This window comes from Bacillus sp. FSL K6-3154, assembly GCF_040869395.1.
GTDB classification, from domain to species: Bacteria; Bacillota; Bacilli; order Bacillales; family Bacillaceae; genus Bacillus; species Bacillus safensis.
Genome location: NZ_CP152033.1, coordinates 57,672 through 170,422, shown reverse-complemented (window position 1 = coordinate 170,422; position 112,751 = coordinate 57,672). Strand labels below are relative to the sequence as shown.

The window sequence follows — 112,751 nt, the reverse complement described above, 5'->3', positions numbered from 1 at the left end:
ATAAATACGATCCGATTGCGGAAGTCATGACCGATAAAGTGAATGCAGAAGTTCCGTCATCTTTTACAGGAACGATTACAAAGCTATCGGCTGAGGAAGGCGAAACGCTGCAAGTAGGAGAAGTGTTCTGTGAAATTGAGATAGAAGGAAGCGAGCAGCAGAGCGAGAAAGAAGAAGCAGCACCTGAGCTGAGCGAAGCGCCTGAAGCAGATCAAACAAATGAGAATCAAAGTCAAAAGAAACGCTATTCTCCAGCCGTTCTTCGTTTGGCAGGTGAGCACGGCATTGATTTAGCGGCTGTTCAAGGTACAGGAGCAGGCGGCCGAATCACTAGAAAAGATTTGCTGAAGCTCATTGAAAACGGCGGCGTCAAAGAGAAGACAGCACCTGTCAATGAACGTGCCGTTCAACCGGAGCCTGCGCAGCCATCTCAAGCAAAAGCGGCACCTGCCGTCCCTTCTATGCCTGGTGATGTTGAGCTGCCAGTCACGCCGATCCGTCAGGCAATTGCGGCCAATATGCTGAGAAGCAAACATGAAATTCCGCATGCATGGACGATGATGGAAGTCGATGTGACAAATCTTGTGACAAGAAGAAATCAGCTGAAGGATCAGTTTAAAGCAAAAGAAGGCTTTAACTTGACCTTCTTTGCGTTCTTTGTCAAAGCAGTGGCTCAGGCCTTAAAGGAATTCCCTGAAATGAACAGCATGTGGGCCGGAGATAAAATTGTGCAAAAGAAAGCAATCAATGTTTCGATTGCTGTCGCTACAGATGACGCTCTTTTTGTTCCAGTCATTAAGGATGCGGATGAAAAGACCATTAAGGGCATTGCCAAAGAAATTCATGAGCTGGCGTCTAAGGTGAGACAAGGGACGCTTAAGCAAAGTGATATGGAAGGCGGTACCTTCACTGTCAACAACACGGGATCATTTGGTTCGGTACAATCAATGGGAATCATTAATTATCCGCAAGCGGCGATTTTACAAGTAGAATCGATCGTGAAGCGTCCAATGATAGTAAACGGAATGATTGCGGCAAGAGACATGGTCAATCTTTGTCTTTCATTAGATCACAGAGTACTAGATGGGCTTGTATGCGGCAGATTCCTTCAGCGAATTAAACAAATCCTTGAAGGCATTGACGAGCAGACATCTGTTTATTAAAACAACAATTTTCCCCCTCCCGGCATGAGAGGGGGATTTCCACATCAGGAGAAAGGAGCGATGATATGTCTGGACTAGATTTTTTTGCTTTTCTAACGATTGGTCTCATGTTTATCACAGCGATTGCCTTCGCTTTTCTGCGGTACATTTCTAAATCACGCAATCATCCTGAACGATTACTGCTTATCATATCGATCGTTTCAATCATTCAAATCGTGTACTGTCTGCTGATTGTCGGCGGATTTAAAGGAGCAGCCAATAGCTTTTTAGGAATATCACTTCTCGCCGGGACGCTTCTCGGATATGCACTTGAATATTTATACAGACGCTATATCAAAAAAACGCCCGAATCAAAATGATGTCGGGCATTTTTTTATTCTTCTGGAACAATAAAGGTCAAATGCTGTTTTAACACTTCTAAAGAAGAGGGGGCCGTCATATAAACCTCACCATCTGTATCAGCATCCATTTCCTCTTTTGTGTGGATATGAATACTGGACGCTTGAATGAGAGACAGATCGCCGGTGAAATCCTCCAGCTCTTCCCGGTTCATTGAGAAGATTTCTTTTAAAGCAGAGAAACTCGTATTTCTGCAAATTAAGATTTCTGCTTTTCCATCATCAATGGCTGCATGAGGCAAATCAATTCTATTTGTACCGATAAAATGTCCATTCATGACAAGAACGATGACAGCCTCCTCATCCCAGCTTTCCTCTTCTGTCTCAATACGTACGTGAAAAGGATCTGTTTGCTGCAAGGTGCGCAGCGCACTTGTGAAGTAACTGATTTTGCCGAGTACGGCTTTTTCCTTGTCGTTAATATTGTTGGACGTGTCTGCGATCAGCCCAATTCCCCAAAAGTTTAACACGTATCGATCTTCTGCTTTGATTAAGTCAACCTTTTTTTCTACGCCGTCTACAATCATTTGAGCGGCTTTTTGCATTTGTTGAGGAATACCTAGTGTTCTAGAAAAATCATTGCATGTCCCGCCTGGCAATATTGCTACAGCGGGCCTTTTTTCTAAACCTCCAATACCGTTCATGCATTCATGCACGGTACCGTCTCCGCCTAATATGATGAGCAATTCCACCGTTTCATCAATTTGACGGCAGAAATCATAAGCATCATTTGGCTGCTTTGTTGGTTTCAAAATGAGTTCATCAATATGTAGAGAAAGAAGAGGCACTGTTTGACCGAGTGTTTTTTCCATGTTTTTTTGTCCGGCATTTCCATTATAAATGAGCATCGCTTTTTTGAATTGTGCCATCACGCAGTTCTCCCTTTCATCTCTTTATCATCACTTTTCCCCAATGTGACAGCTCATAAACGATGTTCGGAAAAAGACGCGAAGGAAAAGACAACACATTTGCCCGCAGGCGTTTTCCTTGATATGATGGAGTTAAAGTGGTTTTGGTACGCAAAAGGAGTGGACGAACATGAATATTGATTTTAATTTATTTATGAATGATATTGTGAAACAAGCGAGAGAAGAAATTAAGCAGGCAGGTTACACTGAGCTCACATCAGCTGAAGAAGTAGACGAAGCACTGACTAAAAAAGGAACGGCACTTGTCATGGTGAATTCAGTATGCGGTTGTGCAGGTGGTATTGCAAGACCAGCTGCCGGCTATTCTGTTCATTACGATAAGCGTCCAGATCAATTGCTGACAGTGTTTGCTGGGCAGGACAAAGAGGCAACAGCAAGAGCGCGTGAATACTTTGAAGGCTTCCCGCCATCTTCACCATCTTTCGCCTTATTAAAAGATGGAAAAATCATCAAAATGGTCGAGCGTCATGAAATTGAAGGGCACGAGCCAATGGAAGTCGTTTCAAAACTACAAGCCGCTTTTGATGAGCATTGCGAAGAAATCTAACATATGACTTTTGAATGAATAAATATAAAGCAGTCCGGTCTTTAGATCGGTCTGCTTTTTGTTTTATAAGACAATAGAATCAAAATAATTTTAGCAAAATACTATTGCATCTTAAAAAGAAAGTGTTTAAAATACATTATAGTGAATAAATATTCAAAACAATACATGATTTTAAATACTGGGAGGCATCATCATATGAAAAAGTGGTTATTATTACTTATGACAGCTGGTCTTGCAGCTGCACTCGCAGCTTGCGGAACTTCTTCTAATAATTCAAACGCATCAGGAGATGACAAGACACTCGTGATGGCAACATCAGCAGATTATCCGCCATTTGAATCAAAAGACGGAGATAAAATTGTCGGTTTTGATGTAGATCTTGCAACAGCACTAGCGAAAAAGAACGGCTACAAGCTAGAAATTCAAGATATGGACTTTGCTAGCCTTGTATCAGCCCTCAAAACAAACAAAGCTGATATTGTCCTTGCAGGAATGACACCTACAGAAAAACGTAAAAAGCAAGTTGATTTCTCTGATGTTTATTACAATGCTAAAAACTTGGTTGTATCAAAGAAATCTAGCGGTATTAAGGCAGAGAAAGATTTAAAAGACAAAACAGTCGGCGTTCAATTAGGTTCTATTCAACAGGATGAAGCAAATGGACTGCAAAAGAAATATAACCTAACAGTTGAAGACCGTAATAAAATTTCTGATATCATTCAAGAGATTAAAGCAGGCCGTTTTGATGCAGCAATTATTGAAGATAAAGTAGCTGCTGGTTACTTGAAAAAGGAAAAAGACTTCCAAGCATTTGGATTGAACAGCTCAAACGAAGGTTCAGCCATTGCATTCAAGAAAAATAGCGACTTAACAGCGAAATTTAATAAATCATTAAAAGAAATGAAAGATAATGGCGAACTTGATAAATTAATTAAAAAATGGTTTGCTGATGAAAAGTAAGTCAGGAAAAGGATCAGCGTCATTCCAGAAAATCAAGTAGAAAAGCGCTGAAAAGTTCAACTCATGTTGAACTTTTTTCCTGTTTTGTATGAAGGCAAAAAAAAGGAGAATGTCATGTTTGATTTTAAAGATGTAATACCTCAGATGCCCTTTATTCTAGAAGGACTTAAGGTCACGCTTTCTATAGTAGTGGTATCCCTTTTACTTGGATTTATCTTAGGAATTTTATTAACGCTTTGTAAAATTAGTGTGTTTAAACCGCTCATTTGGCTTGCAGATTTTTATACGTCAATTTTCCGAGGCACACCGCTTGTGCTTCAATTGCTCATTATTTATTTTGGTCTGCCTCAGCTTCTTGGGTTTCAAATCGACCAATACTGGGCTGCTGTAGCGGCCTTTTCACTCAACTCGGCGGCATACGTATCTGAAATTATTCGTGCGGGTATTAATGCCATTGATAAAGGTCAAAAAGAAGCAGCCGTTGCTTTAGGCATCCCTTATGCTAAAATGATGAAGGACTTATTGCTTCCGCAGGCGTTTAAGAATATTTCACCTGCACTTGTGAATGAAACGATTACACTGACAAAAGAATCAGCGATTGTAACAGTCATCGGACTGGGTGATGTCATGAGACGAGCCTATCAAGCAGGGGCTGTCACGTATAATTATCTTGAACCGCTTATTTTTGCGGGTCTTATCTATTATGTCATCGTGCTTGTTCTCACCTTTGTCGGCAAATCGGTGGAAAGGAAGTTAAAATCAAATGATTAAAATAGAGAAACTCACAAAATCTTTTGGTAAAAACGAAGTTTTAAAGGGGATCGACACCACCATTAAAGAAGGGGAAGTTGTTGCGGTTATTGGACCATCTGGTTCAGGAAAATCGACGTTCCTCCGCTGTATGAATTTACTTGAAAAGCCGACTTCTGGTGTCATTACAATTAAGGACACCGAAATCACCAATCCAAAAACGAATGCACTAAAAGTGCGTGAGAACATCGGAATGGTGTTTCAGCATTTCCATCTCTTCCCGCATAAAACCGTGCTGGAAAATATCACGTATGCGCCAATGAATGTGAAGAATCAATCGAAGGAAGACAGTATCAAGCAAGCTGAAGACCTGCTGAAAAAGGTAGGGCTTTTAGAGAAAAAAGATGATTTCCCTAACCGTTTGTCCGGCGGTCAAAAGCAGCGTGTGGCGATTGCGCGTGCGCTTGCGATGACACCAGACATTATGCTGTTTGACGAACCAACGTCTGCTCTAGATCCAGAAATGGTCAAGGAAGTATTAGAAGTCATGAAAGAGCTGGCTCAATCTGGAATGACACTCGTCATCGTCACACATGAAATGGGCTTTGCAAAAGAAGTGGCTGACCGCGTGATCTTTATGGATGATGGGAAAATTGTAGAGGATGCAAACCCTGTGCAATTTTTTGAATCACCGTCTTCACAGCGTGCGCAAGACTTCTTACAAAAAATATTATAAAGAAATAAGAGAAGGAGACTTAACATCTCCTTCTTTTTTTGATTATAATGGGGAAAGTAAAAAAAGTTCATCATTTCACAAAAATGAATGGAAACAAGACAGAAAAGAGTGAATCACATCATGTTTAAAATCGGCTACCGAACGCTGAAAACAGCATTAGGAACAGCGATCGCTATTTATATTGCACAATTGCTTGGTTTGCAAAATTATTCAGCTGCCGGGATTATTACGATCCTGTGTATTCAGGTGACAAAGAAAAGATCCCTCTTAGCATCGGGAGCCCGCTTTGCAGCATGCAGTCTTGCTATTTTATTTTCTTATTTATTTTTCGATCTGATTGGGTATCATCCTTTTGTGATCGGTTTGATGCTGCTTGTCTTTATTCCGACAACGGTTTTGCTTCGAATTAAAGAAGGGATTGTCACAAGTTCAGTCATCATTCTCCATTTATACATGTCTGGCGGGATTACCCTGCATCTCATTTGGAATGAACTGCTGCTGATTACCATTGGTGTAGGGGTAGCGCTGATTATGAACCTCTATATGCCAAGTGTTGATAAAAAACTCAAACGCTACAGCGAACAGATTGAAGCCAACTTTGCTAAAATCTTTGAGGAAATCGAGCAATACTTAATGACAGGGAAACAAGACTGGACAGGAAAAGAAATACCAGAGACACATCAATTGATCAAAGAAGCGAAAGCTCTTGCATATCGTGATGTTGAAAACCATGTATTAAGACATGAAAACCTGTATTACCATTATTTCAACATGAGACAAAAGCAATTTGAAATCATTGAGCGTGTGCTGCCCAAAATTACGTCGATTTCTGTCACAACGGAGCATGGACAAATCATTGCAGAATACATTAGAGACTTACGCGAACATATTCACCCAGGGAACACAGCGCATAAGTTTTTAAGACGTCTCATTGATATGAAAGAAGAGTTCGAAGCACTTCCGCTCCCGCAAACAAGAGAAGAATTTGAGGCAAGAGCGGCACTCTTTCATTTCCTCGGTGAAATGGAACAATATTTAGTACTGAAAAGCTATTTTAAAGGGATGAAAGAATAGAGACGCATGAGTTCCTCCTTCATTGGTCAATCTAATGAAAAAGGAGGAGCCTATGCGTCTTTTATTTTATACCGTACTGACCATGTCCCTTTCACCTATCTGGCCGCTTGGACAAAACCCGCTTCCAGGTGACCCGTTTGTCATTATTAATAAACAAACGAATGAACTTGCCTTCATTGATCAAGGAAAAATCCAAAAAGTATATCCTGCTTCAACAGGAAAAACAGCGGATTTAACGCCAGAAGGTGAATTTACGATTATGATCAAAGCGAAAGATCCCTATTACAGAAGAAAGAATATTGAAGGCGGTGCGAAGAATAATCCTCTTGGGCGAAGATGGATTGGATTTGATGCACGAGGAACAGATGGCAGAACCTACGGAATTCACGGAACGAGTGACGAAACTTCGATTGGGAAATTTATCACAGCAGGCTGTGTAAGGCTTCATAATCAAGATGTAGAGCTATTGTTTGATCAGCTTCCAATTGGTACAAAGGTATGGATTACAACATCAAGCGATTCCTTTGAAAAGCTTGCCAAAGACAAACAGGCCATTCGTTGATATCGCGAATCACCTGCTTGTCTGCTTTTATTCAAACCTTATAAAAAGGCTGCTGCTCCTGCTAAAAGTGAAGAAACTAACAGCAGGCTAATCATAAGCAATACCATAAATTTCATGAATTTTTGAGACATATCGCACCCCTATAACCGAAGATTTTTGCGACAAGCGCACTTGTCTTTATTTTATCTGGTTTTTTCATATGCGACAAGTGATCAGCAAAGGAAGTGAACGGATGAATCAAATCGATCATATTGCCATTGCCGTCTTTTCTATTAAAGAAACATCTCAAACGCTTCATCAGCTATTTAACTGGCATTTTTCAGACATACAAGAGATTCCTGAGCAGGAGATTAAAGCGTCCTTCGCTTCACTTGATAATCTGCACATTGAATTAATTGAGCCCATCTCAGCCCGCAGTAAACTACATACCTTTTTAACAAAAAGAGGAGAGGGTCTTCATCATATTGCGTTAAAGTCAAATGACATTCAAACGGATCTTAGCCGTCTCGATCACCTTGGCGTGCAGCTTCTCCAAAAAACAGCACAGATGGGCGCCAGCGGAAAGCAGATTGCCTTTATTTCACCTAAAGAAACGTCAGGTGTGTTATTTGAATTGTGCGGGTCCTTGAAAGGAGAGAAATATTGCGATGAATGAATCGTTCAATGACTTGTCTGAATGGCGGAATAAAGCGTTAATGGGCGGCGGCGAAAAACGAGCAGCGGCTCACAGAAGCAAAGGAAAGCTGACGGTTCGAGAGCGGCTGCATGAACTTCTTGACGAGGGCAGCTTGATGGAAATTCAGTCATTTGCAACAGGCGGTCTGTCAGAGCATGTTGGTGACGGCGTCGTCATTGGAACGGGACTCATTCACGGTAAGCCTGTCTGTGTTTATGCACAAGATGCAACCGTATATGGGGGCTCATTAGGCGAAATGCATGCGAAAAAAATTGCCTCTTTGATGGATCTGGCAGCTAAAAATCAGATGCCGGTCATCGGTCTAAAAGACTCAGGTGGTGCGAGAATTCAAGAGGGTGTGGTATCATTAGAAGGATACGGACAGATTTTTAAACGGAATGTGCTGTACTCTGGTCGAATCCCGCAAATATCAGTTATTTTAGGCTCATGTGCTGGAGGTGCAGTTTATTCTCCTGCATTGACTGATTTTGTCTTCATGACAGAGCAAACAGCTCATATGTTTTTAACTGGTCCGAAAGTAATAGAAAAGGCAACAGGAGAAACGGTCTGTCCTGACCGTCTTGGCGGTGCAAGTGTTCAGCATCAGACGAGCGGGAATGTGCACTATACTGGGAAAGATGAGAAGGACGTGTTAGAAGCGGTTCGAACTCTTTTAACGTACATACAAACGAAACAGCAGGCTGTCACACGCGCTGGGACGCGAAAGCATGATACCGCCGATCCAGGCAGCATCTTGCCAAAGGATCCATCACGCACTTATGATGTCAAACAAGTGGTGACAGCGATAACCGATCCAGACTCATTCTTTGAAACGCAGCCTTGTTTCTCAAAAAATATTGTCACAGGTTTTGCCAGATTACAAGGAGCCTCCATTGGTGTTGTTGCCAATCAGCCAAAGGTGCTGGCAGGCAGCCTTGATCTTGACGCTGCCGATAAAGCGGCCAGGTTTATTCGATTTTGCGATGCGTTTCATATTCCGATCTTAACCCTTGTGGACGTTCCTGGTTTTTTACCAGGAGAAAAAGCCGAGCATGCGGGAATTATCCGCCATGGGGCAAAGCTTTTATATGCGTACGCTGAAGCAACTGTTCCAAAAATCACTGTGATTTTAAGAAAGGCGTTTGGCGGTGCATATGTCGCGATGAATAGCAAGGGCTTAGGCGCTGACTTTGTTTATGCATGGCCAGAAGCCGAAATTGATGTCATGGGGAAAACGTTCGCAGACGAAATCGTTCATCCTGCTTCGCGCAAGTCTGAAAACAAACCAAGTGTATGGAAAGCGGCTCAGGCAGGTCTGATAGACGATATTTTTATGCCAGCTGAAACGAGAGAGCGATTGATCCGCTCATTTGATGTGCTTCGCAGTAAGGAAGAAGATAGACCGTTAAAAAAGCATGGCAACATGCCGCTATAAGAGGAGGAGCATCATCATGATCAATGAAAAACGCCTACTAGACGAATTTTTAGAATTAGTTCAGATTGATTCAGAAACCAAACACGAAGAGAAAATTGTTGAAGTATTAAAAGAAAAATTCTCGCAGCTTGGTCTAAAAGTGATTGAAGACGATTCAAAAGCGGCAACAGGCCACGGTGCAGGCAATCTTGTCTGTACTTTAGAAGGGAATCAAGAGGCAGATACAATTTATTTCACTTCTCATATGGATACAGTTGTACCAGGGAATGGCGTAAAACCAGTCATTGAGGACGGCTATGTGAAAACAGATGGAACAACGATTCTTGGTGCTGACGATAAAACAGGACTTGCTGCTATGTTTGAGGCGATCCGCGTGCTGAAAGAGAAAAATTTACCGCATGGAACAATTGAATTTGTGATCACAGCAGGCGAGGAATCAGGACTTGTTGGAGCAAAAGCGTTAGATCCGAATTTGATGACAGCGAAATACGGCTATGCCCTTGATTCAGATGGCAAGGTTGGTACGATTATTGTAGCTGCACCAACACAGGCAAAAGTACGCGCAACGATTTACGGAAAAACCGCTCACGCAGGTGTCGCGCCAGAAAAAGGTGTGTCTGCGATTACCATTGCATCAAAAGCAATTGCCAGCATGCCGCTTGGCCGGATTGATGAAGAAACAACGGCGAATATCGGCCGTTTTGAAGGCGGAACACAAACGAATATTGTGTGCGATCAAGTCGATATTTTGGCGGAAGCACGCTCTTTAGAACCAGCAAAAATGGAAGCTCAAGTAGCGAAGATGAAAGAAGCTTTTGAAAAAACCGCTAAAGAAATGGGCGGAAGTGCCGATGTACAAATTGACATCATGTATCCAGGCTTCAAATTCTCACACGGCGATCAAGTCGTAGAAGTGGCGAAAAAAGCGGCAGCAAAAATTGGCCGTCCTTCAGAACTGCAGACGAGCGGCGGAGGCAGTGATGCAAACGTCATTGCAGGCAACGGCGTCCCAACTGTCAACCTAGCTGTTGGATATGAAGATATTCATACGAAAAATGAGAAAATGCCGATTGAAGAATTAGTCAAAACAGCTGAAATGGTTCTCGCCATTATCGAAGAAACGACAAATCCATCGTAAAGGCAGGAGACTCTGTGAGCACGCAAAAGATTATTATTTTTCAGGTGGGGCAAGAGGAGTTTGGCATCAGTGTAGAGCATATTCGTTCGATTGAGAAGGTCCCTTACTTACAAGAAGTATCGAACCTTCCAAAAGAAATTAAAGGGCTGATGTCATTAAGAGGAGAGGTCATTCCTGTCAGTGATACAGGCGTGATGCTTCACGGAAAGCCTCTTGATGTGAACGAGCAGTCCAAGGTGCTGCTATTTGAAGTAAACGATCAAATGATTGGCTGTCTTGTCTCAGATGCAAAAGATATCATCGATATCGAGCAAAGCGAGATCAAGCCATTTCATATGAACACGAAGGCCTCTGAATATTTCTTCGGCGTTGTGGAGAGAGAAAACAAAATGATTTTACAAGTGGACCCAAATAAGTTCCTTGGGAAAATTGAGGACCTCGATCAATTGCCAGACCGGTTGAAAGAAGAATTGGCATAATGAAAAACCCCTTATCTAAAGATAAGGGGTTTATTTTTATTCAGCAGCTGGTTTGGCTTGTTCGTTAGCCGCAGCTTTCGTTTTTGATTTTTGGTACATGACATTTAAAATAATCGTTTGAATCGTGAGTAATAGTCCGCTTGTCATCCAGTATAAAGGAAGAGCAGCGGGTGCATTGATTGAAAGAAACAGCATCATGATTGGGAAAATCATGCCCATTACTTTCGCTTGCTTCAGCGCAGCCTCTGTCTGAGTGCCTGATTGCTTCGCATATTTTTGTGTGACATAAAATTGCAAGAAATACATAGCCCCTGCAAAGACTGCCACCAATAAATCGGTTTGTCCCAAGTTAAACCATAAGAACGTATGAGTTGCGATCTCAGGTGTTGAGCGGATCGCCGAGTAAAAGCCAAGAACAATTGGAATTTGAATCAGCATAGGCAGACAGCCCATCGCCAGCGGGTTCACATTGTTCTCTTTATATACTTTCATCATTTCCATTTGCAGTTCTTTTTGTTTTTCAGGATCTTTTGTTTTCTTCAGTTTGCTTTGTATTTGGTCAATCTGAGGTTTCACCAGTGCCATTTTTTCCTGCATGACTCGTTGCTTCTTAAATTGGTTCGCAAAAAGCGGGAAAATCAGCAGGCGGACAATCAAGGTGACGAACATAATGGATAAACCATAATCATCATGGAAAAAGTTCGCAAGCCAAATGATCAGCTCAGAAAAAGGCTGAACAAAATAATGATGGAAAAACCCATCAGAGCTCGTATTCGTTTGCGCACTCGCTGCAAATGCAGGTGACGCAATCATCATCAAACATAAAGTCGTAAAAACAGTCAATAAACGTTTCAATTCGTTTCCTCCTCATGATTAAAAAAATTTAATTAGTGAGAGGAAGCGAATGGTCTTCATCATCATTTGATGATCTTTTCATTCGAATGACTTTACTAATCCAAGTTGTAATGCGATCGTATATGATAAACAGAAAGTCTGTTCGATTCAAGCAAGATGCGTCCAACTCTTCCAAACGATGTCCACCAAGGTGTTCGTTCATACGGCAGTCTTTTAGTAAAAACGCAATGCCGATGGCCGTCAGCGCTGGAAGAATAATCGTAAAGAATTCAACAAGGAAAAAGACTTCATTGAATGTATCAATAATCATGATTATCACATCCATTTCATTACTCACAGTGTACTATACACATGGTTAAATGTCTAACACAACCACGTGTTTTCTCTATTAAATAAAATTCCTTATTTTGTATAAAATAGTAAATGTCATCCAAACTTCATATTTCCTATCCTATAATGAGGGGGATAAAAGAAATGGAGGTTTTGAATATGACAAGTATTTACCCAAAGTTTCGAGCAGCTGCCGTGCAAGCAGCACCTGTCTACTTAAATTTGGAAGCAAGCGTTGAGAAATCATGTGAACTGATCGACGAGGCAGCTTCAAATGGTGCAAAGCTTGTGGCATTCCCAGAAGCATTTTTACCTGGTTATCCTTGGTTTGCTTTTATTGGTCATCCAGAATATACGAGAAAGTTCTATCATGAATTATATAAAAATGCCGTTGAAATCCCTAGCTTAGCCATTCAAAAAATAAGTGAGGCAGCAAAAAGAAATGAAACGTACGTTTGTATATCATGCAGTGAAAAAGATGGCGGCTCTCTCTATTTAGCTCAGCTTTGGTTTAATCCAAATGGGGATTTAATAGGAAAACACCGGAAAATGAGAGCTTCTGTAGCAGAAAGACTCATTTGGGGGGATGGAAGTGGAAGTATGATGCCGGTCTTTCAAACTGACATTGGAAACCTTGGCGGATTGATGTGCTGGGAGCATCAAGTCCCGCTTGATCTTATGGCGATGAATGCTCAAAATGAGCAAGTACATGTAGCCTCTTGGCCAGGTTATTTTGACGATGAAATTTCAAGCAGATATTATGCCATCGCGACACAGACATTTGTGCTGATGACATCATCTATATATACGGAAGAAATGAAAGAAATGATTTGTTTAACGCAGGAGCAAAGAGATTACTTTGAAACATTTAAGAGCGGGCATACGTGCATTTACGGGCCGGACGGGGAACCGATCAGTGATATGGTTCCTGCTGAAACGGAAGGAATTGCTTACGCTGAAATTGATGTAGAAAGAGTCATTGATTACAAGTATTATATTGATCCGGCTGGACACTACTCCAATCAAAGTTTGAGTATGAATTTTAATCAACAGCCCACTCCGGTTGTGAAACATTTACATCATCAAAAAAATGAAGTATTCACATATGAGGACATTCAATATCAACATGGTATACTTGAAGAAAAAGTGTAAATGGACGTGGAACCTTCTCTTTTTTAGAGAAGGTTTTTTTGAGGAAAGATGAAATAAATCAATGTATAATTGAGCGTAAAAGGGATCCATCATGTTTGATATATTAAAAAACAGCTGATCAAAATACAGGTAGACAAGAAAATGGGGTTATGCCAATGTCAAATATTATTTTTCATATAGACATGAATGCTTTTTATGCCAATGTAGAAATGGCGTATGATCCTTCTTTGCGAGGGAAACCTTTAGCCATCAGCGGAAATGCAAAAGAGCGTAAAGGGATTGTTGTGACGTGCAGCTACGAGGCAAGAGCACTAGGTGTGAAGCCCCCGATGCCTTTGTGGGAGGCGAAGCGGCTATGTCCGGGACTCATTGTCCGCACACCGAACTTTGACCGGTACCGCAGCTCCTCACAAGAGATGTTTACAATACTAAGAGAATACAGTGATTTAGTCGAACCTGTATCGATTGATGAGGGCTATATTGATTTAACACATACGCCATATGCCGAGCATGCGGTAAAAACGGCTCATGATATTCAAACAAGGCTTGTAGAGGAACTGATGCTTCCTTCAAGTATCGGCATTGCACCGAATAAATTTTTAGCGAAAATGGCGTCTAATTGGAAAAAGCCAATGGGCATCACCATATTGCGTAAACGAGATGTTCCGAACATGCTCTGGCCGCTCCCTGCTGGTGATATGCACGGGGTTGGACAAAAAACGGCAGAGAAATTAAAAAAAATCGGAATTCATACCATTGAAGACTTAGCGAAAGCGAATGAGTATACGCTAAAAGAATTGCTTGGCATTAATGGACCGAGATTAAAGCAAAAGGCGAATGGTGAACATGACGGCATCGTAGACCCAGAAAGAATATACGAATTTAAATCCGTCGGCAATTCATCTACTCTGCCTCATGATTCTGATGATTCAGATGAACTTGTCACGTTAATTGATAAGCTGTCACAATCTGTGAGTGTAAGGTTAAGGAGAAAAGAAGTGATGGCGAACCGGCTGCTCATCATGATTCGGTATGCAAGCTGGAAAAATATCACGCGAAGTGTCATGCTTACGAATCCAACGGATCGAAAGGAAGACATATTTGAAGCGGCAAAGCAGTTATTCCTTAAACATTGGAATGACCAGCCAGTGAGGCTCTTAGGTGTGACGGGGACAGACCTTGTCGAACGAAAAGCAGCTGTTAAACAGCTTGATTTATTTTCATATACAGAAGATGCAAAAGAAGAGCCTCTCCAAACCATTTTAGATGGACTGAAAGAAAAATATGGAAAGTCATTGGTGCAAAGAGGGATCACTATTAAGGAAAAAGAGAGCAAAACAAGCGGGACAAGTTTTAATAAAGATTTTTTTCAGGACGAAAGAGGAAATGACTAGCCTGAAAACTTGATAAAAGAGGTGATGTTGTGGTAATTTCAAAGGGTACATCATTTCAGCAGTAATCAATATAGTGTGTTAGAAGGGACGTCAGAATTATGTCAAAACAACAAATCGGTGTGGTTGGACTAGCCGTTATGGGGAAAAACCTTGCCCTCAATATTGAAAGCCGCGGTTTCTCCGTATCCGTTTATAACAGATCTAGCAGCAAAACAGAAGAGTTTCTTCAAGAAGCAGAAGGAAAAAACGTTGTTGGCACATACAGCATCGAAGAATTTGTTCAGTCGCTTGAAACACCGCGTAAAATTCTTTTAATGGTAAAAGCTGGTGCAGCAACGGATGCAACCATTCAATCATTACTTCCTCACCTAGAGAAAGGTGACATTTTAATTGATGGTGGAAATACATATTACAAGGATACACAAAGACGTAACCAAGAGCTTGCAGAAAGTGGTATTCACTTCATTGGTACAGGTGTTTCCGGCGGTGAAGAAGGCGCGCTAAAAGGTCCTTCCATCATGCCAGGCGGTCAAAAAGAAGCGCATGAGCTAGTGAAACCAATTTTAGAAGCGATCTCTGCGAAAGTAGATGGCGAGCCTTGTACAACGTATATCGGCCCAGATGGAGCAGGACATTATGTCAAAATGGTTCATAACGGTATCGAGTACGGAGATATGCAATTGATCTCTGAATCATACTTTATCTTGAAGCATGTTGCTGGATTATCAGCAGGGGAGCTTCATGAAGTATTCTCAGAGTGGAATAAAGGCGAGCTTGACAGCTATTTAATCGAAATTACAGCTGACATTTTCACAAAAGTGGATGAGGAAACAAACCAGCCGCTTGTGGATGTGATCTTAGATAAAGCTGGTCAAAAAGGAACTGGAAAATGGACAAGCAAAAGCTCACTTGATCTAGGTGTCCCGCTTCCAATCATTACTGAGTCTGTTTTTGCGCGCTACATTTCAGCAATGAAAGATGAGCGTGTGGAAGCAAGTCAATTGATCGAAGGTCCAGAGCCAGCACAATCAGCTGAGAATAAACAAGAGCTGATCGAAGCAGTTAGAAAAGCCCTATTCATGAGTAAAATCTGCTCTTACGCACAAGGCTTTGCGCAAATGAAAGCAGCGTCTGATGAATATAACTGGGATTTGAAATACGGTGAAATTGCGATGATCTTCCGCGGCGGATGTATCATTCGTGCAGCCTTCTTACAACAAATTAAAGAAGCGTATGACCGTAATCCTGAACTGAAAAACCTATTGCTTGATCCATACTTTAAGGATATTGCTCAAAACTATCAATCATCACTTCGTAAAGTCATTTCACTTGCAGTGGAACAAGGAGTGCCTGTTCCTTCATTCTCAAGTGCACTTGCTTACTTTGATAGCTATCGCACAGCTGTCCTTCCAGCGAATTTAATTCAAGCACAGCGTGACTATTTCGGTGCACATACGTATGAGCGTACAGATAAAGAAGGCGTATTCCATACTGAATGGATGAAATAAATAGAGAACGACTGAAAAACCTTGCCTTTGGTAAGGTTTTTTTGTTTGTATCTTTTCGGCTAAAAATGTGAAAAAGAGGGATGCTATGTAAAAAAGACAAGAAAGTAGGGATAGAAGTGGGCATCTTATATGCACTTCTCCCAGCGATATTTTGGGGAAGTATTGTTCTCATCAGTGTCAAACTAGGCGGGAATGCGTATCAGCAAACCCTTGGCATTACGCTCGGCGCGTTTTTATTTTCGATTGCAGCCTTTTTCATCAAAATGCCAGAGCTGACACCGCTTATTTTTGCGGTTTCCGTCATTTCAGGCATCTTCTGGAGTATTGGACAAATGAATCAGCTTTCAAGTGTTGCTTTTCTCGGTGTGTCTAAAGCGGTTCCCTTATCAACGGGCATGCAGCTTGTGAGCACAACGCTATTTGGCGTCATGGTCTTCAAAGAATGGCAGACGATGACGGTCATACTCATTGGTTCTTGCGCCATTTTACTGATCATTGCAGGTGTTGTGATGACATCGCTCGGCCAAAAAAAGAATGGCGGCGGGAATGGCAGAGGCAATTTTAAAAAAGGGATCATTATTCTGCTCATCTCAACTGTTGGCTACGTCGGATATGTCGTCATTTTAAGATGGTTTGATATTGATGGCTGGTCTGCACTTGTCCCGCAATCCGTCGGTATGCTGCTTTCATCCTTAGCGATTAGTTTAAAACAGGACCCATTTAGTAAATATACGTTTAGAAATATCATTGCCGGTCTTGTTTGGTCAACAGGAAATCTTGGGCTGCTTTTGGCCATTCCATTAATCGGCGTAGCCGTAAGCTTTTCGATGTCACAAACAGGGATTGTCATCTCAACACTAGGCGGCATTTATTTATTAAAAGAGAAAGCATCTAGAACAAGCTTTGTCATTGCAGGCTGCTTGATGATTATTGCAGGCGGTGTGCTGCTAGGCTTTACAAAATAGGAGGTTACACGAATGTATCCAGATTTAGAAGGAAAAACAGTTCTGATTACAGGTGCAGGTACAGGGATTGGCCAAGCGATGGCCCGCCGATTTGGACAAGAAAAAGCCAATGTGGTGATTAATTACTTCTCTGATAAAGAAAATCCGGATGATACCATTGCAGAAATTCAAAAGCATGGCGGACAGGCTGTGAAAATCAAGGGAGACGTATCAAAGGAAGAGGATATGCAGGCGATGATTGATAAAGCCGTTGATACATTCGGCAGTCTTGATGTGATGATCAATAACGCAGGCATTGAAAATGAAGTACCCTCTACAGAAATGACGCTGGATAATTGGAACAAAGTAATGTCTACCAATTTAACAGGCATGTTTCTAGGGTGCCGTGATGCACTGAAGTATATGACAGATCATGGGATAGAAGGCTCGATCATTAATATGTCGTCGGTTCATCAGCAAATTCCTTGGCCTCATTTCGTGCATTATGCAGCCAGTAAAGGAGGCGCAAAGCTTTTGACAGAAACATTGGCGCTTGAATATGCCCCTAAAAAAATCCGTGTAAACAGCATTGCACCAGGCGCCATTGATACCCCGATTAATGCGGAGAAATTCGATGATCCAGCATTGAAAAAAGGCGTGATTGAGCTGATTCCAATCGGCTATATTGGAAAGCCGGAAGAAGTGGCAGCATGTGCTGTCTGGCTGGCATCAAAAGAAGCGAGCTATGTCACAGGCTTGACGTTATATGTAGACGGCGGCATGACTAAGTATCCTGGGTTCCAGGCAGGAAAAGGATAAGACAATGAAGACAAATTAGCGTGTAGACAAACCCTCGCATTCGGTGTCAGGTTTGCGCTCCGGTGCTCACGAATGTCAAATTCGCTCCGCTCCTGCCCAGACCGCAAAGGTTTTCTATCACGCTGAAAAGAAGACAAAGGGTTAAAATCAAGCATTTTAGCCCTTTGTCAACAATCTGAACGAGCGTAAAATACGCTCTTTTTTTATATTAAATACATACAAATGAAATTAAATGTCTAGACATTTAAAAATAAAAATATATAATATTAATTGGAAGCGCTTTTATTACAACAATGGGGTGAGAGAAATGAAACGTATTTTATTAGCATGCAGTTCGGGAATGTCTACGAGTTTACTAGTGACAAAAATGAAAGCACATGCCGATTCAATTGGGGACGAAGCAGAAATTTGGGCAGTTGGTCAAGATCAAGCAAAAAAAGAAATGGCGAATGCAGATGTTGTGTTAATCGGACCGCAAATGAGCTTTTTAAAAGGAGACCTCCAAAAAGAAGCAACAAAATACGGGATTGAGGTAGAGGTCATTGATATGCAGGCATACGGGCTTGCCGATGGACAAAAAGCATATGAACAGGCACTTACATTGATGGGGGAATCTTAAAGGATGGAAAAGAAAACACTCGAAGGGCTCACGGAGGAACAAGTGAGCTTTCAATTGATCTTACACAGCGGGAATGCACGCAGCAAATTGCTTCAGGCTCTGAAACAATATCGAGAAGGTCTAGAAGAAGAAGCTTTTAGTCATATGAAAGAAGCGGAAGAAGATTTACGGCTTGCACATGACATCCATTTTCAACTCGTGCAGAAAGAGGCAGGCGGAGAAACAACATCCTTTTCCTTATTGCTCATGCACGCTGAAGATCATTTAATGTCGACCATTACCATCAAGGAGCTTGTGGGAGAGCTTCTGCCGATATTCCAATCGCTTAAACAATAAAGGGTGTAAACAAGGGGGGAAACCAATGTTTGATAAAATAAGTGCCATTTTGGTTCCGATTGCTGGGAGATTGAACAACAACCGATATTTAGGCGTATTACGTGATGCCTTTATGCTTGCGTTCCCGCTCACCATCTTTGGTTCCATTATGGTTGTGCTGATGAATTTGCCATTTTTAGATAGAATCATGAGTAAAACCGTACTGGAGGGCGTCCAGTCTGCACTGAATATCGCACCAAGTGCGACCATCAGCATTATGAGTGTGTTTGTTGTATTTGGGATTGGCTACTATTTATCAAAAAGCTATGATGTAGAAGCTGTCTTTGGCGGCGTGATTGCTTTAGCCTCTTTCTTGCTTCTAACTCCGTTTTTACTAGAACAAGAAGGCGGTGCAACGATTGCAGGCGTTATCCCAGTTGATCGTTTAGGTGCAAAGGGGATGTTCCTAGGAATGATCACAGGCTTTTTGTCTGCTGAAATTTATCGTTATTTTGTCCAAAAGAAATTTGTGATCAATATGCCGCAAGGGGTTCCGCCAGCTGTTTCCAAGTCTTTTGCTGCACTGATCCCGGCTACTTTGACACTTACAACCTTTTTGCTCATTAATATCATCATTACACAAGGCTTCAAAACAAATATGCATGATTTGATTTATCATGCCATTCAGGCGCCGCTTGTCGGTCTTGGAAGCGGTATTATTCCGACGTTGATCGCTGTTTTCTTTATACAAATTCTTTGGTTCTTTGGGCTTCATGGCCAAATTATTATCAACTCTGTCATGGATCCGATTTGGAATACATTGTCCATTCAAAACCTAGAGAGCTACACAAAAACAGGTGAGGTTCCTAATATCATCAGCAAGCAGTTTATTGAAATCTATACGGTTGGAATGGGTGGAACCGGTATGACGCTTGCTGTTGTGTTTACGATTTTAATTTTCCTGAAAAGTAAGCAATTAAAACAAGTAGCCAAGCTAGGCTTAGGACCAGGATTATTTAACGTCAATGAACCGATTATCTTCGGTTTACCGATTGTCATGAATCCGCTTATTCTCATTCCGTGGATTTTGGCGCCAATGGTCATTACATGTATTACTTATTTTGCGATGGCATCAGGCATTGTACCGCCGCCGACAGGCGTGAATATCCCATGGACAGTGCCGATCTTTATTAGCGGAATGATGGCAACAAATTCACTAGCGGGCGGTCTGCTTCAGTTGTTTAACCTGATGATTGTGTTTGTCATTTGGTTCCCGTTCCTGAAATTTATTGACCGTATGAATGTGAAAAATGAAAAAATAACGACAACTGAAAAAACGAAGGCAGCAAACATCAAAGGTGAAGGAGACTCAATACATGTCGATGGAAACTAACAAGCAATCATATACATTTCCAGAAGGTTTCTGGTGGGGATCTTCTGCTTCTGCGACGCAAACAGAAGGCAGCGTCCCCGGCGATGGAAAGGGACCGAACATTTGGGATCATTGGTTTGAACAAGAGCCAACTCGTTTTTTTGATGGCGTAGGACCAGACGTGACATCTCAATTTTATCGAAAATATAAAGAGGATATCCGTCTCATGAAAGAAATTGGCCACAATTCATTTCGGCTGTCGATTTCATGGTCACGCCTTTTACCAGAAGGAACAGGTGCTGTGAATGAAGAAGCGGTATCTTTTTATAATGATGTGATCAATGAACTGATTGCACATGATATCGAGCCGTTTGTGAACCTATACCATTTCGATATGCCAATGGCACTGCAGGAGAAAGGCGGCTGGGTGAACAGACAGGTGGTCGATGATTATGTGAGCTATGCAACATTATGCTTCCAATTATTTGGCGACCGGGTGAAAAAATGGTTTACCCATAACGAACCGATTGTTCCTGTAGAAGGCGGATATATGTATAGCTTTCATTATCCAAACGAAGTTGATTTCCAAAAGGCTGTACAGGTCGGTTTTCATGAACTTTTATCAAATGCGAAGGCGATTGCGGCTTATAAAAAGCTGCAACAAGGCGGTAAGATTGGCATCATCCTAAACCTGACTCCTTCGTACCCGCGAAGCCAGCATCCGCGCGATGTAGAAGCAGCAGAGGTGGCCGATGCTTTCTTTAACCGTTCCTTCTTAGATCCTGCGGTGAAGGGGCATTTCCCGGAAAAGCTAGTAGAAGTCTTAAAGAAAGAAGGCTTTATGCCAAGTATGGAAGAAGGGGACCTTGAGCTCATTCGAGAGAATACGATTGATCTTCTTGGCATCAACTATTATCAGCCAAGAAGAGTGAAAGCGAAAGAGCATATGCCGCATCCTCAAGCACCATTTATGCCGAACCATTATTTTGATTCTTTTGAGATGCCGGGAAGAAAAATGAATGTGTACCGAGGCTGGGAAATCTATGAAAAGGGCATTTACGACATATTGAAAAAAGTCCAAACAGACTATGATAATATTGAATGCTTTATTTCTGAAAATGGAATGGGCGTCGAAGGAGAAGAGCGGTTTAAGGATGAAGAAGGAATGATTCATGACGATTACCGCATTGACTTTATTTCTGAGCATCTCAAATGGGTGCATCAAGCCATTCAAGAAGGAAGCAATGTGAAAGGCTATCATCTATGGACCTTTATGGACAACTGGTCCTGGTCGAATGCATATAAAAATCGTTATGGATTTGTCTCAGTTGATCTTCAAAAAGACGGGAAACGAACGATTAAGAAAAGCGGATACTGGTTTCAATCCGTTTCAAAGAATAACGGTTTTTAATCAAAATACTTGCTCTTTCCTTGAAAAGAGCAAGTATTTTTCTTATGTGACGGTAAGTGGATGAAACAAAAATGGCTGGCACCTTTTAAGCTCACATCCCTTAGTGTAAAATGAGAGGAAGGCTAAAAAACGCCATATTTCCTTCTAGAATAAAGCGCTATGAAAAAACAAGTCAGTTGGTGGTGTGAGATGAAGAAGTACGAACTCATTTCAGAAGAAATCAGAAAACGAATAGGAACAGCCTATTATCCAGAAGATCAACCCATTCCAGATGAAAACTCGCTTGCCGCCGAATTTCAATGCAGCAGAATGACAATGAAACGTGCGCTTGATCTTCTCGTTGCAGAAGGTCTGCTCTTTAGAAAAAGAGGCCACGGTACATTTATTGTAAAGGCAGCGCTCAATCAAGGAGCAATCAATGTATCAGGCCATGAAAATAAAGGGTTCACAAAGGTCATGGCGGATAAAAACGTCACGACTCAAATCATTCATTTTGATGTCCATTTTCCAAGCGAAGAGGTGGCAGCCCATCTATCTATTGACTCAACCACACCTGTTTATGATATCATCCGGCTCCGTCTTGTGGATGAAGAGCCTTACGTATTAGAAAAAACGTTTATGCCTGTCAATCTCATTAAGGGCATAGATGAAGAAGTTCTACTGGGTTCTATCTATGGCTACATTTCAAATGAGCTTCATTTAAAAATAGCAGGTGCGCACAAGAAAATTAGGGCGGCTAAATCAGATCAGCTGGATCAGCAGTATTTAGGGTGTGACCCAACAGATCCTGTGCTTGAAGTCGAGCAGGTTGCTTATTTAAACGCAGGGCAGCCGTTTGAATACTCATTTAGCCATCATCGCTATGATAAATTTGACTTTTCAACGGTTGAAATCACGAAAACAGGACGTTAAAAAAAGAGCAGAACCCCCAAGGGAGACTGCTCTTTTTTCATTTGATTTTATATATTCCACCAATGGTATCCATCTTTTTCTAGAAGCTCATCAGCTTCTTTCGGTCCCATAGAACCAGCAGGATAATTTGGTTTTAATGTTTTGCTTTCTGCCCATTTCTCAGAAATCGGATCAACGAAGTTCCAAGAAAGTGCCACCTCGTCCCAGTGAGCAAAGTTTGTTGCATCGCCTAGCAAGCAGTCATGAATCAGCTTTTCATATGCTTCTGGGGTATTCATGATGTCGTTATAGTTTGTTTGGTAGTCAAGCTTAATCGGTTTCGCATACGTGCCGCCATCGAGCTTGCGAGCATTCAGGTGAAGGGTGATGCCTTCATCTGGCTGAATATGAATGACGAGTAAGTTTGGATGCATGGCATTTCCGTTTCCATAGTACAGGTTCATTGGAATGTCTTTAAATTGAACTACGATTTGAGTAGATTTCTTTTCTAACCGTTTTCCTGTTCGAATGTAAAATGGCACCCCGGCCCATCTAAAGTTATCAATCAGCAGTTTCCCTGCCACAAATGTTTCTGTGTTTGAGTTCGGGTCAACATTTTGCTCTTTCAGATAAGAAGGAACCTCGCTGCCATCAATCGTACCAGTATCATACTGTCCGCGGACAAAGAATTGATCGACCTCATCTTTAGAAAAAGGACGAAGAGCGCGCAATACTTTCCGTTTTTCGCTGCGGATTTCCTCTGTATTGAGTTTAATTGGCGGCTCCATTGCTAAAAGGGCAACCATTTGAAGCATATGGTTTTGGACCATATCTCTTAGTGCACCAGAATTTTCGTAATATCGAGCCCGGTCTTCAACCCCTAATGATTCACTGGATGTAATTTGAATGTTTGAGATATAGCGGTTTGTCCAAAGCGGTTCAAAGATAGCATTCGCAAAGCGGATGACCTCAATGTTTTGAACCATTTGTTTACCAAGGTAGTGGTCAATACGATAAATTTGATCTTCTGTGAATGCATCACGAATTTCTTCATTTAATGTTTTGGCACTTGGCAGATCATGCCCAAATGGCTTTTCAATGACAAGTCGTGACCAGCCGGTTGTTTCTGATACGCCCTCACTCTTTAGGAACTTCGCAATCGTTCCGAAGAATTCCGGTGCCATAGCTAAATAGAACATGCGGTTATTTGGAATACTGTACGTATCTTCAAGACCTGTTAGAAGCGTGTTAAGCGATTGATAGGAAGCAGGGCTTGATACGTCAAAATCGTGATAATAGAAATGTGAAATGAATTCTTCTGTTTTCGCTTCTGCATCATCAGAAGAAACAGATTCCTTTACCACAGCTCTGAGGTCCTCATGAGACCATGGACGGCGTCCAACTCCGACAACAGCGAATTGATCACCCAGCTTTCCGCTATGATAAAGTCTATGTATAGAAGGGTAGAGCTTGCGTTTGGCAAGGTCTCCTGTTGCGCCAAAAATGACAATGACTGCTTTAGGGTTGTTAGTTTCTGTATTCACGAGAAGTACCTCACTTTATTCGTAGCATTGTTGTAAAAACCGAGAATGTATGTACATTTTCTTTATTTTAAAGGTTCATTGTTCGTAAAGCAAACATTTGATTCGACTTTTTCTGCTCTCGTTTCACTTTTTTCAAAAATTCCGCTGAATTCACATTTACCTTGTCTTCATGTATTCTATATGAATGAAGATATTGTATACCGGCTTTAGGAGGAAAAGTAATGGAACTGCTCTTTTTAGGAACAGGTGCAGGCATTCCTGCAAAAACAAGAAACGTCACTTGCACAGCGCTAAAGCTTTTAGAAGAAAGAAATGCAGTGTGGCTTTTTGATTGCGGAGAAGCAACGCAGCACCAAATCTTACATACAACGATTAAACCGAGAAAGATCGAGAAAATATTTATCACACATATGCACGGTGATCATGTATATGGCCTTCCGGGACTCCTTGGCAGCAGATCCTTTCAAGGCGGGGAGGATGAATTGACGATCTATGGACCAAAGGGCATTAAGGCCTTTGTGAACGCAGCACTTTCAGCTACTCAAACGCATTTGACATATCCGCTGCATATCATAGAAATAGATGAAGGGGTCGTGTTTGAAGACGATACCTTTCAAGTAGAAGCAAGAAGAGTCTCTCACGGGATTCCAGCTTACGGCTATCGGGTTGTGGAAAAAGATATGCCTGGTTCATTAAAAGCCGAAGACCTAAAAGAAATCGGTGTAAAACCTGGACCTTTGTATCAGAAGTTGAAAAATGGGGAAACCGTGACACTCGAAGATGGAAGAACCATTGATGGAACCGATTATTTGGAACCCCCTAAAAAAGGGAGAATCGTTGCATTTTCAGGAGATACCCGTTTGTGCGAGAATATAACAAGGCTTGCCAAAAATGCGGATGTGTTAGTCCATGAAGCAACATTCGGTAAAGAAGATGCAGATTTAGCCTACAATTATTATCACAGTACAACAGAACAAGCAGCGAAAACAGCAGAGGAAGCAGGCGCAAAAAGGCTCATTTTGACCCATATAAGTGCACGTTACCAAGGAGAAGAGGCACTGAAACAACTGTTGAAAGAAGCCCGCGATATATTCCCGCTGACAGAAGCTGCACATGATTTCTCTTCTTTCCCCATTGAACGCACCCTGTAAAAATTGGATGAATCGTCAAAAAAAGTTGTGTGATTTTTTTGATATTTATGATGACGCTCTTTTTCAGGTAGTGGTAAAATGGTGAAGAAAAAACAAATGACGAATTAAACTATGAAGAATACGGGAGGCACAATCAAAGATGAGCGGTTTTACAGCATTAAGTGAAGCAGAATTGAATGACCTATATGTGGCACTACAAAATGAGTATGAAACTTACAAAAGTAAAAACTTGCACTTAGACATGTCTAGAGGGAAGCCTTCACCAAAACAGCTCGATTTGTCTATGGGCATGCTCGATGTTGTGACATCAAAGGATGCAATGACAGCTGAAGATGGCACAGATGTGCGAAACTATGGCGGCTTGACAGGCCTTCCTGAAACGAAGAAATTTTTTGCGGATGTACTCAATTTAAAGCCAGAACAAATCATCATCGGCGGTAATTCAAGCCTGAATATGATGCATGATACCATTGCACGTGCGATGACTCACGGCGTATGTGACAGCAAAACACCTTGGGGAGAGCTGCCAAAGGTAAAATTCCTTGCACCAAGCCCAGGGTATGATCGTCATTTTGCCATTTGTGAGCTATTTAACATAGAGATGATCACGGTCGATATGAAGGCTGATGGACCTGATATGGATCAGGTAGAAAAATTGGTCGCAGAAGATGAAGCGATTAAAGGCATTTGGTGTGTACCTAAATATAGCAATCCAGACGGTATTACGTATTCAGATGAAGTCGTTGACCGCCTAGCTTCAATGAAAACAAAAGCAGACGACTTCCGCATTTTTTGGGATGATGCATATGCAGTCCACCATCTAACGGATACACCTGATACGTTAAAAGATATTTTTCAAGCAATTGAAGAGGCAGGATACCCGAACCGTGTGTTTATGTTTGCGTCTACGTCTAAAATTACATTCCCAGGCTCAGGTGTTGCACTGATGGCGTCTAGCCCTGACAATGTAAGCTTCACTCAAAAGCAATTATCGATTCAAACGATCGGACCAGACAAAATTAATCAACTAAGACATCTTCGTTTCTTCCAAACTCCAGAAGGTTTGAAGGAACATATGAAAAAGCATGCAGCGATCATTAAGCCAAAATTTGATCTCGTTCTTTCCATTCTTGACGAAAAACTTGGCGGGAAAGACATTGCTGAATGGCACAAGCCAAATGGCGGATATTTCATTAGTTTAAATACACTTGATCATTGTGCAAAAGCTGTTGTGCAAAAAGCAAAAGAAGCAGGTGTCACAATGACAGGTGCAGGTGCAACATACCCATATGGAAAAGATCCGCTTGATCGTAACATTCGCATTGCACCAACATTCCCGACTCTTGAAGAACTAGAGCAAGCGATTGACATCTTTACATTATGTGTTCAGCTTGTCAGTATTGAAAAGCTGCTTTCAGAAAAAAGTCAATCTGCTCCAACGGCATAAATAAAAGAAACTCCTTGACTCATAACGGGTCAAGGAGTTTTTTATTTTAATTAGCAGTTTGATAATAGGAGACAGGTTGTTTGGCTGCGCACCATACATCATAGATAGCAAGCTGTACAATATGCGGTTCATCATGATGAATATAGTGCGAGCTGTTTTGCGCCTGAATCCATCCGCTTTGGGATGACAAAGACAGCATACGTTTATGAAGTCTGAGCCAAGCTTCATGAGCTGGATGAAACAATCGGCTCTTACCTGATGAAATGACAAGAAGCGGCATCATTCCATAATGGGTTTGCTCCTCTTTGATTGTGTTTAGCATTTGCTGAAAGTCCTCATGCGTACATTCTGCTGTAAACTGCGCCATATATGAAGTGCGTTCTTCCTTTGATAAAAGCGGCAGAATCACCTGCTCTTGCTCCTCACTTGCCGGGTCTAACAGCACCATACCAATGACATCATCTCCTCTGCGGCTTGCCCATAGCCGGCTGACAAGAGAGCCAAATGAGTGAGCGACAATAAGAAATGGCGGCTGAATATTGGCTTCTTTCAGCAGTGCATCTAAATCATCAGCGAGGTCATGCAAGGTTCTTCCTTCACCGCTCTCACTGCTCTTTCCATTTCCTAAACGGTCGTATAAGAAAACCCCAAGCTCTGGGTCAATATCACGTGCCATATTCGACCACGTATCACTAGAAATGCCGTAGCCTGCTTCAAAGATAATCGTGGCTTGCCTTTTGCCTTGACGATGTTTTGTATAAAAGTGGTGTCCATCTATATGATACATTTTTTCAATCATTGCCGAATTCATTCTTCCATCTCCTCTAAGTGGTTCTTTAGCTAAAAGACGGCACAAAAGGCAGATATGTTTCTCTTAAAAACAAAAAAGATGCCTATTTCGAAAAATAGACACCTTTTTTCCTAAGAGCTTTTACCAAGCGCGATCATATTGACGCGGGCTTTCGATGGATGTACGGAGCTCTTGAGCAGCTGTTTTCGGGAAGTATGGATCCCGTAAAAATTCTCTGCCAATAAAGATCAAATCTGCGCGCTGATTTTGTAAAATCTCCTCTGCCTGTACACCAGATGTAATCAGACCGACAGCTGCTGTTTGAATGCCGGCTCCTTCTTTTATTTTCTCTGCAAATGTTACTTGGTAGCCGGGGAATGTGTTGATTTTCGCCTGTACGACAGCACCTGAGCTGACATCAATTAAGTCGACACCTTGCTCTTTGAGCCAAGTGGCAATCCCAATATAATCTGCAATATCAAGTCCTTTTGTCGTGTAATCAGAAGCCGACACACGGACAAATAAAGGTCCGTCCCATACGGCGTTGACTGCGTCTACGACTTCTCTTAAGAAACGATAACGGTTCTCTGGTGAACCGCCATAGTCGTCTGTTCGGTGGTTCGCCAGCGGTGAAAGAAATTCATTGATCAAATAGCCATGTGCACCATGAATTTCAATGATGTCAAAACCCGCTTTTTTTGCCCGTACAGCTGCATCCTGAAACGCCTGAACGGTATCTTTGATTTGATCAACAGACATCTCGACAGGGGTTTTAGATGTTTCATCAAATGGGATGCTTGATGGTGCAAGAATGTCTCCATCAAGTTCAGCCTTACGTCCTGCATGGGCTAGCTGGATGGCTGTCTTCGTTCCGTATGCTTTGATTTGTTCGTTTAATGAAGCGAATCCTTCAATGTGCTCATCGCTCCAAATACCGAGGTCTTGATCACTAATTCTTCCCTCAGGAGATACAGCACTTGCTTCCACCATGATGAGACCAGCCTGACCTTGTGCACGGGAAATATAATGTGTGAAGTGGAAAGGCTGTAATTTCCCATCACGGTCATAGGATGAATACATACACATCGGGGACATCACGATGCGGTTTTTCAGTGTAACACCTTTTAATGTCCAAGGTGAAAAGAGTTTTGTTTCCAAATACCTTCGCCTCCTCATGGAATTGTATAGCCGATTATAACAGCCATTCAAACTTTCGTCATAAAAGGTGCTCAAAGAATATAGCTTTTATACACGTTTTTGTATAATGGAGAGATAGAGACATCAAAGGGGGAGAACGGATGAAATGGCAAACAGAGAGTGAACTAAGGGAGCTCCTGACAGCTCTTATGCAGTATGAAAGCATATCAGGTACAACAGGAGAAGTCGCGTTAGCGGAATATTTATATTATTTGCTAAGGGAGCGGCCTTATTTTGAGCAGAACCCTGATCATTTGGCTTTGCTTCCGATGAAAGATGGCCGGTATTATTTAACGGCACTTGTGAAGCGCAGTACGCTGCGGCGTACCGTGCTGCTTCTTAGTCACTTTGATGTAGTCGATACAGAAGATTACGGCGAATTTCAAAACATGGCATGCAAGCCTGAGGAGTTAATGGCTTCCTTTTCGCAAAAAAGTGAGCTTCTTCCAAAGAAGGCAAGAGAGGACCTTGCTTCAGGCGACTGGCTGTTTGGAAGAGGGGCCATGGATATGAAAGCAGGTCTCACCGTGCAGCTTTCTATGCTGGAAAGAGCGATGATAGGAACATTTGATGGAAATGTCCTGCTCGTCACAGTTCCTGATGAAGAAGTGAATTCACAAGGAATGCTTGAGGCTGTGCCGAAATTAAAAGAGCTTAAAGAAAAACATGATCTTGACTATAGCGCGTGTTTAAACAGTGAGCCGATGTTTGAAAAGTATCCAGGGGATGAACATCATTATATGTATACAGGCAGTATAGGAAAGGTATTAGCCGGATTTTTCTGTAAAGGGATTGAAACACATGTAGGAGAGCCTTTCTCAGGCTTAAATGCGAATTATATGGTATCTGAACTAAACAGGCTGTTAGAGCTCAATAGTGATTATTGTGAGGAAGTAGATGGTGAAGTAACACCGCCTCCAACGAACTTAATGCAAAAGGACTTGAAAGAAGCCTATTCCGTTCAAACACCTCACACAGCCGTATCTTTATTTAATGTGCTCATGATGAAACGTTCAAGTGAAGAACTGCACGGACTTCTCTATGAAACTGCGAAACAAGCAGCAGACCAAATCGAGGCCAATCTTCAGCAGAAAACAGCTGACTTTCAGCGCTTTAAACACTTTACACCAATAGACACTCAGGTGACGGTTCTTACGTATCACGAGCTGTATCAAAAAGCCGCAGAACGCTCTGGTGAACAGGAAGTCGAGCGCATTGTCAATTATGCATTCGCCAACCGAGGTGAACTTGGAGATCGAGATTTTTCAACGAAAATTGTCTCGGAGCTGACGACGCTATGTAAGGAAGAAGGCCCGCTGATTGTTCTATTTTATAGTCCGCCATTTTACCCTTCGGTGTCCTCAACAGAAGATCCGCATATTCAGAAGACATTCAAGAAGATTCAAAAAGAGGCAAAAGAGGTATATGGACTTGAAGTAGAGGAAGTGAAATATTTCCCGGGATTGTCTGATTTAAGTTACTTACAGCTCGAGAAGCAGGAAGTAGGTCATTATACAACCAATATGCCGCTTTACCAAAAAGGCTATTCTTTACCGCAAGGAGAAAAGGAAGCCCTTTACGTTCCAGTCATCAACGTAGGTCCACTAGGAAAGGACCCGCACAAATGGACAGAGCGGCTGCACGTCCCGTTCTCTTTTGGCATTTTGCCAGAATTGCTAGAATCAACGATTCATGCTTTATTAGAGAAAAAATAAGTAGATGTAATGAAGAGCTCTATCTTGATGATAGGGCTTCTATTTAATAAATAGAAAATGATATTAAAGAAGACTTATATTTATTTGAAGGGGGTAAGAAAATTAAATGGAAACTGGGAAATTAACAAAAACAGACATCATCACATCGCTTCAGGAAAGTATGAGTGAACTAGAGAAGCTAGTGGAGGCTTGTGATGATTATACACTGGATCGATCTTTAGGGGAGGATAAATGGTCAATTAAGCAGCTCACCGGGCATTTGTATGACACAGAAGAAGTCTGGTCAGAGCGGATAGAGCAGGCGATATCAGATCATCACAAGCCCTTTCAATCATATGATCCTGAAATGTATGTGCAAGAAAGAGCGTATGAATGGTATAACGCAGAGGAGATCAAAGCATTGATCAAACGGATGAAAGAGAGAAGAAACAACACGCTTCGGCTATTAGAAAAAGATATATGGGAACAATCAGGTCTGCATCCGGAAGAAGGAGTGATGACCGTCCAAGTATTAGCTGAAACCATCGCTTTACATGAACAACATCATCTGGATCAAATCAAAGCCATCATGTCAATGAGGCAGTGAAAAAGCACCTGTATTAAAACAGGTGCTTTTCAATTTCATTTATACGTACTTGCTGAAAACATTTCGTTTAATTCTGCTGCGCGTTTAGTGGCTGTTTTGACACAATCGACAACGGCCTCTTCAAATTGATAGGCAGCCAGTGTGTTCAGGCCGGCTTCTGTTGTTCCACCTTCACTTGTGATTTCTTTGCGCAGTTCGGCCGGCTCTTTTCCGCTGTCTTGAAGCATATTAGCGGCGCCCGCAATCATTTGGCAAATGAGTAATTTCGCAGTTGCTTGGTCCATTCCAAGTTCTGAAGCACCTCGCTCCATTCCTTCAATCAAATGATAAATGAAGGCAGGGCCGCTGCCTGCGATGGCTGTCACAGCATTTAGCTGCGATTCATCTAATACTGTGACATGCCCGATCGTTTCAAACAGCTCGACGGCCTTTTTCTTTTGCTCCTCTGTCACTTCATGACTTACGGCAATACCAGTTGCTGACTGCTGAATCGCCGCTGATGTATTTGGCATCGCACGAACGACTGCACTCTTTCCGCCAGCATAGTGTTGAATCGTTTCAATAGAAATACCCGCTAAAATAGAAATGATCAGCTGTCCATGTAAATGAGGACGGACTTCAGAAATTCCGCTTTCTGCATCCTTCGGTTTTAAGGCAAAAACGAGAATATCCGCTTCTTCATAAATAAAGGATCGAGCGAAATCCGTTTTGACCCCATAACGCGCCTGTAATTCCTCTAATCGTTTTTCATTCGTTTTGTTTGTGACAATGATATCTTCATTCGACATCATCCCGCTTTTTAATAAACCTTTGATCATAGACTCTGCCATTGAGCCTGCACCGATAAATCCAATTTTACTCATAAGCTGCTCCTCCTTGTAGAAAATAAAAAAACCTCTCGCCTGAAAAGGACGAAAGGTTTTTCGCGGTACCACCCTCAATTAGCATGCAAACATGCATACTCAGCTCTAGTCCCTTAACGCGGGAAACGTTTAGGTTTGCCTAACAGCTCAAAGGGCAGGTTCAGCAAATAAGAGGATGGTGAAGTCTTTCAGCCGGCGGACCTCACTCTCTTGCATCATTATTTTGCTTACTAATCCTTGTCATCGCGCATCATATATTTGTTGTTCATTATGCAACGATGGACAAGTTTATGTCAATAGGGGCAGTTAAAAAAATTGCCCGTCTAAACCGCATGACAGTCTGCCTTTTGCAAGATACAATGAAGTAAGAAGGCTTAAGTACCCACAATCATGAGTCAAAAAGCAGGAGATGACGTATAAAAGTGAAAGAAGACATCATTCAATTATCCATCCCGACGCCGTTTGCTGTTGGGGATGTGTATGCATATGTATTAAAAGGAGAGGCCGTAACCTTAGTAGATTGCGGGCCGATGACAGAAGAGGCAGAGCATGCTTTTGTCACGCAATTAAAAGAACATCGTTTATCGATAGACGATATTGATCAGGTGGTGCTGACCCATCATCATGCAGATCATGTCGGTCTGTTAAATCTGATGAAACCTCATGTCCGTGTGATCGGACACCAGCTAAATGAGCCGTATATTAGTCAGGATCCAGTGTTTAAGCAGCGCCAAGTGGACTTTATGATTCCTTTTTTTCAGCAGTTAGGTGTCCCGCTTCGGCAAAATGAGTGTGAAAAAATGGTGAAGCAATCTTATACATATTCTTGTACTTCACATGTAGATGAGATCATAAAAGAAGGTGATCGTTTAAGCGGGCATGAACACTTCTTTGTGATGGAAACACCCGGACACGCACAGTCTCATCTTTCCTTTTTAGATGAAAGAACGGGGAATTTTATTGGCGGCGACCTGCTTTTGACGACCATTTCTTCAAATCCGTTAATGGAAGCACCGGATGAGGGCGAGGAACGTCAAAAATCACTGCTTCAATATAAAGCATCACTCAATCGGTTATTGCGTCTGCCAATCAAGACGATTTATCCAGGACACGGTCAGCTCATCACGTCCCACCATGAATTGATTGAAGAAAGATTTAAGAAACAAGAGAAACGAGCAAATACGATGTATCAGCTGCTTAAACAAAAAGAAATGACGGCTTTTCATCTTTGCCGCAAGCTATTTCCTGTGATGTATGAAGAGGCCTTGTTTTTAACGATGTCTGAGACAGTCGGGCAGCTGGATGTGCTCTTAGAGGATGGGCGAATTGAAGAAATGCAAAAAGACGGAATCGTCTATTACAGAGCAAACTAAGGAGTGAGACACATGGGGCGATTGACAGGAAAAAGGATTTGGATTACTGGCGCATCTGGGGGCATTGGTGAAAAAATGGCGTACTTGGCAGCAGAAGAAGGCGCAGAGGTCATTATTTCAGCAAGACGAGTGGAAAAGCTTACTAGTGTGAAAGAAAAAATTATGAGTGCTGGCGGGGTGTGTCACATCGCTCAGCTTGATGTCAGCCAGCTTGAGGACATTGATCGCGCGTATGAAGAAGTGGGGCCGGTCGATATTTTGGTCAACAATGCCGGCTTTGGCGTATTCGATCTCGTCGAAGATGCCTCCATAGAGGAAATGGTGTCGATGTTTGAGGTGAATGTGTTTGGCTTAATCGCCTGCACGAAAAAGGTCATCCCTGAGATGAAACAAAGAGGGCAGGGACATATTATCAATATCGCATCCCAGGCAGGAAAGATTGCGACACCCAAATCAGCGATTTATTCCGCATCAAAGCATGCCGTTCTTGGATTTTCAAACAGCCTCCGAATGGAGCTGGCAGACTCAGGCATTCACTTGACGACGGTCAACCCAGGACCAATTGCCACAGACTTCTTTACCATCGCTGACCGCAGCGGTGAATATGTGAAGAACGTTGATTTTATGATGCTGAGTGCGGACAAGGTGGCAGGGAAGGTCGTATCTGCCATGATGACGAAAAAGAGAGAGATTAATCTGCCTGGCTGGATGAATGCTGGCAGCAAATTGTATCAGTTATTCCCATTTTTATTTGAAAAAGTAGCACGAAAAGCGATGATGAAAAAATAATAAAAAAGAAACCAGTTTTGAACTGGTTTCTTTTTTTGAGGTATGGCTTCATTGTGACACTTTCTATATCCGTCTTGCCGCTTGCTGAAGCGGGTCCCATACACTGTTAAACGGCGGTGCATAGCTAATATCTAAATCTTCAAGATCTGTTATGGTCAGCTCTTGGTAAAGGGCAGCCGCCACGATATCGATCCGTTTATCTACACCGTTTCTGCCGATGATTTGGGCACCAAGCAAAGTATGGTCATCGCTTCTGTAAATCAGTTTCACTTTCATTTTCTGTGCTTCTGGGTAATACTTCGCGTGATCTGTACTATCAATGGTGATGACGGAGAAAGGAATGTCCGCCTCTTTTGCTTCTTTTTCTGATAAGCCTGTTCGTCCCGCTGTCACGTCCATAAATTTCATGACGGCTGTTCCAGTCACGCCTTGAAACGCCCGGTTTGTCCCTGTCATATGAAAGCCTGCGATTCTCCCTTGTTTATTCGCAGTTGTGCCGAGCGGAATATAATCCAGTGATTTTTTGATGCGGTGATAGGTTGCAGCGCAATCACCGGCAGCATAAATGTCTTTTATATTGGTTTGCATGTATTCATTTACTGCAATAGCGCCATTTTGAAGACGCTTGATTCCGGTATTATGTAAAAAGGAGGTTTGCGGAGTGACACCGATGGCCATGATGACCATATCTGTTTGAATGGTTTGTTTGTCTGTGATAACAGCTGTGACATGTGACTTGCCTTCTAATTGCTGTACCGTTTCTCCAAGCGATACGTGAATGCCCTTGGCGTCAGCCTCTTCTTTAAGGTATTTTGCCATATCGGAGTCAAAGCCCGGGCCGAGTGCTGCTCCCCGCTGAATGATATGTACGTTTTTTCCGAGCGCTTTTAAATTTTCAGCCATTTCAAGGCCGATATATCCACCGCCAATGATCGTGACATGTGTGATGTCCTTTTTTAAATGGTCTAAAATGGACAGCGCATGCGGGATGGTTTTTAATACGTGTACGCCTTCTAATGGCTGGCTGTCTAAATCCAGTGTGACAGGGCTTGCTCCTGTCGCAATTAAGAGGCGGTCGTAGCTTTCTGTAAAGGGTTCTTTTGTTTTCGTATGATGACCCGACACTGTTTTTTGCTCTGGGTCAATGGAGGTCACTTCGTGTAAGCATCTGGCGTCAATTCCATATTTCTCACGAAAGGTTTCAGCACTGCGTGCGATCAGCTTTCTGTGATCATCAATGAGACCGCCGATCAAGTAGGGGAGTCCGCACTGTCCATATGAGAAAATCTCTCCTTTTTCAAAAGCGACAATGTATGCATTTGGATCCTCTCTATATATTTGCATAGCGCAGCTCATTCCAGCTGCATCTCCGCCAATCATCACATATTTCATTTAGTGTGCTCCCTTCTATCTATCGTACTGAATACTCTTATTTACCCTCATATTCCTTTTTTTAATGCTTTTTTTCGCAAAACAAACAAACTTTCGTTGAAAAATAAAGACAGCGCCTTCATTTTAAGCTACAATCGGATTATCGTCTTTTTGGGTTACGAGTTTAGTGAAGATTGGTGGGAAAGACTTTGAGTGACACGCGACTAGATTTTAATACGCTATACACGCGCCATACGAGAGAGGCCTGGGCAGCTCTTGGAGAATATATGCCGGTATCTGTTTCAGAAGAGGAAGCAAGAGCGCTGCAAGGGTTAAATGACTATTTATCGCTTGAAGAAGTTCGAGATATTTACATACCGCTTATTCGTTTTCTGACATTACATGTCTTTGCAGAAAAACAAAAAAACCAGCATGTGAATGCCTTTTTAAACTACCCGCATCATGCCAAAATTCCCTTTTTAATTGGGATTGCTGGAAGTGTAGCTGTCGGGAAAAGCACAACGGCTCGTATCATTGAAACGCTTTTATCTAGGCTTGGAGATGGGCTGAAGGTGAGTCTTGTGACAACAGATGGCTTTTTATATCCTCAAAAAGAATTAAAGGATCGAGGGCTGATGGAAAAGAAAGGCTTCCCGGAAAGCTATGATGTCAAAGCCCTGCTGTCTTTTTTGAATGAATTAAAATCAGGTAAACAAACTGTGCATGCCCCGGTATATTCGCATCTGACCTATGACCGGCTTGAAGGGGTGTATGAAACAGTAGAGGATGCGGATATTGTCATTATTGAAGGAATCAATGTGCTCCAATCACCAGCGCTGGATGATCTGAAGGATGAACCGCGTGTGTTTGTATCCGATTTCTTTGATTTTTCGATTTATGTAGACGCCGCTGAAACGCAAATTCAATCATGGTATAAAGAACGATTTCGTTTGTTAAGGGAAACAGCCTTCCAAGACCCTGAATCCTTTTTTCATCAATATAAAGATTTGACGGATGAAGAGGCAGATCAAATGGCAAGCACCATTTGGAATACCGTGAACCGCCCTAATTTATATCAAAATATTTTACCGACAAAATATCGGGCTGATCTCATTTTGAAAAAAGGGGATCAGCATAAGGTGGAAGAGATCGCCATCCGCCGGGTATAAAGAAAAAACCGCTCAAACGAGAGAGCGGTTTTTTTAATGATCTCCACTTACTTTAACAGCTATGGCTGCTGCCGATCGCTTTTTTAGACGGTAATATCCAATGAGTAAGAATGGAACGCCTGCGATGGTGATCATTGACAAGACCGTAAAAATGGAGAGGGGATGGGCTGCGCCAAAATAGTCAATGCACAGTCCGCCGACAAATGGTCCGATGACACTGCCGAGCTGAGAAAATCCCATCGCCCCAAAGTACGATCCCTTCACTTCAGGCTTTGCAATATTGTCTACAAAAAGATCCATCATCGCAAACAGCAGAACCTCCCCAATCGTAAACACGACAATGATGAAAGCAAGCATGCCGAGACTTTGTGAAAAAGCAATGGCAAACAAACTGCCGGCAAGAAGAATATTTCCGGTGGTCAGCGACAAAATGGTGGAGTAGCGCTTCGCAATCATGATGAGCGGATATTGTACGACAATGACAACCACTGCATTTAAAGATAAAAGATATCCAAACAGTTTAGGACCATCCTCAATCATAGGTGACGCTGATAAGTATTGAGGCAGCGTTGAGCTTAAATGCGAATACCCGAACGAACATAAGGTAACGCCGATGAGGATGATGCTAAAGACCGTATCTTTTTGGATAATGGAAAGGGCTTTTTTGACGCTGATTTGTTTCGTACTTTCTGGAGCAGCAACTGGATGCTTCTGAAATTGCCAGGCCAGTGTTAATCCATATAACAAATAAATGAAGGCAGCGACAAGAAATGGAAACGTTGTTTTCGATGACCCGAGATATAAGCCAAGCAGCGGACCAAAGATCACCCCGATATTAATGGCCGTATACCGTAAATTAAAAACAAACAACCGAATACTTGATGGGGTGACATCAGATAAGAGTGCCTTAGACGTCGGTTCAAACAGTGCCCGGCACAGTCCATTTAAAGCGTTCATGAGAAAGAAGACCCAAATGGCATCTGCAAACGCAAAGCCAACAAAGACAAGTGTCCAGCCGAAGATGGATAGAAGCATGACCTTTTTCCTGCCGATTCGGTCAGAAACATAGCCGCCGTAAAAACTCGCCACGATCCCAATAAGGGAGCTGACGGCAATGATTAACCCAGCTGAAGAAGCTGAAGCCCCTTTGACTTGTGTCAAATAAACGGCCAAAAAAGGAATGCTCATGGACGTCGCCATTCGGCCGAATATGGTGCCGATGATGATCGTCCAACTAAGTGGATGTAAAGTACGTAAGTTATTTTTCATGATGTTTCTCCCCTGAGTGTTAAGATGTTCCAATCATACATGAAAAATTGTGCAAATTAAATACACAATTTGATGGAGGAGACATCCGTCATATGGCAGAGGAGGCCCGAATAGCTCGCAAATTTGGAGAGCATGTTTTTTTCTCCCGGTGCTTCTATGTCTTTTAGTATGCTGATTCGTACGATCACTTAAAGACAATTTAATCAAGATCAATCGCGACAATTTGCTGCAAGGACAGGTGGAGAACATCTTCATCATTGACGATTTTTATGCGCTGCGTTTCATAATGAATGGTTTTCACCCAGCCCCAAAACTGCTGTTTCATACCTGCTGCAGCATATGTTACGCAAATCGCTTGGTCCTCTGTAATCGACTGTGTGATCAAAAAATTCATTTCCTCTAGTTGATCAGTGCTCAGCGGAGGAGGTGTGTATTCTTTTTTCTTTCGTTTTTGAGCAAGCAGCTGTTCACGGTGCTCTGGGAGCATCATTCGGCTTGATTCCCACATGATGTTGTATCCAGGTGTTAATTTATTGGGATTCATGGCTGTTCGCCTCCGTTATTTGTAATGTCCACCAATTTTTTCGGCGCGGTGATACGCCTGTCCTGCGCTTGTTAGTGACGAGGCGTGCAAGAGTGCAGCAGGTCCATACTTCATATGGATCGCATCAAATACTTTGCTGAGTCTGTCTTTTTTGAAATGGTGATCAAATAAACTCAGCTGATATTGGCTGTCAGGCTGCAGCTGCGAGAGAGTAATACCTACACTGCGAATGGGCTGGCCGTCCCAGTGCTGCTGACATAGCTGAATAGCTGCTTCTGCAATATCTCTCCCGTACTGTGTGGGGGAATGGAGCTTGATTTGTCTATGAAATCCAGTCGGATGAGAAAAATCAGCGCCTCTTACGCCAACAGACACCGTTTGCCCAACATAATGCTTAAAGCGCGCACGTCTTGCCACTTCTTCACTCAATTCAAGAAGGGCGACTTTGATGTCCTCAAAGGACGCATAATCATGGGGAAGGGTCATGTGATGCCCAACCGCTTTTTGCTGATCATGTGTGTGAAGAGTGACCGGGGAAGGGTCGTGTCCTAAAGCAGTTCGCTGCAGAAGCTCCCCGTTGATTCCCCAGCGTTTTTTTAGCCGGTCTAACGGATAAGTAGCAAGTGTCCCGATGGTACTGATGCCCATTCGTTTTAAGTGGTGCTCCATCCGTTTGCCGACGCCAAATAATTTTCCAATCGGAAGCGGCCATAAATCAGCCGCAACCCGGTCTGCACGAAGTTCATAGATGCCAGATTTGTTTTTTTTAGCAAAATGGTCACAGGCCATTTTAGCGAGCACTTTATTAGGGCCAATCCCAACACGTGCGTAAATGCCTGTCTGGTTCATAATGGTCGTTTGTATATTTTGAGCGATCTCGCGCGGCGAACCGAGTAGTGTCACACTTCCCGTAATATCGAGAAACTGTTCATCAATTGAATAGGGTTCGACAAGATCTGTGTATTGTTCAAGCAGTTCTGTCATCATGACAGAGACATCAAGGTAGCGCTGCATACGTGGACGTACGACGACGGCTTCAGGGCATTTCTCCTTTGCTTCCCATAATCTTGATGCATTTTGTACGCCCCGTTTTTTAGCGAGCGGGCAGGCTGCAAGTACGACCCCGCTTCGCCGCTCGGGATCTCCTGAGACGATGAGCGGCACATCCTTCAAATGGGGAGCCTCCACTTTTTCGACTGACGCATAAAACGACTGCATATCCACAAGCAGAATGGCTCGTTCATTCATGATTTTCACCTCTTAGAACGTATGTTCTGTATACATTTTAACCGCCAGAAGGTGAAATTGATACTGGTAAATCATTCAAAGAGAAGAGTGTAAATCCATACAAAAAAGACGAAGTGTCTCCACTTCGTCTCATCTGGGTAAAATGAGTCATTTTAAGCATGTGCCAAGTTATTTGATGTTTGGAGCGGCTCAGAACGCAAACGATAGGCCGTTAGTTTTTTCTTAGGCTTATGGGTAAACTGCCGCACCACATCCACGTGGTCATCGTAATGATACAGATAAAGGGTTACATCATGCTTGCCAAGCTTTGTTTGCATGGTAAGCGGCGCCGGCCCTTCCTGCGGATGAAGAAAACGCTCTTCGTCACCAGGATAAATATAATAGCGTTCAATAAAGATCGCATCATTAAAATGTTGAATAATTTCGGATGTTTGCTGATCATCGAGTGGACGTCCTTGAAACGTCATCGTTGTTTGATCACTTGTTACTTTTGCATGCACCGCATAACGACTAAAAAGGCGTTCAACAACACCCGAAGGCAGCGAAGTGACAAGCAGCTTTAAAAGACTAAACACAACAAGTGAAGTAACAATCCAAACCAATATCATCATCTCCAATAAACATTTGGTACATTTCTTATATGAACAATTTTAACATAACAAAAGAATGGATCTTTCGCATAAAAAGTGAACTTTTTGAAATAAGTGTGAAGATTTAAAAGGAGATGACAGCAAAAGAACGAAGAACCAACAAAGCTGAAAGGAAAAAAGGCTGATACATCACCTTTACAAACAATTGATCAGACAGGTAGACTATTGAAACAGTTGATTTTTGTGAAAAAAGAGCGGTACAGCTAAAAATGAAAAGGGGCGAGGCCATCATGATACGTCAAGTGAAGCCGTCAGATTTTTATGCGGTCACATCCGTCATTCAAAGCTGGTGGGGAGGCAGAGATTTACGCGCGAAATTGCCAAAGCTATTTTTCGAACATTTTCAGCAAACAAGTTTTGTCGTTGTTGAAAAAGGTGAACTGATCGGCTTTCTAGTCGGTTTTTTATCGCAATCGCATTCAAATGAAGCGTATATTCACTTTGTTGGGGTACATCCAGACCACCGGAAATTGAAGATTGGCAAAATTCTCTATCAAGCGTTTTATGAAGCGGCTGAAAAGGAAGGAAGAACAACGATTAAGGCTATTACAGCTCCTGTCAATAAAGTCTCGATTGCTTACCATACAAAGCTCGGTTTTCAGATAGAAAAGGGAGATAAAACAGTGGATGGTATTTCAGTTTTTTCAGATTACGACGGCATTCATGAAGACCGGGTGCTATTTGTGAAAAAGCTGGAGGCGAAAGCATGATCATCAGACTGGATCAAAAAAATGAAGAACAAGCGAAAGAGCTGTTACATATCCAATTGGCTGCATATCAGCGGGAGGCAGAACAAATTGGCTATCAAGATTTACCGCCCTTAAAAGAAACGGTTCAAGACATAATAGAAACAGATGAGATTTTCATAGGCTTTGAAAAAGAGGGGCATTTGTTAGGAATCGCTTCATATGAACTGCATGATGATCGGATCATCCTCAGCCGGTTAGCTGTGCACCCACATCATGTCAATCAAGGAATCGGGACAGCGCTCCTGCAATCCATTATCCAGTATCAAAAAACAGTCGAGCTCACAACAGCAGAGGCAAATACACCAGCAATCAAGCTTTATGAAAAACTAGGGTTTAAACAGAAGGCCCGTTTGCAGGTGGAAAACAAGCTGATGTTAACAAAGATGGAACGTTTGATGCTTCGAAAGGTGGAAGTGATTGAATACCAATCGAGCTGGCCAAAACAATTTCAAGATGAGCATGACAAGCTGAAAAAGATAGTTGGCGACAACTGGGTATATGGCCACCATATTGGCAGTACGTCAGTCATAGGAATGGCGGCTAAGCCAATTATTGATATCTTGCTAGAGGTGAAGCATATCAGCACCTTAGATGAGTGTAACCACCTGTTTCGCCAGCTTGGATATGAACCGCTCGGAGAAAATGGACTCAAGGGAAGACGTTTTTTTAGAAAAGGCGGCTTGAACCGAACACATCACGTTCACGCCTATGAAGCCGGACATGATGATGTAAAAAGGCATTTGGTGTTCCGAGATTATTTAAAAGCTGCACCTGATCGTGCCAAAGCCTATGCAGATAAAAAGCGTCAATTGGCAAAAGCCTATCCTGAAGATATGGCAAGTTATATCAAAGGAAAAGATGAGCTCATTAAAGAAATTGAACAAGAAGCGTACAATTGGTCAGACCAGTTAAAGACAAATGATCAGACATAAGAGCTAACAGGGCGTGAACATGTTTAATTGATGACTGATATGTTACAATGTAACAATCAACGAAAAAAGGATGTTCGGCATGTATATTCATATAACAGAACCAGCAGCAGCGTTCCTTACAAAACAACAAGCAGGGCATGAAACAAAAGAACTGCTCCTTCGATATGATTCAGATGGGTGCGGCTGTGCGGTAAGCGGTGTCCCAATGATTTGGCTTACAGGTGAAAGAACAGGCGAATGGGAAGAACTCAAGCATAATCAGCTCTTTAAGCTGTACATACACACAGCACAAAAGGTCTTTTTTGACGAGGAAATGACGATTGATTTTAACGAAAAAGCCAACACACTCATGTTGAAAAGTCCTCAACAAATACTCAGCCCGAGAATGGGTATACTTGTAAAGTAAGGTGGAAATGTAGTGGATCAAAAGCTAAAAGTGATACAAAATACGGCACAAAATAAAACATGGGTGTCGTTTTTAAATAACAATCATCCCTATAGCCTTTTGCACTGGTCAATAGGTGGAATGGATTCGGTGAAAAAGGACGTTTGGCTTCTTCAAGATGAAGTCACATTTGAAACAGAAGAATTTCCAACCCTCGAATTAGCTGTCAATTGGATCAAAGAGAATATGGACCAAGTAACAGATGTATTATAAAAGCCCTTTTTCGGAAGGGTTTTTTTCGTGCGTTCATCATCTCATCAAACCGCACGGCTGTCTAATCCGGAAAATGATCTTTTGGGAACGGAAAAAGCCGTTTTTCAACAAACAATTCGACAAAATGAGCAAGCTGGAAATAAAAAAATAATGGCTGTAAATGCCGAAAAATAGGCATTTGTAGCGTTAATTGCGGGATACCGAAAACTTTGCGAAAAATGACATTTCATATTTCTTCCATTCGAGGAAATGTGATAGAATACAACATGTATCGTATATGGGAAGGGAGGTGCTAAAGTGAATTGAAGCTCAAGCTGTCATCGCCTCAGGTTGGAATCAAAATAAACGAATGGTATAGGCAGATTTGCGGATTTCATGTGATGAAAGCAGAGAAGCTGAAGGCGGAGATCGAGCAGGAAATCCTGGAGATGGAGCAGGATCAAAACTTGTTATTGTTTTACCAGCTGATGGATTTTCGCCACAAGGTGATGCTTGAATATTTTGAACCGGCAAAGAAAGCCTCGAATGATGAAGAGATTAAGAATTTGCTAGAAACGATTGAACATTCACAAACGAAATTAACGGATATGCTTGAATACTATGTTCATTTTTTCACAGGAATGTTTGAATTTGAACAGAGAAACTATTTAAGTGCCATTGCTTATTACCGCTCAGCAGAAAAAAAGCTCAATCTCATATCAGATGATATAGAAAGAGCAGAATTTTACTTTAAATTAGCAGAAATTTACTACCACATGAAACAAACCCACTTTTCGATGCACTATGCCTTGCAAGCGTTAGATACGTATTCTGCCTACAGAACGTACACGCTGAGAATCATCCACTGTGAATTTGTCATTGGTGCAAACTATGATGATTTGAAATGCTATGAACATGCATTGCCCTACTTTAAAAATGCTCTAAAGCGAGCACGCTCAATTGGAAACCCTCGAGTCATAGGTTCGGCCCTTTTCAACTTAGGTAACTGTTATTATCAAATGAACGATCTTGCGGAAGCAAGCCGTTATCTGAAAGACTCTATTGAAGTGTTTGAAAAGGAGAATTTAACCCATCTTAATCGCTCTCTAGACCCACTATTTATGCTGACACAAATCCTGTTTAAACAAAAACAAATAGAAGAGTCGTTAACCCTCTATCAACAAGGTATTATGAAGGCCTGTGAATTAGAAGATGAAATTTACATCTGCAAATTTCAGTTCTTAAAAGCATTATACGTTGATGCAGACATAACAATCATAGACGATACATTAGACCTGCTCGAGGACAAGCGCTTATACCCAGATATTGAGGAATTGGCACTTGATGCGGCTCATTATTACAATGAGCTTGGACTGTTTGAAGTATCTACCCGGTTTTACGAAAGGAAAATTCAAGCCATATCAAAAATCCAAAATGGGGGTCATTTATATGAAAACGAGTTTGATAGTTCTTTTATTGGCAGCAACTGCAGGATTATCGGTCATGAGTCAGCAGCAATCGGAAGAGAGCCATATGGAGCTTGCGGGCAGACACCATACAACAGTGGTGACTATCGTATAAGTTAGCTCAAAAAGAGGGGACGAACTGCTGTTCATTCTCCTCTTTTATTTTCATTCAATTCAAATTTTTGAAGAAATGCTTGAATTTCTTGCTCATAAGCTTCCTTATTTTCGCTAAAAGACATTGCATGCGCACCGTGTGGCGCAATAAATAACTGTTTGTCACCCTTTTTTCGTGCATATAACTGCTGACTTTGCTCACAGGGGATATAGTCGTCATGGCGGCTATGAATAAAAAGTACAGGTTCTTTCACCTGATCAATCACATCAAGAGGGGAAACTTGCCGGATGCGGTATCCATCCCGCCATTTTAACACTTGATCACTTAGTGGAAGAATCCACTCTCCTGAAAGGCGAAAATCTGTTTTTAATCGATAAAGAAGCTGGTCCTCAAAAGAAGCAAAAGGGCAGTCTGCTATGTAAAAATTGGCGTTTGCTTCTGGCTTTGCAGCATATAACAAGGTCGTGACTGCACCCATTGATTCTCCGTGTATCCCAATGAGGGCACTTTCTCCGAGTTTTTGTCTGAGCCACTTTACGATCTTTGCTAGATCTTCTTTTTCATAATATCCATAACTTGTGGTTTTCCCGCCGCTCATTCCATGTCTCCTATGATCATAAAGCATCACATTCCATCCGAGCTTTTGGAATAATTTCATATACTTAACGGAGTTAATCAAGCTGACTGTAACACCGTGGCAAAGGACGATTGTGCGTGTTGTATGTGGATACGGCACAAAATAGCCATGGAGATCATAACCAAATGCTGAAGGAATACACACTTTCTCTTTTTTAAGCTGTTGAAATTCCTCATGATGATAATGGCCTCCATCTGATTCTCGTTTGATGAGCTCTTCATCCGTTAATTTTCGAATATACATCATTTTATTGGTGAAAAAAATGCCGATTGCAGCGAGTGGACATAATATGAAGGCAAATATAGCGATCCATTTCTTCATCTAGCCGATTCTTCCTTTCAGGAGTTTTTTCTATGACGATCATACCACATCTTGGGAGATTGGCGTGCCTCTTGCTCAGAAAATAAAACGGACGATACACTAAGTCAAAAGGAGAGAGGCACAATGAAAAAGACCAAACAAGATCAAGTGAAATTAAAGGACGGCATAAACGATGATGTCAAACAGCAGCTTCTTCAAATGAAGCAGAACCTTGCCGTCGAAACAGAAAAAAGAGAAGAACAAAAACGACAAGACCTCCTTCGGCAGCAGAAAGAAAAAGAAAAAAACAAAAGCTTTTCAGAGCTGCTAGATGAAAGCCATTTAGACTGGAGAAAGTATAAAAGCTAAAAAAGAGGGCGATGATGCTCTCTTTTTTCATACCATCATTTTAAGATAGATCCACAGCAGAAACATAGAAGTGCTTAAAGAAAAAGCACTTCTTCCCTCTTCATATCACTTCATTTCAGAATGGTGACAGTATGATATCTACAGTCAAACGAACGAAATCCCATAACTTATGTTTAAGATAGAAGTAAAAAGGTGAGTATTGAATTATTTAAATTCCTTTTTATTGAAAATATGGTCTTTAAGACCCTTTTGATAGAGGGTTATTCTCCTTATAATGAAGGTGTATTACAAAAATTGGGAATGGAGATGATTCACATGAAATTGAGAAAAACAATGGCTGGAGTCACTTTATCTTTAGGATTGCTTTTACCTGTTTCTGGACAAGCTCTTGCTACAAATGATTTAACGAATGCTGATTTGAGTACAAAGGCTACTTCAATTGTAGATTGTTCTGTAACCCCTTTTAAAGGCGCAAGTAATCGACTATGTATGTATTCAGATAATGGTTCTTTTGCAAATAGTTTCAGTCGCTTTGGTACTACATTTTATCTTAAAGGCAAATCTGGAAATTATGCATATTATGAAAGTGCAAGATAAGGACAACGGGGCTTTTAGCCCCTCCTCATTTTTAATAGAGAAACACTAGTATCATACATACGCTAAAATAAAAAGATTGTAGAAAAACATGAGTTTTTCTACAATCTGAGAGATTACATCATATGATCTTTTTTGTTATTTGAACCGGTGCGTTTCATACACAGATGGTTTTGTATAGTAAGTTAATGCTTTAACTTCTTGGTCACTTAATGAACGTGCATTTGCTGCTGCTATATTTTCTTTTAACTGATCCACTGAGCTTGCACCAAATACAACGGAACTGACCGCAGAATGTTTCAGTATATACTGAATGGACAGTTCAGTGAGTGATAGGTCATAAGCGATTTTCTTTAAAGAAGGAATGATCTGCTGAAGCTCTTCAAATGAATATTGAAGATAGCCGTTTTTTTGAATCGCTGCACTTGCTTGAGAAAGTGGCTTTTCAGTTAATAATCCTTTCGCTAAAGGGCCTCTTGCGACGACACTAATGCTTTGTTCTTCAAGTAGAGAGAACCATTCTTCTGGGCGGCGGTCGAGTAAACTATATTGCATCATCACGCTTACGATATTGGACTTTTTGGCATATTCTTTAATGACATTTGGACGGATAGATGAAATGCCATAATAGCGAATTACGCCTTCCTCTACTAAGTCTTCAAAAGCCTCAATCGTTTCATCAATGGGGTCATCAATCGTGCCTCCGTGCAATTGATATAAATCAATATAATCTGTTTGAAGCCGCTTGAGGCTTTGTTTTACTGCTTCCTTTATGTACGCTTTTGAAGGATCCCAGTCCCAGCCCGGTTTGCCTTTTTCAAAGCGGTTGCCGCCTTTTGTCGCCAAAATCAAATCCTGCCGTCTGTTTTTAATGGCTTCCCCGACAATTTCCTCATTTGTCCCAAAATCATATAAATCGGCTGTATCCAAATAGTTAATTCCGAGATCAATGGCCTCATCTAATAAAGAGAGCGCTTTTTCTTTTTCCGTCCCAAGAGACATGCATCCTAGTGCCGCTTCGCTCACTAAGAGATCTGAGGTGCCAATTCGTCTTTTTTTCAATTCCATCACACTCCTATCCTTTCACATTAAGTGAAAAAAATCAGGAATTCAAGCTAGGTGATTTCAAATGGCGCATTGAAGCAAGCGTTTCGCTTTTCGCTTCTCTTAAATCATCTATGTTAAAATAAATGAAGTAAAAAGTGAAAGTAGAACGAGGAGCTGACAAAATTGAAGGACTTTGAAGAAAAAACATTATCGTCTAAAGAATTATACAACGGAAAAATCATTGATTTGGTTCTTGAAGATGTAGAATTGCCTAATGGAAAACAAGGCAAACGCGAAATCATTAAACATCCTGGTGCAGTAGCCGTCATTGCACGTACAGATGAAAATAAAATCATCTTGGTCAAACAATACCGTAAAGCACTAGAGAGAGCCATCGTTGAAATTCCGGCCGGAAAACTAGAAAAAGGGGAAGAGCCGGCACATACAGCATTAAGAGAATTAGAAGAAGAAACAGGATATACAACTCAGCAGCTTCAAAAGCTGACGGCCTTTTATACATCACCTGGTTTTGCAGATGAAATTGTTCACATCTATCTAGCAGATCAGCTAGTTCCGCTTGAAGAAAAAAGAGAGCTGGATGAAGATGAATTTGTCGAAGTAATGGAAGTTTCATTAGAAGAAGCCTTGCACCTCATTGAAGAGCAGCATATTTATGATGCAAAAACAGCCTATGCCATTCAGTACTTACAACTGCAAGAGGTACTTGAGTCAACAAAATGAAGGAATTTTTTGCAGACATCCATATCCATATTGGCAGAACAAGAACAGGCAGAGCTGTCAAAATTACAGGTGCAAGGTCACTGACAATTGATCAAATTCTTATTGAAGCAGCAGAAAGTAAAGGGATGGGGATGATTGGTGTGATTGATGCACAATCTCCAGAAGTCCTAGAAGAATTAATAGAAGGTGTAGAGGAAGGCAGGTACACTGAACTAAATGACGGCGGTCTATCATTTGGAGAGACAGTGCTGCTTTTAGGCAGTGAATTAGAAATCAATGATGACCATTCAAAGGGACCGATTCATGTGCTGGCATTTATGCCCACACTACACAAAATGTCTGAGTTTTCCGCATGGCTTTCGTTTCATATGAAAAATGTGCATTTGAGTTCACAGCGCCTCTATGTTGATGGGAAAACACTTCAGCGTAAGGTTAAGGAGCTGGGAGGTTTGTTTATTCCTGCTCATATTTTTACGCCGCATAAAAGTCTATACGGCAAAGGGGTCAACACTTCTTTAACGGAAGTATTTGATCCTGACCTTATTGATGCTGTTGAGCTTGGTCTTAGCTGTGATACGTCAATGGCGTCCCAGTTGAGTGAGCTGAACCGGTATCCCTTTTTAACGAATTCAGATGCTCATTCTTTAGGGAAAATCGCGCGGGAATATACAAAAATCAAAATGGATCATGCCTCTTTTGCCGAATTCAAGCTAGCCCTTGAAGAAAAAGATGGCAGAGCTGTCACAGGAAATTATGGACTTGCTCCGCGGCTTGGGAAGTATTATCATACGACCTGCGAGAAATGCGGGGTTAGACCTCACGCACCAGATCAAAAAGAGTGCCATGTATGCGGACATACACGGATGACAAAAGGAGTAAGTGAACGTTTAGAAGAGCTTGCTGACCAAGAAAGTGAAAAAAGAATGAGACCTCCTTATGTTCATCAGCTTCCGCTTCAGTTTATTCCGGGAGTTGGACCTAAAACACTGGAGAAGCTAAAAGCCGTGTTTCACACAGAGATGAATATTTTACATCAAGCAACAGAACAAGAACTAAAAGCCGTTCTGCCAGAAAAGACAGCGGGCTACATCATCAAAGCAAGGAAGGGCGAAGTCGGACTCATCGCTGGTGGAGGCGGAGTGTACGGTAAGGTGGATATCAATCATGAGTCACATTAAATGGACATGTCACACATTTGAACAATTGTCAAAAGAGGATCTTTACTTAATTCTCATGGAAAGAGTCAACGTGTTTGTTGTAGAACAAACATGCCCTTACCCTGAAATTGATCACAGGGACCAAGAAGCGCTTCATCTCATCGCAAAAGAGAACGGCGTCATTGTGGCGTATTGCCGAATTTTCCAAAACGGGATCATGTACAAAGAGGCGTCCATCGGCCGCGTTCTTGTGACGCAGGCGGGCCGGAAAAAAGGCTATGGAAAGCTGCTGCTCATCAAGGCTTTAGAAAAGCTTAGTGAATTAGGTGAAACAACTGTCAAAATACAGGCGCAAGCCTACCTGAAGTCATTTTACGAATCATTTGGTTTCAAGGCCGTCTCAGATGTTTATGATGAAGATGGGATTCCGCATCTTGATATGGTGAAAACAGAAAGATAGACGTGTATACGTCTATCTTTTTTATGAAACATCGTGTATCATAACGTCAACGAAAGGGGTTTTGCCAAATGGGAAAAAGCAAAGCAAAGAAAAAACGAGAGCATATCCAAAGGCAGCACAGCCGAAATCCAGAACTGTCGAGAGGAAACATGCCGCATTTTAGCACACACGAAAGGAAGACAAAAACAAAACAAGAAGCCTTGCAGCATATGATGAAAAAACATAAAGGACGAAATGCTTATGATCACTATCAAGAGGATCATAAGCATTTTTATTTTGCTTTTTTGTGACAACTAGATCAAATAAATGGAAAAATTTTAAAAAATAGGACAAACGGTCGTTTCTTTTTGTCTAAAAATGTAGTTAAATGACAAAAAGAAACGAAAGGGAGAGTGAGTATCGTGAACGTCAAGTCATTTGGAGCAGGGCTTTGTATGGCAAGTGTGCTTGTGGCATCGGTCATGTTTGGCGCGTCAGATATTTCTGCAAAGGAGCAAGCAAAAAAAGAGTACATGATCGGCTTTTCTTCTTCCGTTCAAGACAAAACCCAAAAACAGCTTGTAGAAGAAGCTGGCGGGCATGTGAAAGAATCCATAGAGCAAATAGATATGATGAAAGTGTCATTGAATGAGACTTCGAAAAAGAAACTGAATGAAGCAAAAGAAGTGACCTTCATCGAGGAAGACCAAAAAGCAAAAACTAGCGGTCAAACTGTTCCATACGGCATCAAAAGCATCAAAGCACAAAAGGTACATAAACAAGGATACGCTGGACAGAATGTCAAAGTAGCCGTTCTTGACAGCGGCATCGACGGTAAACATGAGGATTTACATGTCACCGGCGGGGTGAGCTTTGTACCGGCAGAGTCTGATCCGCTTGTTGATCCGCATGAACATGGAACGCATGTGGCAGGCACAATTGCCGCATTAGATAATAAGGTAGGTGTCGTTGGTGTTGCGCCAAAAGCTTCTATCTATGCTGTCAAGGTGGCAGATGAAAATGGTGACGGCTACTATAGCTGGATCATAAAAGGGATTGAATGGGCCATTGAGAATGACATGGATGTCATCAATATTAGTATGGGGGGAGCAAGTGAATCTGAGGCGCTGAAAGAAGCGGTAGATCGAGCGTATGATAAAGGGATTCTCATTGTGGCTTCAGCAGGTAATGAAGGAAGCTATGGCTCTCTCAATACAATTGACTATCCGGCTAAATACAGCTCAGTGATGGCGGTTGCCTCTGTTGACCAAAAAAAGCAAAGAGCCTTTGATTCATCTGTTGGCGAGGAAATCGAAGTCTCAGCACCAGGCGTTTCAACGCTGAGCACCATTCCTCATAACGAATACGGCTACATGAGCGGAACGTCAATGGCATCACCGCATGTAGCGGGCGCTGCGGCTGTCATTCTATCAAAACATCCGAATCTGACAAACGATGAAGTACGCGAGAGATTGTCAAAAACGGCGACAAAGCTTGGAGAACCTTTTTATTATGGTGCCGGGCTTGTGAATGTACAAAAAGCCGCACGATAAATGAAAAAGAGAAAGCAGTGAGCAGGCTGCTTTCTCTTTTTTCTTTCGATAAAACTGTCATGTTTCGTAATCTCTCTCATAGAATCTAGTAACCTTACTATTTGGGAGGAAGACACATGCGGAAAAAGTCTTGGAAGGAGCATCTTCTTCAGCACGTAAAAGATCATCTCTCGATTTATTTATTTGTCTCTGTACTCTTTTTAATGGGTGTGATCTTCGGGGCCATCATTGTCAATAGCATGACATTCAGCCAGAAAGAGGATTTATTCTATTATTTAAATCAATTTTTTGGTCAACTGACAAATGAGAAAGCAGCAGAATCAAAAGAAATGTTTTTACAAAGCTTCCTGCATCATATGAAATATTTAGGCCTTATGTGGATTCTGGGAATCTCCATCGTTGGTCTGCCGCTTATCTTTCTTATGATCTTTTTAAAAGGAATTGTTGTTGGGTTTACTGTTGGTTTTCTCGTGAATCAAATGGGGCTGAGTGGATTTTTTCTCTCGTTCGTATCGGTGCTTCCGCAAAACATTTTGCTCATTCCAGCCTATTTAGTAATTGGCACTTGTGCGATTGCGTTTTCCATCCGTCTCATTGGACAGCTCTTCATGAAAAAAACCATCAGTCAAGCACCCGTCCAGTGGTTTGGCCGGTATGCATCAGTTCTGCTGATGATTTTAGCGCTTGCTGCACTTTCGTCTTTTTTTGAATCGTACATATCATTCATGCTGATGAAAAAGCTGGCAGGTGTTCTTTTATAATTGTTATTAATTAATAATCAATTTATTTATCAATTTAAAATGATTATAGTTGGCTCTCAGCACATCATTTGATATAATGATCAAGTAATGTGGCGTAGGAGGGAAAGTCAATGGAAAATAGGATTGATCGAATTAAGAAACAGCTTCATTCTTCCAGCTACAAGCTCACGCCACAGCGTGAAGCCACAGTAAGAGTACTGCTTGAGAATGAAGAAGACCATTTAAGTGCAGAAGATGTATACCTCCTCGTAAAAGAGAAGTCTCCTGAAATTGGTCTTGCTACTGTTTATCGGACGTTAGAATTGCTCACTGAACTGAAAGTTGTTGATAAAATTAACTTTGGAGACGGCGTTTCGCGATATGATCTTCGCAAAGAAGGAGCCGCTCACTTCCATCATCATCTTGTCTGCATGGAATGCGGAACAGTCGATGAGATAGAAGATGATTTATTAGAAGATGTCGAAGAGATTATTGAACGTGACTGGAAATTTAAAATTAAGGATCATAGATTGACATTCCATGGTATTTGCCACCGGTGTCATGATGATGAATCCGGCAAATAATCCGAATTGGAACCTTTTCATTTAAGATGAAGAGGTTTTTTGCATTTTCGCTGTATATTCCTTGTCCCACCTGGCATATGCTGAAGTAATGAGAAGGTGAGAAAGGACTTGAAGTTTATGCGGAAATGGCTCAAAACAACAGGTGAAGTGATCAAAGTATTTATCTTGTTCACTGGTTTTACCGTCCTGTTCTATTATGCTATGATATGGATAAATTCAGAATATGAAAGCTACCATCGTTATGATAAACCAGAGGGTGCAGCAATTAAAGTGATGGAAATGGATCAGCCGAATCAAGACAATTGGCAAGACCGATTGATTTATTTTTATCAAAACGGGGAGTAGAAATCATTGAACGATCAATTATCCGACTTTATTCATTTTATGACCGTAGAGAGAGGACTCTCTGAAAATACCATTGTTTCTTATAAAAGAGACTTACAGAACTATTTGTCTTTTTTAATGACAAATGAACAGCTGACGGATATTAGCGATGTCACGCGTCTGCATATCATTCATTATTTAAAGCAGTTAAAAGAGGAAGGGAAATCGAGTAAAACGTCTGTACGGCATCTATCATCGATCCGTTCCTTTCATCAATTTCTGCTTCGGGAAAAAGTGACAACGGATGACCCGTCATGGAACATTGAAACGCAAAAAACAGAGCGGACTTTACCGAAAGTTTTATCATTAGGGGAGGTCGAAAAGCTGCTTGATACACCAAATCAGCACACTCCCTTTGACTACCGAGACAAAGCGATGCTTGAGCTCTTATATGCAACAGGCATTCGCGTCAGTGAAATGCTGGATCTGACCCTTGCTGATGTTCACCTCACAATGGGCTTTGTCCGTTGTTTTGGAAAAGGAAGAAAAGAGCGTATTGTGCCAATCGGTGAAGCTGCTGCAAGCGCGATTGAAGAATATCTCGAAAAGGGAAGAAGCAAGCTGTTAAAAAAACAGCCGTCCGATGCCCTATTTCTCAATCATCACGGGAAAAAAATGTCGCGCCAGGGCTTCTGGAAGAACTTAAAAAAACGAGCCATCGAAGCAGGGATTCAAAAGGAACTAACGCCTCATACGCTCAGGCATTCATTTGCTACACACCTGCTTGAAAACGGTGCGGACTTAAGAGCTGTACAGGAGATGCTCGGACATGCCGATATCTCGACAACACAAATTTATACACATGTGACGAAAACAAGACTGAAAGATGTGTATCACAAATACCATCCAAGGGCATAAGTAAAGCATGACACAGTGAACGGGTGTCATGCTTTTTCATGTTTACACCGTTTATGGTTGTCAACTGGCTTGTAAACGGTTTATACTTGAGATGTCTGACCTCTCACTGTTTGTAAGGTCAAAAGACAAGAATATTGAAGGAGGCGCTTTTTAATGCCTGATTATCAGTATAAACGTATTTTCCTCGTCGTCATGGATTCAGTAGGAATTGGGGAAGCACCAGATGCTGCTGATTTTAATGATGTAGGTGCAGATACACTTGGACATATTGCTGAAAAAATGAACGGGCTTCATATGCCGAATATGGCGAAGCTTGGGCTGAGTCATATTAAAGAAATCAAAGGAATTCCAGCGGATAAAAAACCGCTTGCGTATTATGGAAAAATGCAAGAAGCATCAAATGGTAAAGACACAATGACAGGACACTGGGAAATCATGGGTCTTTACATAGACACACCGTTCAAAGTCTTTCCAGACGGATTCCCAGACGAACTATTAAATGAACTAAAAGAAAAAACAGGCCGAGGTATTATTGGCAATAAACCTGCGTCTGGTACGGAAATTTTAGATGAGCTTGGCGAAGAGCACATGAAAACAGGCGATTTAATCGTTTATACATCTGCGGATTCTGTGCTGCAAATTGCTGCGCACGAAGAAGTTGTGCCATTAGATGAGCTTTACCGTATTTGTGAAATTGCCCGTGAACTCACATTAGATGAAAAATATATGGTTGGACGGATTATCGCTCGTCCGTTTGTCGGAGAGCCTGGCGCATTTGTTAGAACGCCAAACCGTCATGACTATGCGTTAAAACCATTTGACCGTACAGTCATGAATGAACTGAAAGATGATGGACTCGATGTCATTGCGATCGGAAAAATCTCTGATATTTATGACGGCGAGGGGATCACATCATCTCTTAGAACAAAATCAAACATGGATGGAATGGACAAGCTGGTCGATACACTTAAAACAGACTTTACAGGACTCAGCTTTTTAAACCTTGTTGATTTTGACGCTCTTTACGGACATAGAAGAGATCCAGAGGGTTATGGAAAAGCACTAGAGGAATTTGACGCACGTCTTCCTGAAGTGTTTGACCTGTTGAAAGAGGATGATCTTCTTGTGATCACAGCAGATCATGGAAATGACCCGGTTCATCACGGAACAGATCATACAAGAGAATATGTTCCGCTCATTGCTTACAGCAAAAAGCATCAGGAAGCAAATGAACTGCCAACAGCAAAAACGTTTGCTGATCTTGGGGCAACCGTTGCAGATAATTTCAAGATAGCGATGCCAAAATACGGAACAAGCTTTTTATCTAAACTCAAATAGGGGGAAATCTCGTGAGAGCACAGTTTTCAGAAGCGGCGGCATACATTAAACAAGCATCGACATATGTACCAACAGTTGGATTGATTTTAGGATCAGGGCTTGGCATTTTAGCAGATGAGATTGAAAATCCAATCAAAATAAAATATGAAGATATTCCTGGATTCCCTGTTTCAACAGTAGAGGGACATGCAGGGCAGCTCGTGATCGGAACGCTGAAAGGCACTGTCGTTTGCGCGATGCAAGGACGTTTTCATTTCTATGAAGGATATGATATGAAGCAAGTGACGTTTCCTGTCCGAGTAATGAAAGAAATTGGCATTGACACATGCATTGTCACAAATGCAGCCGGCGGTGTGAATACGTCATTCCGTCCAGGAGATCTCATGCTGATCACAGATCATATCAATATGATGGGAACCAATCCATTAATTGGCCCAAATGACAGTCAAGGCGTTCGTTTCCCTGATATGTCTGCACCGTACGATAAAGAATTGCTGGCACTTGCAGAAGAAACAGCCCAGCGTTTAGGCATATCTGTACAGCAAGGGGTTTATGCAGGGATGACAGGCCCTTCATATGAAACACCTGCTGAAGTTCGTTTCTTAAGAACACTTGGAGCAGATGCTGTTGGCATGTCGACAGTTCCAGAAGTGATTGTTGCGCGTCATGCAGGAATGAAAGTGCTTGGCATTTCATGCATTTCCAATGCGGCATCTGGTATTTTGGATCAGCCGCTGTCTCATGATGAAGTGATCGAAGTAACGGAAAAAGTGAAAGCAAGTTTTCTTGATTTAGTAAAAGACATTGTCAAACAACTTTCATAGCATGTGTCTAGAAGCCTTCTGCTACCCGAGCAGAAGGCTTTTTTTATTTGCAATCATACGATCTCTGAATAAAACAGCCTGTATGAGGAAAAAATAGAAAGGATTACGATAATGGAGGTCTGCCACTTGAAACGTCATATATGTGCATTGTTTATTTTAATGATCCTTATCTCAATGGTTTCACCATCAGCGATAGCAAAAGAAAAGATTGAAAAACCAGGAGAAAAACAAACATCAGAATTGGCACACGAAGCCAAATCAGCGATCTTAATAGAACGTGACACGGGAAAGGTGCTTTACAACAAAAACAGCGATGAAAAGCTTGCACCCGCAAGTATGACCAAAATCATGACGATGCTTCTCATCATGGAAGCCATTGATCAGGGTAAACTGAAAATGACAGACAAGGTCAGAACGAGCGACTATGCAGCGTCCATGGGAGGGTCGCAAATCTTCCTTGAACCAGGAGAAGAAATGACCGTGAAAGAAATGCTGAAAGGCATTGCGATTGCTTCAGGAAATGATGCTTCAGTTGCCATGGCAGAGCATATTGCAGGATCTGAAGAACAGTTCGTAGAGCAGATGAACAAAAGGGCGAAAGAGCTTGGCCTCACCTCAACAGTCTTTCAAAACCCAACAGGACTTCCTGAAAAAGACCATTACAGCACAGCTCACGATATGGCAATAATGGCAAAAGAGCTGTTGAAATACGAACAAATCACCAAATTCACAGGTGTCTACGAAGACTATCTCCGGCAAAACACAGATAAAAAATTCTGGCTTGTCAACACAAACCGTCTAATTAAATTTTATCCAGGGGTCGATGGGGTGAAAACAGGTTTTACAGGTGAAGCGAAATACTGTTTAACTGCATCTGCTAAAAAAGGTAACATGCGCGTCATTGCGGTTGTCTTTGGCGCAAGCACGCCGAAAGACAGAAACGCTCAGGTAGTCAAAATGTTAGACTACGCATTTAGTCAATATACGACTCACCCGCTTTACAAACGAGGGCAAGATGTGGCGGAGGTCAAAGTGAGCAAAGGGAAAAAGAAAAACATTCAGCTCGTTACTTCTGAACCGATCTCCCTTTTAACGAAAAAAGGCGAAAATGTGGATCAGATCAAAAAAGAAATCAAATTGTCTCATGATGTCAAGGCTCCATTTTCAAAAGGAACGGAACTTGGTACGATCGTCTTGAAAAAAGATGGAAAAGTGCTGCATGAAAGCCCTGTAGAAGCAAAAGAAGGAATGGAAAAGGCAAGCGTTTGGACTTTCTTCAAACGGGCGATGGCTGATTTTGTAAAATGGAAATAAAAGGCGAAAGGCTGCTGTAATTGGCAGTCTTTTTGCTATGAGGAAAAAGAAAAGAACATCTAAATGTGACGAATGGTCACTAGTTTTGTCATGGTGAAGGATTTACTTTATATAAAAGAGAAACACTCTTTATCCGAAATTAGAGCAAGGAGGAATAAAAAATGAGCCTTGGTATTGATTTTCAAGTAAAAGAGAGCGTACTTTGCATTCGGTTAACAGGAGAGCTCGATCATCACTCCGCAGAAACATTGAGACAAAAGGTGACGAATTATTTGGAAACAGAGGACATTCGCCACATTGTGCTGAATCTGGCTGATTTATCGTTTATGGACAGCTCTGGACTCGGAGTGATTTTAGGAAGATATAAAGAAATTAAGCAGCTTGGCGGGGAAATGGTCGTCTGTGCCATCTCGCCAGCAGTGAACCGGTTATTTGATATGTCTGGCTTGTTTAAAATTATTCGGATGGAGCCTTCTGAGCAAACGGCTTTGCAAACATTGGGGGTGGCATCATGAGAAATGAAATGAACCTGACTTTTTCGGCATTAAGCCAAAATGAATCGTTTGCGAGGGTGACAGTCGCGGCATTTATCGCTCAGCTTGATCCGACTTTAGATGAATTAACAGAAATCAAGACCGTCGTATCTGAGGCAGTGACAAACTCAATCATTCATGGCTATGATGGGAATCCAGATGGCAAGGTGCACATCCATGTCACACTAGATGATCATGTCGTTTACCTCACCATCCGTGATGAAGGAATGGGTATTACCGATCTTGAGGAAGCAAGACAGCCGCTTTTCACCACAAAACCAGACTTAGAGCGCTCTGGAATGGGCTTTACCATCATGGAGAATTTTATGGATGATGTCATGGTGGACTCATCTCCAGAAATGGGCACGACCATCCGTTTAACAAAGCATCTATCAAAAAGCAAAGCGCTTTGTAATTAAAGGAGCTGCTCATATGGATGTGGAGGTAAAAAAGCAAGCTAAAAAAGCCCAGCTGTCAAATGATGAAGTCAAAGAGCTCATCAAAAAAAGCCAAGACGGTGATCAGCAAGCAAGAGACCTCCTCGTAGAAAAAAACATGCGTCTTGTTTGGTCCGTTGTTCAGCGCTTTTTAAATAGGGGATATGAACCAGATGATCTATTTCAGATTGGCTGTATTGGACTGCTGAAATCTGTTGATAAATTTGATTTGTCATATGATGTAAAGTTTTCAACGTACGCCGTCCCCATGATCATTGGTGAAATTCAGCGATTTATTCGGGATGATGGAACGGTCAAAGTCAGCCGTTCATTAAAGGAACTCGGAAATAAAATTCGGCGGGCAAGGGATGAATTGTCTAAGTCTCATGGAAGAATGCCGACCGTTCAGGAAATTGCCGAATACCTTGATATCACACCAGAGGATGTTGTTCTCGCCCAAGAAGCAGTGCGCTCGCCATCATCCATTCATGAAACGGTGTATGAAAATGATGGGGATCCGATTACATTGCTTGATCAAATTGCCGATCATTCTGAGGAAAGATGGTTTGACAAAATCGCACTGAAAGAAGCGATCAAGGAATTAGAAGAACGGGAAAAACTTATTGTGTATTTAAGGTATTATAAAGACCAGACACAATCTGAGGTTGCAGAGAGACTTGGCATTTCACAAGTACAAGTCTCACGGCTTGAAAAGAAAATTTTAAAACAAATCCAAATGCAAATGGATCAAAAAGACAGCTAGCCGATTAGGCTGGCTTTTTTTGTGTGGTAATTACCGGTAAATCAAGTTCTATCAGTATGAGAACCATTTTTCACCACATACTATTTTTAACCCATCGTATAGGAAGTGACTTGGATGGACGGACAAATCTTTATTCGGCTGCGCCATCGAATCAAGACCGGTATTGATCAGCTCATTTATTTAGAGGATATCGCCCAAATCACTGGTGATGAGTTTGCTGTGCAAAAGCTTAGTAAAATGCCGGTGTATCATGTCAGCAAAAAGGATCGTCACATCGCCGTTCTTGATATCATGCATGTCGTCAAAACGATCAAAAAAACGTGGCCAGATATCGACATTCAAACCGTTGGCGGCTCTGAGGCCATTGTTGAAATTGATACAGGCAAACGCCAGCTTTCTCCCGTTTTATTTGTGTTTGTATGGCTCCTATTATTTGTTGGAGCGGCGCTTGCCATTATGAATTTCCACGAGGATGTCAGTATGCGGCTCGTTCATATCCGCCTATATGAAATGATCACAGGGAAAACGGTTGAGCATCCGTATTTATTACAAATTCCATATAGCTTTGGACTCGGTTTTGGCATGATTTTGTTTTTCAATCATGTATTTAAAAAGCGTTTAAATGAAGAACCAAGTCCGCTCGAAGTGGAAATGTTTAAATATCAGCTCGATCTCGATCATTATGTCGCACTCAATGAAAATAAAGAAACATTGAAGGATATCCATGATCGGTAAGTGGCTTTTTGTCGTACTCGTTGGACTTGGCGGCGGTTTAACGGTCGGAGCAGGATTTGTGGCTTTTCTTACAGTGCTTGGCATTATTCCCCGCTTAATGCAATTAACCAAAACGCAGCGCTTCATACAAGGGTACGAGGCGGCTGTTATTAGCGGGGCGGTTGTTGGCGGCTGGGCCACCTTAAGTCAAATACATCTTCATTTAACCAAATGGCTGGCGATGCCGGTCGGTCTTTTATCAGGCATCTTCGTCGGCATGCTTGCAGCTGCACTCACTGAAGTATTAAATGTACTTCCTATATTAACGAAAAGAATTGGAATGGACGGGAAAATTGTTTTGCTGCTCATGGCCATCGTCTTAGGAAAGGTATTTGGTTCACTATTTCATTGGCTTATTTATATTTAATCAATTGGAGGGAACAACACGTGTCGAGTTTAAAAGAGAACTATCCATCTAAGGTGAAAACGTATCAGCCCAAACCTCCTTATGTCCTCAACTGCATTAAGGCGTTTTTAGTTGGCGGTTTAATCTGTCTGATAGGTGAGGGGCTGCAACATTTCTATATCCACTTTTTTGATTTTAACGAAAAGACAGCAGGGAACCCGACAGTGGCGACCCTCATTTTAATTTCTTCTCTATTAACGGGTATCGGTATTTACGATAGAATCGGCCAGTTTGCTGGAGCCGGATCAGCTGTCCCGGTGACAGGCTTTGCTAACAGTATGACAAGTGCTGCCCTTGAGCATAAAAGTGAAGGGCTTGTTTTAGGTGTTGCCACAAATATGTTTAAACTCGCTGGGAACGTCATTGTATTTGGTGTCGTTTCGGCATATGTCGTAGGGATCATTCGATACGTCTTGGAAAAGATGTTTTCGTAGGAGGAATGAAAGGTGAAACTAACAGGTAAACAATCTTGGGTATTTGAGCACAAGCTTTATGTCAATGCAGAAGGAACTGCTGCAGGACCGAAAGAAAAAGAAGGCCCGATTGGTCATTTAATTGATAAAACGTACGATGAAATGCACTGTGATCAAAAGAACTGGGAAATGGCTGAAAGGAAGCTCATGGATGATGCGATATCAACCGCTTTATCAAAAGCAAATTTGCAAAAAAGCGATATTGATCTTTTGCTGGCTGGAGATTTACTCAACCAGAACGTCACAGCAAACTATGTGGCAAGAGAGCTGAAGATCCCGTTTCTCTGCTTGTTTGGGGCATGCTCGACTTCAATGGAATCGGTCGCCATTGCGTCAGCACTCATTGATGGCGGCTTTGCAAATAGAGCCATCGCAGCAACAAGCAGTCACAATGCGACTGCAGAACGCCAATTTCGTAATCCGACAGAATACGGGGGACAAAAGCCAGATACAGCAACAAGTACAGTAACTGGTGGTGGAGCCGTTATTATCAGCCAAGAACCCTCTCAAATTCAAATTACGAGCGCAACGGTAGGCAGGGTCATGGATCTTGGCATTACAGATCCATTTGATATGGGATCGGCCATGGCACCAGCAGCGGCAGACACCATCAAGCAGCATTTAGAAGACTTAGGCAGAACAGTAGATGATTACGATTTGATTTTAACTGGAGATTTATCAGGCATTGGTTCACCGATCTTAAAGGATCTCTTGAAAGAAGAAGGCATTCAGCTTGGGCGAAAGCACGATGATTGCGGTTTAATCATCTATACACCCGACCAAAACGTATTCGCTGGAGGCAGCGGCTGTGCTTGTTCAGCTGTTGTGACATTTAGTCATATTTTTAAGGAAATGAAAGCAGGGAATCTGCAAAGAGTACTCGTTGTGGCAACCGGGGCGTTACTCAGCCCAATGATGGTTCAGCAAAAAGAGACCATTCCAACCATTGCGCACGGTGTCGTATTTGAGCGTGCAGGAGGAGAGAGCTAATGGATTATCTTATCGCTTTTGTGGCAGGCGGACTTATTTGCGTCATTGGCCAGCTTTTGCTAGATGTACTCAAACTCACGCCTGCACATGTCATGACTACTTTTGTTGTGGCAGGTACCATTTTAGACGGATTCGGTATTTATGATAAATTTATTGAATTTGCAGGCGCGGGCGCAACCGTACCAATTGTCAGCTTTGGTCATAGCTTGCTTCATGGGGCCATGCATCAGGCAGATGTGCACGGATTCATCGGCATCGGTATCGGTATCTTTGAATTAACCTCTGCTGGAATATCAGCTGCGATTTTATTTTCATTTATTATCGCACTTATCTTTAAACCGAAAGGATAACCGAATATGGGGCAAAGACGGAAAGTCATTTTAGTGACAGACGGAGATATATATGCTGCCAAAACCATTGAGCTTGCCGCTAAAAACGTTGGCGGACGATGTATTTCCAGCTCAAAAGGAAATCCAAGCAAACGGACAGGACCTGAACTTGTTCAGATGATTTTAAAAACGCCGTATGATCCAGTCTTTGTGATGTTCGATGATTCTGGACTGACAGGTGAAGGAACAGGCGAGACAGCGATGAAACATGTGGCGCGCCACCCTGAAATCGAAGTCATTGGAGCGATTGCAGTTGCATCCAAAACGCACCAAGCCGAATGGACTAAGGTCCATGTCTCCATTGACAGGGAAGGTGAACTGACAGAATACGGTGTCGACAAACACGGTCTTCCCGAAATGGAGCCCCATAAAATGAGCGGTGATACAGTGTATTGTCTTGACTCCCTCAATCTTCCGTTAGTTGTCGGTATTGGAGATATTGGCAAGATGGGACGGAAAGATGATCTGAGCAAGGGATCTCCAATCACGATGAAAGCAGTGGAATTAATATTAGAAAGGAGTGGTTTCCATGAAGAAAGACAAGGTAAACGTGTACCGAGACCCGAAGAAAAATGAAGATTACTTCAAGGAAAATGTCGGAATGGGTCTCAGCTTTGACCTTGGTGTTCGGAAAATTTATATACACGATCAGGAAATCCAGCTTTACTATGTAAACGGATTGTGTGATACACAGTATATTATCTACTTATTAAAAGAGCTAATCGAAATCAATGACAACGAACCTGAATCCGATGATCTTGCACATGTAGTCGAGAACCGCCTCGTCAATCAGCAGGTCTCCAAGGTAGAAACGCTGGATGAAGCAGTGGATCAAGTACTGTCTGGGCTTGTAGCAGTCGTTGTAGAAGGTGAAAATTACGCCTTTATCATTGATGTTAGAAGCTATCCTGGCAGAATGCCTGAGGAGCCGGATACAGAAAAGGTGGTCAGGGGAGCAAGGGACGGCTTTGTTGAGAATATTATTGTGAATACAGCGCTTATTCGAAGAAGAGTGCGGGATGAAAAGCTGAGATACAAAATGCTCAAAGTAGGCGAACGTTCAAAAGCGGATGTTTGTGTTTGCTATATTGAAGATATTGCAGACCCTGACTTAGTAGATATTATAGAAAAAGAAGTATCAGGAATCAAAGTCGATGGGCTGACGATGTCTGATAAAACGATTGAAGAATTTATAATTAAGCAAGGATATAATCCCTTTCCGCTAGTGCGTTATACCGAGCGTCCGGATGTTGCCGCTAACCACATATTAGAAGGGCATGTCATCATCATTACGGATACATCCCCTAGTGTCATCATTACACCAACCACTATTTTTCACCACGTTCAGCATGCAGAAGAATACCGCCAGGCGCCTGCCGTTGGTACGTTCCTAAGATGGGTACGCTTTTTAGGCATATTATGTTCTACCTTTCTTTTGCCGATTTGGTTTCTTTTTATTCTCGAACCAAATCTCCTGCCTGACAATTTAAGCTATATTGGGTTTAATAAACCTTCTCATATCCCTGTGATTCTCCAAGTATTTCTTGCTGATTTCGGGGTGGAGTTTTTAAGGATGGCAGCCATTCATACGCCAACCGCATTGTCAACCGCCATGGGGTTGATCGCGGCTGTTTTAATTGGACAAATCGCCATTGATGTCGGTTTATTTACACCAGAGGTCATCTTATACGTCTCGCTGGCAGCGATCGGTACCTTTACAACGCCAAGCTATGAGCTGAGTGTCGCCAATAAGATTGTAAGGCTCATCATTCTAGCACTAGTGGCAATTTTTAAGCTGAATGGACTCATCATTGGTTTTACGTTGTTAATCATTTATTTAACATCCATTCGTTCATTGCAGACACCTTATATGTGGCCGTTCATTCCTTTCAATGGAAAGGCTTTATGGCAAGTGCTGATTCGGACGTCTGTTCCTGGCTCAAAAGTAAGGCCGAGCATCGTTCACCCTCAAAACAGATCAAAAATTCCGCCAAATTCTTAACGCTCATTGAAAGTGGCTGAAGATTGTGATATTGTATTTTTAACTTTGAGACACGGCAAAAGGCAGCTCACGCAGCTGCCTTTTTTCAGCCGAAGTGGAGAAAGAGGGAATGACATTGTATTTACACGGCACTTGCAGACAAAATGAACTCGGTCATTTAGAAATTGGTGGTGTTGATGCTGTTTCTTTAGCTGAAACGTATGGGACACCACTTTATGTATATGATGTGGCTTTAATACGGGAGCGCGCAAAAAGCTTTCAAAAAGCATTTATAGAAGAAGAATTAACGGCACAGGTAGCATATGCGAGTAAAGCATTTTCCTCCATCGCCATGTTTCAGCTTGCCAAAGAAGAAGGATTATCTCTTGATGTCGTATCAGGCGGTGAGCTTCACACAGCCATTTGCGCTGGATTCCCAGTAGAAAAAATTCATTTCCATGGCAATAATAAAAGCAGAGAAGAATTAAAAATGGCTTTAGAGCATGGGATCGGCTGTATTGTTGTGGATAATTTCTATGAAATGAAGCTCATTGAACAGCTTGGTCAAGAGCTGTCAAAAAAAGTGAAAGTATTGCTCCGCATCACGCCTGGTGTCGAAGCGCATACGCATGATTACATTACGACAGGTCAAGAGGATTCAAAATTTGGCTTTGATCTTCACAATGGACAAGCAGATGAAGCGGTGAAACAAGTGCTTGGTTCAGAAGTGATCGAGCTTTTAGGTGTTCATTGTCATATCGGTTCACAAATTTTTGATACGGCTGGTTTTGTCCTTGCAGCAGATAAAATCTTTTTGAAGCTGGATGAATGGAGAAGATCATTTGGTTTTATTTCTACAGTATTAAACTTAGGCGGCGGCTTTGGGATTCGTTATACAGAAGAGGATGAACCACTTCCTGCGACAGAATATGTCGAAAAAATTATCCAAGCTGTGAAAGAGAACGTGGCCCGCTACCAGTTCGATATGCCAGAGATTTGGATAGAACCAGGCCGTTCTCTTGTTGGAGATGCAGGGACGACTCTTTATACGATCGGATCATCAAAACATGTACCTGGCATCCGTGATTATGTAGCGATAGATGGCGGAATGAGTGATAACATTCGTCCAGCTTTATATCAAGCGAAATATGAAGCCGCAAGTGCCAACAAAATGAGCCAAACGCATGATCAAACGGTTTCAATTGCCGGTAAATGCTGTGAAAGCGGAGATATGCTCATTTGGGATATCGATCTGCCAGAATTATCACAAGGGGATTTATTAGCTGTCTTTTGTACTGGAGCTTACGGCTATAGTATGTCAAACAACTATAACCGTATCCCGCGCCCAGCTGTTGTGTTTGTAGAAGACGGAGAAGCGCAGCTTGTGGTTGAGCGTGAAACATATGAGGACATTGTGAAACTTGATTTACCGTATCAATCAAAAGTGAAATCATCTACTTAAAAAAAGCCGCCTGGTGTTCAGGCAGCTTTTTTTCATGAATTATTTTCCTCCAGTGAATACAGAAACGATCGCATTCCAAATGGATACAAAGAAATCCCAAATCTTTTGAAGAAGGTTTTTCCCTTCATCCGATTCTATGAATTTAGTAATCTTGTCTTTTGCTTTATCAATTTGAGATCCTACTTGATTCCAATCGATATTGATGTTTTTCATTTTATCAAATAACGAGACAAGCTGATCTTTTTGATCCTGCGTCAGATTTAAGTTCAAATCAGAAGCAGCCTGATCCACTTTTTCTTCTACTTCTTTTGTGGTTTTAGGGACACCGTTTTTTGCAATGTCATCTTTGATTTTTGCAATAAGGGCAGAAGCGTTATCTTTCCCGATAGAGTCACCCAATTTAGAAGTTGTCACAAGCTCTTCGTTTGCCACCTGCTTCACATCTTCTGGAATGGCTTTGTCGCTTGACACCTCATACGCTTTTAGTAAGCCCGTCAGTGCGGCTGTACCAGATACTTCAAATGGAGCAGTCACGACAACCTTGGCATCTTTGACACCTGCTGTCATTAAAGCATTTAAATACATCTCATCTGTAATGGTCTTGATGTTGTGTGTATCCACAGTGAGACCTGTACCTGATTTTTCAATGGTGATCGATGAAGATGATAATGCTCTCGTCCCGATAGAAGAACGAGGGATGTATTTTCCTAAATATTCGTGCTCTTCTTTATTGGTTACTTCAATTTTTGTCGCATTTTCAGGTGGATTCAACTCGTCAAGCACCTTCTGGCGATCAGCCGGTGTTAAGTCTTGCCCGAGTGTGACGATGACATCGCCGACAGCTGCATCCGCTAAGCTGACTTTTGGCGCACCAATTAGGAAAAGGAGCGCTGCCATCATACCAAGCATCATTTTTTTAAACATGTTGACCTCCTTCAAGTCGAAAGCGTTCCCCTTTCAAGAGAAACTTTAGCTTTTGAGTACACGTAAAGTAGTGCACTCCATCATATAGACGTAACAAATTGGCTTGACGTTTCAATTTTCTTTTTAAGATGTGTTCCTGTTCCGATAAATGAAGACATGTCATTTAGTCAAATATCATTTTATTAGGAAAAAAGAATCAAGCAACCCTATTTTATCAATCATCAGTTAAGAGGTAAATGACAATCGAAGAGCAGGGGATGTTTAACATCACCGAAAATGTGCTATAATGAGCGTTGTTTAACCTGAAAGGAGAATGTGAAAAATGGCGAAAAAAGGATACATACAATTAACGAATGGAAAGAAAATTGAGTTTGAACTTTACCCAGAGGCTGCTCCAGGTACAGTAGCAAACTTTGAAAAATTAGCGAATGAAGGCTTCTACGATGGATTAAAATTCCACCGCGTGATCCCAGGCTTCGTCAGCCAAGGCGGCGACCCAAACGGTAATGGAACGGGTGGTCCTGGTTACACAATTAAATGTGAAACAGAAGGAAATCCACATCAGCACGAAAGAGGTTCATTATCAATGGCACATGCTGGTAAAGACACAGGCGGCAGCCAATTCTTTATCGTACATGACCCGCAGCCGCACTTAAACGGTGTTCACACTGTTTTTGGCAAGGTAACATCTGGTATCGAGGCTGTACTTGATATGGAGCAAGGGCAAGGCATGGAAAAAGTTGAAGTTGTAGATGCTTAATCTAAAACACCGCTTAATCGCGGTGTTTCAGCGTATAGACAAACCCTTGCATTCGGTGTCAGGTCTGCGCTCCGGTACTCACGAATGTTAAATTCGCTCCGTTCCAGTGCTCGCCCTTCCTAGACTTCAAAGGTTTTCAAACACGCTGAAAAGAAGACAAAGGGCTAAAATCAAGTTCATTTTAGCCCTTGTCAACAATAAAAAACACCGCTTAATCGCGGTGTTTTTTTATTTTGTTTGTGAGACGACTGTGATTTGTTTCGTTAGGTGATGAACCAATACAAAATGGCTAAAGCGCTGATAGAGGCACCAAAGAGACATACTCCGCCCCAGCCATAGGTCGCGTATATACTGGTTGAAACAATTGAACCGGTCGCACTGCCGATGGAGTAAAAAATCATGTAAGCCGCAGTAAGCCGGCTTCTCGCCTCAGCCCGTACTGTAAAAATCATACTCTGATTGGTCACATGAACTGCCTGCACAGATAGGTCAAGAAGGATAATGCCAATGACTAATGCAATAAGTGAATGTTCAGTCAAACTGATGAAAAACCATGAAATGAATAATAGGACAAGGGCTATACCAGTTGTGAACTGTCCAAAACCTCGATCAGCAAGGCTGCCAGCCCGAGCAGCCCCTAACGCTCCGGCTGCTCCAGCAAGACCAAATGCGCCAATTGCAGTATGTGAAAGAGAGTATGGCGGAGTACTGAGAGGCAGTACGAGTGAAGTCCATAACGTACCAAAGACGATAAAAATCAGAAGAGCCAAAATCCCACGGATGCGCAGGATTCGTTCTTGTATGAACAATATAAACATTGAACGAAGCAGATGAACATAGGATAATGACTCTCTTTTGCTGTCATCACGCGGGAGCACTCGGAACAATACGCCAGTTAGGATAAGCATGATGACGGCAGAAACAAGATAAACAGACCTCCAGCCAGCAAAATCGGTTAATACACCAGCAAAGGTTCGAGCGAGAAGAATGCCGGTTACGATTCCACTTTGCACCAAGCCGACTATACGGCCGCGTTCTTCTGGAGCAGCCCAACTTGCTGCAAACGCAACGAGTACCTGAGTGACTACAGCGAGCAGTCCGACCACTGCTAATCCTAGAAATAGGACAGTGACGATAGGAGCGATGCCGACTAGAATGAGGGCAAGCACAGATAAAAGCATCTGACCGATAATGAGCCGTCGTCGATTCAACAGATCACCAAGCGGTACTATCAGTAGCAGCCCCGCCGCATAACAAAGCTGAGTAATCGTAATGACAATACCAATGGATGAATACGTGATACCGAACTCGTCAGCCAGTGAATCTAGTAACGGTTGTGCGAAGTATATGTTTGCAACAGCCATCCCGCACGCTGCTGCAAAAAGTAGTGCCATATAGTGACTCATCTTTGATTCAGGTTTTAATCGGAAATTCATATCAGGATGATCTCTTGGAGTCATTTTATCTTTAACCATTCATTGCATCCTCTCCTTTTTATACTAAAAAGTATAATATATCGATCGGTATAAAATGATTCCTGTTAATGATAACCAACGAAATGTTTTAAAGTCAAGAGTTTCATCCGGTCATTCTAAGTTGATCTTGAAAGCAGAAAGACAGTTTGACAATTTTACATGAATAAAATAAAATTATAATGTACTGATTGGTAATAAAAAATGATATCCTTACAAATAAATGAATAATTGTTTTGGTGAAATGATTTTATTGTTGAAAAGAGGAATTGAGGATGGTTCGACAGCGTGAGTTTGATGAGGAAAAAGCGTTGGATGATGCAATGGTGCTTTTTTGGGAAAAGGGGTATAGAGCTACAACGTTAAGCGATTTGACTGCAAAAATGGGAATACAGCGGCCAAGCTTATACTCAGCCTTTGGAGATAAAGAGGAGTTATTTGAGGCTGCATTACGTAAATATACAAAGCAGCATGCAGCCCGTATTCGAACAAAACTTCAAAACAATCAATCTGTAAAGAAAGCATTTCATACTTTATTTACAGGTGTAGTGGAAGAGGAATATAGGGATGGCCCGAGTAAAGGCTGTTTTTGCATTAATACGATAGTGGAACTTGCTCCACACGAAGAGAAATTTGAAATTCTGACAAGAGAGCATCAGATGTATCTTTCGGTCATATTTGAAGAAAAGATTGTGCAAGGTATTCGCTCGGGTGAGCTTGAAAGCAGCTTGAATGCTAAAGCCTTAGCACAGACACTGGTCGTTTCTTTCATCGGGCTTACCGTCCTCATGAAGTCACGTCCAGAGCGTTCATTTGTAGATCATTCTGTAGCGACGATCCTATCCATTTTAAAATAAAATGGACAACACGCTATGACAGCTTCCATGAAAAAATCATACAGCATAGTGAAAGCGTATTTGATCCATTACATCAAAATACGCTTTTTCTTATAGGGCAGTCATGCACAGAATGTATTTTTATGATATGATAGGAGAACAAACATTCGTATTTGCGGGGTGCCAGCATATCAGATGCAAATGAAGAAATTGGAAAGAAAGAAGGGGATACTTTGAAACCACTCACAAAAGAAGAGAAAAATCAAATGACGATGGCCATTCAGCGTTATTTTGCTGAAGAACGAGAAGAAGAGATTGGTGAATTAGCAGCCATTAATATACTAGAATTTATCACAAAAAACCTTGGAAGCTACTACTATAATCAAGGGGTTCGCGACAGCCGCAGCATCGCTGTTCAGCGGTCACAATTGTTAGAGGAAGACTTATTTGCACTCGAAAAAAGAATATAATGAAAAGCTTGCAGTATGGTGTGTTACGAACTAATAAACAGAAAAAAGACCCCCTTAATAAAGAACGCATATTCGTATCATATGTAATGATTAAGAGGTGGAACCAAAGGGCCATCTGAATCGTTATATAAGTAACCATTAATGAAAATCAGCTTTTTTGGTTTTATTTCAATAAAAGAAGGAATAAAACATACAAATAGGCGAAGTGCAGATGATGGAGGTTCTAAATATGGGGAAAATTAAATTAAAAATTGCGATCTTATTTGTTTTACTGCTTTGTTTAGGCGCAGGTTATTTATACATGAATGGCATGAAAATTGAAGATGTGCCAACAGCCATTGGCGAAAGCTTAACAAATAATGATAAAGATTACACCATCTATGAATATACCATTACGAAAATTGATGGAGATGAATATTACGGTCAAGCGAAGAATGGCACAAAAATCATTTTTAATGGTAAGAAATTTGAAGATGATGTGGCTGATCTGAAAAAAGGCGATCGTATTAAAGCCTACTTTAGTAATGAAAAAAGAATAGATGGACTGATAAAAGTAGTAAAAGTCGTAAATTAACATGTCTCCTTTCCTATAAGGAGGCTTTTTTTGTGTGAAGAAATCTTGATTGTTGCATTTGACAACAAGGATCGCTATAATAGCCCCTAAGGACAGCTAAATATCGATTGTATCCTTCGGGGCAGGGTGAAAATCCCGACCGACGGTAATAAAGCAAATGCTTTACAGCCCGTGACCCGTTAATTTATTAACGGTTGATTCAGTGAAAAGCTGAAGCCGACAGTGAAAGTCTGGATGGGAGAAGGATAAAGAAAGCTATGAACGAAAAATATTTGTTGATCATAGTCTTATTTCTGATGCAAAAAAACCACAGCCCCGGAATTTTTTCCGGGGCTTTCTGTATGATTTTGTCGTTAATAGACTGCATGCAGTGTTTATTAGGTGATCCCTCATCTACCTTGTATGGACCATAAAAAGCGACGAAGGTGCTCAATCGATCACATGTCCCTAACATCGCTTTTTTTAAAAGTGAGAAATACAAATGAAACGAAAGGGAGGATCACATGTTTACGGGGATAATTGAAGAAGTTGGCACCGTTCAGTCATTAAGTAAAAAGTCAGCAGATGCCATGGAAATTGTCATTACATGCAGCCGTGTGCTGGAAGATGTTCACCTCGGAGACAGTATTGCCATTAATGGAGTATGTCTCACAGTCACTAGCTTCACAAAAGAACAGTTCGCGGCAGATGTGATGCCAGAGACGGTCAAAGCGACATCGCTGGATCAGCTGACACTAGGCAGTCCAGTGAATTTAGAGCGAGCCATGTCCTCAAATGGACGATTTGGCGGCCATTTTGTCTCAGGCCATGTTGATGGAACGGCTGTCATTACCCGGATAGAAAAGAAGAGTAATGCCATTTACTATGATTTAAAGATGAACAAGACCCTCACAGATATGCTCACCCAAAAGGGTTCGATCGCAATAGATGGTGTCAGCTTGACCATTTTCGATTTGCGAGATTCACATGTCACAGTCTCTATTATTCCTCACACGCTTGAAGGAACTATTTTCCCGACTAAATCTATGGGGGATATCGTGAATATAGAGTGTGACATGATCGGTAAATACATTTATCGCTTTATAACAAAAGAGCAGAGCGAAAAACAGCCATCTCGATTGACCCCATCATTTCTAAAAGAGCACGGATTCTAGGAGGCGATTGTATGTATCATTCCGTTGATGAGGCAGTAAATGCCCTTAAACAAGGAGAAATCATTATCGTAGTGGATGATGAAGACAGAGAAAATGAAGGAGACTTTGTGGCACTTGCTGAGCATGCCACACCTGAGGTGATTAACTTCATGGCTTTACATGGAAGAGGCCTCATTTGTACGCCAGTCCATGCGTCGATCGCCAAACACCTGAATTTGCATCCAATGGTTGAACATAATACGGATGCACACCATACAGCGTTTACAGTAAGCATCGACCATGTGACAACGACGACTGGTATTAGTGCTTTTGAGCGCTCCACGACTATGCTGGCCATGTTAAATAAAGACGCAAAACCAGAAGAGTTTGCCCGACCAGGACATGTTTTTCCGCTTATTGCAAAAGAGGGCGGCGTACTAGAAAGACCAGGTCATACAGAGGCGGCGGTTGATCTTGCTAAACTGGCAGGCTCAGAGCCAGCGGGTGTCATATGTGAAATTATGAATGCAGATGGATCAATGGCGCGCGTCCCTGAACTAAAGGAGATCCAAAAACAGCATGATTTAAAGATGCTGACAATCGAAGCATTACAGACATATTTAAACAACAATCGAACAGCCGCTATTGAAACAAAATAAAAATCACAAAGAAGGATGATCAACATATGAATACAATACAAGGCCATGTAGTAGCAGAAGGACTAAAATTTGCAATCGTTGTAGCGAGATTCAATGATTTTATTACAAGTAAACTGTTAGATGGAGCAGAAGATACATTACTCAGACACGGAGCAAATGGTGATGATATCGATGTTGTGTGGGTACCAGGCGCTTTTGAAATCCCGTACATGGCAAAAAAATTAGCAGAAACCAAAAAATATGATGCAGTCATCACACTTGGAACCGTGATCAGAGGCGCAACGACTCACTATGATTATGTTTGTAATGAAGCTGCTAAAGGAATTGCTCAGAGTGCTATGTCAACAGGGGTACCGATTATCTTTGGTGTACTCACAACAGAATCTATTGAACAAGCCATTGAAAGAGCTGGTACAAAAGCAGGAAATAAAGGCAGCGAATCGGCTGCAGCTGCTATTGAAATGGCGAATCTCAATCGAACGTTCTCTTAATTTAGTGAAAAAGAGTTTAAAAACGGTATAAAAATGTTTATAATGTGTGATGAGCAAATGAATCATAAGACATTTGCTGGAAATTAGGATAATTTGAATATTGAGGGGTATATATGTTAATTCGTTACAAGAGGTCTTTTGAAAAAATTGCCATGGGGCTTCTGTCCTTTATGCCGGGTGAGAAAGACGTCAAACAGCTTCAGCAGACGATGAAGTCATATGAAATGGATGAAGATCGGCAGCTGTTCCTATGGAAAGATGGCGAGGATATTGTAGGTGCTATTGGTGTGTTGAAAACAGACGACCAAGTACAAATTGAGCATATTAGTGTGAATCCATCCCATCGTGATCAAGGAATCGGCAAGGAAATGGTTTTAGCCGTGGAAGAAATATTTAAAACCAAAACACTCATTCCAAATGAATTAACGCAAGGCTTCTTTCATAAGTGTCACAGCGAATCAAATTAAATATCACACATGTAAAAGCAGAGGCTACAGTCCTCTGCTTTTTTTACGTTCAATCTGCTTTTTTCGTTCCAGCAAAACTTCTGTCCGGTCACGGAGTCTATGTTTTTCGATTAAAAATGTATGGGATAAGTTGCTTTCCTGTCCAAAGAGCAGTCCTTCTTTTTTGGCCATTTCTTGGCATAAAGAAAGAAGTGCTTCATCTTTGATTGGCAGCATCACACTTTCATAGGGCATATCTTCATCCATTTTCTTTTTCAGCATTCTCAGAAGCATCAGAAATGCCTCATCATCCAGACCGAGATTCGATAATACTGAACGGTTTGCTTCTAACAAATGAAGACTGTTAGAAATAAGCCGTTTTGCTCCTTTTCCATTTCCCCGCCTTTGATGATACAAGGCAACAGCGAGCTGGATGAGCCCGACCCAATATTCTTTGCGCTGCTCAGGGGGATCTTCTTTCCAATATTCCTCTAAAATTTCATGACACTCAAAATAATCTCTTGTCGTATGAAATTCGTGTAAAAAAGCCACGTACGCTTCAGGATACACAGCGGTCATCTCCTTTTCCACTCTCAGTCTAACATATCGAAAAGAAAAGAAGAAAGAGCGTCCCTTTAGTGAAAAGGACGCTCTGTTTCTTTAATAAACCCAAGCCGCGCCAACGATGATCAGCAAGATGAAAAGCACGACAATAAGCGCGAATCCTCCGCCGAAGTTATAGCCATCTCCCATAATGATACGGCCTCCTTTTTCATCAGTTCTGATTACAATGGTATTCTATGTATAAATGCCCTTATTGGTATGGGCGGATCCACTGTTTTTCTCGATTTGCCTAAGGCATCATGGCCGAAATTATATTGGACGAGAGCTTTATCCTGTCTTATACTAAAGGTTAGCCGGTGAAACGGTACTTAGAAGACAGTAGAAATGGTGAGAAAAAGATGCTGGAATATCAGGTGAAAATAGATTCGTTCGAGGGTCCTTTGGACTTGCTTTTACATTTAATTAACCGGTTGGAAATTGATATTTATGATATTCCCGTCGCTAAAATTACGGAGCAGTATTTATTATATGTCCACACGATGAGGGAGCTTGAGCTCGATGTTGCGAGCGAATATCTGGTCATGGCTGCAACCCTCCTGAGTATTAAAAGCAGAATGCTTCTTCCGAAACAAGAGGAAGAGCTGTTTGATGAAGACCTGCTCGAAGAGGAAGAAGACCCTCGAGAAGAGCTGATTGGCAAATTAATTGAATACCGCAAGTATAAAAATGCAGCACAAGAACTAAAGGAACGCGAAGAAGAAAGGCAAAATGCCTTTACAAAACCACCGAGTGATTTAAGCGAATTTGCAAAAGAATCAGAAGCGAAGGACACAAATTTACACGTAACGGTGTATGATATGTTAGGTGCGTTCCAAAAGGTATTAAATCGAAAGAAAATAACGAAACCAGCACCATCAAAGATTACAAGACAAGAAATCCCGATTGAAGACAAAATGAATGAGATTATGAACCATTTAAGAAAAACAAAAAAGCGGACCAATTTCATGACTCTATTTCAACATGATCAAAAGGAACACCTTGTCGTGACGTTTCTTGCTGTTCTCGAATTGATGAAAAGTCATCAAATCATGCTAGAGCAGGAAGGGAACTTTGAAGACATTTATATCATAGGGAGTGAAACGATTCATGACGCTTGATATCGTGAATTGGAAAGCCATCTTAGAAGCGCTGCTGTATGCAGCAGGTGACGAAGGCTTAACAAGAAAACAGCTCATGTCTGTTCTTGAAGTAGATGAGTCGGTATTACTCGACATTATGTCTTCCGTAAAGGAAGAATATCAAAAACAAGAACGAGGGATTGAGCTCATTGAATATGCAGATTCATATATGCTGCTGACGAAAAAAGAATACAGCATGTATTTAAAAAAATTAGTCGAGACACCATCCAAGGGTTTGTCGCAGGCAGCGCTGGAGGTGCTTGCCATTGTTTCTTATAAACAGCCGATTACACGCAGTGAGGTAGAGGAGATCAGAGGAGTCAAATCAGAGCGGGTACTTCATAGCTTAGTAGCCAAAGCACTGCTCTGTGAAGTAGGACGTGCCGATGGTCCGGGACGAGCGATTCTGTATGGGACAACCCCTACCTTTTTAGAGCAATTTGGCTTAAAGGCTTTAGATGAATTACCGCCGCTTCCAGAGAATGTAGAAGCAGATGGAGTACAAGAAGAGGCCGATCTATTTTTTGAAAACTTCAATCAAACATTTGAAGACATAAAATAGTTCAAAAGAATGAAAAATGTATGATAAAATATAAAAAAGATTTTAGGTCTAAAATCTTTTGATGACAGATAAAATGGTGACAAAGCCATGAGGGGAAGGTAAACACGAAACAAATGGCACATATGAATGTAAAGGCTCAAGTTGATCAAGCAGGCGTCTTTTTATCAAAGGTTGCAATTGAAATGAATGGTTTTCTGAACGAAACCACCTTATCAAGCTTGAAACGATTAAACCCCGAAGCGGAAGCCTATTATTGTGACATATTGAGTACATTACGGAAGCTTGCAGTGTACAGCGAGGATGCAGCAGCAGTTTGCAGGAAAATGGGCCAGCAGCAGACATTCCCGCAGCAAGCCGCACAGCAGATGCTCCACCGTATTTATCATCAATGTATTGAAGAATTTTTCACGCCTAAAAAGGATACATGGTATGAAGACAGCCGTTCGGCCTATACAGGAAAAAGCAGCATTGTTTTTCACCATGAAGTATCCGCTGATATGAAACAATTATTTTCTTCATTAGAAAAAGACTTTTTAGCGATGAGAGAAGAGCTGGAATATACGACTTCTCATCAGCAAGTGAAAATGGTATAAGCAATTTGAAGAAGCGCCTCTATATGTAGAGGCGCTTTTTTTATGGACGAGGCATCATAACTTTTTCAGCTGAGCATACACTTGTACAAAACGGACAAGGACGTGAATGAACATGCCCTATTTAAAAATTGGAACAGCAGTCCTTCTTCTATTTACACTCTTACTGCCTTTTTCCTCACATGCCAAAGCAGACATTTCATTATCAGTGAGTGCAAGAAGCGCCATTTTAATAGATGGACAGTCAGGCAGAGTCCTATTTGGAAAGGACGAGCACGAAAAAAGAAGAATCGCCAGTATTACAAAAATCATGACGGCTGTATTAGCCATTGAATCAGGAAAAATGAAAGATACCGTCAAAGTATCAAAACGTGCGATTCAGGCGGAGGGGTCATCCATTTATTTAAAGGAAGGGCAGAAGGTGAGCTTAGAAGATTTGACATACGGGCTCATGCTGCGTTCTGGAAATGATGCAGCTGTTGCCATTGCAGAGCATGTTGGCGGCAGCTTAGAAGGATTTATCTTTATGATGAACCAAAAGGCGGCTGAACTAGGAATGGAGAATACGAATTTTCAAAATCCGCACGGACTCGATGATCATAAAAATCATTATTCATCAGCCTATGACATGGCGATCCTAACAAAATACGCGATGAAACATAAACAATATCAAAAAATTGCCGGTACAACTTTCTATAAAGCGAAGACAATGGAAGGCTATTGGAAAAATAAAAACAAGCTGCTCACCGGTTTATACGAATATTCCACTGGAGGGAAAACAGGATATACAAAGCTTGCAAAACGAACACTTGTCTCCACCGCTGCAAAGGGTGATGCTCAGCTGATCGCTGTGACCATTAATGCACCTGACGACTGGAAGGATCATATTTCTATGTTTGAATATGCATTTGATCACTATAAAACGTATGTGCTTGCTGAAAAAGGAAGGCTTGCTTCGTTAAAAGGGACCTTTTACGAAAAAAAAGCGTTTATCAAGCGTGATGTGGACTATTTTTTAAATGAAGATGAGAAAAAACTTGTCAAAATTGAAACGGAAATGCTCACCCCTGAAAAGAAGTGGAAAAAAAACGCCGAAGCCATCCCAGATGTTGTAGGAAAAATGACGATTTTGTTAGATGGACAGGTGATCGAGCAATTACCGATTTTTTATGAAAATAAACGAAACCGCATGCCTCAAAAAAGCTTTCAAGAAATGTTTAAGTCTGTCTTTCAGACATCTATAGGCGGATCTTCATGGTCAATCTAATTTGGGTATTTCTCACTGTCATCGGTCTTGTCTATGCGATGTTTAATGGAACGATGCAGGAAGTGAACGAGGCTGTATTTAAAGGCTCAAAAGAAGCGGTTACTATTTCAATTGGTTTGATTAGTGTCCTCGTTTTTTGGCTCGGGCTCATGAAGATTGCCGAAGAGGCAGGGCTGTTAAAATTCTTTAGTAAATTGTGCCGGCCTTTTATTTCAAAGCTATTCCCAGATATTCCGCCTAATCATCCTGCAATGGGGTATATTTTGTCCAATCTCATGGCGAATTTCTTTGGTCTCGGGAATGCCGCTACACCGCTTGGGATTAAGGCGATGGAGCAGATGAAAGCATTAAACGGCGGAAAAAATGAGGCAAGCCGTTCTATGATTACATTTCTAGCGGTCAACACATCCTCTATCACACTTGTGCCAACAACCGTCATTGCAATAAGAATGACCTATGGGGCAGATCAGCCAACAGACATTGTAGGGCCAACCATTTTAGCAACACTCATTTCAGGAATCGGTGCAATTATCATCGATCGTTATTTCCACTATCGCAGAAGCAGGCGGGGGTGATCTTGTGGCATTTATTAACTGGCTGTCACTTGCTTTGATTCCACTGATCATCGCAGGAATTTTGATTGCTGGAACCATTAAAAAGGTACCAACCTATGAAACATTTGTGGAGGGAGGAAAAGAGGGCATTCAAATTGCCTTTTCAATCATTCCCTATTTAGTCGGTATGCTTGTAGCCATTACGATATTCCGTGCATCAGGTGCGCTTGATTTTGTTATGGGACTATTAAAACCAGTCTTTACAGCGATTGGTTTCCCGCCAGAAGTCGTGCCGCTTGCGTTTATTCGCCCGATATCAGGAACGGCTGCACTTGGAATGACATCAGACTTAATAGCGACGTATGGCCCAGATTCTTTTATTGGCCAGCTTGCAGCTGTCATGCAAGGGTCAACAGACACCACCCTTTACATTTTAACGGTCTATTTTGGAGCAGTTGGGATTAAAAAAATGGGAGATGCGCTGAAAGTAGGTTTGCTAGCAGATCTCATTGGTGTCATTGCCTCTGTGATTATCGTCAGTTTGTTATTTAGCGGCGCCTAATCAGGCGCTTTTTTGTATTTCATGGATGGAAAATCGCTTTTTAGCTGAAATTAGACAGACGAAACGCTTATTTTTCCACGAATGCTTGTTTGTTTTAAGTCAAGCAAGTAAGATAGTACATGAGGTGAAAGACAAATGGAACGTTTACAGAAAGTAATTGCACATGCCGGCGTCGCTTCAAGACGAAAGGCTGAAGAATTAATTAAAGAAGGACGAGTTACCGTTAATGGTCAAACAGTGACAGAGCTCGGAGTGAAAGTGGGCTCTTCAGATAAAATTGAAGTCAATGGATTAAAGCTTGAAAGAGAAGAACCGGTTTACTTTATGCTTTATAAACCGCGCGGCGTCATTTCGGCTGCCGAGGATGATAAAGGACGCAAGGTCGTCACAGATTTCTTTGATGATGTCCCGCAGCGTCTTTATCCAATCGGCCGGTTAGATTATGATACGAGCGGTTTGATTTTGATTACAAATGATGGGGAATTTGCCCATAAGCTCATGCACCCGAAATACGAAATTGATAAAACGTATGCAGCGAAGCTAAAAGGCATTCCATCAAAAGAACTGCTTAGAAAGCTAGAAAAAGGGATCATGTTAGATCATAAAAAAACAGCACCTGCTCGTGCGAAAATGCTTTCTATTGATAAACGAAAGCAAACTTGTATTGTTCAATTAACCATTCACGAAGGCAGAAACAGACAGGTGCGCCGCATGTTTGAAGCGATTGGACATGATGTGTTAAAGCTAAAAAGGGAGCAATATTCGTTCCTTCATATTGAAGGTATGAGACCAGGAGACCGCAGAGAATTGTCTCCGCATGAAGTAAAGCGCCTGAGAGCAATTGCCGATCATGGGAAAAGCGCTTTTTAATTTTCACATAAACTTCAAAAAATGAAGAAGCATCAAAAGAAGGAGAATGCTATAATTTACCTGAATGTCTATGGGGAAGGGGTACTTCAGATGAAAAAAAGACGGTTTTTCATACGGACGGGCATTCTCCTCGTGATGCTTGCTGCACTATGTTATACAATGTATAACTCAGTATTTGCCAAACAGGATCGAGTCAAAGAAGGATCTATTGCGCCAAACTTTGTCCTTCAATCTGTCGATGGGGATCGGATTGAGTTAAAGGACTTAAAAGGCAAAGGTGTCTTTCTTAATTTTTGGGGTACATGGTGTGGACCGTGTAAACAAGAATTTCCTTATATGGCGAATCAATATGAAGTGTTCAAGGATCGCGGTGTGGAAATTGTTGCAGTCAATGTTGCGGAATCCAAGATTGCCGTGAAAAATTTTATGGAATCCTATGGCGTGAATTTTCCTGTTGCCATGGACAAAGATCGTCAAGTGACAGAGGCATATGATATTACGCCGCTGCCAACCACATTTTTAATCAGTCCTGAAGGCAAGGTAATCAAAGTCATAAAAGGAACGATGACAGAACGTAATGTCTATGAATATATGAATTTGATTAAACCAAAGGGGTCATAGAATGAAAGAGGTAAAGTGCGAGTGTGGACATATTAATCCAATCGGTACTGTTCTATGTGAATCATGCGGGAATCCCATTGCGGCTAAAGAGAAAAACTCTTCAAAGCTGCTTGATATGAGATATGACGGCAGTGCAAGACGCTCGCAAACATACAACAAAACGATTGTTGATAAAGTATGGAACTTTTTTTCTTCCGTTAAAGTGGGTGTGTGGCTGATTGTCATTACACTGCTCGCTTCTTCGCTTGGAACGATTTTTCCGCAGGAGCGATTTATTCCGCCAGGTGCATCTGCTTCCACGTATTATGAAGAGCAATATGGATCGTTTGGCAAGCTGTATTACACACTTGGATTCCATGATCTTTATAATTCTTGGTGGTTTTTAGCCCTTGTCGCATCAATCGGAATCTCCCTTGTCATTTGCAGTCTCGACCGCGTTATTCCTCTTTATCGAGCACTCAAAAACCAAGGGGTTATCAAAAAAGAAGGCTTTATGAGAAGACAGCGTCTGTTTAGCGAGACAGACAAAACATTAGATCAGCATACATATGAAGGCATCATAAGAGCAATGAAACAAAAGCGTTACCGCGTGCGAGAAGAAAATGGGCATATTTTAGCCGAAAAAGGACGTTTTTCACGCTGGGGACCTTACGTCAATCACATTGGACTAATCATCTTTCTCATTGGAGCGATGCTCCGGTTTGTCCCGGGCATGTACGTGGATGAAACGCTTTGGGTCAGAGAAGGGGAAACTGCACCAATTCCAGGTACGGATGGTCAATACTTCTTGAAAAATAATGCGTTTTCAATTGATCGCTATGAAACTGGAAATGAAAAAGAAGTGTTTGAGAATGCCATTGAAAAAGCTGGCGACGGTCAAGTGGTGAAAAGCTATAAAACGGATGCCATTTTATACAAACGTGAAGGAGAAGTTGTATTTGGTGAAAAGCCCAAGCTGAAGCAGGTAACAGAACACGATATCAAAGTGAATGAACCGCTCAAGTTTGACAATTTCTCATTATATCAAGTGGATTTTAAACAAAATGAACTCGATCAAATGGTCTTTCAGCTGATTCGTAAAGATACAGAAAAATCTTTCGGTACAGTGAAGATTAATCTGCTGGAGCCTAAGTCAGAATATGATCTTGGTAGCGGTTACAAAGTCAAGGTGATGAGCTATCTGCCTGATTTTTATTTTGACGATGATGGAACGCCGAGTACGAAAACAAGGAATCCGAATAATCCTGCTTTCGTGTTTGAAATGATTTCTCCTGAAAAACCTAAAGGTGAAAAAAGCTTTGTCGCCATTCAAGAGACAGTAGAGGGTTCTGATAACAATCTATATAAAATGAAGTTTGATCGGGTTGAAACGAAAAACGTTACAGGGTTAACAGTTAGAAAGGATTTAACACTTGGCGTGCTCATAGTAGGCGGAATCATCTTCATGATTGGTGTCGTGCAGGGGATGTATTGGCAGCATAGAAGAATCTGGCTGTCGGCAAAGGATGGAAAAGTATTGGTGGCAGGACATACAAACAAAAACTGGTTCGGCTTAAAGTCCGATATTGGAGTGTTACTGAACGGCAGTGGCATCAAACAGCCAGTTGATCAAAAAGAACTGCCTGATACAACAAGTATCAGCAAAAGCAAGGGGGAAGGATTAGATGGCGGCAGTCAGTGAAAATCTGTTATTTGCAGCTTTTCTATTTTATTTAGCGGCAGTTCCTTTTTTTGGTGGTGCCATTAAGGGAAAAAAGAAAGAGGAAGGACCGCGCAGGAATAAGGCGGCACTCATTGGCATTACGCTTACCATCATCGGTTTTTTGAGCCAGTTGGGCTATTTTATTTCAAGATGGATCGCATCTGGCCATGCACCAGTCAGTAATTTGTTTGAGTTCACAACGGCTTTTGGCATGATGCTGGTGCTTGCATTCATCATTTTATATTTTGTGTATCAAGTGTCTGTACTTGGTTTATTCACACTTCCAATCGCTTTATTAATTATTGCCTATGCAAGTATGTTCCCATCAGATATTTCACCGCTGATTCCTTCACTTCAAAGTAATTGGCTTTATATTCACGTGACAACAGCAGCACTTGGCCAAGCCATTTTAGCCATCAGCTTTGTGGCAGGTGTCATCTTTCTATTAAAGCATGTGGATCAAACAAAGCCAGGGAAGAAGACGTTTGGTTTAGAGCTTGTCATGTTTATGATTGTGGTCACACTTGCATTTATCGCTGTTACGTCTATCTTTAGAATGACAGGATATGAAGCGACATTTAATTGGATCGATAAAAATAAAGAAAAAAGTGAGATGGTCTATGAGCTGCCAGCTCTTGTCGGACCTCATAAAGGGGAGCTTGTGACGGAAGATCGTTTGGAACCGTTTGTCGAGCTGCCGCCTGTTTTTTCAGGTAGAAAGGTCAATACGGTGTTATGGTCATTTGGCGTAGGGCTGATCATATACGGACTCATTCGATTGATCATTCGCAAACGGCTGAGCGCACTGCTTCAGCCGCTAGTGAAACAGGTGAACCTAGATTTAGTTGATGAAATTGGGTATAGGGCGGTTTCGATTGGTTTCCCTGTATTTGCGTTAGGCGGGCTGATCTTTGCCATGATCTGGGCGCAAATTGCATGGACTAGGTTTTGGGGCTGGGACCCGAAGGAAGTATGGGCATTGATTACGTTTCTCTTTTATGCTGCCTATCTTCATCTTCGCTTGTCGCGAGGCTGGCATGGTGAAAAGTCCGCATGGCTTGCTGTGATCGGCTTCGCCATTATTATGTTTAATCTCATCTTTGTCAACCTTGTCATTGCGGGGCTTCATTCTTACGCATAATCACAAGGAAAAGCCAACTTTTATGATTCAATTCGGCTTTTTGTTAAAATGAATGTAACAACGGAGAAAGCAGGAGGACTGTCTAATGGAACACACAACTCAAACGAAAATATTAGTCGTAGATGATGAGGCAAGAATTCGCCGCCTTTTAAAAATGTATTTAGAACGTGAAAATTATGAAATCGATGAAGCGGAAAATGGAGATGAGGCGATTCAAAAAGGGCTTCAAACCGATTACGACCTCATTTTGCTCGATTTAATGATGCCTGGTACAGATGGAATCGAAGTGTGTAATCAAATTCGAGACAAAAAAGCGACTCCAATCATTATGCTGACGGCAAAAGGAGAAGAAGCCAACCGCGTTCAAGGATTTGAGGCAGGAACGGATGACTACATTGTCAAACCTTTCAGCCCGCGTGAAGTGGTTTTACGTGTAAAGGCATTGCTCAGAAGATCGTCTCAAACGTCTTATTTGAATACTGGGACAACAACAAAGGATGTTCTTGTGTTTTCTCATCTTTCTATTGACCATGATGCACATAGAGTGACGGCTGATGGCAAAGAAGTCAGCCTCACGCCGAAGGAATATGAGCTTTTATATTTCCTTGCAAAAACACCAGATAAGGTCTATGACAGAGAAAAGCTGCTAAAAGAAGTATGGCAATATGAATTCTTTGGAGACTTACGAACAGTTGATACTCATGTCAAACGACTTCGTGAAAAACTGAATAAAGTGTCACCAGAAGCAGCGAAAAAAATCGTAACTGTATGGGGTGTCGGGTACAAATTTGAGGTCGGCGCTGAATGAAACTGTGGAAAAGTGTTGTAGGAAAGCTATGGTTAACCATTCTTTTCCTCGTCCTGATCGTTTTATCTATTTTAACTGTGCTTCTTTTAGAGTTCATTGAGAATTATCATGTAGAAGAAGCAAAATCTGATTTAACACAAATGGCAAACAAAGTAGCTGTCATTTTAGAAAGCCATGAGGATCAATCGCTTGCAAGATCGATTACATCAGAGCTCGCTGACAAATTGACAAGTATTGCGATCATCCAAGAGGACGGGCTAGAGTGGTATTCGTCTGAAAAAGACGGGAAGCTTCCTGCGATTACAAAGAAACAAATTGAAGCAGACAGCGATTTAAATCAAGCACTGAAAGATCGTAAAAAAATCAGTAAACGTGCAGAACCTGATGCAGGCAATCAAAAAGATGAACGGATTGTAGTCGGTGTTCCATATGAGGCGAACGGAAAAAAAGGCATGGTCTTTCTTTCTCAGTCACTCCTCGCTGTAGAACAAACAACGAAACATACGACACGCTACATCTTTTTAGCCGCCGGAATTGCGATTGTACTGACCACTATATTCGCTTTCTTCTTGTCAACACGTGTCACCTATCCTCTCAGAAAGATGAGAGAGGGTGCACAAGATTTGGCGAAAGGGAAATTTGATACAAAGATTCCTATTTTAACGCAAGATGAAATTGGAGAACTGGCGATCGCCTTTAATCAAATGGGGAAGCAGCTTAAATTCCATATCACAGCCTTAAATCAAGAAAAAGAACATTTATCTAATATTTTAAGCAGTATGGCTGATGGCGTCATCACCATCAATATTGATGGAACGATCTTGATGACAAATCCTCCAGCAGAACGATTTTTACAGGCATGGTATTACGAGCAAAATATGAAGATCAAAGATGGAGATGAACTGCCGCCAGAAGCGCGCGAGCTATTTCATACAGCTGTCAGTACAGAAAAAGAGCAAATGATCGAAGTTACGCTGCAAGGGCGTACCTGGGTTCTTCTTATGTCTCCGCTGTATAATCAGCAGGATGTCAGGGGAGCAGTTGCAGTCCTTCGTGATATGACGGAGGAACGAAGACTTGATAAGCTGAGAAAAGATTTCATTGCCAATGTCAGTCATGAACTTCGTACACCAATTGCCATGCTGCAAGGGTACAGTGAGGCAATTGTAGATGATATTGCAGGATCAGAAGAGGAAAAGAAAGAGATTGCGCAAATTATCTATGATGAATCACTTCGAATGGGACGTCTTGTGAATGATCTTCTAGATCTAGCGAGAATGGAAGCAGGTCATATTACACTGAATCTTGAATCAACAGATACGGAAGAGCTGACAGAGAAGATTTACCGTAAGTTTCTCGGGATTGCGAAAGAAAAACAAATCGACCTTACGTATGATATTCAAGTGGCTGAACCGTACTTTGTATTCGATCCAGATAAGATTGAGCAAGTGTTTACGAATCTCATTGATAATGCCATTCGTCATACACCAGAGGGCGGCGAGGTTCACTTCTCGGTTCAATCGGTGGAGAACGGACTGAAAATGGATGTAAAAGATTCGGGGAGCGGAATTCCCGAAGAGGATCTGCCCTTTATTTTCGAACGCTTCTATAAAGCCGATAAAGCAAGGACAAGAGGACGTTCTGGTACTGGACTTGGCCTTGCGATTGTGAAGAACATCGTCGAGGCACATCAAGGCTCTATACATGCTCATAGCAAAGCGGGTGCAGGTACACACTTCACATTCTATATTCCGAGAAAAAAGCAGGAACTCGTCTAATCTTGACGAAGAATCTTGTTACATGAGAAACACTTCTTTTCGTAAAGAAAATGAAGTGTTTTTTCTATTTTCAAATTTTTAAGGAGAAGTTAAACAAAAAGCCCTTTCCAAACTGTCGAACTTGTAATATATTTGTCATAAAGTTGTAATGTAACGTTTTATAAGAGTCACTCGACAAAAATAAGTGAACGGAGGGGTTTCCTATGCATGAAACCTTTCAAAAAATATATGATTCGTACCATCAAGATTTGTACCAGTTTTTATTTTACATGGTTAAAGATAAAAATCAGGCAGAGGATCTCGTACAGGAGGTTTACATTCGGGTACTTCACTCATATAAAACTTTTGAAGGAAGAAGCAGCGAGAAAACATGGCTGTTTTCAATTGCAAGGCATGTGGCGATTGACTGGTTTCGCAAGCAGCAAACCATTAGACAACGGGTACTCGGCACGTTTGATTGGGATAAGCAGGATGTAAAAGACCCAGACTTGCTCCCAGACGAACTGGCTGTACAGGATGAAAATACTAAAGAAATTTATGCCGCGCTTGATCACTGCACGATTGATCAAAGAGCTGTCATCATTTTAAGGTTTATCCAGGGCTACTCAATCATGGAGACGGCAAAGGCGCTAAAGTTCTCGGAAAGCAAAGTCAAAACAACGCAGCACCGAGGCCTGAAAGTGCTCCGAAAACATATGGAGCTTTTGAAGGAGGAGCTAGTGAATGAAAACGAACAGGTCCGATTGGAGCGAAGAACGAATCAAAGTGTTACTAAGTCAGCTTCCAAAGGTGGAGGACAACCGTTCATCTAAGCAGATATACCAGCAGGTGCTGATGGCAAGCGGGAAGAAAAAGAAAAGTGTCAAATGGATCGGTCCAGCGGTGGCAACCGTTGTGGTTTTATTTATGGCGTTTTTAATTTCTCCTCATTTATTTCAGCCGGCTGCTCAAGAACAGCATCAACAGATGAAAATGGAATCAAGTGCTGACAAAGGACAGGCAAATGCCACATTAGAGCCGGTCAAACAGGCAAATGGTACCACACACGTTGTTTCTCATGAAGACAAGCAAAAGTATATGACGGTTGCATACATAGATGAATCGACATCTCAAGTGGTTCCCATAAGTATTGAAAAAGAGAATGAACATGGCCATTTGCAGGAAATGATGAACACATATGAACAGGTGCAGCTGCCTGAAATGACAAAGCCTCTTCAATCTTATCTTGAGATGGTGGACCTTCGTGAAAATGGGAATACACTTGTTTTTCAGTTAAAAAATGATTTGTCCCTTGATACGATAAAGGAAGCCAATCGATTTAAAGATATGGTAAAAGAAACGCTCAAATGGAGCAGGTATAAACAAGTGGAGGTCAGGTCAGTTAAAGGTTCTCATCTTCAATTAGGGACTAGCAGCTTTGGCACGATATCAATTGATAAACAAACGAAGAAAGCTTATTACGTGTTAGAAAATAAGAGCGGGACTTTTTTGGTGCCCTCAAAAACACATTATTCTACTTATGAAGATGCGGTAGAGGCCATGAAACGCACGAGTGATTCTGGACTTAAACCATTAATTAAAGAAGAACCCATTAAAGAAGTGACATCAAAAGGTAAGCATGTAACCATCACGTTTGGAGCATCAGCGCAATTATCGGACTCAATTGATCATACTCTACTCATTGAAGGTCTGCTGCTCACAGCGAAAGATTTTGGTTTTACAGATGTCACCATTCAATATGCAGGAACAGATCAAGTAGGACCATATGAATTAAATGAACCAATAGAGGTGCCGGCTCTGCCGAATCCAGTTGTCATCAAAGAACGTTAAAGGACGCAAGCATTTCATTGCGTTCTTTTTTGATGTATAGAAAATGGTCTTCTTGCTGTATACTAAGCTGTCATGAAAAGAACCTCAAAGAAGGGGAGTCACTGATGAAAAGGTATTGCTTCATAGGTGCCAGCTGTTTTTTGCTCTTGATCTTAGCGCCATTTGCCCATGCACAGAAGACAACCGAATGGGTGGAACCAGTGAAAGGAGAAGTCACTGACTTGTTTGGGACAAGGGGCGGCTCGCATAAGGGATTAGATATAGCTGCGCCAGAAGGAGAATCCATTTTTGCTGCAAGTGAAGGTGTGGTCACGCGTTCGTATGTATCGGCTACATATGGAGAAGTTGTATTTATTCAGCATCCAAACGGATACGAAACTGTCTATGCTCATTTACACGAGCGTTTTGTGAAAAAGGGTGACCATGTACAAGCGGGACAGCCAATTGGTATAATTGGCAACACAGGGGCCTCCAGAGGCACACATTTGCATTTTGAAGTACATCGTGGCAATTGGTCAGTGAGCAAAGAGGATGCAATAGATCCGCTCAAAATGATTGCTGTGGAACGCTTCCGAGAGCCGGCTCTTCATGTAAATGGACATGAAAAAAATACATATGTCATTAAACAAGGGGATACCCTTTGGTCGATAGCAAAGGCGCATGAAATGACTGTGGAACAATTGAAAAAGATCAATGAGCTGACCACTCACCTCATTCGAACAGGAGACCGTTTAATGGTTTCAACTAAATAAACCTCATGCAAAGCATGAGGTTTATCACTGTTTTTTATAGGTCAATCAGGCGGACAGAAAGAATATCCTGCACTTCAGTTAATTTTTTGACAATTTCGTCCTCTAGATGCTTGTCGAAAGAAAGCATCATAATGGCTTCGCCGCCTTTTTCTTTACGTCCTACCTGCATTGTTGCGATGTTGACATCATGGTCGCCTAAAATCTGTCCAACCTTTCCAATCACACCAGGTGCATCTGTATGCTGGATGTAGACAAGGTGTCCATCTGGGTAAAAATCAATATTAAAGCCATTAATAGAAACGACGCGTTCCCCTAAATGTGGAATGTAAGTCGCTTTAAGAGTAAAGGTTGAAAGATCACCTTTGACTTCAATAGAAATACTGTTTTCGTAACCAGATTCGCTGGAAGAAATTTTTTCACTAAAGCTAATGCCTCGTTCTTTTGCGACCATTCCAGCATTTACTTCATTCACAGTCGAATCAACACGCTCTTTTAAAAAGCCTGACAGGAGACTCTTTGTGATAAAGGATGTTTCGAGTTTTGAAATAGAGCCTTCATAAGAAATGCCTACCTCTTTTACAGGTTCTCTCATGGATTGAGAGACAAGACGTCCAAGTTTCCCTGCAAATTGATGATAAGGCTGAATCTTTTTGAACTCGTCTTTTGTCATCGCTGGTAGATTAATAGATGACATGACAGGAAGGCCTTTTGCAAATTGAAGGACTTCTTCAGATACTTGCGCCGCTACATTTAATTGTGCTTCTTTTGTAGAGGCACCAAGATGCGGAGTTGCAATGACGTGTGGATGATCCACAAGCGGATTATCAGTTGGAGGTTCTACCTCGAATACATCGAGTGCAGCTCCTGCGACATGGCCGCTTTCAAGTGCCTCAAGAAGGTCAGCTTCGTCAATAATGCCGCCGCGCGCACAGTTTACAAGGCGAACACCTTTTTTCGTTTTTGCAATCGTTTCTTTATTGAGAAGTCCTCTTGTTTCTTTTGTTAATGGCGTATGTACAGTAATGATATCTGATACTTCGAGTACTTCATCAAGTGATTTCGCATTGACGCCAATTTTTTCTGCACGTTCTTTTGTGAGAAATGGGTCAAACACGTTGACTGTCATGCCAAATGCTCTTGCACGCTGGGCGATTTCACTTCCGATTCTGCCTAAGCCGACAATCCCAAGAGATTTTCCGTAAAGCTCAGCACCAACATATGCACCTCTGTTCCATTCTTTTGATTTGACAGAAATATTGGCCTGCGGAATATGACGCATAAGTGATGAAATCATAGCGAACGTATGCTCAGCTGTCGAGATTGTATTACCGTTTGGTGCATTGATTACAATGACGCCATGCTTGGTCGCTTCATCAATGTCAATATTGTCTACTCCGACACCGGCACGGCCGACAATTTTTAATGAAGTCATTTTTTCATAAAGCTCTTTCGTTACTTTTGTGGCACTTCTGACAAGTAAGGCATCAAACGTGTGTAATTCATCTTCTGCTTCTGCTACATTTTTTTGGACAATTTCAACAAAATCTGATTCTAAAAGTGGTAGAAGACCATCATTGCTCATCTTATCTGAGACTAATACTCGAAACATCGTAAGATTTCCTCCTAAAATAAACGTCATAAATATCTGATAATTTACCATATTCCTTTTCACTGTGTCAATCAAATTAAAGCAGTAAAGTGAAAAAGAAAACACGAACATTTCTTTGTGTCTTTATAAAGAATGAACACCTTTAAACAAAAGATAACCAATTTTTGCGCATTTGTCATTAGAATTTTTGTGTTTTTTACGATTTCTTAAAACTGATGAATTTGCTCAGGATTTTTATCTGTACAAATGCTCATATATCATATATAATGATGTCGAATTGAATAATGATCAATCTTCGGGGCAGGGTGCAATTCCCTACCGGCGGTGATGAGCATAGTCTCTAAGCCCGCGAGCCTTTTTGGCAGGATTCGGTGTGATTCCGAAGCCGACAGTATAGTCTGGATGGGAGAAGATGGAGGTTCATAAACGTTGAAAACATTGATGTTCACACGTTTATTTGTCTAGCCCAATTTCCCCGCTCCTGTTTTCAAGGGCGGTTTTTTTGTGGCTAAAATGGAACAATCCTCTTTTCGAAAGATTTGATCGAAAAGGAGAGAGAATATTGAATCAAAGTAAAGTAAAGCGTTTAGTCGTAATCAGTATGCTTAGCAGTATTTCATTTGTTTTAATGTTATTAAACTTCCCGTTCCCTGGGCTTCCAGGATATTTGAAAATTGATTTCAGCGATATTCCAGCGATTATTGCGATTTTAATTTATGGGCCGGGTGCAGGTATTGCTGTTGAGGCGTTAAAAAATGTACTGCATTATCTCATTCATGGCAGTATGTCTGGTGTACCTGTTGATCAAGTAGCGAACTTTACAGCAGGCGTATTGTTCATTTTACCAGTGGCCTTCATTTTCAAAAAAATCAAATCGGCAAAGGGAATTGTATGGTCTATGTTCTTGGGTACAGTGCTTATGACTGTGATGATGAGTATTTTAAATTACTTCCTGTTTCTGCCGGCTTACACATGGTTTTTAAATGCACCTCAACTTTCGGATAATATGCTCAAGGCGACGATAACAGCAGGGATATTGCCTTTTAATCTTATTAAAGGCATCATCATTACCATCGTGTTTAGCCTCATTTTTGTGAAAATGCGTCCATGGTTTGAAAATAAACGCCGACTTCAAAATAGTTAATATAAAAAAAGCCCCTGTATAAGGGGCTTTTAGATTGTTGACAAAGAGCTAAAATGATCTTTATTTTAGCTCTTTGTCTTCTTTTCAGCGTGATAGAAAACCTTTGCAGTCTAGGAAGGACGAGTACCGGAGCGGAGCGAATTGAATATTCGTGAGCACTGGAGCGCAGACCTGACACCGAATGCGAGGGTTTGTTTACATGCTGAAAGCCCCTGCATAAGGGGCTTTTATACTATTCATGCTTAAGCGGGTCACCATCGAAAGATTCGTCCGCAACTTTGATTGAATCTGTTGGACATCCTTCAAATGCATCAAGCATATCTTCTTCAAGTACCTCTGGAACTTCTACAGTCCCTTGGTTGTCATCAAGCGTAACAAATGCAATGCCTTCATCATCATAATCATAAATGTCTGGAGCAGCTGCACCGCATGCGCCGCAAGCAATACATGTGTCTTTGTCTACAATTGTATATTTTGCCATGTTAAAAAAATACCTCCCAGATTGTTCGATGGAACAAATGGTCTAACCTTTTTAGTTTCACCGATAAAAAACAATTTCCTCAAACCTTATTGTAATGATTTTAATTTCACATTTCAACTGTAAAGTGATTGAGAATGCTTATCACATAAGGGTTTGTTCATAACTTTCCCCCACAAATTGAGTTTAAACATTTCTTCTTCTATGAAATCTGTTAAAATAAAGGGAGAAAATATTCGAATTTTGTCAGGAAGACAGGTGCTTTGGCGAATGACTCTTCATTACTTGGATGTCATGTTAATGGACAGCGTATATAAATTGAACGGCGAACGCTCCATAAGTGCTGTCTACCATCTTTTTAAAGGAAAAAAATCATCACAAACCATACAGGATGCCAGTTTGTTTCAGCTTTCAAAGTATTTCGGCTGTTACCCGGGGTTTACGAGGGATCAGCTGAATCGCTCTACTATAAAGCTTGACGAAAAGCACTACATCAAAAAAACAGGGGAGACATTCATTGTTACAGATGCAGGACAGCAAATGCTAAACCAGTATTTCTCAGAAAAACCGATGCCCGCTTATTTTCATGGTGCCAAATATCATGATAAAGCAAAGGTGTTATGGATGAGGCTCTCGTTACTTGTACAAGTGCTGTCTCACCATCTGGCTGGATCGCATCAATATGTCCCAATACAAAGAGATGTATCTGTACAGAGCTGGACGAAATCCTTCTTAAAACAGCATCACGAGAAGAATAAGCTATCGGAAGAGCTGCATCATGAACTCGAAAAGCTCCTTAGCCGTATAAGTGATCAAGAGGCGCTGATATTTGTTTATTCATTGACCTCAAATGAAAGAATTGGGCGTACGTATCAGCAAATGGCAGAGTGGCTAAAAGAAGATGTGTGGTATGTGTACCTGCTTTTTTGGAATGTCCTCCATTATTTTATTCATGCTGCCCAAAAAGGTGAGGCGCAGCTCATGCAAAAGCTCGTAGGTGACCTTGAATTCAAACGCGTGCTGACAACCTCTACGCACAAAACGCTCGAGCTTGTGCAAAAAGGCTTTGATATTGATCAAATTGCTCACATTCGCTCTTTAAAAAAGGCAACGATCGAAGACCATATTGTCGAGCTTTCCATACATGAACCGAGCTTCTCAATAGAGCCGTATGTGAGCGAAGAACAGCAGCAGGCCATTCATGCAGTAGCCAGAGAGCTTCAAACAAATAAGATGAAGCTGATTAAAGAAAAACTCGAACATCCATTTACTTATTTTCAAATACGATTGGCTCTGACAAGGATGGTGAAAGCAAATGGATAAGCTTCATCAGACGCTCATGCGATATTTTGGTTACGACTCATTTAAAACGGGTCAAGAGGACATTATTCAAAGTGTACTGAATCAAAAGGATACGGTGGCCATGCTGCCTACTGGCGGCGGGAAATCCATCTGCTATCAAATTCCCGGCTATATGACAGATGGATTAGTTCTCATTATTTCGCCGCTGTTATCGCTTATGGAGGATCAAGTCGAACGAATGAAAATGCGCGGAGAAAAACGAGTGGCGGCACTGAACAGCACATTGTCTTTTCAGGAGAGACGACATATTATTCGGCATTTGCCATCATATAAATTTTTATTCGTCGCCCCTGAGGCATTAATGTCAGAGGTGCTGCTAGAACAGCTCAAATCGATGCATATTGGTCTGTTCGTTGTCGATGAAGCCCATTGTATATCCGAATGGGGGCATGATTTCCGTCCGGAATATTCCAAGCTGGGAGAATGGAGAGAAGCGTTAGGTCATCCTGTCGCCTTAGCACTGACGGCAACTGCAACAAAACAAACGCTAAAAGATACCGTACAAACGTTAAGATTGCAGCATCCAGACTTTCATATCCATTCTGTCAACCGGCCAAACATCGCTTTAGTCAAAGAAGCGCACGAAACGAAAGAAGCAAAAGAAAAACGGGCTATTGAGCTTGTTGAATATCTGCAAGGCCCCGGTCTGATTTATTGTCCAACCCGGCAAATGACAGAAGATATGGCGCTCATTATGAAACAAAAAACCCATCAGCGTGTAGAGTATTACCATGGCGGGATGGATGCAGGAGACCGTATGCTTATTCAGCAGCAATTTATCAGCGGACAGCTTGATCTTATTTGTTGTACAAGTGCTTTTGGAATGGGAATTGATAAAGCAGATATACGATTTGTTATTCATATGAGCCCGCCGCAGTCAATTGAAGCATTTATGCAGGAAATTGGAAGAGCAGGACGGGACGGGAAAAAGAGTGTCAGCATTCTTTTATATACAGAAGAGGATGCGGATATTCAACAGCATTTAATACAAGCAGAGGGCTTTGATGAGCCAGAAATTGATTTCTTCTTAGCCAGGCTGACACAAATGCAGACAAATGATGAAAAGAAATTACGTGAACAATTGATGGAATCAGGGCTTCAGGAGACACGTGCAAGAATGCTGATCCATTATTACAGGATGTATCAGTCTGACGAGCCGCGTGTGCTGCTGATGAAACTGAAAGAGAAATTGCAGGACAGACAAACAGAAAAACTGAGAAAAGTGTGGCAATTTAAGGAGCGGATCACAGATCATGGCTGCTTTAGACAATCTCTGTTATCATACTTTTACGAACAGCTTGATCAACCAGAGAGCGCATTCTCTGGCAGCTGCTGCTCTTCTTGCGGACTTGACCTGTCTGATTATGAAAAAAAAGATCAACCATTGGAGCTGAATGAAATGAAACACTGGAAGACCGTGCTGGATCGTATGTTTCATCTGACAAAAGAGGCGCAGCATTGATTGAACAACATCGCCGGATCATCGAAAAATTAACCGATCGACAAGTGGTAGAACAGCTGTATTTCACGCAGCTGCTGATGCTGGTCATTTCCTTTTTACTAGGTATATTTATGTTCGATCATTGGACAGATTTCACATCTCTTTGGGAGATCCAAGATGCGCGGATACTGTCTTATGGAATTGGCGGCGCTGCGGTTGTGATCATTGTGGATGCGATTGTCATGAAGGTGTTTCCTGCTCATATGTATGATGATGGCGGATTAAATGAAAAAATGTTCAAAAACCGCAGCATCCCGCATATTGTTTGGTTAACACTGCTCATCGCCTTTTCAGAGGAAATTCTATTCAGAGGGATCGTCCAGCAGCAATTTGGACTGGAAATTGCCAGTATTGTGTTTGCGCTCCTTCACTTTCGCTACTTATCAAAAATACTCTTGTTTATCCTTGTGGTTTCTATTAGTATTTTTTTAGGACTTTTATACGAGTGGACGGGGAATTTATTTGTTCCTGTCATGACCCATTTTGTCATTGACTTAGTCTTTGCTTGTCAAATTCGTTTGAAATATAGGGGGAGGGATGAACATGGAAGAAATGTCGAGAATGAAGAGAAAGAAGGAGCAGCTGACAAACATCCATGACGATGATGTTGAGAAGATTTTTGAAGAAGAAGTTGAGCCTTCAGATGACTCTCACTTTCCTACACGAGAAGATTTCCATGAATATAAAAAGCAGCGCACGAAAAAGGTGCGCAATCCATTGTTTACAACACTGGCTATTATCTTTCCTATTATTGTCGTCACGGTGTTCTTCCTTTTGATTTACTACACATCAAAGGAAATCAACCATAATAATAATCAAGATGTATATAATATTGATTCTACATCAAGTGCTGACACAGACCCAGTCCCGTCAGCACTTGCCGAAACAAAAAATGACTCAAGCGCTGATAAAGCAGATGCATCTGATGATGAGAAGCAAAAGAAAGAGGAAGAAAAACAGCGATCGAAAGAAAAAGCTGAACAGAAGAAAAAAGAAAAAGCTGCTAAAGAAAAAGAAGAGCGTGAACAAGCAGCGAAAGAAAAAGAACGCGAGAGAGCTGAAGCTGCCAAAAAGCGTGAACAGCAGCAGCTAGCCTTGCAAAAGCAGCAGGAAGAGAAAAAAAGAAAAGAAGCCGAAGAGAAAAAGAAGCAGGAAGAAAAGCCAGTCCGTGTCGTGCAGCACACTGTTGGTCCAGAGGAAAACCTGTATCGAATTTCAATGAAGTATTACAAAAACCGTTCGGGTGAAGAGAAAATTAGAGCCTATAATCACTTAAAAGGTAACAGCGTATACAGTGGTCAAGTGCTGAATATTCCACTAGAAAACTAATCACCTGACATGAATGGAGAAGCTCGCACATACATATGTAGAAAAAAGGGACAGGGTGTATGTGATGACATTGCACACAATCAGCCGATATATGGATCAGCCGACACAGAAAATGATGGAAACATTGATCAAAAGAAAGCATAAATATGAGGGTTTTGCCAAGCAGTGCAAAAGATGGCAATGGACAGCCCTTCTATCGCTGGCCATTCTTTTGTTTTATTTTGTGATTACGGCAAATGCGGGAGGCGGCTCGCTTCAGCCGGAAGCCATGATTGCCACACTGCTTGGTCATGAAGTATTTCTGTTTTGGATCATGGCCGAGGTCTTTGCTTTTTACGCATCTTATTACTATAAGAAAAAAGAAGAAAAGGCTGAGGATGAATATCATCGGCTTAGATGTGAAATTATACAAAAAAGCACAGATTTATGGCCGCAGTCAAATCAGTGGAAAGAGCGCGAGACGGTTTTTCACTATATGCAGAAACAGTATGACATTAATCTCTATTATGAAAGTAAATAAATGAGAAAAAAGACGTTTAACAGTTGAAACGTCTTTTTTCTTTCAAGCGTCTTATGAAAGAAAGATACGTAAGGGAGCCATTTGTGATGAAATATGCCATCGGATTTACTGCCGCCATTGCGGCTGTTACAACAGGTGTGTGTGTAACGGCAAAAATGGTGAAAACGGCAAAACAAAACAACATCAAAAAGCATTATTTTACAATAGAAACACTTCAATCAGACCGGCCTGCTGTCATTTTCTTTATTTCTGATACACACAGACGTCTCATCAGTGACACTTTATTAGCAGAAATCAGACAGGAAGAGCCAGATGTGATTATGATTGGCGGAGATTTAGCAGAAAAAGGTGTGCCCTACGCAAGGATTGAAGAAAATGTGAAACGTTTATCAAGAATTGCGCCGGTTTATTTTGTTTGGGGAAATAATGATCATGAGCTGCACCAGCAAAGGTTTAAAGAAATTCTTCATGCATACGATGTCACGACTTTGCAAAATGAAACGGCTGTATGGAATTTCGAAGGCCAGCGAATCAAAATCGGAGGAATTGATGATATTCGGCTTGAAAAAGCAGATTATGAAGCCATACGGCCTGAGTTTGTAAAAGATGATGTCAATATTCTCTTATCACACAATCCAGATGTGCATCATTTGATGAGTGAAGAAGAGGGAATCGACCTTGTCCTGAGCGGTCATACGCATGGGGGACAGATCCGAATTGGGAAATTTGGTCCATATGAAAAAGGAAGAACAGGCCAGGTCAAAGGTGCGTTCTTTCTCATTAGTAATGGCTACGGGACCACAAAAATTCCCATGCGTCTCGGAGCAGAACCAGAAACCCATCTGATCTATTTAATGCCTCTAAAAACGCGTTAACTTGCGACACCCTCAATATTTTCCATAAAAGTCACCGTAAGCATAGCTTCATGCTTGTCTTCCGTCTTGACACAGTGTAAACTGAATACAAAATTAAGAACCTATGACTCATCATCTCATATACTACAGTATGATGTGTGTTTAGAAGAGGCAGGAGGGAACGTTATGCGACTGGAGCGTCTGAATTATAATAAAATCAAAATTTTTCTCACACTAGATGACCTGACAGACCGTGGTCTTACGAAAGAAGACCTTTGGAAAGATTCGTTCAAAGTCCATCAGCTGTTTAAAGACATGATGAACGAAGCGAATCAGGAGCTCGGTTTTGAAGCGAATGGACCGATTGCTGTTGAAGTATTTTCTCTTCAGGCGCAGGGGATGGTCGTCATTGTCACAAAGAGTCAGCAGGAAGATGCTGATGATGAGTTTGATGAAGATTACATTGAGATGCAAGTCAAGCTCGACGAGAGTAAGCATGTGCTCTATCAATTTGCCTCGTTTGAAGATGTGATTCAACTGTCCCATAGTTTAAGTCGTATTGGACTTTTAGGGGGTACAGTTTACCATTATGAAGGTCAATATTATCTCAGCCTGGATGATGTTGGAGAATTATCTGCTGATACAGTCATTTCGATTTTAGCAGAGTTTGGTTCACCTACGACACTCACCATTCACCGGCTAAAAGAATATGGAAAAGTGATCATGCAAGAAGATGCTGTGAAAACGATTCAAATGTATTTTTAATCACTTTTTTCTATTATATTTAATACTGTTGTGATGAAACAACAGTATTTTTTTATATCCTTTTTTATATTTATAAACGCTGATATTTTATTTTGATAAAAAACGCTTTTTACCTTTGCTTTACCAGTACGAAGGTGTATACTATTGCTTGAAAGGGAGCAGTAGATCATGAAAGATTTCTAGGGGGTTTATTTTAATGGCAGCCGATCAAAACGCCGCTCATAACGCAGAAGATAAGCTAGATGTTTTAAAGTCAACTCAAACCGTCATACATAAAGCGCTTGACAAATTAGGGTATCCGCAGGAAGTGTATGAATTGCTGAAGGAGCCAATTCGTCTATTAACGGTCAAAATTCCAGTACGTATGGACGATGGATCGGTGAAAATTTTCACTGGTTACCGTGCACAGCACAATGATGCTGTCGGTCCAACAAAAGGCGGAATCCGCTTCCACCCGAACGTTACGGAAAAAGAAGTAAAAGCGCTTTCAATTTGGATGAGTTTAAAATGTGGAATTGTGGATCTTCCTTATGGCGGAGGAAAAGGCGGTATTATCTGTGATCCAAGAGAAATGTCATTCAGAGAGCTTGAAAAACTAAGCCGCGGCTATGTTCGCGCCATCAGTCAAATTGTTGGACCAACAAAAGATGTTCCAGCACCAGACGTGTTTACGAACTCTCAAATTATGGCATGGATGATGGATGAATATTCTAGAATTGATGAATTTAACTCGCCAGGATTTATTACAGGAAAACCAATTGTTCTTGGAGGATCACACGGACGTGATACTGCAACAGCAAAAGGTGTGACGATCTGCATCAAAGAAGCGGCGAAGAAAAAAGGAATTGACATTAACGGAGCTCGTGTTGTCGTACAGGGATTCGGAAATGCAGGAAGCTACTTAGCTAAATTCATGTATGATGCTGGAGCAAAAATCGTAGGGATTTCAGATGCATACGGCGGATTATACGATGAAGATGGTCTAGACATTGACTACTTGCTTGACCGACGTGACAGCTTTGGAACCGTCACTAAACTATTTAACGATACAATTACAAACCAAGAGCTGCTTGAGCTGGATTGTGATATCTTAGTACCTGCAGCCATTGAAAACCAAATCACAGAAGATAATGCGGCAAACATTAAAGCCAAAATTGTCGTAGAAGCAGCAAACGGTCCAACGACACTGGAAGGAACCAAAATTCTTTCAGATCGTGGTGTACTGCTTGTTCCAGACGTGCTTGCGAGTGCGGGTGGTGTAACTGTTTCTTACTTTGAATGGGTTCAGAATAACCAAGGGTTCTACTGGACTGAAGAAGAAGTTGAAACTCGTTTAGAAGATATGATGGTGAAATCATTTAATAATATTTATGAAATGGCGCAAAACCGCCGAATTGATATGCGTCTTGCTGCATATATGGTCGGTGTACGTAAAATGGCTGAAGCTTCTCGATTCAGAGGCTGGATTTAAGCGGCTGATTTGCATCGCGCCTTAAAATCTCCTATCCTTAAATAGGAGATTTTTTTATGGAATGGAACAAAGAATCAAACAGCCCAGCAATTGTTATTGCAGTGAAATGACAGGAGTGGAACAAATGAAACAAGAAAAAGCGATCATAATAGGAGGCGGCCCATGCGGGTTATCAGCTGCTATCGCATTCAAGCAAATTGGGATTGATGCACTTGTGATTGAAAAGGGGAATGTCGTGAACAGTATTTATCATTACCCAACACATCAAACCTTTTTTAGTACAAGTGAAAAGCTTGAAATCGGTGATGTCGCTTTTATTACTGAGAACCGTAAGCCCGTTCGTATTCAGGCACTTTCTTATTACCGAGAGGTCGTCAGACGAAAAAAACTGCGTGTACATGCTTTTGAAAAAGTAAACGCCGTGACGAAACAAGATGGCCGTTTTACGGTGAATACATCAAAAGACAACTATTCATGTGATTACGTCGTCATTGCGACTGGCTACTATGATCATCCAAACTATATGAACGTCAAAGGAGAAGACCTTCCTCACGTATATCACTATTTTAAAGAAGGACATCCATATTTTGATAAAGATGTGACGGTGATCGGCGGAAAGAACTCCAGTGTGGATGCTGCGCTAGAACTTGTGAAATGCGGAAGCAGAGTCACTGTGCTGTATAGAGGAACTGAATATTCATCCAGCATCAAGCCTTGGATACTACCAGAGTTTGAAGCGCTTGTCCGTAATGGAACAATTCGAATGGAGTTTGGTGCGCAGGTGAAAGAAATCACAGAAGAAGATGTGATCTTTACAAACCAGCAAAATCAAACGGATCGAGTGAAAAGTGACTATGTATTTGCTATGACTGGCTATCACCCAGATCATTCTTTCTTAGAAAAAATGGGTGTCACGATTGATCCAGAATCAGGCCGTCCAGCATTTGATGAACAGACGATGGAAACGAATGTTGAAGGTATTTTCATTGCGGGAGTCATTGCTGCTGGAAATAATGCCAATGAAATTTTCATTGAAAATGGTAGATTTCATGGCGGACTCATTGCAGAAGAAATCAATAAAAGAATCAACGGATAAAAAATGAACTGAATCCTTCAAAGGGGTTCGGTTCTTTTTTTTATAAATTGGGATTATATAGAAAGATATTTTTAGAAAAATGGGCCCGAGTCATATAAAAAAAGGGTAAATCATGGTACGATAATGAAGGATAATGTAGGGAAAGAGGTCTGGTTATGATCGCAATCATCTCAGCAGGTTTAGCTCCCGGCATCGCACTTTTAAGTTATTTTTATTTGAAAGATCAGTACGACAATGAGCCGGTTCACATGGTCATCAGATCTTTTATGCTAGGTGTCATACTTGTGTTTCCAACCATGTTTATTCAATATGTCCTTCAAGAGGAAAATATCGCAACAAACCCTATCTTGATTTCATTTGTGACGTCGGGTTTTTTAGAGGAATCATTAAAATGGTTTATTTTAATGGTCAGCGTTTATGCACATGCCCAGTTTGACGAACACTATGACGGAATTGTGTATGGAACGAGTGTCTCACTTGGTTTTGCAACACTTGAAAATATCCTTTACTTAGTCGGTCACGGGGTCGAATATGCGTTTACCCGTGCTTTATTACCTGTATCAAGTCACGCATTATTTGGTGTTGTGATGGGTTTTTATATCGGAAAAGCCCGCTTCTCTGATAAAAAAGAGCAGCGCAAATGGCTGATCCTTTCTTTAACGCTCCCTGTGCTGTTTCACGGCCTGTATGATTTCATTCTATTAGGGATGAAAAACTGGGGATATATCATGGTGCCGTTCATGATTTTTTTATGGTGGTTTGGTTTAAGGAAAGCAAAAAAAGCCCGTGCGGTAAAAATGGTGTAAATTTAATTTTGGAAAACGTCCTATTTGTTTATAGGGCGTTTTTTTGTCTTTTCCATCCAATTCTCTCCTGTGTTGAATGTATAAAAATAGGGATCGGAAGAAACATATATTCAAACATCAAAAGTACAGGAGGATCAAATATGGATAAAGCTCGTTTCATGAAACAAATTGTTCTTATCTTCTCAATCGTTCTTCTTGCGTCTTCACTTTTGACAGCCAGTAAAAGTGAAGCCTTCACCGCCCAAGTCATCCAGCGCGGGGCAACAGGAGAAGATGTAGTCGAGCTGCAAGCGCGGCTCCAATACAATGGTTTTTACAATGGCAAAATCGATGGCGTCTATGGCTGGGGAACGTACTGGGCCGTTCGCAACTTTCAAAGCCAATTTGGCATGAAGAAGGTCGATGGACTTGTAGGTGAGAAAACAAAAAGCTTATTAGTTCAAAAGACGAAATACTACAAAGAGTTTGTTCAAAAGCAGCTGCAGGAAGGGAACCAGTTTACCCATTATGGCGGGAAGCCTCTTGATCAGCAAACAAAGGCTCCTGCGCAAAGAAGTTCGCAAAAAAAGACAGCCCAAGGTACAAACGAAAATCAAAAAAGTCAAAGTGGATCATCTGGGAAGTCTGGCAATCAGTCAGGCAGCCAGCAGGGAAATCAAACACCAAAACAAACAGCAGCCAACATGCCTGGTGGTTTTTCTAGTAATGACATTCAGCTCTTGTCGCAAGCTGTGTACAGTGAAGCAAGAGGTGAGCCGTATGAAGGACAGGTGGCCATCGCGGCCGTTATCTTAAACCGTTTGAACAATCCGACCTTTCCAAATACGATCGCAGGAGTCATTTTTGAACCGCTTGCGTTTACTGCTGTAGCAGATGGGCAATTTTATATGACGCCAGATGAAACGGCAAAAAAAGCTGTATTTGATGCAATCAATGGCTGGGATCCATCTGAGAGCGCCATCTATTACTTTAATCCTGATACAGCAACAAGTCCATGGATTTGGGGAAGACCACAAATTAAACGAATCGGGAAACATATATTCTGCGAATAAAAAGAGGTGTAAATAAATGATCAGAGGAATATTGATTGCTATTTTAGGAATTGCTGTCATCTCAACAGGTTACTGGGGCTATAAAGAACATCAAGAAAAAGACGCCGTACTGCTTCATGCTGAGAACAACTACCAAAGAGCATTCCATGATTTAACGTATCAGGTGGATCAGCTGCATGACAAACTGGGCGCAACACTTGCGATGAACAGCCAAACATCCATCTCACCAGCACTTGCTGATGTATGGAGAATGTCATCAGAAGCGCATAACAATGTCAGCCAGCTCCCGCTTACATTGATGCCTTTTAATAAAACGGAAGAATTCCTGGCGAATGTCGGAGACTTTAGCTATAAATCATCAGTCAAAACTTTATCAGACGAACCATTAAATAAAGATACACACAAAGCCATTTCAGCCCTTTATAATCAAGCATCAGATATCCAAAACGAACTTAGACAAGTGCAGCATCTCGTCCTTAATAAAAACTTAAAATGGATGGATGTTGAAATGGCGCTCGCTGACGGCGATCGAAAGAACGACAACACCATCATTGACGGGCTGAAAACAGTCGAGAGAAATGCAGATGCATTTGCGGATGTCGATCTTGGGCCTACAAATGTGTCCACAGAAAAAGAAACACAAGGCTACAATCATTTAAAAGGCGATAAGATTTCAAAAAAAGAAGCGATCCGCATTGCACAGCAATTCACACCAGACCATAATCAACATTTTAAAGTGAGAAAAAGCGGCAGCAAAACCAAGCGCGACGTGTACAGCTTATCGATGTCTGATCCAGACAGCCATGCAAACTTTTATCTAGACTTAACTGAAAAAGGAGGACACCCAGTCTACCTACTTCAGAATCGTGATGTGAAAAAACAGAAAATCAGTTTGAATGAGGCATCAGAAAAAGCACTCAGCTTCCTAAAGAAGCAAGGGTTTGACACAGAATCGTTCCATTTAGATGAAAGTGCACAATTTGATAATATCGGTGTATTTACCTATGTTCCTCTTCAGAAAAATGTTCTGCTTTATCCAGATAGTATACGCATGAAAGTCGCATTGGACGATGGTGAGGTTGTTGGGTTTTCAGCGAAGGATTACTTAACGAATCATAAAACACGCGACATTAAAGCACCTAAAATCTCGCAAAAAGAAGCGAAGAAAACATTAAATCAGCATGTAAAGATCGAAGATACTCATTTAGCGATTGTGCAAAATGATATGTCAGAGGAAGTTCTGTGCTATGAGTTCCTCGGAACGATAAAAAACGATACGTATCGCATGTTCATTAATGCAGATACTGGAAAAGAAGAACGAGTAGATAAACTAAAAAACGCAGAACCTATATATAAAGACCTATAGAAAAGGAAACAAGGAAAAGGCTAATAAGTCTTTTCCTTTTGTTTTAGACATGGTTTAATATAGGAGAGGATACGATTTCACAGATGAAAAGAGTGATGAGGAATGTTACAAATAGGGGATGCAATCACAATCGAATATGTCAATGAGAACAAAGAAGTGAAAACAGCAAAATCGAAGGTTTTGGAAAATAATAACGATGATATTTGCATTAATTATCCAGCTGATAAAGAAACGGGACGCACCATCTACTTAAACCAGCAAACAGAAATCACCGTCTTCTTTTTTGACGAAAACCAAATTCCATACAAATGTACAAGCGAAGTCATCGGAAAAAGAAAAGAAGATATTCCGATGATTGTCATTTCCATTCCGCCAAAAGAAGAAATGATTCGCCTTCAGCGTAGAGAATATCTGAGAGTGGATACGATGGTCAAAGCTACTATCATGCAAACGGACGAAGAGGCCTTTGAGACGTTTATTGTAAATATGAGTGCTGGCGGCGTAGCAATCTCTGTTCCTGAGGGCGTGTCATTGAAAGAATATGGAGAAGTGGTCACAGAGTTTGAACTTCCCCTAAAAGAGCCCGTGAAAATAAAAGCGGTTGCAGAGATGAATCGAGTATATGAAGATGAACAGTCTGGCAAAAAAAGAGCGATCATGGAGTTTTCAGAGATCACAAATGAGCACCAGCAGCACATCATGAAATACTGCTTCCAGCAGCAGCTTTTAACACGTGTGAAAAAAGCATAAGAATAAAGGGTGTAAAAAGCTTCCATACTAGAGAGGAAAGAATCTAGCGTGGAGGCTTTTTGTATGAAGACAATGGAAAGATGGTTATTGAAAGTGGTGCTCATTCAGCTTGTTTTATTGCTCACCGTTCAGATCACACTTCATTTGACGAAAGGAGAACTTTTTTTGTCAAAAGTCGTGCAGTATGAGGGTGTGAACAACATGAGCATTGAAGAATGGATTGAAACGTTTAAGCAGAAGGATTGATAGAAAATTCCCCCGTTTGAGCGGTGATCGTGTTACAATTCATAAGGGAGATTCAATCAAGGAGAGGTATTATGAAAAAGAAATTATCTATTGCAATTGACGGTCCTGCAGCAGCAGGCAAAAGCACTGTGGCAAAAATTGTCGCAGCCAAAAAATCATATATTTATATTGATACAGGTGCTATGTACCGCGCGATTACACTTGCGGCACTCAATCAAGGTGTAGACCTTGAAGACGAACAGGCACTTGATTCATTACTGAAAAAAACGGTCATTGAACTAGTCACAACAGACGAGGGTCAAAAAGTCCATCTAAACAATACGGATGTCACAGAGGATATTCGCACAGACCGCGTAAGCAACCAAGTATCGGTTGTTGCAAAGCACAGAGCTGTTCGGGAAGAAATGGTCCGCAGGCAGCAAGAGCTTGGCAAACGAGGCGGCGTCGTTATGGACGGAAGAGACATAGGCACTCACGTACTTCCAGATGCTGAAGTGAAAATTTTCTTGCTTGCATCAGTAGAAGAAAGAGCAAAACGCCGCTTTGAAGAGAATCAGAAAAAAGGCTACGATGTCAATTACGATCAGCTGATTGAAGAGATTGCAAGACGCGATAAGCTTGATTCTGAGCGAGAAGTTTCACCTTTGAAGAAAGCAGATGACGCCATTGAAATTGACACCACTTCCCTTTCTATTCAAGAGGTGGCAGGGAAAATTTTAGATGCAGCAGACCGCGTGGAGAAACAGTAAGAAATTTTAGAAAACTTTTATAAGTTAGAGGTTTATCTCTTGACAAACAAGGTCTTTTATTAGAAGTTTATACTAATACTATTTTTATTGATCATTCAAGCAATTATATTGATTTGAATGTTTCTATAATACATATTCGGCTGGCAATCATCATGCTTAAGACACATATTCGCCCAGTCGTTTTAACTAAGCTGTGTAGGTTTGGACCAAGGAGGTTATCGAAATGACAGAGGAAATGAATCAAATCGATGTTCAGGTACCAGAGGTTGGAGATGTAGTGAAAGGGATTGTTTCTAAAGTTGAGGACAAGCATGTCAATGTAGATATCGTCAATGTGAAACAACCTGGTATCATCCCAATCAGTGAATTATCAAGTCTTCACGTTGAAAAAGCATCAGATGTCGTGAAAGATGGCGACGAGTTAGAGCTTAAAGTAACAAAGGTCGAAGACGATGCTTTGATTTTATCTAAACGTGCTGTTGATGCAGACCGCGCTTGGGAAGACCTAGAGAAAAAGTTTGACACAAAAGAGGTATTTGAAGCTGAAGTAAAAGACGTTGTAAAAGGTGGTCTTGTCGTTGACATTGGTGTGCGCGGATTTATTCCTGCATCTCTTGTAGAAGCACACTATGTAGAAGACTTCACAGATTACAAAGGGAAAACACTCTCACTTGTCGTGGTAGAACTTGACCGCGAAAAAAATCGCGTGATTCTCTCGCACCGTGCAGTCGTTGAGCAAGAGCAATTAGACAAAAAGCAAGACTTCCTGCAAAAGCTTGAAGTAGGCAGTGTGATTGATGGTAAAGTGCAGAGGCTTACTGATTTTGGTGCATTTGTTGACATTGGCGGCATTGATGGGTTAGTTCACATTTCTCAACTATCCCATGCGCATGTTGAAAAGCCATCTGACGTAGTAGAAGAAGGACAGGAAGTCAAGGTCAAAGTACTTGCTGTTGATCGTGATAACGAACGTATCTCACTATCTATTAAAGAAACATTACCAGGACCTTGGAGCCAAATTGGTGAAAAGGTAAAACAAGGTGATGTGCTTGAAGGAACCGTTCAACGTCTTGTGAGCTTTGGTGCATTTGTTGAAATTCTGCCAGGTGTAGAAGGGCTTGTGCATATTTCCCAAATCTCTCATAAACATATCGGCACGCCGCAAGAAGTCCTTGAAGAAGGGCAGACTGTGAAAGTGAAAGTGCTTGATGTGAATGAAGACGAAGAGCGCATTTCACTAAGCATCCGTGATTTAGAAGAAAATCCTGAAAAACAAATCGAAGAGGATTATCGTCAATATCAGGCGAAAGAAGAAAACACAAGCGGCTTCCAGCTTGGTGACCTGATCGGCGATAAACTCAATAAACTAAAATAATTTGGTGATCAAAATTGACGCGAGCAGAAAGAAAGAAGCAGCATATTGAGCATGCGTTGTCCACTGGCCAGCATGCAGCAACAGGTTTAGATGATGTTTCCTTCGTTCACGCCAGTTTACCAGATCTTGCGACATCACAAATTGATACACATACGACAATTGGCGGACTGACTTTCGGTTCGCCAATTTTTATCAATGCAATGACTGGCGGAGGCGGAGAATCCACCTATGAGATCAACCGCTCTTTATCGATCGCAGCGAAGGAGACCAATATCCCAGTAGCAGTTGGATCACAAATGGCTGCACTGAAAGATAAAGAAGAAAGACGAACATATGAAGTCGTTCGTAAAGTCAATCCGGATGGAATTGTATTTGCGAATTTAGGCAGTGAAGCGACAATGAAGCAAGCTCAAGAAGCAGTCAACATGCTCGAGGCAAATATGCTCCAAATTCATCTGAATGTCATCCAAGAGATTGTCATGCCTGAAGGCGATCGCGATTTCAGGGGGGCGCTTGAGCGGATTGCAGCTATCGTTGAATCTGTTGGTGTGCCTGTTGTTGTAAAAGAAGTCGGATTTGGCATGAGTAAGGAGACGGCAGGAAAGTTATTCCATGCTGGGGTTGCAGCCGTTGATGTAGGCGGATTTGGTGGAACGAACTTTTCTAAGATTGAAAATCTCCGCCGCCAAAAAGCACTTCGTTATTTTGATCAATGGGGAATTCCAACTGCAGCGAGTCTTGCTGAAGTACATACAGCCTTTCCGAATCAAACGATTTTAGCCTCGGGAGGTATTCAAGATGCTCTTGATGTAACCAAATCAATGGCTCTTGGCGCATCTGCTGCTGGTCTAGCTGGATTTTTCTTAAAATCATTGACCAGTGGAGGAGAAAGCGGCCTCATCGCAGATATCATGGAACTTCAAGAAGATATCAAGATGATGATGACAGTGCTTGGCGTGAAGACGATTGAAGAACTGAGACAGGCTCAAGTTGTGATCTCAGGGGAAACAAGTCATTGGCTTAAAGAAAGAGGCGTTGACACAACGTACTATAGTAAGAGAGGCATGTGATATCACATGCCTTTTTTTATTGATTTCTTTTTCGAGCGCTTTCTGGACCTTCTAATGCTGTTGCACCCTTATGATGAATGGATTGATCGCGGTCAGATTCCACTCTTCTTGACGCCTTTAAACGCTTTTCCTGTCTATCTTTTCCCATCATGTATCCCTCCTCAGGTTATTAGGGTGTCACCTCTTGCTTATTTCATACAAAGCCGGTAACGATCCGCATGTTTAAAAATTGGAGATTTTCCCATAATGTAATTGAGGTGATGAGGCGTTGGAGGCTTTGTACTATTATTGGTCTATATGGTTCGTTTGGATTATGGTGACATTTATCATGGAAAAAAGTTTGTGGCGCACCGTGCTGGGCTTCTGTGTACTTGTCCATATTATATTCAGTCATGTCATGATATCCGTTTTAGATATAAGCATCAATGCGGGTTTCTTGATGACTTTTTTATATGCATGTGCTGCTTTCGTCATATTCAGGCCTAGTTACCGAATGATGAGAATCATGCAATTGGGCTCGATGGTGAGTGCGTATGCCTTTTTTATGATATTTGCATTATATGACCCTGTTTGGTTCACGATAATAAAGGTGGATTGGGTCGTATTTGCCCTGCTGATCTTAATGTGTATGACATATGGACAGCCGTTAACGGAAAGAATCACCTTATGGATGATGTCAGTATGTCTTGGCGAAGCCCTTTATGCGCTGACGATTCACCGCCTCACATCATCAATTGTCATAGGGGATCTCTCTTTTCTTTCCTTCGTTGTACAAGGAGCCGTCTTCCTATTAGGAGTCGATCAGTTTGAAAAGCTCTTGAACGCCCGTTCATCAAGAAAATCAGTAAAAGGGGCTGCAAAATCAACATGACAGATTATACGTTTCCTGTGATTATTGGTGTCATCTTTGGGATGGCGGCCAGACTTTACATGTTAAGAACGGATTACCGGCAATACCCTACGTATATTCATGGACAAGTGATTCACATTGCACTTGGTTTTATTGCGTCAGGATTAGGTGCGATCATTATGCCTGCACTAATTCAGGAGGAATTTACAGCGATTACCTTTCTCACTTTGGCAGCCACGCAATTTCGAGATGTCCGAAATATGGAAAGAAATACGTTAACCCAAATGGATTCGTATGAGCTTGTCTCACGAGGCAGTACATATATAGAAGGCATTGCCATTGCCTTTGAAAGTCGAAATTATATTGCGATTCTCACTGCACTTATTACAACGACAGCCTGTATTTTCTTCTCGCTTGTTGTTGGAACAGTAGTCGGTATTCTTTGTTTTTTCATGGCAAAGCTATTAATGTCAGGCAGTCAATTAAAGGATATCGTCAGCATTCAAAAAGGGGAACTTCGCTTTGATGGGGCAGGGCTTTATGTGAATGATATATACATTATGAATATCGGACTGCCTGAAAAGCAAAAGCTCATTTTAGAGCATGGGATGGGTTTTATTTTGACGCCGAAAAATTTCAACTCTGCTACAACGATTGCTAACCTTGGACAGCGGCAAGCCATTTTATTTGATTTATCGAACGTGCTTGGCGTGTACCGCGATTCTGGTGAACCATCGCTCTGTCCACTCGCAAAACGTGATCTGAATACCGGTACACTTGGTGTGTTCATTTTACCGCAATGGCAGCGTGAAGATTTGGCTGTCCGTGTATTAGAAGAGGTGCCTATTTTAGAAAATGCCATAAGAATGCCGACAGATTTCATTAAAAAGAAAGTGAGGTAATAGGGCATGGCGAACACCATTGAACAATTTATATTGGCTGTGGCAACAACTAATAAAGAGCGGGTCATTGGCGGAACAGCGGTTTTTTTCTGTGAAAATAAAGAAGAGCTCGACATGTATGCCATGAATTTAGAGGCCATTTTAGATGGAATTGCACACGGCATTGGAGAAGATCTTTACTTGATTGTCAAACATTTTTAAGTTATTCATTGTGGTCTGATTAAAAATTGATATAATATATAAGTTGAACCCTTCATGTTTGAAGGGTTTATTTCATAAAACTGAATGAAAATTATAAATCCCGGTTGAAACATGATGATGAACATATTGAATCGCGGCTGGATTGAAAGGAAGGGTACTATGGGTAAACCTGTCGTAGCCATTGTTGGAAGGCCCAACGTTGGAAAATCTACAATTTTTAATCGAATCGCAGGCGAAAGAATATCGATTGTAGAAGACACACCTGGTGTAACAAGAGATCGAATCTATAGCTCTGCTGAATGGTTAAATTATGACTTTAATTTAATAGATACTGGTGGAATTGATATTGGAGATGAGCCATTCTTAGCGCAAATTCGCCATCAGGCAGAAATCGCAATGGACGAAGCGGATGTCATTATCTTTATGGTGAATGGCCGAGATGGCGTGACATCTGCGGATGAAGAAGTCGCAAAAATTTTATATCGCACGAAAAAGCCAGTTGTACTTGCTGTCAATAAACTGGACAACCCTGAAATGAGAAGCGACGTGTATGACTTTTATGCACTCGGATTTGGCGAGCCGTATCCGATTTCTGGAACACACGGATTAGGACTTGGTGATCTGCTTGATGCAGTGGCAGAACATTTTAAGAATTTACCGGATACGCAATATGATGAAGAAGTTGTCCAGTTCTGCTTAATTGGCCGTCCGAATGTAGGGAAATCTTCTTTAGTGAATGCGATGCTCGGAGAAGACCGCGTCATTGTCAGCAACATCGCTGGTACAACAAGAGATGCTGTCGATACGATGTTTACGTACAATCAGCGTGACTTTGTCATTGTTGATACAGCAGGTATGAGGAAAAAAGGGAAAGTATATGAAACAACAGAGAAATACAGTGTGCTTCGTGCATTAAAAGCCATTGACCGCTCTGATGTTGTCGCTGTTGTACTTGACGGCGAGGAAGGCATTATTGAGCAGGATAAACGAATTGCTGGCTATGCACACGAAGCTGGTAAAGCCGTTGTGATCATTGTGAACAAATGGGATGCTGTTGAAAAAGATGAGCGCACGATGAAGGAATTTGAGCAAAACATCCGCGAGCATTTTCAATTCCTTGATTATGCACCTGTCTTGTTTATGTCTGCTCTTACGAAAAAGAGAATTCATACATTAATGCCGTCCATTATCACAGCAAGCGAAAACCATGCAATGCGCGTTCAAACCAATATTTTAAATGATATCATCATGGATGCGGTAGCGATGAATCCAACGCCGACCCATAATGGACAGCGCCTAAAGATTTACTATGCAACACAGGTGGCCATTAAGCCTCCTTCCTTCGTTGTGTTTGTCAACGATCCAGAGCTTATGCACTTTTCTTATGAGCGTTTCCTAGAAAACCGCATTCGAGATGCATTTGGTTTTGAAGGAACACCAATTAAAATATTTGCGAGAGCGAGAAAATAAAAAGGGTGAGCAGGATGAAGAAAATTTCAGTACTTGGAGCAGGCAGCTGGGGAACAGCTCTTGCGCTTGTATTAGCTGATAATCATCATGATGTACACATGTGGGGACATAGACAAGAGCTCATTGATCAAATCAATGAGAAACATGAAAATCATGATTACTTGCCAAATGTCGAATTGCCAGCGTCTATTCAGGCGACAACCGATATGAAGCAGGTTTTAGAGGGGACAGAGGCGGTTATTGTCGCTGTGCCAACAAAGGCCATTCGTGAGGTATTGAAGCAGGCAAATGAGCTGATCTCATCGAAGGTGCCATTTGTCCATGTCAGTAAGGGAATTGAACCAGATACACTTCTTAGAATTTCTCAAATGATTGAACAAGAAGTCCCTTCTGAGAAAAGAGAGGCTGTCGTTGTCCTATCAGGGCCGAGTCATGCAGAAGAAGTAGGTCTGCGTCATCCGACAACTGTCACTGTCTCATCACAAAATATTGAAGCAGCTCAATTTGTTCAAGATCTGTTCATGAACAATCATTTTAGGGTGTACACCAACCCTGATGTGATTGGGGTGGAAATTGGCGGCGCATTGAAAAATATCATTGCTCTAGCGGCTGGGATCACAGACGGACTTGGATATGGAGACAATGCAAAAGCGGCGCTTATCACTAGAGGACTCGCTGAAATCGCACGTCTTGGCACAAAAATGGGAGGGAATCCCCTTACATTTGCCGGATTAACAGGCGTTGGCGATTTGATTGTGACATGTACAAGTGTTCATTCGCGTAACTGGCGCTGCGGGAATTTACTCGGTAAAGGATATAAGCTCGAAGAAGTGCTTGAAAAAATGGGCATGGTTGTAGAAGGCGTCCGCACAACAAAAGGCGCTTATCAGCTCTCCAAAGAATACAAGGTCAGCATGCCGATTACAGAGGCTCTTTACGGCGTCCTGTTTGAAGGGAAAAAGGTGGACGATGCTGTAGAATCATTGATGGCACGAGTGAAAACACATGAGATGGAAGACCTTGTGAACATGTTTGAAAACCAAACAAAATAAAAGGAAAGACTGAACTTAGGCATGTAGAGGATGCAAGAATGGGAAGACTTGCATAACATAGCAATGAAGTTTGAATAGAGCTTTGCCTCTACAGAATGAGGAAAATAGTCGATCCAATGACTGAAGCAGAGTCCCCCTCTTTGCTTCAGTTTTTTTATGCGCTTTTTTCTGAATGATTGGAAAAATGATTGATATTTACCTTATTTTTGGTTTAAAATGAAATATAAACGCTTACAATTCGTTCGTTTTGAAGGGGGACAGGCACGATGAGTTTTGCTTTAATCAAGATGTGGTTTGCGCTTGGTTCAATGGGGCTCATGTTTTTAGCCGTAGTAACCATTTATCTCAGCAGGTTTAAGCTGAAAAGCAAATTTCTTAAAATAACGGCCTCGACCGTTGCATACAGCTTGATGCTGATATCAGGTATCATTGTGTTTTTAGTTGTCTTTAGCGGACCGGTCAATGAATAAAGAAAAAGGAAGAATGTGATGATCAAAGCAAAAGTCAGTGTCACACTGTTAGCATTTATTTTATTAACAGGATGTCTGTATCCAGAAAATCGCAAAGCTGAGAACCGGGTGCCATACGAAGAGCAGCTGCAAAGTGTACAGACAGCGATTGAGGAATTTCAAAAAGCAACAAATGGTCTTTTGCCTATAGAAACGAAAGAAGCAGACACGCCGGTTTATCAGAAATATGTCATCGACTTTAAGCGCTTGTCACCAAGATATTTACACGATGTACCGTCTACATCTTATGAAGGCGGGGGCGAATATATTTATGTCCTCACAGACGTCGAAAAGAAACCCACTGTGAAACTGCTTGATGTCAAAATGACGCAGACCATCAATGAATTACGGCTTAGAATCAAGATGTATCAAGATGAACATACATATCCGCCATACGGCAAAGTCGTATCAGCCAATTTATATACGCTAAATGAAAAAAAACTAGGATTAAAATCGCCGCCTGCGGTGATAAGTCCTGTGACAGGGAATTCCCTCCCACTACTGATTTCATCAAACGGTGACATCTATGTG

At 41.5% G+C, this 112,751-nt stretch carries 130 protein-coding genes, 2 riboswitches and 1 other annotated feature (2 of these 133 cut by a window edge); of the genes, 108 read left to right on the top strand and 22 right to left on the bottom strand.

Translation table 11 applies throughout. The features are described 5' to 3' along the window. Window positions 1-1,163: the 3' portion of a dihydrolipoamide acetyltransferase family protein gene (locus MHH61_RS00975; RefSeq protein WP_125586562.1), read on the top strand. It extends 94 nt beyond the left edge of the window; 1,163 of the gene's 1,257 nt are visible here — the last part of the coding sequence; the start codon falls outside the window, past its left edge; it ends in the stop codon at window positions 1,161-1,163. Window positions 1,164-1,228: 65 nt separating this feature from the next. Further along, a complete protein-coding gene (locus tag MHH61_RS00970; RefSeq protein ID WP_024428019.1) occupies window positions 1,229-1,522 on the top strand; it encodes a YesK family protein in 294 nt (97 codons plus the stop codon). A gap of 14 nt (window positions 1,523-1,536) precedes the next feature. Here the strand turns inward: MHH61_RS00970 and MHH61_RS00965 are convergent, their stop codons facing one another. Then, the gene (locus tag MHH61_RS00965; protein WP_125586560.1) at window positions 1,537-2,430 is read right to left on the bottom strand and encodes a YegS/Rv2252/BmrU family lipid kinase; all 894 of its coding nucleotides are present in this window, start codon (window positions 2,428-2,430) and stop codon (window positions 1,537-1,539) included. 169 nt (window positions 2,431-2,599) lie between these two features. Here MHH61_RS00965 and MHH61_RS00960 point away from each other — a divergent pair, with 169 nt between their 5' ends. From MHH61_RS00960 to MHH61_RS00935, 6 genes are all read left to right on the top strand, one after another. Further along, window positions 2,600-3,037, top strand: a complete 438-nt coding sequence (locus MHH61_RS00960; RefSeq protein WP_024428021.1) for a BrxA/BrxB family bacilliredoxin — start codon at window positions 2,600-2,602, stop codon at window positions 3,035-3,037. Window positions 3,038-3,232: 195 nt separating this feature from the next. Continuing rightward, the gene (locus MHH61_RS00955; RefSeq protein WP_024422920.1) at window positions 3,233-3,997 is read left to right on the top strand and encodes a transporter substrate-binding domain-containing protein; all 765 of its coding nucleotides are present in this window, start codon (window positions 3,233-3,235) and stop codon (window positions 3,995-3,997) included. 114 nt (window positions 3,998-4,111) lie between these two features. Then, the gene (locus MHH61_RS00950) at window positions 4,112-4,768 is read left to right on the top strand and encodes an amino acid ABC transporter permease (RefSeq protein ID WP_024422919.1); all 657 of its coding nucleotides are present in this window, start codon (window positions 4,112-4,114) and stop codon (window positions 4,766-4,768) included. Continuing rightward, window positions 4,761-5,483 (top strand): amino acid ABC transporter ATP-binding protein, encoded by a 723-nt coding sequence (locus MHH61_RS00945; RefSeq protein ID WP_041106813.1) that lies wholly within the window; start codon window positions 4,761-4,763, stop codon window positions 5,481-5,483. The genes MHH61_RS00950 and MHH61_RS00945 overlap by 8 nt, the downstream gene beginning before the upstream one ends. 120 nt (window positions 5,484-5,603) lie before the next feature. Next, window positions 5,604-6,557, top strand: coding sequence for an aromatic acid exporter family protein (locus MHH61_RS00940; RefSeq protein WP_075623462.1), 954 nt, complete (start codon window positions 5,604-5,606; stop codon window positions 6,555-6,557). 52 nt (window positions 6,558-6,609) lie between these two features. Beyond that, a complete protein-coding gene (locus MHH61_RS00935; RefSeq protein ID WP_075623461.1) occupies window positions 6,610-7,119 on the top strand; it encodes a L,D-transpeptidase in 510 nt (169 codons plus the stop codon). A gap of 38 nt (window positions 7,120-7,157) precedes the next feature. Here the strand turns inward: MHH61_RS00935 and MHH61_RS00930 are convergent, their stop codons facing one another. Beyond that, a complete protein-coding gene (locus MHH61_RS00930) occupies window positions 7,158-7,214 on the bottom strand; it encodes a hypothetical protein (protein WP_229137118.1) in 57 nt (18 codons plus the stop codon). Between the two features lie 137 nt (window positions 7,215-7,351). On the opposite strand from MHH61_RS00930, the gene mce reads away from it, so the two are divergent. Genes mce through MHH61_RS00910 form a run of 4 tightly spaced genes read left to right on the top strand, consistent with a single transcriptional unit; the run spans window position 7,352 to window position 10,847 of the window. Then, on the top strand, window positions 7,352-7,774 hold the full coding sequence (gene mce, locus MHH61_RS00925) for a methylmalonyl-CoA epimerase (protein ID WP_075623460.1): 423 nt from the start codon (window positions 7,352-7,354) through the stop codon (window positions 7,772-7,774). Continuing rightward, window positions 7,767-9,230, top strand: coding sequence for an acyl-CoA carboxylase subunit beta (locus MHH61_RS00920; protein WP_080652973.1), 1,464 nt, complete (start codon window positions 7,767-7,769; stop codon window positions 9,228-9,230). The genes mce and MHH61_RS00920 overlap by 8 nt, the downstream gene beginning before the upstream one ends. Window positions 9,231-9,246: 16 nt before the next feature. Then, window positions 9,247-10,368, top strand: a complete 1,122-nt coding sequence (locus MHH61_RS00915) for a M20/M25/M40 family metallo-hydrolase (RefSeq protein WP_044332749.1) — start codon at window positions 9,247-9,249, stop codon at window positions 10,366-10,368. Between the two features lie 14 nt (window positions 10,369-10,382). Continuing rightward, complete coding sequence (locus MHH61_RS00910; protein WP_024422912.1) at window positions 10,383-10,847, top strand: chemotaxis protein CheW; 465 nt, start codon at window positions 10,383-10,385, stop codon at window positions 10,845-10,847. A 36-nt stretch (window positions 10,848-10,883) separates the two neighbouring features. On the opposite strand, the gene MHH61_RS00905 is transcribed toward MHH61_RS00910, so the two are convergent. Beyond that, entirely contained in the window at window positions 10,884-11,663 is a 780-nt protein-coding gene (locus MHH61_RS00905) for a membrane protein insertase YidC (protein ID WP_046312291.1), read from the bottom strand. 67 nt (window positions 11,664-11,730) lie between these two features. Continuing rightward, window positions 11,731-12,012 carry a hypothetical protein gene (locus tag MHH61_RS00900; protein WP_024422910.1) on the bottom strand — a complete coding sequence of 94 codons (282 nt, stop codon included), beginning with the start codon at window positions 12,010-12,012 and terminating at the stop codon, window positions 11,731-11,733. A gap of 179 nt (window positions 12,013-12,191) precedes the next feature. Here MHH61_RS00900 and MHH61_RS00895 point away from each other — a divergent pair, with 179 nt between their 5' ends. From MHH61_RS00895 to MHH61_RS00850, 10 genes are all read left to right on the top strand, one after another. Continuing rightward, window positions 12,192-13,184 carry a carbon-nitrogen hydrolase family protein gene (locus tag MHH61_RS00895; protein ID WP_125587259.1) on the top strand — a complete coding sequence of 331 codons (993 nt, stop codon included), beginning with the start codon at window positions 12,192-12,194 and terminating at the stop codon, window positions 13,182-13,184. A 149-nt stretch (window positions 13,185-13,333) separates the two neighbouring features. Next, window positions 13,334-14,578 (top strand): DNA polymerase IV, encoded by a 1,245-nt coding sequence (locus MHH61_RS00890; protein WP_073208362.1) that lies wholly within the window; start codon window positions 13,334-13,336, stop codon window positions 14,576-14,578. A gap of 98 nt (window positions 14,579-14,676) precedes the next feature. Next, the gene (gene gndA, locus MHH61_RS00885) at window positions 14,677-16,086 is read left to right on the top strand and encodes an NADP-dependent phosphogluconate dehydrogenase (protein WP_024428028.1); all 1,410 of its coding nucleotides are present in this window, start codon (window positions 14,677-14,679) and stop codon (window positions 16,084-16,086) included. Between the two features lie 116 nt (window positions 16,087-16,202). Further along, a complete protein-coding gene (locus tag MHH61_RS00880) occupies window positions 16,203-17,051 on the top strand; it encodes a GRP family sugar transporter (protein ID WP_025093008.1) in 849 nt (282 codons plus the stop codon). A gap of 12 nt (window positions 17,052-17,063) precedes the next feature. Continuing rightward, a complete protein-coding gene (locus MHH61_RS00875) occupies window positions 17,064-17,849 on the top strand; it encodes an SDR family oxidoreductase (RefSeq protein WP_034622353.1) in 786 nt (261 codons plus the stop codon). 307 nt (window positions 17,850-18,156) lie between these two features. Continuing rightward, on the top strand, window positions 18,157-18,468 hold the full coding sequence (locus tag MHH61_RS00870) for a PTS sugar transporter subunit IIB (protein WP_024422905.1): 312 nt from the start codon (window positions 18,157-18,159) through the stop codon (window positions 18,466-18,468). Window positions 18,469-18,471: 3 nt separating this feature from the next. Continuing rightward, window positions 18,472-18,804 carry a PTS lactose/cellobiose transporter subunit IIA gene (locus tag MHH61_RS00865; RefSeq protein ID WP_024422904.1) on the top strand — a complete coding sequence of 111 codons (333 nt, stop codon included), beginning with the start codon at window positions 18,472-18,474 and terminating at the stop codon, window positions 18,802-18,804. A 25-nt stretch (window positions 18,805-18,829) separates the two neighbouring features. Continuing rightward, complete coding sequence (gene celB / locus MHH61_RS00860; protein ID WP_024428031.1) at window positions 18,830-20,176, top strand: PTS cellobiose transporter subunit IIC; 1,347 nt, start codon at window positions 18,830-18,832, stop codon at window positions 20,174-20,176. Then, a complete protein-coding gene (locus MHH61_RS00855) occupies window positions 20,160-21,566 on the top strand; it encodes a glycoside hydrolase family 1 protein (RefSeq protein WP_125587260.1) in 1,407 nt (468 codons plus the stop codon). Before celB ends, MHH61_RS00855 begins: the two co-directional genes overlap by 17 nt. A gap of 189 nt (window positions 21,567-21,755) precedes the next feature. Continuing rightward, window positions 21,756-22,478, top strand: a complete 723-nt coding sequence (locus MHH61_RS00850) for a GntR family transcriptional regulator (protein ID WP_024428032.1) — start codon at window positions 21,756-21,758, stop codon at window positions 22,476-22,478. 47 nt (window positions 22,479-22,525) lie between these two features. Here the strand turns inward: MHH61_RS00850 and zwf are convergent, their stop codons facing one another. Continuing rightward, window positions 22,526-24,001, bottom strand: a complete 1,476-nt coding sequence (zwf, locus tag MHH61_RS00845; RefSeq protein ID WP_024428033.1) for a glucose-6-phosphate dehydrogenase — start codon at window positions 23,999-24,001, stop codon at window positions 22,526-22,528. Window positions 24,002-24,222: 221 nt separating this feature from the next. On the opposite strand from zwf, the gene rnz reads away from it, so the two are divergent. Both rnz and MHH61_RS00835 read left to right on the top strand, forming a co-directional pair. Beyond that, complete coding sequence (gene rnz, locus MHH61_RS00840) at window positions 24,223-25,152, top strand: ribonuclease Z (protein WP_024422900.1); 930 nt, start codon at window positions 24,223-24,225, stop codon at window positions 25,150-25,152. 139 nt (window positions 25,153-25,291) lie between these two features. Beyond that, complete coding sequence (locus tag MHH61_RS00835) at window positions 25,292-26,599, top strand: aminotransferase class I/II-fold pyridoxal phosphate-dependent enzyme (protein WP_125587261.1); 1,308 nt, start codon at window positions 25,292-25,294, stop codon at window positions 26,597-26,599. 46 nt (window positions 26,600-26,645) lie between these two features. On the opposite strand, the gene MHH61_RS00830 is transcribed toward MHH61_RS00835, so the two are convergent. Then, a complete protein-coding gene (locus tag MHH61_RS00830) occupies window positions 26,646-27,410 on the bottom strand; it encodes an alpha/beta fold hydrolase (RefSeq protein ID WP_125587262.1) in 765 nt (254 codons plus the stop codon). A gap of 120 nt (window positions 27,411-27,530) precedes the next feature. After that, complete coding sequence (namA, locus tag MHH61_RS00825; RefSeq protein ID WP_080708051.1) at window positions 27,531-28,547, bottom strand: NADPH dehydrogenase NamA; 1,017 nt, start codon at window positions 28,545-28,547, stop codon at window positions 27,531-27,533. Between the two features lie 140 nt (window positions 28,548-28,687). Here namA and MHH61_RS00820 point away from each other — a divergent pair, with 140 nt between their 5' ends. Both MHH61_RS00820 and MHH61_RS00815 read left to right on the top strand, forming a co-directional pair. Then, complete coding sequence (locus tag MHH61_RS00820; protein WP_125587263.1) at window positions 28,688-30,301, top strand: M20/M25/M40 family metallo-hydrolase; 1,614 nt, start codon at window positions 28,688-28,690, stop codon at window positions 30,299-30,301. Window positions 30,302-30,407: 106 nt separating this feature from the next. Next, the gene (locus tag MHH61_RS00815) at window positions 30,408-30,887 is read left to right on the top strand and encodes a DinB family protein (protein ID WP_125587264.1); all 480 of its coding nucleotides are present in this window, start codon (window positions 30,408-30,410) and stop codon (window positions 30,885-30,887) included. Between the two features lie 35 nt (window positions 30,888-30,922). Here the strand turns inward: MHH61_RS00815 and proC are convergent, their stop codons facing one another. Then, the gene (proC, locus tag MHH61_RS00810) at window positions 30,923-31,750 is read right to left on the bottom strand and encodes a pyrroline-5-carboxylate reductase (RefSeq protein WP_024428040.1); all 828 of its coding nucleotides are present in this window, start codon (window positions 31,748-31,750) and stop codon (window positions 30,923-30,925) included. Between the two features lie 41 nt (window positions 31,751-31,791). Continuing rightward, window positions 31,792-32,003: a binding site (T-box leader), on the bottom strand. Between the two features lie 169 nt (window positions 32,004-32,172). On the opposite strand from proC, the gene MHH61_RS00805 reads away from it, so the two are divergent. Further along, window positions 32,173-33,123 carry an MBL fold metallo-hydrolase gene (locus MHH61_RS00805; RefSeq protein WP_125587265.1) on the top strand — a complete coding sequence of 317 codons (951 nt, stop codon included), beginning with the start codon at window positions 32,173-32,175 and terminating at the stop codon, window positions 33,121-33,123. 12 nt (window positions 33,124-33,135) lie between these two features. Further along, window positions 33,136-33,912 carry an SDR family oxidoreductase gene (locus MHH61_RS00800; RefSeq protein ID WP_125587266.1) on the top strand — a complete coding sequence of 259 codons (777 nt, stop codon included), beginning with the start codon at window positions 33,136-33,138 and terminating at the stop codon, window positions 33,910-33,912. 63 nt (window positions 33,913-33,975) lie between these two features. On the opposite strand, the gene MHH61_RS00795 is transcribed toward MHH61_RS00800, so the two are convergent. Continuing rightward, window positions 33,976-35,304 carry a CoA-disulfide reductase gene (locus MHH61_RS00795; protein ID WP_025093018.1) on the bottom strand — a complete coding sequence of 443 codons (1,329 nt, stop codon included), beginning with the start codon at window positions 35,302-35,304 and terminating at the stop codon, window positions 33,976-33,978. Window positions 35,305-35,492: 188 nt separating this feature from the next. Here MHH61_RS00795 and coaA point away from each other — a divergent pair, with 188 nt between their 5' ends. Next, a complete protein-coding gene (coaA, locus tag MHH61_RS00790; RefSeq protein ID WP_024428044.1) occupies window positions 35,493-36,452 on the top strand; it encodes a type I pantothenate kinase in 960 nt (319 codons plus the stop codon). 33 nt (window positions 36,453-36,485) lie between these two features. Here the strand turns inward: coaA and MHH61_RS00785 are convergent, their stop codons facing one another. The 4 genes from MHH61_RS00785 to MHH61_RS00770 all read right to left on the bottom strand — a co-directional run bounded on the left by MHH61_RS00785 (window position 36,486) and on the right by MHH61_RS00770 (window position 40,115). Further along, a complete protein-coding gene (locus MHH61_RS00785; protein ID WP_024428045.1) occupies window positions 36,486-37,721 on the bottom strand; it encodes an MFS transporter in 1,236 nt (411 codons plus the stop codon). A gap of 199 nt (window positions 37,722-37,920) precedes the next feature. Next, window positions 37,921-38,265 carry a YolD-like family protein gene (locus MHH61_RS00780; protein WP_024428046.1) on the bottom strand — a complete coding sequence of 115 codons (345 nt, stop codon included), beginning with the start codon at window positions 38,263-38,265 and terminating at the stop codon, window positions 37,921-37,923. A gap of 15 nt (window positions 38,266-38,280) precedes the next feature. Beyond that, the gene (locus tag MHH61_RS00775) at window positions 38,281-39,513 is read right to left on the bottom strand and encodes a DNA polymerase IV (protein ID WP_125587267.1); all 1,233 of its coding nucleotides are present in this window, start codon (window positions 39,511-39,513) and stop codon (window positions 38,281-38,283) included. Between the two features lie 152 nt (window positions 39,514-39,665). Further along, window positions 39,666-40,115 (bottom strand): YfmQ family protein, encoded by a 450-nt coding sequence (locus MHH61_RS00770; protein ID WP_024422888.1) that lies wholly within the window; start codon window positions 40,113-40,115, stop codon window positions 39,666-39,668. Between the two features lie 278 nt (window positions 40,116-40,393). Between MHH61_RS00770 and MHH61_RS00765 the strand changes: the two genes are divergently transcribed. The 6 genes from MHH61_RS00765 to MHH61_RS00740 all read left to right on the top strand — a co-directional run bounded on the left by MHH61_RS00765 (window position 40,394) and on the right by MHH61_RS00740 (window position 44,067). Beyond that, the gene (locus tag MHH61_RS00765) at window positions 40,394-40,873 is read left to right on the top strand and encodes a GNAT family N-acetyltransferase (RefSeq protein ID WP_125587268.1); all 480 of its coding nucleotides are present in this window, start codon (window positions 40,394-40,396) and stop codon (window positions 40,871-40,873) included. Further along, a complete protein-coding gene (locus tag MHH61_RS00760; RefSeq protein ID WP_125587269.1) occupies window positions 40,870-41,844 on the top strand; it encodes a GNAT family N-acetyltransferase in 975 nt (324 codons plus the stop codon). Before MHH61_RS00765 ends, MHH61_RS00760 begins: the two co-directional genes overlap by 4 nt. Window positions 41,845-41,923: 79 nt before the next feature. Then, on the top strand, window positions 41,924-42,250 hold the full coding sequence (locus MHH61_RS00755) for an iron-sulfur cluster biosynthesis family protein (protein WP_024428050.1): 327 nt from the start codon (window positions 41,924-41,926) through the stop codon (window positions 42,248-42,250). 12 nt (window positions 42,251-42,262) lie between these two features. Then, window positions 42,263-42,502: a YqkC family protein gene (locus MHH61_RS00750; RefSeq protein WP_024422884.1), complete on the top strand. Its 240-nt coding sequence runs from the start codon at window positions 42,263-42,265 to the stop codon at window positions 42,500-42,502. A gap of 27 nt (window positions 42,503-42,529) precedes the next feature. Further along, the gene (locus tag MHH61_RS00745) at window positions 42,530-42,676 is read left to right on the top strand and encodes a hypothetical protein (RefSeq protein WP_157840128.1); all 147 of its coding nucleotides are present in this window, start codon (window positions 42,530-42,532) and stop codon (window positions 42,674-42,676) included. A gap of 128 nt (window positions 42,677-42,804) precedes the next feature. Further along, entirely contained in the window at window positions 42,805-44,067 is a 1,263-nt protein-coding gene (locus MHH61_RS00740; RefSeq protein WP_024428051.1) for a tetratricopeptide repeat protein, read from the top strand. Between the two features lie 26 nt (window positions 44,068-44,093). Here MHH61_RS00740 and MHH61_RS00735 read toward each other — a convergent pair whose 3' ends face one another. Beyond that, a complete protein-coding gene (locus MHH61_RS00735; RefSeq protein WP_125587270.1) occupies window positions 44,094-45,020 on the bottom strand; it encodes an alpha/beta hydrolase in 927 nt (308 codons plus the stop codon). A gap of 123 nt (window positions 45,021-45,143) precedes the next feature. Between MHH61_RS00735 and MHH61_RS00730 the strand changes: the two genes are divergently transcribed. After that, a complete protein-coding gene (locus tag MHH61_RS00730) occupies window positions 45,144-45,368 on the top strand; it encodes a YqkE family protein (protein ID WP_025093024.1) in 225 nt (74 codons plus the stop codon). Window positions 45,369-45,560: 192 nt separating this feature from the next. Next, window positions 45,561-45,965 (top strand): antimicrobial peptide LCI, encoded by a 405-nt coding sequence (locus MHH61_RS00725; protein ID WP_241218603.1) that lies wholly within the window; start codon window positions 45,561-45,563, stop codon window positions 45,963-45,965. Between the two features lie 135 nt (window positions 45,966-46,100). On the opposite strand, the gene MHH61_RS00720 is transcribed toward MHH61_RS00725, so the two are convergent. Beyond that, window positions 46,101-47,024 carry an aldo/keto reductase gene (locus MHH61_RS00720; RefSeq protein ID WP_125587271.1) on the bottom strand — a complete coding sequence of 308 codons (924 nt, stop codon included), beginning with the start codon at window positions 47,022-47,024 and terminating at the stop codon, window positions 46,101-46,103. A gap of 168 nt (window positions 47,025-47,192) precedes the next feature. On the opposite strand from MHH61_RS00720, the gene MHH61_RS00715 reads away from it, so the two are divergent. The 23 genes from MHH61_RS00715 to lysA all read left to right on the top strand — a co-directional run bounded on the left by MHH61_RS00715 (window position 47,193) and on the right by lysA (window position 65,149). Next, the gene (locus tag MHH61_RS00715; protein ID WP_024422878.1) at window positions 47,193-47,750 is read left to right on the top strand and encodes an NUDIX hydrolase; all 558 of its coding nucleotides are present in this window, start codon (window positions 47,193-47,195) and stop codon (window positions 47,748-47,750) included. After that, window positions 47,747-48,928 carry a TIGR00375 family protein gene (locus tag MHH61_RS00710; RefSeq protein WP_125587272.1) on the top strand — a complete coding sequence of 394 codons (1,182 nt, stop codon included), beginning with the start codon at window positions 47,747-47,749 and terminating at the stop codon, window positions 48,926-48,928. Before MHH61_RS00715 ends, MHH61_RS00710 begins: the two co-directional genes overlap by 4 nt. Then, a complete protein-coding gene (locus MHH61_RS00705) occupies window positions 48,915-49,367 on the top strand; it encodes a GNAT family N-acetyltransferase (protein WP_024428055.1) in 453 nt (150 codons plus the stop codon). The genes MHH61_RS00710 and MHH61_RS00705 overlap by 14 nt, the downstream gene beginning before the upstream one ends. A 68-nt stretch (window positions 49,368-49,435) precedes the next feature. After that, window positions 49,436-49,657: a hypothetical protein gene (locus MHH61_RS00700; protein ID WP_024428056.1), complete on the top strand. Its 222-nt coding sequence runs from the start codon at window positions 49,436-49,438 to the stop codon at window positions 49,655-49,657. Window positions 49,658-49,768: 111 nt separating this feature from the next. Next, window positions 49,769-50,899: a S8 family peptidase gene (locus MHH61_RS00695; RefSeq protein WP_080708052.1), complete on the top strand. Its 1,131-nt coding sequence runs from the start codon at window positions 49,769-49,771 to the stop codon at window positions 50,897-50,899. A gap of 116 nt (window positions 50,900-51,015) precedes the next feature. Next, window positions 51,016-51,660: a stage II sporulation protein M gene (spoIIM, locus tag MHH61_RS00690; RefSeq protein WP_024422873.1), complete on the top strand. Its 645-nt coding sequence runs from the start codon at window positions 51,016-51,018 to the stop codon at window positions 51,658-51,660. Between the two features lie 110 nt (window positions 51,661-51,770). Beyond that, window positions 51,771-52,223 carry a ferric iron uptake transcriptional regulator gene (gene fur / locus MHH61_RS00685; RefSeq protein WP_003215577.1) on the top strand — a complete coding sequence of 151 codons (453 nt, stop codon included), beginning with the start codon at window positions 51,771-51,773 and terminating at the stop codon, window positions 52,221-52,223. A gap of 117 nt (window positions 52,224-52,340) precedes the next feature. Next, entirely contained in the window at window positions 52,341-52,568 is a 228-nt protein-coding gene (locus MHH61_RS00680) for a YqzK family protein (RefSeq protein ID WP_024428058.1), read from the top strand. Between the two features lie 6 nt (window positions 52,569-52,574). Then, the gene (gene xerD, locus MHH61_RS00675) at window positions 52,575-53,465 is read left to right on the top strand and encodes a site-specific tyrosine recombinase XerD (RefSeq protein WP_125587274.1); all 891 of its coding nucleotides are present in this window, start codon (window positions 52,575-52,577) and stop codon (window positions 53,463-53,465) included. Window positions 53,466-53,618: 153 nt separating this feature from the next. After that, complete coding sequence (gene deoB / locus MHH61_RS00670) at window positions 53,619-54,803, top strand: phosphopentomutase (protein ID WP_125587275.1); 1,185 nt, start codon at window positions 53,619-53,621, stop codon at window positions 54,801-54,803. Window positions 54,804-54,814: 11 nt separating this feature from the next. After that, entirely contained in the window at window positions 54,815-55,627 is an 813-nt protein-coding gene (locus tag MHH61_RS00665) for a purine-nucleoside phosphorylase (protein WP_125587276.1), read from the top strand. A 126-nt stretch (window positions 55,628-55,753) separates the two neighbouring features. Further along, window positions 55,754-56,941 (top strand): D-alanyl-D-alanine carboxypeptidase family protein, encoded by a 1,188-nt coding sequence (locus MHH61_RS00660; RefSeq protein WP_024428060.1) that lies wholly within the window; start codon window positions 55,754-55,756, stop codon window positions 56,939-56,941. Between the two features lie 161 nt (window positions 56,942-57,102). Next, the gene (gene spoIIAA / locus MHH61_RS00655; RefSeq protein WP_024422866.1) at window positions 57,103-57,456 is read left to right on the top strand and encodes an anti-sigma F factor antagonist; all 354 of its coding nucleotides are present in this window, start codon (window positions 57,103-57,105) and stop codon (window positions 57,454-57,456) included. After that, a complete protein-coding gene (gene spoIIAB / locus MHH61_RS00650) occupies window positions 57,453-57,893 on the top strand; it encodes an anti-sigma F factor (protein ID WP_024422865.1) in 441 nt (146 codons plus the stop codon). The genes spoIIAA and spoIIAB overlap by 4 nt, the downstream gene beginning before the upstream one ends. Window positions 57,894-57,906: 13 nt before the next feature. Beyond that, complete coding sequence (gene sigF, locus MHH61_RS00645; protein ID WP_024422864.1) at window positions 57,907-58,674, top strand: RNA polymerase sporulation sigma factor SigF; 768 nt, start codon at window positions 57,907-57,909, stop codon at window positions 58,672-58,674. Window positions 58,675-58,788: 114 nt separating this feature from the next. After that, window positions 58,789-59,409: a stage V sporulation protein AA gene (locus tag MHH61_RS00640; protein ID WP_024422863.1), complete on the top strand. Its 621-nt coding sequence runs from the start codon at window positions 58,789-58,791 to the stop codon at window positions 59,407-59,409. Beyond that, the gene (locus tag MHH61_RS00635) at window positions 59,399-59,815 is read left to right on the top strand and encodes a stage V sporulation protein AB (RefSeq protein ID WP_024422862.1); all 417 of its coding nucleotides are present in this window, start codon (window positions 59,399-59,401) and stop codon (window positions 59,813-59,815) included. Before MHH61_RS00640 ends, MHH61_RS00635 begins: the two co-directional genes overlap by 11 nt. 20 nt (window positions 59,816-59,835) lie before the next feature. Then, window positions 59,836-60,288, top strand: a complete 453-nt coding sequence (gene spoVAC, locus MHH61_RS00630) for a stage V sporulation protein AC (RefSeq protein WP_024422861.1) — start codon at window positions 59,836-59,838, stop codon at window positions 60,286-60,288. Window positions 60,289-60,300: 12 nt separating this feature from the next. Beyond that, window positions 60,301-61,317: a stage V sporulation protein AD gene (spoVAD, locus tag MHH61_RS00625; protein WP_056767201.1), complete on the top strand. Its 1,017-nt coding sequence runs from the start codon at window positions 60,301-60,303 to the stop codon at window positions 61,315-61,317. Further along, window positions 61,317-61,667, top strand: a complete 351-nt coding sequence (gene spoVAE, locus MHH61_RS00620; RefSeq protein WP_007501045.1) for a stage V sporulation protein AE — start codon at window positions 61,317-61,319, stop codon at window positions 61,665-61,667. Before spoVAD ends, spoVAE begins: the two co-directional genes overlap by 1 nt. A gap of 6 nt (window positions 61,668-61,673) precedes the next feature. Beyond that, a complete protein-coding gene (locus MHH61_RS00615) occupies window positions 61,674-62,282 on the top strand; it encodes a stage V sporulation protein AE (protein WP_024422859.1) in 609 nt (202 codons plus the stop codon). Beyond that, window positions 62,227-63,708, top strand: a complete 1,482-nt coding sequence (locus tag MHH61_RS00610) for a spore germination protein (RefSeq protein ID WP_024428063.1) — start codon at window positions 62,227-62,229, stop codon at window positions 63,706-63,708. The genes MHH61_RS00615 and MHH61_RS00610 overlap by 56 nt, the downstream gene beginning before the upstream one ends. Window positions 63,709-63,823: 115 nt before the next feature. After that, window positions 63,824-65,149, top strand: coding sequence for a diaminopimelate decarboxylase (gene lysA, locus MHH61_RS00605; protein ID WP_125587307.1), 1,326 nt, complete (start codon window positions 63,824-63,826; stop codon window positions 65,147-65,149). A 39-nt stretch (window positions 65,150-65,188) separates the two neighbouring features. On the opposite strand, the gene MHH61_RS00600 is transcribed toward lysA, so the two are convergent. Continuing rightward, complete coding sequence (locus MHH61_RS00600) at window positions 65,189-66,073, bottom strand: DUF1002 domain-containing protein (protein WP_024422856.1); 885 nt, start codon at window positions 66,071-66,073, stop codon at window positions 65,189-65,191. Between the two features lie 322 nt (window positions 66,074-66,395). Here MHH61_RS00600 and MHH61_RS00595 point away from each other — a divergent pair, with 322 nt between their 5' ends. Beyond that, window positions 66,396-66,833 (top strand): peptidylprolyl isomerase, encoded by a 438-nt coding sequence (locus MHH61_RS00595; protein WP_008359679.1) that lies wholly within the window; start codon window positions 66,396-66,398, stop codon window positions 66,831-66,833. Window positions 66,834-67,096: 263 nt separating this feature from the next. Here the strand turns inward: MHH61_RS00595 and MHH61_RS00590 are convergent, their stop codons facing one another. Continuing rightward, on the bottom strand, window positions 67,097-68,308 hold the full coding sequence (locus tag MHH61_RS00590) for an MFS transporter (RefSeq protein ID WP_125587277.1): 1,212 nt from the start codon (window positions 68,306-68,308) through the stop codon (window positions 67,097-67,099). Between the two features lie 272 nt (window positions 68,309-68,580). Between MHH61_RS00590 and MHH61_RS00585 the strand changes: the two genes are divergently transcribed. From MHH61_RS00585 to MHH61_RS00555, 7 genes are all read left to right on the top strand, one after another. Beyond that, entirely contained in the window at window positions 68,581-69,162 is a 582-nt protein-coding gene (locus MHH61_RS00585) for a TetR/AcrR family transcriptional regulator (protein WP_125587278.1), read from the top strand. Between the two features lie 212 nt (window positions 69,163-69,374). Further along, the gene (locus MHH61_RS00580; protein WP_024422853.1) at window positions 69,375-69,611 is read left to right on the top strand and encodes a DUF2164 domain-containing protein; all 237 of its coding nucleotides are present in this window, start codon (window positions 69,375-69,377) and stop codon (window positions 69,609-69,611) included. Window positions 69,612-69,840: 229 nt separating this feature from the next. Next, the gene (locus tag MHH61_RS00575; RefSeq protein WP_008344451.1) at window positions 69,841-70,185 is read left to right on the top strand and encodes a hypothetical protein; all 345 of its coding nucleotides are present in this window, start codon (window positions 69,841-69,843) and stop codon (window positions 70,183-70,185) included. Window positions 70,186-70,293: 108 nt separating this feature from the next. Further along, a riboswitch (FMN riboswitch) is annotated at window positions 70,294-70,435 on the top strand. 253 nt (window positions 70,436-70,688) lie between these two features. Then, window positions 70,689-71,339 carry a riboflavin synthase gene (gene ribE / locus MHH61_RS00570; RefSeq protein ID WP_025093036.1) on the top strand — a complete coding sequence of 217 codons (651 nt, stop codon included), beginning with the start codon at window positions 70,689-70,691 and terminating at the stop codon, window positions 71,337-71,339. A gap of 11 nt (window positions 71,340-71,350) precedes the next feature. Continuing rightward, on the top strand, window positions 71,351-71,977 hold the full coding sequence (gene ribB / locus MHH61_RS00565) for a 3,4-dihydroxy-2-butanone-4-phosphate synthase (RefSeq protein ID WP_080652974.1): 627 nt from the start codon (window positions 71,351-71,353) through the stop codon (window positions 71,975-71,977). A gap of 26 nt (window positions 71,978-72,003) precedes the next feature. Next, window positions 72,004-72,468: a 6,7-dimethyl-8-ribityllumazine synthase gene (ribE, locus tag MHH61_RS00560; protein WP_029706184.1), complete on the top strand. Its 465-nt coding sequence runs from the start codon at window positions 72,004-72,006 to the stop codon at window positions 72,466-72,468. Between the two features lie 113 nt (window positions 72,469-72,581). After that, the gene (locus MHH61_RS00555) at window positions 72,582-72,935 is read left to right on the top strand and encodes a GNAT family N-acetyltransferase (protein WP_024422850.1); all 354 of its coding nucleotides are present in this window, start codon (window positions 72,582-72,584) and stop codon (window positions 72,933-72,935) included. Between the two features lie 24 nt (window positions 72,936-72,959). Here MHH61_RS00555 and MHH61_RS00550 read toward each other — a convergent pair whose 3' ends face one another. After that, on the bottom strand, window positions 72,960-73,484 hold the full coding sequence (locus MHH61_RS00550; protein WP_087977149.1) for a DUF309 domain-containing protein: 525 nt from the start codon (window positions 73,482-73,484) through the stop codon (window positions 72,960-72,962). A gap of 90 nt (window positions 73,485-73,574) precedes the next feature. Next, window positions 73,575-73,667, bottom strand: coding sequence for a YjcZ family sporulation protein (locus tag MHH61_RS00545; protein WP_012010430.1), 93 nt, complete (start codon window positions 73,665-73,667; stop codon window positions 73,575-73,577). Window positions 73,668-73,876: 209 nt separating this feature from the next. Here MHH61_RS00545 and MHH61_RS00540 point away from each other — a divergent pair, with 209 nt between their 5' ends. The 15 genes from MHH61_RS00540 (at window position 73,877) to MHH61_RS00470 (ending at window position 87,693) form a co-directional block, all read left to right on the top strand. Further along, complete coding sequence (locus MHH61_RS00540; RefSeq protein ID WP_024422848.1) at window positions 73,877-74,635, top strand: segregation/condensation protein A; 759 nt, start codon at window positions 73,877-73,879, stop codon at window positions 74,633-74,635. After that, on the top strand, window positions 74,625-75,218 hold the full coding sequence (gene scpB / locus MHH61_RS00535; protein ID WP_024422847.1) for an SMC-Scp complex subunit ScpB: 594 nt from the start codon (window positions 74,625-74,627) through the stop codon (window positions 75,216-75,218). Before MHH61_RS00540 ends, scpB begins: the two co-directional genes overlap by 11 nt. Before the next feature lie 113 nt (window positions 75,219-75,331). Continuing rightward, window positions 75,332-75,811: a YpuI family protein gene (locus MHH61_RS00530; protein ID WP_024422846.1), complete on the top strand. Its 480-nt coding sequence runs from the start codon at window positions 75,332-75,334 to the stop codon at window positions 75,809-75,811. A 112-nt stretch (window positions 75,812-75,923) separates the two neighbouring features. Then, window positions 75,924-77,075, top strand: a complete 1,152-nt coding sequence (locus tag MHH61_RS00525; RefSeq protein WP_024428069.1) for a D-alanyl-D-alanine carboxypeptidase family protein — start codon at window positions 75,924-75,926, stop codon at window positions 77,073-77,075. After that, entirely contained in the window at window positions 77,063-77,650 is a 588-nt protein-coding gene (locus tag MHH61_RS00520; RefSeq protein WP_024428070.1) for a nucleoside recognition domain-containing protein, read from the top strand. Before MHH61_RS00525 ends, MHH61_RS00520 begins: the two co-directional genes overlap by 13 nt. Window positions 77,651-77,654: 4 nt before the next feature. Then, complete coding sequence (locus MHH61_RS00515) at window positions 77,655-78,191, top strand: spore maturation protein (protein ID WP_024422843.1); 537 nt, start codon at window positions 77,655-77,657, stop codon at window positions 78,189-78,191. A gap of 135 nt (window positions 78,192-78,326) precedes the next feature. Continuing rightward, window positions 78,327-79,061, top strand: coding sequence for a 23S rRNA pseudouridine(2605) synthase RluB (rluB, locus tag MHH61_RS00510; protein WP_024422842.1), 735 nt, complete (start codon window positions 78,327-78,329; stop codon window positions 79,059-79,061). A 90-nt stretch (window positions 79,062-79,151) separates the two neighbouring features. Next, a complete protein-coding gene (resA, locus tag MHH61_RS00505; protein ID WP_024422841.1) occupies window positions 79,152-79,682 on the top strand; it encodes a thiol-disulfide oxidoreductase ResA in 531 nt (176 codons plus the stop codon). 1 nt (window position 79,683) lies between these two features. After that, window positions 79,684-81,363 carry a cytochrome c biogenesis protein ResB gene (locus MHH61_RS00500; protein WP_024422840.1) on the top strand — a complete coding sequence of 560 codons (1,680 nt, stop codon included), beginning with the start codon at window positions 79,684-79,686 and terminating at the stop codon, window positions 81,361-81,363. Further along, window positions 81,347-82,525 (top strand): c-type cytochrome biogenesis protein CcsB, encoded by a 1,179-nt coding sequence (gene ccsB, locus MHH61_RS00495; protein WP_024428071.1) that lies wholly within the window; start codon window positions 81,347-81,349, stop codon window positions 82,523-82,525. Before MHH61_RS00500 ends, ccsB begins: the two co-directional genes overlap by 17 nt. Window positions 82,526-82,610: 85 nt before the next feature. Next, on the top strand, window positions 82,611-83,333 hold the full coding sequence (locus MHH61_RS00490) for a response regulator transcription factor (protein WP_003215596.1): 723 nt from the start codon (window positions 82,611-82,613) through the stop codon (window positions 83,331-83,333). After that, complete coding sequence (locus MHH61_RS00485) at window positions 83,330-85,111, top strand: ATP-binding protein (protein ID WP_024422838.1); 1,782 nt, start codon at window positions 83,330-83,332, stop codon at window positions 85,109-85,111. Before MHH61_RS00490 ends, MHH61_RS00485 begins: the two co-directional genes overlap by 4 nt. Window positions 85,112-85,314: 203 nt before the next feature. Further along, window positions 85,315-85,923, top strand: a complete 609-nt coding sequence (gene sigX, locus MHH61_RS00480) for an RNA polymerase sigma factor SigX (protein WP_125587279.1) — start codon at window positions 85,315-85,317, stop codon at window positions 85,921-85,923. After that, window positions 85,835-86,941 (top strand): sigma X negative regulator, encoded by a 1,107-nt coding sequence (locus tag MHH61_RS00475; RefSeq protein WP_125587280.1) that lies wholly within the window; start codon window positions 85,835-85,837, stop codon window positions 86,939-86,941. The genes sigX and MHH61_RS00475 overlap by 89 nt, the downstream gene beginning before the upstream one ends. A gap of 104 nt (window positions 86,942-87,045) precedes the next feature. Further along, complete coding sequence (locus MHH61_RS00470; RefSeq protein WP_073206143.1) at window positions 87,046-87,693, top strand: M23 family metallopeptidase; 648 nt, start codon at window positions 87,046-87,048, stop codon at window positions 87,691-87,693. A gap of 34 nt (window positions 87,694-87,727) precedes the next feature. Here MHH61_RS00470 and serA read toward each other — a convergent pair whose 3' ends face one another. After that, on the bottom strand, window positions 87,728-89,302 hold the full coding sequence (gene serA, locus MHH61_RS00465) for a phosphoglycerate dehydrogenase (protein ID WP_024422834.1): 1,575 nt from the start codon (window positions 89,300-89,302) through the stop codon (window positions 87,728-87,730). Window positions 89,303-89,589: 287 nt separating this feature from the next. Continuing rightward, a riboswitch (FMN riboswitch) is annotated at window positions 89,590-89,720 on the top strand. Between the two features lie 183 nt (window positions 89,721-89,903). Here serA and MHH61_RS00460 point away from each other — a divergent pair. Then, window positions 89,904-90,446: an ECF transporter S component gene (locus MHH61_RS00460; RefSeq protein ID WP_029708052.1), complete on the top strand. Its 543-nt coding sequence runs from the start codon at window positions 89,904-89,906 to the stop codon at window positions 90,444-90,446. A gap of 232 nt (window positions 90,447-90,678) precedes the next feature. Here MHH61_RS00460 and MHH61_RS00455 read toward each other — a convergent pair whose 3' ends face one another. After that, the gene (locus tag MHH61_RS00455; protein WP_008361239.1) at window positions 90,679-90,927 is read right to left on the bottom strand and encodes a ferredoxin; all 249 of its coding nucleotides are present in this window, start codon (window positions 90,925-90,927) and stop codon (window positions 90,679-90,681) included. A 267-nt stretch (window positions 90,928-91,194) separates the two neighbouring features. Between MHH61_RS00455 and MHH61_RS00450 the strand changes: the two genes are divergently transcribed. From MHH61_RS00450 to fni, 17 genes are all read left to right on the top strand, one after another. After that, window positions 91,195-92,247, top strand: coding sequence for a helix-turn-helix domain-containing protein (locus tag MHH61_RS00450; protein ID WP_024422832.1), 1,053 nt, complete (start codon window positions 91,195-91,197; stop codon window positions 92,245-92,247). Continuing rightward, entirely contained in the window at window positions 92,240-93,748 is a 1,509-nt protein-coding gene (locus tag MHH61_RS00445) for an ATP-dependent DNA helicase RecQ (protein ID WP_125587281.1), read from the top strand. Before MHH61_RS00450 ends, MHH61_RS00445 begins: the two co-directional genes overlap by 8 nt. After that, a complete protein-coding gene (locus MHH61_RS00440; protein ID WP_125587282.1) occupies window positions 93,745-94,386 on the top strand; it encodes a CPBP family intramembrane glutamic endopeptidase in 642 nt (213 codons plus the stop codon). Before MHH61_RS00445 ends, MHH61_RS00440 begins: the two co-directional genes overlap by 4 nt. Beyond that, the gene (locus MHH61_RS00435; RefSeq protein WP_122631051.1) at window positions 94,331-95,116 is read left to right on the top strand and encodes a LysM peptidoglycan-binding domain-containing protein; all 786 of its coding nucleotides are present in this window, start codon (window positions 94,331-94,333) and stop codon (window positions 95,114-95,116) included. The genes MHH61_RS00440 and MHH61_RS00435 overlap by 56 nt, the downstream gene beginning before the upstream one ends. A 64-nt stretch (window positions 95,117-95,180) precedes the next feature. Next, window positions 95,181-95,636 (top strand): DUF2663 family protein, encoded by a 456-nt coding sequence (locus MHH61_RS00430; RefSeq protein WP_087975853.1) that lies wholly within the window; start codon window positions 95,181-95,183, stop codon window positions 95,634-95,636. Window positions 95,637-95,722: 86 nt separating this feature from the next. Continuing rightward, window positions 95,723-96,511, top strand: a complete 789-nt coding sequence (locus tag MHH61_RS00425; RefSeq protein WP_024428079.1) for a metallophosphoesterase — start codon at window positions 95,723-95,725, stop codon at window positions 96,509-96,511. A gap of 165 nt (window positions 96,512-96,676) precedes the next feature. After that, complete coding sequence (locus MHH61_RS00420; RefSeq protein WP_024428080.1) at window positions 96,677-97,255, top strand: genetic competence negative regulator; 579 nt, start codon at window positions 96,677-96,679, stop codon at window positions 97,253-97,255. A 196-nt stretch (window positions 97,256-97,451) separates the two neighbouring features. Beyond that, complete coding sequence (locus MHH61_RS00415) at window positions 97,452-98,726, top strand: Glu/Leu/Phe/Val dehydrogenase (protein ID WP_007500982.1); 1,275 nt, start codon at window positions 97,452-97,454, stop codon at window positions 98,724-98,726. A gap of 124 nt (window positions 98,727-98,850) precedes the next feature. Then, the gene (locus tag MHH61_RS00410; RefSeq protein WP_024422825.1) at window positions 98,851-99,822 is read left to right on the top strand and encodes a YpdA family putative bacillithiol disulfide reductase; all 972 of its coding nucleotides are present in this window, start codon (window positions 98,851-98,853) and stop codon (window positions 99,820-99,822) included. Between the two features lie 155 nt (window positions 99,823-99,977). Beyond that, the gene (prsW, locus tag MHH61_RS00405) at window positions 99,978-100,628 is read left to right on the top strand and encodes a glutamic-type intramembrane protease PrsW (protein ID WP_125587283.1); all 651 of its coding nucleotides are present in this window, start codon (window positions 99,978-99,980) and stop codon (window positions 100,626-100,628) included. A 140-nt stretch (window positions 100,629-100,768) separates the two neighbouring features. Continuing rightward, a complete protein-coding gene (gene sleB, locus MHH61_RS00400) occupies window positions 100,769-101,680 on the top strand; it encodes a spore cortex-lytic enzyme (RefSeq protein ID WP_024422823.1) in 912 nt (303 codons plus the stop codon). Window positions 101,681-101,696: 16 nt separating this feature from the next. Further along, window positions 101,697-103,046 (top strand): germination protein YpeB, encoded by a 1,350-nt coding sequence (ypeB, locus tag MHH61_RS00395; RefSeq protein ID WP_125587284.1) that lies wholly within the window; start codon window positions 101,697-101,699, stop codon window positions 103,044-103,046. A gap of 102 nt (window positions 103,047-103,148) precedes the next feature. Further along, the gene (locus MHH61_RS00390) at window positions 103,149-103,796 is read left to right on the top strand and encodes a flagellar brake protein (protein WP_025093051.1); all 648 of its coding nucleotides are present in this window, start codon (window positions 103,149-103,151) and stop codon (window positions 103,794-103,796) included. A gap of 63 nt (window positions 103,797-103,859) precedes the next feature. Next, on the top strand, window positions 103,860-104,042 hold the full coding sequence (locus MHH61_RS00385) for a DUF5359 family protein (protein WP_024422820.1): 183 nt from the start codon (window positions 103,860-103,862) through the stop codon (window positions 104,040-104,042). 71 nt (window positions 104,043-104,113) lie between these two features. Continuing rightward, window positions 104,114-104,791 (top strand): (d)CMP kinase, encoded by a 678-nt coding sequence (gene cmk, locus MHH61_RS00380; protein WP_024428083.1) that lies wholly within the window; start codon window positions 104,114-104,116, stop codon window positions 104,789-104,791. Window positions 104,792-105,014: 223 nt separating this feature from the next. Then, window positions 105,015-106,166, top strand: coding sequence for a 30S ribosomal protein S1 (gene rpsA / locus MHH61_RS00375; RefSeq protein WP_056767151.1), 1,152 nt, complete (start codon window positions 105,015-105,017; stop codon window positions 106,164-106,166). Window positions 106,167-106,180: 14 nt separating this feature from the next. Continuing rightward, entirely contained in the window at window positions 106,181-107,236 is a 1,056-nt protein-coding gene (fni, locus tag MHH61_RS00370; protein ID WP_024428084.1) for a type 2 isopentenyl-diphosphate Delta-isomerase, read from the top strand. A 16-nt stretch (window positions 107,237-107,252) separates the two neighbouring features. On the opposite strand, the gene MHH61_RS00365 is transcribed toward fni, so the two are convergent. Further along, window positions 107,253-107,384 carry a YpzI family protein gene (locus MHH61_RS00365; RefSeq protein WP_073206119.1) on the bottom strand — a complete coding sequence of 44 codons (132 nt, stop codon included), beginning with the start codon at window positions 107,382-107,384 and terminating at the stop codon, window positions 107,253-107,255. 180 nt (window positions 107,385-107,564) lie between these two features. Here MHH61_RS00365 and MHH61_RS00360 point away from each other — a divergent pair, with 180 nt between their 5' ends. The 7 genes from MHH61_RS00360 to MHH61_RS00330 form a co-directional block, all read left to right on the top strand. Continuing rightward, window positions 107,565-108,107, top strand: a complete 543-nt coding sequence (locus MHH61_RS00360) for a hypothetical protein (protein ID WP_024428085.1) — start codon at window positions 107,565-107,567, stop codon at window positions 108,105-108,107. After that, window positions 108,104-108,988: a YIEGIA family protein gene (locus tag MHH61_RS00355; protein WP_024422816.1), complete on the top strand. Its 885-nt coding sequence runs from the start codon at window positions 108,104-108,106 to the stop codon at window positions 108,986-108,988. The genes MHH61_RS00360 and MHH61_RS00355 overlap by 4 nt, the downstream gene beginning before the upstream one ends. A 6-nt stretch (window positions 108,989-108,994) precedes the next feature. Further along, a complete protein-coding gene (locus tag MHH61_RS00350; RefSeq protein WP_008344527.1) occupies window positions 108,995-109,189 on the top strand; it encodes a hypothetical protein in 195 nt (64 codons plus the stop codon). A gap of 159 nt (window positions 109,190-109,348) precedes the next feature. Beyond that, window positions 109,349-110,659 carry a ribosome biogenesis GTPase Der gene (der, locus tag MHH61_RS00345; protein WP_024422815.1) on the top strand — a complete coding sequence of 437 codons (1,311 nt, stop codon included), beginning with the start codon at window positions 109,349-109,351 and terminating at the stop codon, window positions 110,657-110,659. A gap of 14 nt (window positions 110,660-110,673) precedes the next feature. Continuing rightward, a complete protein-coding gene (locus MHH61_RS00340; protein ID WP_125587285.1) occupies window positions 110,674-111,711 on the top strand; it encodes an NAD(P)H-dependent glycerol-3-phosphate dehydrogenase in 1,038 nt (345 codons plus the stop codon). 266 nt (window positions 111,712-111,977) lie between these two features. Further along, window positions 111,978-112,181, top strand: coding sequence for a DUF2768 domain-containing protein (locus MHH61_RS00335; RefSeq protein ID WP_024422813.1), 204 nt, complete (start codon window positions 111,978-111,980; stop codon window positions 112,179-112,181). 18 nt (window positions 112,182-112,199) lie between these two features. After that, on the top strand, window positions 112,200-112,751 hold the 5' portion of the coding sequence (locus MHH61_RS00330; protein WP_098677465.1) for a hypothetical protein. It continues 174 nt past the right edge of the window; the window shows 552 of its 726 coding nt (coding positions 1-552); its start codon is at window positions 112,200-112,202; its stop codon lies off the right edge, out of view.

Excerpts from the sequence above, each read along its gene's own strand:
- MHH61_RS00970 (WP_024428019.1), top strand. The coding sequence starts at position 1,229 with ATGTCTGGACTAGATTTTTTTGCTTTTCTAACGATTGGTCTCATGTTT.
- MHH61_RS00965 (WP_125586560.1), bottom strand. The coding sequence starts at position 2,430 with ATGGCACAATTCAAAAAAGCGATGCTCATTTATAATGGAAATGCCGGA.
- MHH61_RS00960 (WP_024428021.1), top strand. The coding sequence starts at position 2,600 with ATGAATATTGATTTTAATTTATTTATGAATGATATTGTGAAACAAGCG.
- MHH61_RS00955 (WP_024422920.1), top strand. The coding sequence starts at position 3,233 with ATGAAAAAGTGGTTATTATTACTTATGACAGCTGGTCTTGCAGCTGCA.
- MHH61_RS00950 (WP_024422919.1), top strand. The coding sequence starts at position 4,112 with ATGTTTGATTTTAAAGATGTAATACCTCAGATGCCCTTTATTCTAGAA.
- MHH61_RS00945 (WP_041106813.1), top strand. The coding sequence starts at position 4,761 with ATGATTAAAATAGAGAAACTCACAAAATCTTTTGGTAAAAACGAAGTT.
- MHH61_RS00940 (WP_075623462.1), top strand. The coding sequence starts at position 5,604 with ATGTTTAAAATCGGCTACCGAACGCTGAAAACAGCATTAGGAACAGCG.
- MHH61_RS00935 (WP_075623461.1), top strand. The coding sequence starts at position 6,610 with ATGCGTCTTTTATTTTATACCGTACTGACCATGTCCCTTTCACCTATC.
- mce (WP_075623460.1), top strand. The coding sequence starts at position 7,352 with ATGAATCAAATCGATCATATTGCCATTGCCGTCTTTTCTATTAAAGAA.
- MHH61_RS00920 (WP_080652973.1), top strand. The coding sequence starts at position 7,767 with ATGAATGAATCGTTCAATGACTTGTCTGAATGGCGGAATAAAGCGTTA.
- MHH61_RS00915 (WP_044332749.1), top strand. The coding sequence starts at position 9,247 with ATGATCAATGAAAAACGCCTACTAGACGAATTTTTAGAATTAGTTCAG.
- MHH61_RS00905 (WP_046312291.1), bottom strand. The coding sequence starts at position 11,663 with ATGATGATTGCGTCACCTGCATTTGCAGCGAGTGCGCAAACGAATACG.
- MHH61_RS00900 (WP_024422910.1), bottom strand. The coding sequence starts at position 12,012 with ATGATTATTGATACATTCAATGAAGTCTTTTTCCTTGTTGAATTCTTT.
- MHH61_RS00895 (WP_125587259.1), top strand. The coding sequence starts at position 12,192 with ATGACAAGTATTTACCCAAAGTTTCGAGCAGCTGCCGTGCAAGCAGCA.
- MHH61_RS00890 (WP_073208362.1), top strand. The coding sequence starts at position 13,334 with ATGCCAATGTCAAATATTATTTTTCATATAGACATGAATGCTTTTTAT.
- gndA (WP_024428028.1), top strand. The coding sequence starts at position 14,677 with ATGTCAAAACAACAAATCGGTGTGGTTGGACTAGCCGTTATGGGGAAA.
- MHH61_RS00875 (WP_034622353.1), top strand. The coding sequence starts at position 17,064 with ATGTATCCAGATTTAGAAGGAAAAACAGTTCTGATTACAGGTGCAGGT.
- MHH61_RS00870 (WP_024422905.1), top strand. The coding sequence starts at position 18,157 with ATGAAACGTATTTTATTAGCATGCAGTTCGGGAATGTCTACGAGTTTA.
- MHH61_RS00865 (WP_024422904.1), top strand. The coding sequence starts at position 18,472 with ATGGAAAAGAAAACACTCGAAGGGCTCACGGAGGAACAAGTGAGCTTT.
- celB (WP_024428031.1), top strand. The coding sequence starts at position 18,830 with ATGTTTGATAAAATAAGTGCCATTTTGGTTCCGATTGCTGGGAGATTG.
- MHH61_RS00855 (WP_125587260.1), top strand. The coding sequence starts at position 20,160 with ATGTCGATGGAAACTAACAAGCAATCATATACATTTCCAGAAGGTTTC.
- MHH61_RS00850 (WP_024428032.1), top strand. The coding sequence starts at position 21,756 with ATGAAGAAGTACGAACTCATTTCAGAAGAAATCAGAAAACGAATAGGA.
- rnz (WP_024422900.1), top strand. The coding sequence starts at position 24,223 with ATGGAACTGCTCTTTTTAGGAACAGGTGCAGGCATTCCTGCAAAAACA.
- MHH61_RS00835 (WP_125587261.1), top strand. The coding sequence starts at position 25,292 with ATGAGCGGTTTTACAGCATTAAGTGAAGCAGAATTGAATGACCTATAT.
- MHH61_RS00830 (WP_125587262.1), bottom strand. The coding sequence starts at position 27,410 with ATGAATTCGGCAATGATTGAAAAAATGTATCATATAGATGGACACCAC.
- MHH61_RS00820 (WP_125587263.1), top strand. The coding sequence starts at position 28,688 with ATGAAATGGCAAACAGAGAGTGAACTAAGGGAGCTCCTGACAGCTCTT.
- MHH61_RS00815 (WP_125587264.1), top strand. The coding sequence starts at position 30,408 with ATGGAAACTGGGAAATTAACAAAAACAGACATCATCACATCGCTTCAG.
- proC (WP_024428040.1), bottom strand. The coding sequence starts at position 31,750 with ATGAGTAAAATTGGATTTATCGGTGCAGGCTCAATGGCAGAGTCTATG.
- MHH61_RS00800 (WP_125587266.1), top strand. The coding sequence starts at position 33,136 with ATGGGGCGATTGACAGGAAAAAGGATTTGGATTACTGGCGCATCTGGG.
- MHH61_RS00795 (WP_025093018.1), bottom strand. The coding sequence starts at position 35,304 with ATGAAATATGTGATGATTGGCGGAGATGCAGCTGGAATGAGCTGCGCT.
- MHH61_RS00785 (WP_024428045.1), bottom strand. The coding sequence starts at position 37,721 with ATGAAAAATAACTTACGTACTTTACATCCACTTAGTTGGACGATCATC.
- MHH61_RS00780 (WP_024428046.1), bottom strand. The coding sequence starts at position 38,265 with ATGAATCCCAATAAATTAACACCTGGATACAACATCATGTGGGAATCA.
- MHH61_RS00775 (WP_125587267.1), bottom strand. The coding sequence starts at position 39,513 with ATGAATGAACGAGCCATTCTGCTTGTGGATATGCAGTCGTTTTATGCG.
- MHH61_RS00765 (WP_125587268.1), top strand. The coding sequence starts at position 40,394 with ATGATACGTCAAGTGAAGCCGTCAGATTTTTATGCGGTCACATCCGTC.
- MHH61_RS00760 (WP_125587269.1), top strand. The coding sequence starts at position 40,870 with ATGATCATCAGACTGGATCAAAAAAATGAAGAACAAGCGAAAGAGCTG.
- MHH61_RS00755 (WP_024428050.1), top strand. The coding sequence starts at position 41,924 with ATGTATATTCATATAACAGAACCAGCAGCAGCGTTCCTTACAAAACAA.
- MHH61_RS00735 (WP_125587270.1), bottom strand. The coding sequence starts at position 45,020 with ATGAAGAAATGGATCGCTATATTTGCCTTCATATTATGTCCACTCGCT.
- MHH61_RS00730 (WP_025093024.1), top strand. The coding sequence starts at position 45,144 with ATGAAAAAGACCAAACAAGATCAAGTGAAATTAAAGGACGGCATAAAC.
- MHH61_RS00710 (WP_125587272.1), top strand. The coding sequence starts at position 47,747 with ATGAAGGAATTTTTTGCAGACATCCATATCCATATTGGCAGAACAAGA.
- MHH61_RS00705 (WP_024428055.1), top strand. The coding sequence starts at position 48,915 with ATGAGTCACATTAAATGGACATGTCACACATTTGAACAATTGTCAAAA.
- MHH61_RS00700 (WP_024428056.1), top strand. The coding sequence starts at position 49,436 with ATGGGAAAAAGCAAAGCAAAGAAAAAACGAGAGCATATCCAAAGGCAG.
- spoIIM (WP_024422873.1), top strand. The coding sequence starts at position 51,016 with ATGCGGAAAAAGTCTTGGAAGGAGCATCTTCTTCAGCACGTAAAAGAT.
- fur (WP_003215577.1), top strand. The coding sequence starts at position 51,771 with ATGGAAAATAGGATTGATCGAATTAAGAAACAGCTTCATTCTTCCAGC.
- MHH61_RS00680 (WP_024428058.1), top strand. The coding sequence starts at position 52,341 with ATGCGGAAATGGCTCAAAACAACAGGTGAAGTGATCAAAGTATTTATC.
- deoB (WP_125587275.1), top strand. The coding sequence starts at position 53,619 with ATGCCTGATTATCAGTATAAACGTATTTTCCTCGTCGTCATGGATTCA.
- spoIIAA (WP_024422866.1), top strand. The coding sequence starts at position 57,103 with ATGAGCCTTGGTATTGATTTTCAAGTAAAAGAGAGCGTACTTTGCATT.
- spoIIAB (WP_024422865.1), top strand. The coding sequence starts at position 57,453 with ATGAGAAATGAAATGAACCTGACTTTTTCGGCATTAAGCCAAAATGAA.
- sigF (WP_024422864.1), top strand. The coding sequence starts at position 57,907 with ATGGATGTGGAGGTAAAAAAGCAAGCTAAAAAAGCCCAGCTGTCAAAT.
- MHH61_RS00640 (WP_024422863.1), top strand. The coding sequence starts at position 58,789 with ATGGACGGACAAATCTTTATTCGGCTGCGCCATCGAATCAAGACCGGT.
- MHH61_RS00635 (WP_024422862.1), top strand. The coding sequence starts at position 59,399 with ATGATCGGTAAGTGGCTTTTTGTCGTACTCGTTGGACTTGGCGGCGGT.
- spoVAE (WP_007501045.1), top strand. The coding sequence starts at position 61,317 with ATGGATTATCTTATCGCTTTTGTGGCAGGCGGACTTATTTGCGTCATT.
- MHH61_RS00615 (WP_024422859.1), top strand. The coding sequence starts at position 61,674 with ATGGGGCAAAGACGGAAAGTCATTTTAGTGACAGACGGAGATATATAT.
- MHH61_RS00600 (WP_024422856.1), bottom strand. The coding sequence starts at position 66,073 with ATGTTTAAAAAAATGATGCTTGGTATGATGGCAGCGCTCCTTTTCCTA.
- MHH61_RS00595 (WP_008359679.1), top strand. The coding sequence starts at position 66,396 with ATGGCGAAAAAAGGATACATACAATTAACGAATGGAAAGAAAATTGAG.
- MHH61_RS00590 (WP_125587277.1), bottom strand. The coding sequence starts at position 68,308 with ATGGTTAAAGATAAAATGACTCCAAGAGATCATCCTGATATGAATTTC.
- MHH61_RS00585 (WP_125587278.1), top strand. The coding sequence starts at position 68,581 with ATGGTTCGACAGCGTGAGTTTGATGAGGAAAAAGCGTTGGATGATGCA.
- MHH61_RS00575 (WP_008344451.1), top strand. The coding sequence starts at position 69,841 with ATGGGGAAAATTAAATTAAAAATTGCGATCTTATTTGTTTTACTGCTT.
- ribE (WP_025093036.1), top strand. The coding sequence starts at position 70,689 with ATGTTTACGGGGATAATTGAAGAAGTTGGCACCGTTCAGTCATTAAGT.
- ribB (WP_080652974.1), top strand. The coding sequence starts at position 71,351 with ATGTATCATTCCGTTGATGAGGCAGTAAATGCCCTTAAACAAGGAGAA.
- ribE (WP_029706184.1), top strand. The coding sequence starts at position 72,004 with ATGAATACAATACAAGGCCATGTAGTAGCAGAAGGACTAAAATTTGCA.
- MHH61_RS00555 (WP_024422850.1), top strand. The coding sequence starts at position 72,582 with ATGTTAATTCGTTACAAGAGGTCTTTTGAAAAAATTGCCATGGGGCTT.
- MHH61_RS00545 (WP_012010430.1), bottom strand. The coding sequence starts at position 73,667 with ATGGGAGATGGCTATAACTTCGGCGGAGGATTCGCGCTTATTGTCGTG.
- MHH61_RS00540 (WP_024422848.1), top strand. The coding sequence starts at position 73,877 with ATGCTGGAATATCAGGTGAAAATAGATTCGTTCGAGGGTCCTTTGGAC.
- scpB (WP_024422847.1), top strand. The coding sequence starts at position 74,625 with ATGACGCTTGATATCGTGAATTGGAAAGCCATCTTAGAAGCGCTGCTG.
- MHH61_RS00530 (WP_024422846.1), top strand. The coding sequence starts at position 75,332 with ATGGCACATATGAATGTAAAGGCTCAAGTTGATCAAGCAGGCGTCTTT.
- MHH61_RS00525 (WP_024428069.1), top strand. The coding sequence starts at position 75,924 with ATGCCCTATTTAAAAATTGGAACAGCAGTCCTTCTTCTATTTACACTC.
- MHH61_RS00520 (WP_024428070.1), top strand. The coding sequence starts at position 77,063 with ATGGTCAATCTAATTTGGGTATTTCTCACTGTCATCGGTCTTGTCTAT.
- rluB (WP_024422842.1), top strand. The coding sequence starts at position 78,327 with ATGGAACGTTTACAGAAAGTAATTGCACATGCCGGCGTCGCTTCAAGA.
- resA (WP_024422841.1), top strand. The coding sequence starts at position 79,152 with ATGAAAAAAAGACGGTTTTTCATACGGACGGGCATTCTCCTCGTGATG.
- MHH61_RS00500 (WP_024422840.1), top strand. The coding sequence starts at position 79,684 with ATGAAAGAGGTAAAGTGCGAGTGTGGACATATTAATCCAATCGGTACT.
- ccsB (WP_024428071.1), top strand. The coding sequence starts at position 81,347 with ATGGCGGCAGTCAGTGAAAATCTGTTATTTGCAGCTTTTCTATTTTAT.
- MHH61_RS00490 (WP_003215596.1), top strand. The coding sequence starts at position 82,611 with ATGGAACACACAACTCAAACGAAAATATTAGTCGTAGATGATGAGGCA.
- MHH61_RS00485 (WP_024422838.1), top strand. The coding sequence starts at position 83,330 with ATGAAACTGTGGAAAAGTGTTGTAGGAAAGCTATGGTTAACCATTCTT.
- sigX (WP_125587279.1), top strand. The coding sequence starts at position 85,315 with ATGCATGAAACCTTTCAAAAAATATATGATTCGTACCATCAAGATTTG.
- MHH61_RS00475 (WP_125587280.1), top strand. The coding sequence starts at position 85,835 with ATGAAAACGAACAGGTCCGATTGGAGCGAAGAACGAATCAAAGTGTTA.
- MHH61_RS00470 (WP_073206143.1), top strand. The coding sequence starts at position 87,046 with ATGAAAAGGTATTGCTTCATAGGTGCCAGCTGTTTTTTGCTCTTGATC.
- serA (WP_024422834.1), bottom strand. The coding sequence starts at position 89,302 with ATGTTTCGAGTATTAGTCTCAGATAAGATGAGCAATGATGGTCTTCTA.
- MHH61_RS00460 (WP_029708052.1), top strand. The coding sequence starts at position 89,904 with ATGCTTAGCAGTATTTCATTTGTTTTAATGTTATTAAACTTCCCGTTC.
- MHH61_RS00455 (WP_008361239.1), bottom strand. The coding sequence starts at position 90,927 with ATGGCAAAATATACAATTGTAGACAAAGACACATGTATTGCTTGCGGC.
- MHH61_RS00450 (WP_024422832.1), top strand. The coding sequence starts at position 91,195 with ATGACTCTTCATTACTTGGATGTCATGTTAATGGACAGCGTATATAAA.
- MHH61_RS00445 (WP_125587281.1), top strand. The coding sequence starts at position 92,240 with ATGGATAAGCTTCATCAGACGCTCATGCGATATTTTGGTTACGACTCA.
- MHH61_RS00435 (WP_122631051.1), top strand. The coding sequence starts at position 94,331 with ATGGAAGAAATGTCGAGAATGAAGAGAAAGAAGGAGCAGCTGACAAAC.
- MHH61_RS00430 (WP_087975853.1), top strand. The coding sequence starts at position 95,181 with ATGACATTGCACACAATCAGCCGATATATGGATCAGCCGACACAGAAA.
- MHH61_RS00425 (WP_024428079.1), top strand. The coding sequence starts at position 95,723 with ATGAAATATGCCATCGGATTTACTGCCGCCATTGCGGCTGTTACAACA.
- MHH61_RS00420 (WP_024428080.1), top strand. The coding sequence starts at position 96,677 with ATGCGACTGGAGCGTCTGAATTATAATAAAATCAAAATTTTTCTCACA.
- MHH61_RS00415 (WP_007500982.1), top strand. The coding sequence starts at position 97,452 with ATGGCAGCCGATCAAAACGCCGCTCATAACGCAGAAGATAAGCTAGAT.
- MHH61_RS00410 (WP_024422825.1), top strand. The coding sequence starts at position 98,851 with ATGAAACAAGAAAAAGCGATCATAATAGGAGGCGGCCCATGCGGGTTA.
- prsW (WP_125587283.1), top strand. The coding sequence starts at position 99,978 with ATGATCGCAATCATCTCAGCAGGTTTAGCTCCCGGCATCGCACTTTTA.
- sleB (WP_024422823.1), top strand. The coding sequence starts at position 100,769 with ATGGATAAAGCTCGTTTCATGAAACAAATTGTTCTTATCTTCTCAATC.
- ypeB (WP_125587284.1), top strand. The coding sequence starts at position 101,697 with ATGATCAGAGGAATATTGATTGCTATTTTAGGAATTGCTGTCATCTCA.
- MHH61_RS00390 (WP_025093051.1), top strand. The coding sequence starts at position 103,149 with ATGTTACAAATAGGGGATGCAATCACAATCGAATATGTCAATGAGAAC.
- MHH61_RS00385 (WP_024422820.1), top strand. The coding sequence starts at position 103,860 with ATGAAGACAATGGAAAGATGGTTATTGAAAGTGGTGCTCATTCAGCTT.
- cmk (WP_024428083.1), top strand. The coding sequence starts at position 104,114 with ATGAAAAAGAAATTATCTATTGCAATTGACGGTCCTGCAGCAGCAGGC.
- rpsA (WP_056767151.1), top strand. The coding sequence starts at position 105,015 with ATGACAGAGGAAATGAATCAAATCGATGTTCAGGTACCAGAGGTTGGA.
- MHH61_RS00365 (WP_073206119.1), bottom strand. The coding sequence starts at position 107,384 with ATGGGAAAAGATAGACAGGAAAAGCGTTTAAAGGCGTCAAGAAGAGTG.
- MHH61_RS00360 (WP_024428085.1), top strand. The coding sequence starts at position 107,565 with ATGGAAAAAAGTTTGTGGCGCACCGTGCTGGGCTTCTGTGTACTTGTC.
- MHH61_RS00355 (WP_024422816.1), top strand. The coding sequence starts at position 108,104 with ATGACAGATTATACGTTTCCTGTGATTATTGGTGTCATCTTTGGGATG.
- MHH61_RS00350 (WP_008344527.1), top strand. The coding sequence starts at position 108,995 with ATGGCGAACACCATTGAACAATTTATATTGGCTGTGGCAACAACTAAT.
- der (WP_024422815.1), top strand. The coding sequence starts at position 109,349 with ATGGGTAAACCTGTCGTAGCCATTGTTGGAAGGCCCAACGTTGGAAAA.
- MHH61_RS00340 (WP_125587285.1), top strand. The coding sequence starts at position 110,674 with ATGAAGAAAATTTCAGTACTTGGAGCAGGCAGCTGGGGAACAGCTCTT.
- MHH61_RS00335 (WP_024422813.1), top strand. The coding sequence starts at position 111,978 with ATGAGTTTTGCTTTAATCAAGATGTGGTTTGCGCTTGGTTCAATGGGG.